Annotated in this window: 68 protein-coding genes (1 of these 68 only partly in view); 28 read left to right on the top strand and 40 right to left on the bottom strand. The window is 35.5% G+C overall.

Going from position 1 to position 85,780, the window contains the following annotated elements:
- The 18 genes from ACFSR3_RS11875 to ACFSR3_RS11790 all read right to left on the bottom strand — a co-directional run.
- Window positions 1–1,671, bottom strand: a 1,671-nt coding sequence (locus tag ACFSR3_RS11875) for a PKD domain-containing protein (RefSeq protein ID WP_379821194.1), incomplete at its 3' end; no start/stop codon positions are given.
- Between the two features lie 635 nt (window positions 1,672–2,306).
- Complete coding sequence (locus tag ACFSR3_RS11870; protein ID WP_379821193.1) at window positions 2,307–3,356, bottom strand: response regulator; 1,050 nt, start codon at window positions 3,354–3,356, stop codon at window positions 2,307–2,309.
- The gene (locus ACFSR3_RS11865) at window positions 3,353–4,537 is read right to left on the bottom strand and encodes a PAS domain-containing sensor histidine kinase (protein ID WP_379821192.1); all 1,185 of its coding nucleotides are present in this window, start codon (window positions 4,535–4,537) and stop codon (window positions 3,353–3,355) included. Before ACFSR3_RS11865 ends, ACFSR3_RS11870 begins: the two co-directional genes overlap by 4 nt.
- Before the next feature lie 218 nt (window positions 4,538–4,755).
- On the bottom strand, window positions 4,756–5,865 hold the full coding sequence (locus ACFSR3_RS11860; protein WP_379821191.1) for a glycosyltransferase family 4 protein: 1,110 nt from the start codon (window positions 5,863–5,865) through the stop codon (window positions 4,756–4,758).
- Between the two features lie 3 nt (window positions 5,866–5,868).
- Window positions 5,869–7,080, bottom strand: coding sequence for a DUF1972 domain-containing protein (locus ACFSR3_RS11855; protein ID WP_379821190.1), 1,212 nt, complete (start codon window positions 7,078–7,080; stop codon window positions 5,869–5,871).
- Window positions 7,081–7,201: 121 nt separating this feature from the next.
- Window positions 7,202–8,269, bottom strand: a complete 1,068-nt coding sequence (locus ACFSR3_RS11850; RefSeq protein WP_379821189.1) for a glycosyltransferase family 4 protein — start codon at window positions 8,267–8,269, stop codon at window positions 7,202–7,204.
- Window positions 8,266–9,501 carry a glycosyltransferase family 4 protein gene (locus tag ACFSR3_RS11845; protein WP_379821188.1) on the bottom strand — a complete coding sequence of 412 codons (1,236 nt, stop codon included), beginning with the start codon at window positions 9,499–9,501 and terminating at the stop codon, window positions 8,266–8,268. Before ACFSR3_RS11845 ends, ACFSR3_RS11850 begins: the two co-directional genes overlap by 4 nt.
- The gene (locus ACFSR3_RS11840; RefSeq protein ID WP_379821187.1) at window positions 9,491–10,189 is read right to left on the bottom strand and encodes an acyltransferase; all 699 of its coding nucleotides are present in this window, start codon (window positions 10,187–10,189) and stop codon (window positions 9,491–9,493) included. Before ACFSR3_RS11840 ends, ACFSR3_RS11845 begins: the two co-directional genes overlap by 11 nt.
- A gap of 1 nt (window position 10,190) precedes the next feature.
- Window positions 10,191–12,560, bottom strand: coding sequence for a hypothetical protein (locus tag ACFSR3_RS11835; RefSeq protein WP_379821186.1), 2,370 nt, complete (start codon window positions 12,558–12,560; stop codon window positions 10,191–10,193).
- 137 nt (window positions 12,561–12,697) lie between these two features.
- Entirely contained in the window at window positions 12,698–13,987 is a 1,290-nt protein-coding gene (locus ACFSR3_RS11830; RefSeq protein WP_114757951.1) for an O-antigen ligase family protein, read from the bottom strand.
- On the bottom strand, window positions 13,987–15,102 hold the full coding sequence (locus ACFSR3_RS11825) for a glycosyltransferase family 4 protein (protein ID WP_379821185.1): 1,116 nt from the start codon (window positions 15,100–15,102) through the stop codon (window positions 13,987–13,989). Before ACFSR3_RS11825 ends, ACFSR3_RS11830 begins: the two co-directional genes overlap by 1 nt.
- A complete protein-coding gene (locus tag ACFSR3_RS11820) occupies window positions 15,093–16,316 on the bottom strand; it encodes a hypothetical protein (RefSeq protein WP_379821184.1) in 1,224 nt (407 codons plus the stop codon). The genes ACFSR3_RS11825 and ACFSR3_RS11820 overlap by 10 nt, the downstream gene beginning before the upstream one ends.
- A 12-nt stretch (window positions 16,317–16,328) precedes the next feature.
- Window positions 16,329–18,479, bottom strand: a complete 2,151-nt coding sequence (locus ACFSR3_RS11815) for a GumC family protein (protein WP_379821183.1) — start codon at window positions 18,477–18,479, stop codon at window positions 16,329–16,331.
- A gap of 11 nt (window positions 18,480–18,490) precedes the next feature.
- Window positions 18,491–19,222, bottom strand: coding sequence for a polysaccharide biosynthesis/export family protein (locus tag ACFSR3_RS11810; protein WP_379821181.1), 732 nt, complete (start codon window positions 19,220–19,222; stop codon window positions 18,491–18,493).
- 22 nt (window positions 19,223–19,244) lie between these two features.
- On the bottom strand, window positions 19,245–19,679 hold the full coding sequence (locus ACFSR3_RS11805) for a response regulator (RefSeq protein WP_379821179.1): 435 nt from the start codon (window positions 19,677–19,679) through the stop codon (window positions 19,245–19,247).
- Window positions 19,680–19,808: 129 nt separating this feature from the next.
- Window positions 19,809–22,859, bottom strand: coding sequence for a PAS domain-containing hybrid sensor histidine kinase/response regulator (locus ACFSR3_RS11800; RefSeq protein WP_379821178.1), 3,051 nt, complete (start codon window positions 22,857–22,859; stop codon window positions 19,809–19,811).
- Window positions 22,846–23,988 (bottom strand): FIST signal transduction protein, encoded by a 1,143-nt coding sequence (locus tag ACFSR3_RS11795; protein ID WP_379821176.1) that lies wholly within the window; start codon window positions 23,986–23,988, stop codon window positions 22,846–22,848. The genes ACFSR3_RS11800 and ACFSR3_RS11795 overlap by 14 nt, the downstream gene beginning before the upstream one ends.
- Complete coding sequence (locus tag ACFSR3_RS11790; protein WP_379821175.1) at window positions 23,989–25,338, bottom strand: sigma-54-dependent transcriptional regulator; 1,350 nt, start codon at window positions 25,336–25,338, stop codon at window positions 23,989–23,991.
- 341 nt (window positions 25,339–25,679) lie between these two features.
- Here ACFSR3_RS11790 and ACFSR3_RS11785 point away from each other — a divergent pair, with 341 nt between their 5' ends.
- From ACFSR3_RS11785 to ACFSR3_RS11755, 7 genes are all read left to right on the top strand, one after another.
- Window positions 25,680–27,230: a tetratricopeptide repeat protein gene (locus tag ACFSR3_RS11785; protein WP_379821174.1), complete on the top strand. Its 1,551-nt coding sequence runs from the start codon at window positions 25,680–25,682 to the stop codon at window positions 27,228–27,230.
- A gap of 335 nt (window positions 27,231–27,565) precedes the next feature.
- The gene (locus ACFSR3_RS11780) at window positions 27,566–35,266 is read left to right on the top strand and encodes a fibronectin type III domain-containing protein (RefSeq protein ID WP_379821173.1); all 7,701 of its coding nucleotides are present in this window, start codon (window positions 27,566–27,568) and stop codon (window positions 35,264–35,266) included.
- A 182-nt stretch (window positions 35,267–35,448) separates the two neighbouring features.
- The gene (locus ACFSR3_RS11775) at window positions 35,449–36,144 is read left to right on the top strand and encodes a VIT1/CCC1 transporter family protein (RefSeq protein ID WP_379821172.1); all 696 of its coding nucleotides are present in this window, start codon (window positions 35,449–35,451) and stop codon (window positions 36,142–36,144) included.
- An 89-nt stretch (window positions 36,145–36,233) separates the two neighbouring features.
- On the top strand, window positions 36,234–36,665 hold the full coding sequence (locus ACFSR3_RS11770; RefSeq protein WP_379821170.1) for a thioredoxin family protein: 432 nt from the start codon (window positions 36,234–36,236) through the stop codon (window positions 36,663–36,665).
- A gap of 14 nt (window positions 36,666–36,679) precedes the next feature.
- On the top strand, window positions 36,680–37,603 hold the full coding sequence (locus ACFSR3_RS11765; protein ID WP_379821168.1) for an FAD:protein FMN transferase: 924 nt from the start codon (window positions 36,680–36,682) through the stop codon (window positions 37,601–37,603).
- A gap of 6 nt (window positions 37,604–37,609) precedes the next feature.
- Window positions 37,610–37,831, top strand: coding sequence for a DUF4266 domain-containing protein (locus tag ACFSR3_RS11760; RefSeq protein WP_114757965.1), 222 nt, complete (start codon window positions 37,610–37,612; stop codon window positions 37,829–37,831).
- 17 nt (window positions 37,832–37,848) lie between these two features.
- Window positions 37,849–39,033, top strand: coding sequence for a DUF3570 domain-containing protein (locus tag ACFSR3_RS11755; protein ID WP_379821167.1), 1,185 nt, complete (start codon window positions 37,849–37,851; stop codon window positions 39,031–39,033).
- A gap of 86 nt (window positions 39,034–39,119) precedes the next feature.
- Here the strand turns inward: ACFSR3_RS11755 and ACFSR3_RS11750 are convergent, their stop codons facing one another.
- Complete coding sequence (locus ACFSR3_RS11750) at window positions 39,120–39,353, bottom strand: helix-turn-helix domain-containing protein (RefSeq protein WP_379821166.1); 234 nt, start codon at window positions 39,351–39,353, stop codon at window positions 39,120–39,122.
- 206 nt (window positions 39,354–39,559) lie between these two features.
- Between ACFSR3_RS11750 and ACFSR3_RS11745 the strand changes: the two genes are divergently transcribed.
- The 6 genes from ACFSR3_RS11745 to ACFSR3_RS11720 all read left to right on the top strand — a co-directional run bounded on the left by ACFSR3_RS11745 (window position 39,560) and on the right by ACFSR3_RS11720 (window position 45,729).
- The gene (locus tag ACFSR3_RS11745) at window positions 39,560–39,892 is read left to right on the top strand and encodes an ArsR/SmtB family transcription factor (protein WP_379821591.1); all 333 of its coding nucleotides are present in this window, start codon (window positions 39,560–39,562) and stop codon (window positions 39,890–39,892) included.
- Window positions 39,893–39,909: 17 nt separating this feature from the next.
- The gene (locus ACFSR3_RS11740; protein WP_379821165.1) at window positions 39,910–40,386 is read left to right on the top strand and encodes a DUF6428 family protein; all 477 of its coding nucleotides are present in this window, start codon (window positions 39,910–39,912) and stop codon (window positions 40,384–40,386) included.
- Window positions 40,387–40,396: 10 nt separating this feature from the next.
- Entirely contained in the window at window positions 40,397–41,026 is a 630-nt protein-coding gene (locus ACFSR3_RS11735; RefSeq protein WP_379821164.1) for an arsenate-mycothiol transferase ArsC, read from the top strand.
- Between the two features lie 2 nt (window positions 41,027–41,028).
- Entirely contained in the window at window positions 41,029–42,096 is a 1,068-nt protein-coding gene (arsB, locus tag ACFSR3_RS11730) for an ACR3 family arsenite efflux transporter (RefSeq protein WP_379821163.1), read from the top strand.
- A 180-nt stretch (window positions 42,097–42,276) separates the two neighbouring features.
- Window positions 42,277–44,550: a catalase/peroxidase HPI gene (gene katG, locus ACFSR3_RS11725; RefSeq protein ID WP_379821162.1), complete on the top strand. Its 2,274-nt coding sequence runs from the start codon at window positions 42,277–42,279 to the stop codon at window positions 44,548–44,550.
- A 132-nt stretch (window positions 44,551–44,682) separates the two neighbouring features.
- Window positions 44,683–45,729, top strand: coding sequence for a glycoside hydrolase family 130 protein (locus ACFSR3_RS11720; protein ID WP_379821161.1), 1,047 nt, complete (start codon window positions 44,683–44,685; stop codon window positions 45,727–45,729).
- Window positions 45,730–45,746: 17 nt separating this feature from the next.
- Here ACFSR3_RS11720 and ACFSR3_RS11715 read toward each other — a convergent pair whose 3' ends face one another.
- The gene (locus tag ACFSR3_RS11715; protein WP_379821160.1) at window positions 45,747–46,550 is read right to left on the bottom strand and encodes a DUF2490 domain-containing protein; all 804 of its coding nucleotides are present in this window, start codon (window positions 46,548–46,550) and stop codon (window positions 45,747–45,749) included.
- Window positions 46,551–46,775: 225 nt separating this feature from the next.
- Between ACFSR3_RS11715 and ACFSR3_RS11710 the strand changes: the two genes are divergently transcribed.
- Window positions 46,776–47,807 carry a BamA/TamA family outer membrane protein gene (locus ACFSR3_RS11710; RefSeq protein WP_379821159.1) on the top strand — a complete coding sequence of 344 codons (1,032 nt, stop codon included), beginning with the start codon at window positions 46,776–46,778 and terminating at the stop codon, window positions 47,805–47,807.
- A 48-nt stretch (window positions 47,808–47,855) separates the two neighbouring features.
- Here the strand turns inward: ACFSR3_RS11710 and ACFSR3_RS11705 are convergent, their stop codons facing one another.
- The 6 genes from ACFSR3_RS11705 to ACFSR3_RS11680 all read right to left on the bottom strand — a co-directional run bounded on the left by ACFSR3_RS11705 (window position 47,856) and on the right by ACFSR3_RS11680 (window position 52,405).
- Entirely contained in the window at window positions 47,856–48,323 is a 468-nt protein-coding gene (locus tag ACFSR3_RS11705) for a DUF5362 family protein (RefSeq protein WP_379821157.1), read from the bottom strand.
- Window positions 48,324–48,342: 19 nt separating this feature from the next.
- Complete coding sequence (gene rocD / locus ACFSR3_RS11700; protein ID WP_379821155.1) at window positions 48,343–49,587, bottom strand: ornithine--oxo-acid transaminase; 1,245 nt, start codon at window positions 49,585–49,587, stop codon at window positions 48,343–48,345.
- Between the two features lie 162 nt (window positions 49,588–49,749).
- Entirely contained in the window at window positions 49,750–50,247 is a 498-nt protein-coding gene (locus ACFSR3_RS11695) for a DinB family protein (RefSeq protein WP_379821154.1), read from the bottom strand.
- A 55-nt stretch (window positions 50,248–50,302) separates the two neighbouring features.
- The gene (locus ACFSR3_RS11690; protein WP_379821153.1) at window positions 50,303–51,271 is read right to left on the bottom strand and encodes a helix-turn-helix transcriptional regulator; all 969 of its coding nucleotides are present in this window, start codon (window positions 51,269–51,271) and stop codon (window positions 50,303–50,305) included.
- A gap of 85 nt (window positions 51,272–51,356) precedes the next feature.
- A complete protein-coding gene (locus ACFSR3_RS11685) occupies window positions 51,357–51,773 on the bottom strand; it encodes an OsmC family peroxiredoxin (protein WP_379821152.1) in 417 nt (138 codons plus the stop codon).
- Window positions 51,774–51,856: 83 nt separating this feature from the next.
- The gene (locus ACFSR3_RS11680) at window positions 51,857–52,405 is read right to left on the bottom strand and encodes a DUF1697 domain-containing protein (protein WP_379821151.1); all 549 of its coding nucleotides are present in this window, start codon (window positions 52,403–52,405) and stop codon (window positions 51,857–51,859) included.
- 70 nt (window positions 52,406–52,475) lie between these two features.
- On the opposite strand from ACFSR3_RS11680, the gene rlmD reads away from it, so the two are divergent.
- Genes rlmD through ACFSR3_RS11665 form a run of 3 tightly spaced genes read left to right on the top strand, consistent with a single transcriptional unit; the run spans window position 52,476 to window position 55,152 of the window.
- Complete coding sequence (gene rlmD / locus ACFSR3_RS11675; RefSeq protein ID WP_379821150.1) at window positions 52,476–53,888, top strand: 23S rRNA (uracil(1939)-C(5))-methyltransferase RlmD; 1,413 nt, start codon at window positions 52,476–52,478, stop codon at window positions 53,886–53,888.
- A 21-nt stretch (window positions 53,889–53,909) separates the two neighbouring features.
- Window positions 53,910–54,443: a DUF6452 family protein gene (locus ACFSR3_RS11670; RefSeq protein ID WP_379821149.1), complete on the top strand. Its 534-nt coding sequence runs from the start codon at window positions 53,910–53,912 to the stop codon at window positions 54,441–54,443.
- The gene (locus tag ACFSR3_RS11665) at window positions 54,424–55,152 is read left to right on the top strand and encodes a DUF6048 family protein (RefSeq protein ID WP_379821147.1); all 729 of its coding nucleotides are present in this window, start codon (window positions 54,424–54,426) and stop codon (window positions 55,150–55,152) included. The genes ACFSR3_RS11670 and ACFSR3_RS11665 overlap by 20 nt, the downstream gene beginning before the upstream one ends.
- Before the next feature lie 43 nt (window positions 55,153–55,195).
- Here ACFSR3_RS11665 and ACFSR3_RS11660 read toward each other — a convergent pair whose 3' ends face one another.
- Together ACFSR3_RS11660 and ACFSR3_RS11655 are read right to left on the bottom strand one after the other, a co-directional pair.
- The gene (locus tag ACFSR3_RS11660) at window positions 55,196–57,373 is read right to left on the bottom strand and encodes a T9SS type A sorting domain-containing protein (protein ID WP_379821146.1); all 2,178 of its coding nucleotides are present in this window, start codon (window positions 57,371–57,373) and stop codon (window positions 55,196–55,198) included.
- 127 nt (window positions 57,374–57,500) lie between these two features.
- A complete protein-coding gene (locus ACFSR3_RS11655; protein WP_379821145.1) occupies window positions 57,501–58,166 on the bottom strand; it encodes a DUF4294 domain-containing protein in 666 nt (221 codons plus the stop codon).
- A gap of 80 nt (window positions 58,167–58,246) precedes the next feature.
- Between ACFSR3_RS11655 and ACFSR3_RS11650 the strand changes: the two genes are divergently transcribed.
- Window positions 58,247–59,338 carry a M42 family metallopeptidase gene (locus ACFSR3_RS11650; RefSeq protein WP_379821144.1) on the top strand — a complete coding sequence of 364 codons (1,092 nt, stop codon included), beginning with the start codon at window positions 58,247–58,249 and terminating at the stop codon, window positions 59,336–59,338.
- Window positions 59,339–59,391: 53 nt separating this feature from the next.
- Here ACFSR3_RS11650 and ACFSR3_RS11645 read toward each other — a convergent pair whose 3' ends face one another.
- The 4 genes from ACFSR3_RS11645 to ACFSR3_RS11630 form a co-directional block, all read right to left on the bottom strand.
- The gene (locus ACFSR3_RS11645; protein WP_379821143.1) at window positions 59,392–59,775 is read right to left on the bottom strand and encodes an ankyrin repeat domain-containing protein; all 384 of its coding nucleotides are present in this window, start codon (window positions 59,773–59,775) and stop codon (window positions 59,392–59,394) included.
- A gap of 204 nt (window positions 59,776–59,979) precedes the next feature.
- A complete protein-coding gene (locus ACFSR3_RS11640) occupies window positions 59,980–60,927 on the bottom strand; it encodes a phosphoribosylaminoimidazolesuccinocarboxamide synthase (RefSeq protein WP_169518885.1) in 948 nt (315 codons plus the stop codon).
- Between the two features lie 48 nt (window positions 60,928–60,975).
- Window positions 60,976–61,398 carry a hypothetical protein gene (locus tag ACFSR3_RS11635; protein ID WP_379821142.1) on the bottom strand — a complete coding sequence of 141 codons (423 nt, stop codon included), beginning with the start codon at window positions 61,396–61,398 and terminating at the stop codon, window positions 60,976–60,978.
- Between the two features lie 62 nt (window positions 61,399–61,460).
- A complete protein-coding gene (locus tag ACFSR3_RS11630; protein ID WP_379821141.1) occupies window positions 61,461–62,408 on the bottom strand; it encodes a PhoH family protein in 948 nt (315 codons plus the stop codon).
- Window positions 62,409–62,512: 104 nt separating this feature from the next.
- Here ACFSR3_RS11630 and ACFSR3_RS11625 point away from each other — a divergent pair, with 104 nt between their 5' ends.
- The 5 genes from ACFSR3_RS11625 (at window position 62,513) to dnaN (ending at window position 67,411) form a co-directional block, all read left to right on the top strand.
- The gene (locus ACFSR3_RS11625; protein ID WP_379821140.1) at window positions 62,513–63,340 is read left to right on the top strand and encodes an SAM hydrolase/SAM-dependent halogenase family protein; all 828 of its coding nucleotides are present in this window, start codon (window positions 62,513–62,515) and stop codon (window positions 63,338–63,340) included.
- Window positions 63,341–63,450: 110 nt separating this feature from the next.
- On the top strand, window positions 63,451–63,747 hold the full coding sequence (locus ACFSR3_RS11620) for a putative quinol monooxygenase (protein WP_379821139.1): 297 nt from the start codon (window positions 63,451–63,453) through the stop codon (window positions 63,745–63,747).
- 16 nt (window positions 63,748–63,763) lie between these two features.
- Window positions 63,764–64,489 (top strand): gliding motility-associated ABC transporter permease subunit GldF, encoded by a 726-nt coding sequence (gene gldF / locus ACFSR3_RS11615; RefSeq protein WP_379821137.1) that lies wholly within the window; start codon window positions 63,764–63,766, stop codon window positions 64,487–64,489.
- Window positions 64,489–66,198 carry a gliding motility-associated ABC transporter substrate-binding protein GldG gene (gldG, locus tag ACFSR3_RS11610; RefSeq protein ID WP_379821136.1) on the top strand — a complete coding sequence of 570 codons (1,710 nt, stop codon included), beginning with the start codon at window positions 64,489–64,491 and terminating at the stop codon, window positions 66,196–66,198. Before gldF ends, gldG begins: the two co-directional genes overlap by 1 nt.
- A gap of 94 nt (window positions 66,199–66,292) precedes the next feature.
- Window positions 66,293–67,411 carry a DNA polymerase III subunit beta gene (gene dnaN / locus ACFSR3_RS11605; RefSeq protein WP_114757994.1) on the top strand — a complete coding sequence of 373 codons (1,119 nt, stop codon included), beginning with the start codon at window positions 66,293–66,295 and terminating at the stop codon, window positions 67,409–67,411.
- Window positions 67,412–67,487: 76 nt separating this feature from the next.
- On the opposite strand, the gene ACFSR3_RS11600 is transcribed toward dnaN, so the two are convergent.
- The 3 genes from ACFSR3_RS11600 to mnmE form a co-directional block, all read right to left on the bottom strand.
- Window positions 67,488–69,335: a hypothetical protein gene (locus ACFSR3_RS11600; protein WP_379821135.1), complete on the bottom strand. Its 1,848-nt coding sequence runs from the start codon at window positions 69,333–69,335 to the stop codon at window positions 67,488–67,490.
- Between the two features lie 115 nt (window positions 69,336–69,450).
- Window positions 69,451–70,335, bottom strand: coding sequence for an alpha/beta fold hydrolase (locus ACFSR3_RS11595; protein ID WP_379821134.1), 885 nt, complete (start codon window positions 70,333–70,335; stop codon window positions 69,451–69,453).
- Between the two features lie 117 nt (window positions 70,336–70,452).
- Complete coding sequence (gene mnmE, locus ACFSR3_RS11590; protein WP_379821133.1) at window positions 70,453–71,850, bottom strand: tRNA uridine-5-carboxymethylaminomethyl(34) synthesis GTPase MnmE; 1,398 nt, start codon at window positions 71,848–71,850, stop codon at window positions 70,453–70,455.
- A 248-nt stretch (window positions 71,851–72,098) separates the two neighbouring features.
- Here mnmE and ACFSR3_RS11585 point away from each other — a divergent pair, with 248 nt between their 5' ends.
- The 3 genes from ACFSR3_RS11585 to ACFSR3_RS11575 all read left to right on the top strand — a co-directional run bounded on the left by ACFSR3_RS11585 (window position 72,099) and on the right by ACFSR3_RS11575 (window position 76,528).
- A complete protein-coding gene (locus ACFSR3_RS11585) occupies window positions 72,099–73,727 on the top strand; it encodes a hypothetical protein (protein WP_379821132.1) in 1,629 nt (542 codons plus the stop codon).
- A gap of 133 nt (window positions 73,728–73,860) precedes the next feature.
- Entirely contained in the window at window positions 73,861–74,697 is an 837-nt protein-coding gene (locus ACFSR3_RS11580) for a universal stress protein (RefSeq protein WP_379821131.1), read from the top strand.
- A 52-nt stretch (window positions 74,698–74,749) separates the two neighbouring features.
- Window positions 74,750–76,528 carry a MutS-related protein gene (locus ACFSR3_RS11575; protein ID WP_379821130.1) on the top strand — a complete coding sequence of 593 codons (1,779 nt, stop codon included), beginning with the start codon at window positions 74,750–74,752 and terminating at the stop codon, window positions 76,526–76,528.
- Window positions 76,529–76,688: 160 nt separating this feature from the next.
- Here the strand turns inward: ACFSR3_RS11575 and ACFSR3_RS11570 are convergent, their stop codons facing one another.
- From ACFSR3_RS11570 to ACFSR3_RS11550, 5 genes are all read right to left on the bottom strand, one after another.
- Window positions 76,689–77,711 carry an LLM class flavin-dependent oxidoreductase gene (locus ACFSR3_RS11570; RefSeq protein ID WP_379821129.1) on the bottom strand — a complete coding sequence of 341 codons (1,023 nt, stop codon included), beginning with the start codon at window positions 77,709–77,711 and terminating at the stop codon, window positions 76,689–76,691.
- Window positions 77,712–77,747: 36 nt separating this feature from the next.
- Window positions 77,748–78,755: an LLM class flavin-dependent oxidoreductase gene (locus ACFSR3_RS11565; protein ID WP_379821590.1), complete on the bottom strand. Its 1,008-nt coding sequence runs from the start codon at window positions 78,753–78,755 to the stop codon at window positions 77,748–77,750.
- A gap of 34 nt (window positions 78,756–78,789) precedes the next feature.
- A complete protein-coding gene (locus tag ACFSR3_RS11560) occupies window positions 78,790–79,293 on the bottom strand; it encodes a peptide-methionine (S)-S-oxide reductase (protein WP_379821128.1) in 504 nt (167 codons plus the stop codon).
- A complete protein-coding gene (locus ACFSR3_RS11555; RefSeq protein ID WP_379821127.1) occupies window positions 79,286–80,287 on the bottom strand; it encodes a bifunctional methionine sulfoxide reductase B/A protein in 1,002 nt (333 codons plus the stop codon). Before ACFSR3_RS11555 ends, ACFSR3_RS11560 begins: the two co-directional genes overlap by 8 nt.
- A 238-nt stretch (window positions 80,288–80,525) precedes the next feature.
- On the bottom strand, window positions 80,526–82,730 hold the full coding sequence (locus tag ACFSR3_RS11550; protein ID WP_379821126.1) for a bifunctional alpha,alpha-trehalose-phosphate synthase (UDP-forming)/trehalose-phosphatase: 2,205 nt from the start codon (window positions 82,728–82,730) through the stop codon (window positions 80,526–80,528).
- 80 nt (window positions 82,731–82,810) lie between these two features.
- On the opposite strand from ACFSR3_RS11550, the gene ACFSR3_RS11545 reads away from it, so the two are divergent.
- Window positions 82,811–84,610 (top strand): glycoside hydrolase family 15 protein, encoded by a 1,800-nt coding sequence (locus ACFSR3_RS11545; RefSeq protein ID WP_379821124.1) that lies wholly within the window; start codon window positions 82,811–82,813, stop codon window positions 84,608–84,610.
- Window positions 84,611–84,910: 300 nt separating this feature from the next.
- Window positions 84,911–85,780 carry the 5' portion of a mechanosensitive ion channel family protein gene (locus tag ACFSR3_RS11540; RefSeq protein ID WP_379821123.1) on the top strand. The gene runs 207 nt beyond the window's last position, so 870 of the gene's 1,077 nt are visible here — the first part of the coding sequence; the start codon lies at window positions 84,911–84,913; its stop codon lies beyond the right edge, outside the window.

The following is an 85,780-nucleotide window of genomic DNA, read 5'->3' as shown; positions in this document are numbered from 1 at the left end:
TCGGGTAAATTCTCCTGAGGTTTTGGTGTAGGTGATTACTCCGCCACAATTGTCGGTAGCAACCGGAGCTTGTGACTGAGCAGTTGCAAGTCCTGAAGCATCACTGCATTGCAATGTTACATTTAGAGATGATGCTGCGGTACTCCACACAGGAACCTGGGTATCTTCAATAGTAATTACCTGAGTAAACACTGAGGAAGTATTATTACAAACATCTTTTGCAACCCAGGTATTGGTATAAGTGCCTGCATTAGCGCATGAACCTGCTGCAAATGAACCTGAGGTTTTGGTGTACGTAATTGTACCTCCACAATTATCTGTAGCAACAGGAGCTTCTGACTGAGCAGTTGCAAGTCCTGAAGCATCACTGCATTGCAACGTTACATTAAGTGCTGATGCTGCGGTGGACCATACTGGGGGTGTATTGTCCACAACATTAATCGTTTGACTTACAGGAAGAGACTGATTGTTACATGCATCTGTAGCTATCCACGTTCTTGTTATAGAATAAGTCCCCGAACAAGATCCCGGAGTATTAACTTCTGTATAAGTCAACGAGCTGACTGTCCCACTATTATCAGTAGCAACTGCCTGAGTAAATACTGGCGTATCCGGACAATTAATAGTTGTAGGAGCAGGTAAAGGATTAATTACAGGCTTAATCGTATCTCCTCCCGGTATAGTTACTGATAGTTGCTTAGTACAATTATTACTATCCTTTACAGTAACCGAATATGTACCCGAAGACACATTAGAGAGGTTCATTGTTGTTGCTCCCGTATTCCACAAATATGTATAACCTGGTGTTCCTCCGGTTACATTTAATGTTATGGATGATGTTCCTCCACTACACCCTATGGTTGTATGTGTCTCACTTACCATTAATTCAGCAGGCTGAATAATAGCCAGTGTATAGGAATTTGACATATTCTGAGCATCGGTAACGGTAAGTTTTGCAGTATTATTAGGAGTTGTGTATACATATGTGGGATTTGATAAAGTAGAATCAGGCGCCCCTCCATCATTTTGAAAATCCCATGCATATGTATATGGCGTTTTACCACCATTTGTTGTTGAAGTGAAATTCACAGTTGTATTGTTTCCAACTTTACACGCTTTGTAACTAAACTGAACCGCTAAAGGCTTAGAAATTGTTATAGCATTAGTAAAATCACATTGTGAATTAGAGTAATTACTACATTGATAATTTGGTCCCGGATCGTTATTACTAGTAGTTTTCCAGGCAATTATAGTATTGGTAAGACTTAATTCGTCACCACAAACCCAATTAAAAGGCCCATATAATAATTTGATGTTGTTCCCGGGAACTACATCTCCCAAAAGAACATTAACAAAAGTTGTTGTTCCGCCTATATTTAAGTCGGCATTTAATCTGGCAAAGTGAACTGTGGAGCTCGAATTTGATGAATAATTTAAGTAGATGTAAACCTGTTGTGATTGACCAATTGTACAAGGCGTATTACCTATAGGAGTACCACTTACGGATGAAAGGCTTAAATATACATCCGTTAATGTATAATTATTTGAAGTACAATTAAAACCACACGTCCTTAGATCTACTTGCGAAAATGCATAATGAATATTAAATAATAGAAATACTGTTACAAGACTACATTTAATATTTTTAAAAAAGGAAGTAATGTTTTTCATAATCTCTAATTTTTGAAAACTGTATTTTGAGATTGTTGTGTTTTTTAATCCTTTTATTTGATCAAAAAAGTATGTTTTTTATAAGCTTATCAACTGATTAGCTTAGTGCTTAAAAAAACCTTCGTAATTGTGGTATAACAATTTATAAAGTATTAGAGGAGGTAGGAATTATAAGGTTATTTTTAAGGGGGCTGGTATAATCTTTACGACTATAAATTAGTTTGTTTTATTAACTTTTTTTACAATTTATATCTTGTTAATTTTTAGCAAAAACAAGTTTTAAAAAATGAGACATTCAGTTAACTATCTTTATTTTTGGAAGCCTTATGATATTCAAATAGTAGATTTTTTAACAAAAAAATCAAACGATATATTTAAAACATATCTAAAACACCTATCAAAGTTAAATTTTAAATACAGCATACGTAATGACACAGATCACCTAAAAAGATGATTTATATCATTCTTATTTAAGGCATGGTATCCAAAAAAATTAGTATATTTTTGATGAGAAAAAAGGCGTAATTAATCCTGAAAAACGCAATGTGGATTATTGATTTTAAAGCGCAAAAAAAACATCATCTTGGAAAATCCAAAATGATGTTTTTTTACCTTACTTTCAATTTATTTTACAGCTAGTTCCTTAACGTATTAAGCTTATTAAAATTAAGAATATGAAGCGTTCCTGCGCTTTTTTTAATAAGCCCTTCTTCTTTAAAATCACTTAGCGTACGACTAACAGTTTCAGGGGAAGTTCCTGATAGTGCTGCAAGATCATCCCGTGTTATTTTTATCATAGCGTTGTCACAATTATGTTGCCCGGCCATTTTAATTATTCCCTCTGCTATCCTTTTACGTACTGACATGTAAGCAATTTGCAGAAGACGTAATTCTTTTTCTCTGATATTGCAGGTAAGTATATTAATGAATTTGGCTCCAATTTCAGGATGTAAAAAAATAAGCTTATCTAATTGATCAATGGGTAAAAAACTTAAAACTGTTTCTTCTATCGCAATGGCTGTATCACTGTAAATATTTGCCGATAGCATAACGTTTATATCCAGGTAATCTCCCTCTTTGTATATGCCCGTAATTAGCTCACGTCCATCTTTGGTAAATTTTACAGTTTTTACTGTTCCGCTTATAATGTAATATATACCGGTTACGTGATCTCCCTCATAATGAATATGCTGATGAGGTTTGAATTTCCTACAGCTTCGCTCCTGCATAACACTTTTTAATTCATCCAGTCCTTTTTTATTTGAGATTATAGTATTAAGATTTTCAGGAGTCTGCCCATAATATAATTGCTGTGCTTCTTTTTTTTTGGTACGGCTTTCAATAGCCCTGAGTAATTCTGAATCATCAAAAGGCTTGGTGAGATAATCATCCGCTCCCAGTTCCATACCTTTCCTTAAATCCGATCTTTCTGTTTTGGCTGTTAGAAATATAAAAGGAATTGTTTTGGTTACTGAACTTTGACTAAGTACATGCAATACCCCATAACCATCTAGTTCAGGCATCATTATATCACATAATATGATATCGGGATTATGTGTTATTGCAAGTTCTATTCCTGACTTTCCGTTTGATGCAGATAAAACTTCGTAGCCAGACAGTTCTAATATTTCAATAATATTTTCCCTGATGCTGTCATTGTCCTCAATAATAAGTACTTTGCTCATGATAATGGAAATTTAATTGAAAATATTGTACCTTCATTTTGTTTACTTTTGAAACTTATAGATCCTGCCATAAGTTTTACATATCTGGACACTATATGAAGTCCTAGTCCTGTTCCCGGAATATTTCCTGTATTTTGAGCCCTGAAAAAGGCCTCAAACAAATGTTCCTGCTCTTCTTTTGGTATACCAATACCATTATCCTTAACAGTTATATTTATACTTTTTGCTGTTATAGAAGAGTGAATCTCAATATTAGTTTCTTCACCGGAATATTTAATGGCATTAGATACCAAATTAATAATGCAATTTCTAAGCAAATTTTGATCTAATGTTACTAATCTGAATTTACCCGTATGCCTGCTTATTATCTTTTGGCTCTTCTTAGCAAGTAATTGTAACTCTTCTATTATCTCATTAACAAATAAATCAAGTTCGAAATAGGTATAAGAAACTTTTATTTTATCAGATTCGGTCTTTTCAAGCTGTAAAAAATCATTAAGAATCGTCGTGAGATTACCAATGGCACTTTTAATCTTGTAAACGTGATTCTCAATTTTATTGTGCTCGGATTTTTCGGCGTAATGCTGAATCAAAGATGAAGAAAGCTGAATAGTACTCAAAGGTGTGCGAAATTCATGAGAAGCCATAGATAAAAGCCTGCTTTTTAGCCTGCTCATCTTTATTTCATTTTCCAAAGTTGTACTTATTTCTTCTTTGGCTTCGGTAAGAGCTTCAATTGTTTCATTCAAAGAGTTTGTACGGTCCTTTACTATTTCTTCTAAATGCTGAGTATACTGAAGCAGCTTGTTTTCTACCTCGGTTCGATAACTCAGGTCATGAACAAATCCTGTAAACAGTCTTTTACCATGAAAATTGATTTCACTAATTCCTAATCTAAAAGAGAATATAGAACCGTCTTTTTTCTTACCCAGTACATCCCTATTAATACCTCTGGAATCAATCCCGGAAGACAATAAAGAGTGTAAACACGAATTATACTTTTCTATATAAGAAACAGGCATTAATAATTCAATGCTTTTTCCGATAAGTTCGTGTGGATAATACAAAAAGAGATTGCATGCTGAGGGATTTATCGATTCGATTACGCCATGTTCATCAATCGTAATAATTCCGTCAATTGCATTTTCGATAATAGCATTAAAAAGAATATGATCTTCCATATCGATCAAGTTTGGGGGAAGTACAAATTTATTCAATTTTTAAATAAATTAACATTAAAATAATTTATTTTTTAATTAAAAATGAATATAAAAGTAATTTCAGTAAGTTAACAACATATATATTTAAGAATAATCCGATAACTATTATAAATAATTATTTAGCATGTCTGTCAATATAATTTCGTCAATAATAGAAGGAGATAAACGAAATACAATAATTAATAATCTAAATTGCTTTCTTTTTTGTTTACCGAACACTCCATCACTTTGATTCTAGTAGTCCATTGATATAACTTATTAATCATCAGAAGCAATCTTATGATTATTGAAAAAGAAAGAATTAAAAGCATAATAATTAAGGTCATTGTCAAAAAAGATTTTAAACTGACAATCAATATAAGCATTAACATACATATTGCAGAAATTACAATATCTACTTTCTTATGTGTTAAACCAATACTAAGCAACAAGTGATGAAGATGTGATTTATCAGCTTTAAAAGGAGATTTTCCATTTTTCATTCTTCCCATATATACCCTTAACGAATCAAAAACTGGTATTGAAAAAAAGACAAGCAAGATTAATAAAACAAGATCGGGGGTTGTATCATGCGGCAACATGTTTTTTTGTAAAAACTTTATAGCCAATGTTATCATTATAAAGCCTATGAAAAGAGATCCTGAATCACCAATGAAAATCTTTTTCTTCCCTAAATTAAATTTTAGAAAACCTACGATGGCTCCCATAAAAACAGCACTTAAAAATACCAGAAAATAATCTTTGAAATAAATTGCGGAAATCAGAAAAATTGAGAAACCAATTAATGAAAGTCCACCCATGAGACCATCTACTCCGTCCATAAGATTAAAAGCGTTAACAACACCCGTAATAATTAAAATTGTCAATAAATACTGTATCCACGTACTTATTTCATAAATACCAAATAAGCCATATAGCGAAGTCAGTCTTGTACCGGAAAGTGCAATGATTAGAGCCAAAATTAGTTGTATCGCTAATTTATACTTTGCCGAAATATCATTTTTATCATCAATAATACCAACGATTAGCAAAGTAATTGCTCCTGCAAAAACACTAAAGTATTCTTTGATAAAAACATTTCTGAAACCAGAAATAAAAATCACCATAAATACTACTAAGGCTATTGCTATCCCTCCTATCAAAGGTACTGTATCTAAATGCACTTTTCTGTAATTAGGTTTATCTACCAGGTTAACAGAAATTGCAACTTTTCTAATGAATGGTATGAAACTGATTGTCAAAAGAAGCGACAAAAATCCATACGATATAATTTCCAATAGTGTTTTCATGACTTATCTGTTTTCGTAAAAAAAGTTATTGTCTTTTAGATGTGACAGCTGAAAATCCTGTAAAAAAGAATTCCTTAGTCTTTTTACCTCCGAAGAAATACCTATCTTCCTTTTAGTTATATAAGCTTCTTCAATCAAAAATTCATATTTCCTGGCAATGGTATTCCAGGTATACCTTCTCCTGGCTATTGAAGACATTGCAGCAGCAAGTTTAACCAGCATTTCATCATTAACAATAGATAATTGATTTACTAAATCTTGTACAGACGAAAAATAGAGCGCTTTTCCTTCAGTAGTTGTAATATTATAAGAGACATTAAAAGCTATAACCGGTAGCTCTAAATACATAGCTTCAACCAGGGATGGATTGGTTCCTCCTGCTGAATGCCCGTGAATATATAAACTTGCGTTTCCTCTTATCAAATCAATTTGCCTCTGGTCATAAATAGGATCGTACAAATAAAGATTTTGGACTTCATTATATTTATCTTTCAGTTTTTTACCATACTCACTATTATTCCAGTTCCCTACGAGTACCAGATTGGTGTCTGATTTTTGTTTGAAAGCTTCTAAAACTACATGAACATTATTTTCTGGCTCAATACGACATACCTTTACCGCATAATTCTCTTTAAGAAACGAATATTTACGTATATCCTCTTCATTAGGTTTTACATTTTTTGTATGATCTGCGCCATATTCAATAACACGGCTTAGTGTTTCATAACGGATAGCTGTATAATCCTGAATGGATTCGTTATCTGAGATGTCAATATGTGAATATCTTACAGCTATTTTTTCTGACCACCACAAATACAATTTAGCCATCAGTGGCCATTTATCCCTTTTCCATTCGATTCCATCAATTGAAATGATTATTTTTTTATTTGTAAATAATCTCACAAAAGGCAAAATCCATGCTCCGGCCACACCAAGAATCAGTAAAACATCATTTTTAAAAATTGCATGAATTATAGAAATAGTATCATATAATATGCTCTGAATCCCGTTAGCTTCTAAAGGAATGTATTTTAACTTTGCTCCTTTGTATGATTTTAATCGTTCTTCCTTTTTATATTTCTTTTGAGAACAATAGACCGTAAAATCATACTTATCAGATAGATTGCTCACCAAATGATCTGCAAGGGTTTCAAAACCTCCATACTTAGCAGGTAAGCCTACGGTACCAATTATGGCAATTTTACGTGTTTTCATAATTTGATTATTTTTCTGGTACAGTACCAAAATCATGCTTTAATTAAAAACCATTGATTTTCAGTAAGTTAAAAACAAGTATTAATATTTAATTTTCCATATTTTGGAAATAAAAACATTATCAGGAAAGCAGGTTAAATGATTTTTGCTCAAAAATATCAAGGTTAAAGTCCCTGCTTTTATCTTTTGCATGTTTACTCATTTCATTGTATAGCTCTTTATCCTCCAAAACTCTGCAAATGGTGGCGGATAGTAATGACAGGTTTTTACTGTCTATTAAAAAACCATTTTTACCTTCATCTACGAGTTCAGTAACACCGCCAACAGGAGGAACTATCGTCGGCAAACCATAAGCCATCGCCTCTAAAATTGTTAGGCCAAAGGTTTCAACCCACAGTTTTGTATCCGATAAATTTAGCACCATAGCAGCCTCATTGTAAAATTGATGTGTGTCAATCTGAGTAGGATAAATTAAGAGATTTGCAGGTATTTCTACATTTTTAAAGTAGTCGTAAATTTCTGAAATTGATGCGTTTACAATCAACTTAAAAACATATCCTGAATTCATTTCAGCCAAATTTAAAAACTCATTGACTCCTTTGTATGCTTTTAATGAACATATCATCAATACGATCTTTTCGTGTTTCGAATAATTTGAAGAAACTGATGTTTTTTGAATGAATTCTTCCTCAAGAACATTATGGATAATATGTTTTCTAACATCCAATGGCTCCTGATTGGCTAAAAACTCAGAAACATATACAATATCATCAGCTGAACATCTAACAATACCAAACAAAAAGCGTTTGAATAGCAGTGGCTTCATACTAGTTTCATGTATATGATAAACGACTTTTACACCTCTTATTTTTCCGGCTAATGCAGCTCCAAATGGTAACACGGTATTTATATACAATACATCGTCTTTATTCAGGAAGAAGACTAATTTAACGGCTAAAAGAATTTGACTTGAGAAAAGAAATATCAATCGTATCAATGGATTTTTAGTAAACCTATACCAATAGAAATAATGATTAACATTGGGCAAATTTGATAAGAACCCTTCTCGTCCGCCACAGGTGAATAAATGTAATTCAACATTTCTTTTAGCCCAGCCATTTAACAGTTGTCTTAAAACTTTAGGGCTGCCGCTAAAGTCATTTAATAAGTGTACCGCTATAACTCTCATAATGATATGTTATTATAAATTTCTTTTAGATGCTCGCCCCTGCTATTCCAGGTAAATCGTTCATTATATCTTTCACGCGCGTTCCTGCTCATTTTTGCCAACAAACTATTGTCGTTAAACAATTTGTATAATGCATCATCAAGTCCTGAAACCGTTGCATCATAATTTGTTTGAGGTATGATAAAACCACATTCAGGTGTTATGTATTGCCCCGGACCAATGTTGTCAAGGCAAATTACAGGTAAACCAAAGGATAATGCTTCTGCTACAACCATCCCTGCTCCTTCGTGGGATGGGAACATAAACACAGATGATTTTGCGTAGAGTTTCATTAACTCCTTACGCTCAATCCATTCAATAATTTCAATATTATCTTTAGCAATGCTGTTATTGATCAATTGCTCGTAAAATCCTTTTTCCGGTCCTGAGCCTACAAGCGTTAGTTTACAATTCTCCCTTTCTTCAAAAGGTATTCTATCTAAAAATTGGATAAAAGAACGAATGGTAAGATCAAAACCTTTGAGAGGAACAAAACGTCCGGCACTTATAATATGGAAACCTTGTGTTTCTCCAACCTCGACAGTATCGGAATAATCCTCAGATGCTACAGATGGAAAAACAGAATAGCTATTTCCTTTCAGGTTAAGCTTAACAGGAACATCAGTATTCATACACCATATATGGGCCGAATTATCTTTTGTTTCTTTTAAAGCAGATGAATAATTCCAGAATATTTTTTTTACAAGCCAGGTAAGGCTATCTTTTATACTATAATTTAGGGAATAAGGTCTCAAATACATTTTTGGAATGAGCGGATGATGACCGACGGGACCCCAAACCAAAGGTTTATTTAATTTCCATAAAAAACTGGGTGTCCAGTCGTTATGAAAGTTAACATTGTGAGCAATATCAAAGCTGAGTTTTTGTTTTTTTACAAAACTTACAATTCCCTTTTGCCATAAGTAAAAGTAAAGTATGGCTCCACGGCTTCCTTTTTTCCAGAAGCGCATGTAATAAGGCAAATCAAAATATAAAAATGTGATATTAGAATATTCAGAGGCCGGATTTATAGCCATAAATCGCTCAATTGCTTCTCTGTTATTTTCTCTTGTAACCGCTATTACTTTATTAAATCTGGCAATTTGCATTACAAAATTCCAACCCATTGCATCTTCGGACCCTTTATAAGGATTAACGGCATAACAAGATGCTAAAATAGTTCTATTGCTCATGATTCCTGTTTTTTAAAATTTTAGCAGGAACACCTCCAATTATACTATTATCCGGATAAGATTTAGTTACCACACTTCCTGCAGCTATAACACATCCACTGCCTATTTCTACACCATCAAGTATTGTAACCTTACTGCCAATCCAGCAATTGCTACCTATTCGTATTCCTTTTCTTGAAACCCCCTGATGCCTGATAGAAATATTTAAGTCATCACAATTATGGTTTTCGGGATGACAGCTAAAGTACTGTCCTACAATACACTCATCCCCTATTTCTAAGCCACCGCCACCACCTAAATAGGCAAATTCACCAATACCCACATTATCTCCTAATACAATCTTATCACCGGGATTATTTAGCGATGTTGATACTATTATCCTGCTAAAGGCGCCTATGCTTACATTATTACCGAATCTCACACCATTAATGCTTAATGCAGACACGGAAACATGATTTCCTAATCGTAAAAATCGGCCCCAGGTTATCCCCGATGGGTTAAAGAAACTTACCGATTTACCCAACATCATCCCTTTAGGATTTTTCAGGTAAAGGAATACAAACAGTCCTCTAAATACAGCCATAAATTGTATCCCCATAAACTGTATCAGCATAGGCGTAGTGATATTTTCATCAAACCTGAAATCAGGATTTCTAAGCTGAATCAACTTCTGCATTAAAGTTTTCATATCAATGGCTTTTAATGGTTAGTAAAACATGATTAAGAGTAATGTTAAGATCATTGTTCTCAATTACCTCATATACTTCGCTTTTGCTTTGTTTTCCAAGTTTTCCAAACAAAGAGCCATAATTATTAGTCAGTTCTTTTATAGCGGATTCATCTAACTCTTTTTTCCTTTCTAAAATAGTCTGTGTATCAGCAAAAAGAAAGAAGTTGAATTTAGGTTTAAGTAAAAACCTATAACCAAAGAATGACAGTCCTTTTGGTAAAACAACATTGCTTCTTTTAGCATCGCCAATAAAATCAAAATAATAGCGATCATAAATTACTACATAGCCTCTTAAAGTATATTTAATGTATACCAGAAACTGTCCTATAAAATAGTCTGTGTAGTAATATGAAAAGCGCAAAAGAGATGATAAAAAGCTGGTATTGTTCCCTTTTCTTGGTAAGCTTGACTCTACAATTCTTTTAGCTTCTTCCCTACCTTTAAAAATTACGCTGATGATAGGCAGTATAGACGGACGATGGCGTAAAACAACTACCGGTAATCTTAATTGTTTCTCTATTAACTGGGCTACATTTTCAATTACTGTAGATTTACCTGCTCCGTCTACTCCGCTAAAAGTAACCACAAAACCTCTTCTTCTGAAGGAAGTCAGAGTATCATAAAAATATAAGACCATGTTTTTTACAGCATTAAGGCCTCTGTTTTCTTTAATCTTTCTCAATTTTCTCATCAGTGCCTTTTTATCTTTCACATAATCCTGAAAATACTCATTAACAATGCTGTCATTTTTTTTATTCATGTCAACAGCCGCTTCTTCGTATACTTTAAATTTTTCAGGTATTTCAGCATTGTTAAGCGAATAGAATCCGGAGATGTATTGCATAGTGTCGCTAACAGAAGTTGTCCTGACACCAAAATTGTTCATATAGGCATTTTTAAGTACTTTTTTTACTTCCATGAAAACAACATTCCTTCTTTTAGGCTGCCATATAAGATCTATAGAAAGGAAAGAGCCTTCACTTAATATCAGTTGAATCGTATTCATAAATGACTTAGGTTTAGATACCATTTTTGTTACCAGAGAATGTTTTTCGAAGAAATGAATAAGCTTGTCATTGAGATCATTTTCTACAATAAGATCTATGTCTGAATTTACGCTTAGGTTTTCCGGATAGCCATTCAGGAATTTAACTGCTGCATAATTCTCATTTTGGATATGATCAAATAAATCCATAATCATCAATTGTCTTGAACTTTTGTTTTCTGTCAGGAACATATTCAGAGCTTCATTCCAAACTTCAAATAACCAGTTGATCTGTATATGCCAATTTGGTTGTGATGCATAAACTTTTAAGTAATTCATACAATTTATCAGTAAATAGAACTTTAAATATCTGTTTACTATTTCCAGGTCATATCCAAAAGCAGTATTGCAAAAATCACCGGAGCATTGGTCTTTGATGTCTTCATAAATGTCTTTCCAGCATTTTCTATCAACCATCACACCTTGCTGAATCAGATAATGAAAATAATCGAATCCCTTTGGACGATCATAAGTAGCAAGCTCCCAATCGTATAATGCAATTTTACCATCACTTTCATACATGTTCCATGAAGTAAAATCGCCATGGGACAGAGAAACCCCTACAACTTCTTCGGGATCTAAACCATCGATGAGAATATTAATTTTCCTCATAAGGTTTTTAGGAATTCTTTCATCTTTAATAGTACTGAAATCTTTCCTCAAATCATTAAATAATTTCCAAGAATTAATTTTAACAATCTGGTCATTAGGAAAATTCATTTCATCTAAAGCTTTAAGGTGACCATTACCTATTTTTCCTGTCCTGATACCATTTTCTGTAACATCAGAAAGCTGAATAATATCATCCGATATTTGTTTTGATTTAGGAACTCTGAAATTTGAAAATGCATTATTGCTTAAAATCCTGTTTTCTTTTTTTATCAGCTCCTGAGCATTATTAGTAGTAGCAATTTTGAAGAAGGAATTGTTTGTGTATAATATAGCCTTATTATTAGGCCCAACAGTTCCGGTAAATAAGGCCCATGCATCATTACAGTCAAAAAGCGTAATAGTTTCTTTGTTGTAAAAATATCTCGTTCTGCTAAATATCAGCTTTTGCAGTCTCAACGCAAAAACCATTTTTATCATAAATGCAAACAATTTAGCCCTCTTGTTTCCTACATTATAAAACTTTAGGAATAATGGTTTTTTGTTGTTAGCATTCCATACCCATCTAATACTTCCATCCGGATTTTTAATACATAAAACATCAAGGACAGAATCGTTAGTACTGTTGCTTTTACGTGATAGGGTGTATCCTATTTTATTAAATATATTTTCCATGACATATAAATTTAATTTCAATTTTATAGAAAGGAAAATTATACCAAAACTTAAAACCCCTTTAAAATCAGGCATTTTCAACAAACAGCAAATAACAAAATATTCCAAAAAATGGAAATTATACGGTTTTTGGAAATCTACAAACCTAAATCAGGCCTTCTTTTTCTTAAGTAAATTTTCTGAACAGAAGTTAAACGGGTATTATATTTAAAGGATACCGAAAAGATTATCATCTGATAAAAAAGAATACCATAATTGCTTTCACCAAATATTCCAAATTCAGTAAATGAATTTATAAGTACCGGTATAAGCATGCCTATAAGCATAAGTTTATTTTCTTTATTTTCAGAAAAGAATGCCCTAAAGGTAAAAATCATCTGGAAAATTGCGGTACAAAGTCCAATAAACCCAAGGTTCATTAAAACCTGCATAAAAGTGTTATGAGTCATTTTTCCCGGGTAGGTATGAACACTCTGAAAAAATTCTTTATAATCTATCCTCATATAGCCGAAACCTAATAATGGCTCCCTTGGCAAACCTTCAGTAACAAGAGCCTGCCAAAAAGGTAAACGCCCTGTAAGGGTAAGAATTTCTTCAAGACGCTCTTTATCGCCCCCTTTTAAAATAACCTGATGTATTGCAAAAGGTACAACCAAAAGAACTCCTGCAATAATAGCCATTTTTAAGCCCTTCCTTTTAGTTTGGTTTATATGAAAAAATATGATTAATAAAACTCCAATTAACGAAGAACGGGATCCTGTCATGAATAGGGCGTAAAAAATTACAAGAATTTTTATGATAGTCCATACTTTACTCTTTTTCCTGTAAAGGTCAAAAATCAGGCAAGCAACACCTAGGCCTGCCAACATTCCCAGTTCGTTAGGATTCATCATTACGCCTCCTAAACGGGCTTCTTCTCCTCCATTTGTCAACCTGAAAAAAGTATCAGGATCTACCCACATACCAATTACAAATATGGTTTGCAAAACGAAAACAGAATTACCAAGTAAATGATAGAGACGAATTGAATGACCTTCAAAAAAATGATCCAGTACTTTTAAGCTTTTAATAAAAAAATAAGCAAAAACAAGACTTTGAAAAGTCATAAACCACTGGAGCATACTGAATCCAGGATTAGTACTCCACATAAAGGATAAAAACCCCAGTGTCAGGTACAACAAATAAAATAATGGAGAAAATATATTTTTATATCCAAGCGTATTTACTGCTCCATAATTAAGTATCTTGTAATAAATACCAATAGACGAAAGCATTAGTCCCATCCTTCCCACTACTTTTATACCCCTGGTGATTGCAACATTTTCACTCCATGTAAAAAAACAGGCTATCATCAGCAGTAAAACAATAAACATGTAATTGTTTATTGTTTTTAAAAAAGCGTCGTGTATTTTTACATTGGTTTCCATTACATGTGGTATAAATTATTGCGGAATTTCAATAGCAATTTTTCCCAGTTGTATTCCTCTTGTACCATTCGCATAGCATTTTGCTGCATTACTACAAAAGCACCCGGATCATTAAAAACTTTAACCATGTGAACCATAGCAGCTTCAAGTTTATTCTCATTTTGTGAGTATATGGTCTCTCCCGCATTGTAATTTGCTATTTCATGACCAATATTCGTACTATCGGTAACAATACAGGGCTTGCCAAAACTTGCTGCTTCTATGACTGACAAGGGTAACCCCTCATTTCGGGAAGGATGTACAAAAACATCCATTTTCTGTAATAACTCGTTTTTTTCATCTCCAAATTTACTCCCATACAAAACCACATTTTTGTCAAGATGATTTTTTGAAATCAAGTGCTGAAGAGTTTCTCTTTCATTACTGTCACCCACTATCCATAATTTAGAATCCGGATAGTTATAATGAAACTTTTTAAAGGCATGAAGCAAAGTGTCTAATCCTTTGGTATATATATCCAGCCTTCCGATAAAACCAAATATTATATTTTCTTTATTTGGACCTTTGGTCTCAACAGGGTAATTGTTTACAAATCCGTAAGGCAGCAATACAACATTATCTTTTTTGAATATTTTTTTAAGCCCGTGAACTTCACTTTTACCTATGCAATGGATACTGTCTGCCGTTTCAAGGATTCTTCTTTCGAAAAAACGGAAGTATAATGCTTTTATCATACTGCTTTTTTTCATTGCTATGGTATTATAGGCTCCGTGTGCAGTAATTACAAATTTTATGTTGTGCCTGTAGAGCAGTTTGGCTAATAAGAAATAAACGGGAATCCATCCACCATGAAGATGAAACACTGCTTTTCCTTTTTTTTCCAGTATAGCTTCTTTCAGTTCTTTTGAAAAGAAAAAAGGAAATGAAGTTTTTAAAAAAAGTCGGGTCTCAAAATTGCGGCTGCCGTAATTTTCTTCTTTATCACTAACAATTCCCCAAACAGCAACTTTTTCACCAAATTCAGCTTGTTTGGTCGCTAACTGGTATACCACTTTGTTTACACCATTCATCCTGTCCGGATTAGCTTTACCAAGAATTAAATGAATTATTTCCATAATACGAATTGTTTATTATTTAATTGATTTTGCCAATAAATCATCATTATAAGCTGATTGATAATAAGCCCTGTTATAGCTCCGTAAAGCCCGTAAAACTCTAACAGGAAATGGAATGTTGCTATTGATGAGATAAATGACATTAAATATCCTATGAAAAAAGTTTTATTAAGAATCAACACCCTGATAGATATCCTTACAGGATAACCTAAAAAAATGAAGAGATACAGAATACAGATCATTTTTACTACATATCCGTAATTCTGATACTGTAAGCCTCCGACAATAAAAATAATCTTATCTGAGAAAACAAAAACAGGCAAGAGTATAACTCCAAAAATTACAAGTCCGCTTACAGTAAGTTTAACAATATATGCCTTTGCTTTCTCAACACTTTCATTATAAATTGAAGATATTTTAGGTACAAAATAATTCTCTATGGTTTGAAGTCCTACATTGATAATTCCAAAAAATGATTGTACAAGCCTCAAAGCCCCTAAAGCTTCTACTCCTAAATAAATTCCGGAAACCAATACGAAAAAATTCCCTGAACACCATTGTAAAACCGCTACACTTAGCAGCCATTTTCCCTGCTGAATATGATCTTTAAAATACTCACCCCACAAGACAGGTATTTCGTAATGTTTAACCATATAGCCTAAGCCTGGAAGTGAAGAAATCAAATTTGCAGAACCCAGTATCCATAAAATTCCGGATAAACTAAAATCAGGAGTGATAAATAAATATATAAGCAATAAAAAATAAAGGCTATCCATAATGAGTACAATTCTGATATCACCGGTGCCCAGAAAAATCTTTCTTAGAAAATCATTTATCAAAAATCCAACGCAAAAACATAAAAGTGAGCCGGTAACTATATGATAGCCTTCCTGAAAAATGAATCTATTCAACAGTAAGAGAATCACAACCAATAATGAAAGGAGAATTATCAATCCCGAAAACAAAAAGGAGATATATTGCTTAGGCTGTTTAATTGTAGAAAATGAAACCTGAAAAGGCTGAATCAAAACAGCACTAAAAACACTTACTAAAAGATACACAATTAATACCACTGATGAATAGATTCCAAAACTTTTAATGTCCATCTTTTGGGCTAACAAGAGTGTTAGCAAAAAACTTGTACCACTAAATAGCGCCTGATCTGTAAAAGCCAGGAGAGGTTTTGAGACGGCTATTTTTTTAAATGGATACATATCAAAACACTTTTACTTGTTGGTGATCTGTCTGTACATTTTTTTAAGCGATGAGAAAATACTAGGGTTATAGCCTGTTTTATTCAATATAAACCACATACCCGGAAGATTATATTCTTCTTTTAAAAGTTCAATCTTTAAAATTGTTTTCTCAGCAGTTTGCCTGCTATCAAGAACAACAAAGTTTTGATTTGCAAGGCTCATAAACACTAAAGAAAGTGACCCTTTTTTTATGGATTGATTATGCACTACACATAGTTCATAATCTTCCATCTGTTCTTTTATTAAATTATCAAAGGCCGATTTAGTATAACTTAGGTATTTCGCTTCAGAGAAATCAATATAATCTTCTTTATCATTCTCAACTTCAAGCTCTCCGGTAGCGTCAATAACCAGTACCTTTCTTCCCTGCTCCCTAAATGAATTAATAAGGTTCAATGAATGAAACCTATGATCACTGGATTTATCAAATGAGCTTATAGCCAATATACTTTTCTCACCAACCAGTCCCTTAAGATCCATCTGCATAGCCTCCTGTAAAAAAGTTTCTCCTATTTCTTCTTTATTTTTAATAAATGGAGTAGCTAATGCAACAGGAATACTACTGTTCTTTTCAATCGTATAAATATCATTAACTTTTGCTTTTGCAAAATGAACAGCATATATAAGAACCAAAGATCCAAACATTCCCATTATTGCAGATACAATTATTATAATAGCTCTTATTGGTGATACAGGCGAAGCAGGAATGTCTCCAGGGGTTATTATTTTATGAAATGCTATTTTGGCCGATTTGGCTATTTCAGCATCAATTCTTTTTTCATTTAAAAAATTATAATTTTTCTCATACAAATTGAACTCTCTGTTAAGTATGTTCAGTTGTTTTTCTTTTTCCGGCAAGCCCACAAAAGCCTGCTCTGCCTGACCTATTTGAGAAGATAATTCGTTATATTTTACCTGAAGATTCTTCTCTGTGTTTTTAATGCTTTCAATCTGGTAGTCGGTTAAATCTTTAATTTTAGAATCAATGATTTTTACCTTGTCATTCTCAGGTGTATATGTAAGTAATAAGTCTTTTTTCTCAGCCTGAAGTGCTTTCATGTTTTTTACCATTTCTGTAGAAAGCAAATCGGTAAATGCTTCAAAATTTGCCGCCAGATCAAGATAATTATCCTTACCCGAATCGATGTAGCCATTTAGTTCTTTAATGGCATCCAGGCTCATTTTAAGGTTAGTTTTTTCAATCTTTAACTGTGCTATTTTCCTTAGATCGGTTTCAGTCTCCTGAGTAAGATTGATGATATTCTTTTTATCTCTGAAATTTTGTATATTATCTTCTGATTTGGTTAACTTTTCGTTGGAAGATGTAATTTCACCCTTAAGAAAATCAACAGTAGTATCGGCTGCTTTATATTTACTTTCAATATAATCCCTAATGTAAACTTCAGCTAATTTATTTACGAATAATGAAGCTTTTTCAGGTACATTGCTTTTAAGGTTAATTCTAATTACCGGTACATCCTTATCAACGGCTACAATATCTAATTCTTTATTTATTTTATCCATAAGCTTTGCCTGGCTCAGGTATTCAAATTCATAATCATCAGCTATTTTTACTTCCTTTTTTGATTTAATATACTCTTCATTCAACCGAACCAGTATAGTTCCATAATCTATTTTTAGAGGTTTACCTAAAATGCCTTTAATATTCCTTTCAGAATCAGGATAAGTAAATAAAAACTCATTATTTGAAAGTACTTTAAGGCCATAACGTTTGTTTAGTGCTTTATCAGAGCTAAACGTTGCATCAATAAGTATTGGAGAATTATTAAATAATTCAACTGATTGTACACTACCCTTTCTATAAATCTCTTTGTTAAAAGGAAGTTCTCCTAATGCTTTCTCAACAAGTAACGATGATTTCAACACTTCAATCTCAGTTGCTATTTTATTAGCTGAAGCAAAAACGTCAAAGTCTTTAAAAAGATTGGCACTGGGCACACCTTCCTGTACATCGGCCAACTTTAATTTAGCTGTACTTTCATACATTGGGGTCACGTAATTAAGGTATTTTTTGGCTGCAAGTACAGACAGTATCATTACCATAATTATAATAGGGATCCCTCTGAAGAAAGGTTTCAGTATTCTTATGTTCTCATTCATGGCTGGAGTTTTTAAAGAAGTCCCACTAAAATTGCTGCTGCGCTTACTGTAGTAGCCAGTGGTATAATTGTAGCTATGCGTTTATCAAATTCCTTGTTCTTCTTGGAAGGTACAATTACAACATCACCCGGATGTAATTGTATATTGGTATTCAAAATATCATTTGCAGTTGTAAGATCAATATTTGTGACCCTCACATTTTCTCCCTCCTGTCTTAAAACCTTTATAGATTTAAGATTAGCATAAAACTCAAATCCTCCGGTTTTACTTATCAGTTCTAATAAAGTAACGTTATCTTTATCAACCTGTATGGTATTAGGGTTTCTAACCTCACCTAAAATTGTGATTTCCTTGTTAAGTACTTTTATATCAACGATAGGATTTACAAGCCATTTTTTTAATTTTTCGGTAAGTATATTTTTTAACTCAGGTACTGTTTTTCCTAAAACATTAGTAGTACCAATTTTAGGAACTTCTATATTTCCATTTATGTCTACCATCAACCACTTTCCGTAAACTTCGTTAGAGTTATAAATCCCATAGACCGACCCTACACTTAAATCATCTTCACCCCATACTGAGATGGATATTTTATCGTCTTTACGAATCCTGTACTGATAATCTGAATCATATAGAAATGTATTCTTATCTTCAGGTTTTTGTTCTTTGCTCACAAGCAGATTTTGTGTTTTGCAAGAGCTCAGAATCAAAACAATAAAAAGATATTTAAGTGTAGTTTTCATATCCAATAGTATTAAGGAGTTCTTAAAATATAGACAGAAGGCGTTTTATAATACCCGGATTAGATTTTGCAAGCTCTTCTTTTACCCTGATAATTTTATTTATTACCTCACCTATCTTTTCACATACATCTTTGCCTTTAATTACATAATCAAAAGCACCATATTTTAAGGCATCAATGGCTGTTTTCATGTTTTCCTGACCGGAAATCATAACCACATAAATGTTTGGATTATATCTTTTAATTTTTTTAAGCACCTCAAATCCGGTAATATCTTCCATATTATGGTCCAAAAAAATAATATCCGGATTCAAGTGCAAATTGTTAAGACAATCAGTGCCATTACTATAAGCAGTTATGTCTTTATAGCCTAATGTAGTGAGATATTGTTCGTAAACATTTGCACAGAAAACATCATCGTCTACAATGAAGAATTTAAATTGGTTTTGCGTTTCCATCTTTATCACTTTTTTGTTTGATAAAGTGTATACCAATTTCGAACCAAAATTACAACTATTTGTTTTTCAGTTATTTACAAATTTAATTTACTTTTTTTAATTCCATTATTTGGAAAATATTCCAATGTGTTATACTTTGATTTCTTCTTTTAGCTTTTCAATAACTATTAAAAGAATATTTTTAATATGGATAAATAAAATAGTAATTTGATTTCGATCAGAAGATTCCTTTGCTATTTTTTCCAAACGCTTAACATCTTCCATAATAGATAAAATCCCCATGCTTTCAATACTGGGCTTAATCTTATGGATAAGTTGGCTAACGAGAGGGAAATCTTCATCAACTAAGGCTTTATCAACCCTATCTATAACATCTTCCGTCTGGCTAATAAAAATAGAAATCATCTTTTGAACAAATTCATTATTTCCCTTACTCATATTATTGAGAATCTTCAAATCATATAATTTTGCTATATCTATTCTTTCTATAATATTTTCGGGTAAAACATCTTTATTAATGGTATATCTGGCTAAAGTTTCGATAAGTACAGACTCTTCAAAAGGTTTTGTGACATAATCATTCATGCCCGCCTCTTTACACTTATCAATTTCACTCTTAAAAGCATTAGCTGTAAGTGCAATTATAGGAGTATCAATTTTTAATACTTCCCTTATTATTTTAGTGGCTTCAATACCCCCCATTTCAGGCATCTGAACATCCATTAATATAACATCAAATTTATCTTTTTTCAAAATGTCAAGTGCTTCAAGACCATTAGTCGCCTCTGTAACTTTACAGTTAAAGTAGTTAAGCGTATAATTAACAACCATCCTGTTCATTTGATTGTCTTCTACTAACAAAATGTTTGTTCCGGCAATATCATGATTTATCTCACTCTGAGGTTTCTTTACATTTTTTAAGACACCCTTCTCAAGTTGAAGAATAATATTAATAGTAGTTCCAACATTTTTTTGGCTTTCAATAGTAATATGCCCTTTCATTAACTGTACAAGCTCCCGTGTAATTGCCATACCTAGGCCAGTGCCTCCAAACTTTCGTGTTGTAGATTTATCTTCCTGAGAAAACTTATTGAAAATTGTATTCGCAAAACTTTGCTCCATACCTATTCCGGTATCAGTAACCGAAATGCACACTTCCTGAAAGTTATTGTTATCTTTTAAAACTTTGCAGTTTAAAGAGATAAATCCCTCTGTAGTAAACTTCAGGGAATTACCAATGAGGTTAAATAGTATCTGCTCTAATCGTAATATATCTCCTTTAAATACATTACCCGTATTTTCAGCAATATCAGAATACAGTTTTAATCCCTTTTCCGTAGCTATGGGTTGCATCACTGTTATTACATTATTTATTGCATCAGAAAAAATGAAATCTTCATCTTCCAAAGACATCTCTCCTGCTTCAATTTTAGAAATATCAAGAATATTATTTATAATAGAAAGCAAATGCTTAGAAGCAATTGCACTATTATCAACATATTTCTTTTGAGTTTCAGACAAGCCCTGTCTCTCAAGTTCTCTCAAGAAACCAATAATTGCATTTAGTGGTGTCCTTATCTCATGACTCATATTGGCAAGAAAAGCTTCTTTAGCTTTTGATGCTTCCTGGGCTTTAATTTTTTCACTTTCCAGTTCAAGTTCCATCTGTTTCTGCTCAGTAATATCAAGATGAATACCTATCGATCCAACCAGATTCCCTTTGTCATCATAATTAGGTGCTCCACCAACAGCCCACCATCTCAACTCACCTCTTTTATTTCTTACCGGAATCTGATATACATCCGAAATACCGTTTTTGCGCAAACGGTTCTTATCTTTCATTACTTCAATATTTTCACCAAAAACAAAAGTATCCAAAGCACTCAATCCAATAAGTTCATCGACTTCAAAGCCGCTCATTTCGGCAAAACTTTGGTTTGCAAACTGTATAACCTCTTCCGTGTTTACTTCTATAAGTCCTAAATTAATATTTGCTATAATATTTCTGTACTTCTCTTCCTGTAATCTTAATTTAGCCTCCCCTTTCTTCCTTTCAGATATATCCTGAATAAACGAACAGAAGAAAACCTCTCCATCCTGCTCAAGTGGTATAATTGAAATTTCTATAGGAAATTCAATGTTATTCTTATTAACAGCCGGAAGCTCAATTTGCTTATTTAAAACAGGTCCCTCACCAGTCTCAACGTAATGCTTTAAGCCATCAAAATGTTCTTGTTTATGTCTATTAGGAATAATCGTATCATTAAGTGTTTTTCCTAATACTTCATCTCTCTTCCATCCAAAAATAACTTCTGCCTGATTATTCCAGAAAGTAATTTTTCCATTTATGTCAATAGTAATTATTGCATTTAATGAAGAATTCATAATTATACGATTACGCTCTTCACTTTGTTGTAATAAATTTTTACTTATAATCTTTTGAGTAACATCTGTAGACTTCCATAAATGTCCTATAAATGTTTCTTCAACTATAATAGGGATATAGTCTCTTTCTAAAAAACGGCCATCAATAGTCTCAAGTATTTCACCGGTTACTATATCCTTGTTTTTAATTATTTCAACAATCCTGTTTTTATAAGCATCAGGGTCTTTAAAAAGTGCTGTTACATCGTTTAAATAATAATCCGGTTTTTTTCCCATCATATCCACTGGAGAAGCATGGATATTCCTTATATCGCATAAATGCTGATTTACATATAATATTGTATCAGTATTATCTATAAATAATATTCCTGACTGAATGTTATCAAGCAGTACCCTTAAAAATTCTGCCGTTTCAAAAAGTTTTTTTTCAGTCTCCTTTCTCTTAAGAATTTCGTCACTTATATATCTTGAAATAAAAAGCAGGTCATTTTGTTTTATTTCATCTTCAAAGTTTTTGTCACTTTTTAATTCAGTAAGGCTTTTATAGAGATTAGAAATAGATTCCTGCTTTAATTCATATTCTTTTTTTAAATTCTGATTGACCTCATGATATTCTTTTTCACTTTCTTTAAAAGAGTGATCCATTAAATCTTTGTCTCTTTCAAAAGATATATAGGAATCATTAACAGCTTTAATGAAAGACTGAAACGAAGGATTATCAATTAAATCTGTAGGTATATATTTATTTATCTGTCGCTGTAAAAGCTTATGATTATTCATGTTAATCAATTTCATTTAATGAAGTTATCGTCATCGTCTGATTATGAAGCACACAATCGGCAAAAGGTTTCAAAGGAGAAATTTCACCGTAAGAATAAAATCCTATCAGCATTGTCTCTTTTCCAAAAATTTCAGAAACAGCTTCAACTTCTTCATCAATACGGCTTCCTAAAATAAGTTTCCTTCCTACACAACTTATCAATAATGCTAACTTAGGTGTAAAACTATTAATATCAAGGCATGCTCCTGCTGCACCACTTGCGGCATCAATCAGCCTGTCAAAATTAGCTTTCATAAAACGTACCTTACTTCCTTCAGGAATATCTCCCGCAAAAGTCATTGTACTGTGATCTTCATCAATTGAAAGTATGGTTCTAACTAATGGCTCCTCATTATCTTCCATCTTTATTGCTAATGGAAAAAGAAGTGCCGAGCCCGGCAATTCCTCAGCATACTTTCCCAAATAGCTTTTATATAACTCCAATACATTCTTATCATCAATTTCAGAAAGAACATTCTCTTTCGATTTGGTTACTGTCCTTTCAAGCCCGAAACTCTCCCAGCCACCTAATGATCCATGTGACACCATTAATTTATCGCCATAGAATCCCAAAGCAACAATTTGTCCCTGAGATGGCAATTTATTTAATCCCACAACGGTCTTTTCAAATCGGGCAGCATCACCTGCAAGGCCGCCCATTATAAGAACATCATCAGTTTTCGAAGCATTCATTCCTTTCACAAGTTCGCTTCCATTAACAAGTCCCCCATCTGAGATAACCAGTACAAATTTTAAATTAACAGGATCAATATTCTGCATTAAAACCTTACCGGCTTCATAACTGTTAGGAAAATCAGAAATATTTACTTCCGAGCTCTTTACAACTGTAGAAGAAAATTTAATAATTGTAAATGAAATTGTATTGTCAAGAACTTCAGTTCCGTTTATCTCACCGGAAGAAGAACACAAGACTAACTTAGACACCGGAAACTTCTCTTTAACCTCAGTGTAAACTGCTTCACTAGAAACCAGTTCCCTTGACCCGAAACCAAGTACGAGGTCAGCATCAGCTAAAATCAAATTCTCATCATTTTTTTCCTGTTCAAAAGAACCATTCCTGAATAATATTGAAGCTACTTTCATTTAGTTGGATTTTTCGGTTGCTTGAATTAAGTTATATATTGTTGATTTGCCAATATCTAATTGCCTGGCAGTTTTTAATACATCATTATTGTTTTTTTTCAGATAGTGCATTATAATTTCATGCGTAAACTCTTTCAGTGTTTTTTCTTCGGACAGGAAAAAATCAGTATTATTTATACTCGAAAAAGTAAGATCGTAATCTAAAATTTCATCATTTTCACACATCACGCAAGCTAAATCCATAACAGATTTAAGTTCCCGAATGTTACCCGGAAAAGAATATTTTAACAATCTGTCTTTAGCTTCCTTAGACAAAACTGGAGGTTTCATCCTATTCTCTTTAGCAAACATATCAATAAAGTGTTTTGCTAACAGCAGTACATCGTTACCTCTCTCTCGTAATGGCGGAAGCTCAATAGGTAACCCTATAATTCTGTAATATAAATCTTCTCTAAAATTCCCTTTCTTAACTTCTTCTTTTAAATCCTTATGGGTAGCAATTATAAGTCTCGCATCAAATTTTATTCTTGAAGTTCCTCCTAAACGTACCACTTCCCTTTCCTGTAAAACTCTTAATAATTTACTCTGAAGGTTTAGATCAAGCTCCGCTATTTCGTCTAAAAAAATGGTTCCTCCATTAGCCTGTTCAAACTTTCCAATGGTTTTAGTGTCTGCACCTGTAAAAGCCCCCTTTTCATGTCCAAAAAACTCACTCTCTACGAGTTCTTTAGGAATAGCCGCCATATTAACCGCTATAAAGGGCTTATTTTTTCTCTCGGAATTGTAATGAATTGCTGAGGCCACTACCTCTTTACCTGTACCGGTTTCACCAGTTATAGAAACATTAATATTACTTCTAATCGATTTATTAATCTTATTAAAAACATCCTTAATAGCTTCACTTTGTCCTATGATGGTATTTTCAAAACTGAATTTTTGTTCAAGCTTTTCCTTAAGCTCTTCGACTTCATTTATAAGATGTAAATTCTCTCTGATCTTAAGAATAGAATTCCATAATATATCCTTGGTATGTACATTCTTTACGATATAATCCCTCGCACCAGACTTTAAAAAATTTACAGCTACTTCGATATCTTCCTGACCACTGATTATAATAATGGGAATTTTATTATTCGACTGATGGACCTTTTTAAGCAGTACATCTCCTTTAATATCAGGCAACCCAAAATCAAGGCAAATTATATCCGGCTTTAAAAATAAATTATCCAGACATTCTTTACCTGTCTTAAAAAGATGAACATCGAAATCGGGATTGAGTTTTAAATGATACTTTAATGTTTCTCCAAAAAAAGAATCATCTTCAACCAAAAATATCTTAAGTGATGTCATAAATTTATTAGTATTTATAAGCAATACTAATGTACAAAATTTAAGTAATATCTTAAAAAAATAAAACTAACAACAGTCAATTTATCAAAATTAAACTTAAAAAAATATATTATAATCAATCATATTGTTATTTGTATTTTGAATTATTAACAAAAAAACAACAAACAAGTCTTTTCTTTATCATTTTAGTCAAATTTGAACAGAAAATATTATATCATCGGGTATATTTCTTACATTTACTCTGTTCAAAATAAGATTTATACTGCTTAAAAATGCTACTTAAAATAAACATAAAGAGATTCTCTCTATGCCTTCTTTTTTTACTGGTTACAAATATCCTGATGTCAAATACAAAAGAGGTTTGTGACTCTCTAATTAGTAAAGGTGTAGAGTCATTCAAAAAAAGGGATTATATACATTCTTTAGAGTTTTTTACAGAAGCTCGGTCAATTGCCAATAAATATAAGTGGGACAGACAACTTTATGATGCTACTTTTCACATAGGAAATACCTACTATGAAATGTTTGACTATGGAGAAGCATTAAATTATTTTCTGGAAAGCTACACCATTGCATTAAGTAAATTAGACGCTAAGGATGAAATTGCATCCCTTAATAACATTGCTAATCTTTATACCAAAGAAAAGATTTATGATAAAGCTTTAGAATATTACACTAAAGCCTATGAACTGGCAAAAGAAAAAAATATTGATGCAAGAAAAGGCCTCCCTGTAATGAATATAGGATACATCTATAACAAACTCGAGAAACCTGAAAAAGCCCGATATTATTTAAAAGAATCATTAAAATATTTAGAAGAAGAATATTTACTCTCTGCAAAAATTCTTTTGATAGAAAACGATCTCTTGTTGGGCAATAGTCACATTGCAAGAAAAGAGGCTTTTGAACTATTAAACAACCCTGATTATTCTAATGCATTAAACGTAGATGTTTTTCTATGGTCACTAATATCTAAAAGTTACTTAAGTGAAAACAATTACGAAATGGCTTCTCAGTTTGCTTTAAAAGTCCTTGATAAAAAGCCGGTTATCGACATAAAAAAAGACACTTATCAGTTATTATCCGACATCTTCAAAAAAAGTGGTAATCTGGAAAAAGCATTATCATATAAAGATTCAATCATTGATACCGAGAAAAGACTGAACGATATAAAAAACGGACGATTGTTTGAAAATAACAGGGTAAAGTTTGAAATACAAGATTATAAAGAACAATTACAGCAAAAAGAAGATAAAATTGTACATGAGAGATGGATTTTATATTGTTCAATTACGATTATATTAATAATAGTACTTTTTTTAATTATTATTTTAAGACAAAAAAATATTGTAGCAAAGAGAAATCAGGAAAATAGCGAACTTAATCTTCTGCGAGAAAAAAACAATAGCCTGATACTTGAACAAAAGGTTTTAAATTCTGCAAAAGAACAAGAACGTCTGAAAAACGAAATTGACACCAGAAACAGAAAACTCTCAGCAAAAGCTTTGCATCTTTCCGGGCGTAATGAATTAATTGAGGAAATATTAAACTACCTTTCAAAAAGACCTAAATATTCAAAAGACAGCACCTTAGCTTCTTATGTAGAATCACTCAAGCATCATATAAAAACTGATAATGACTGGGATGACTTTATTTCTCATTTTCAGGAAGTGAACTCCGGTTTTCTTTCCAGGCTAAAAACAGCTCATCCAACTTTAAATATTAGTGAAATTAGATTCATTGCTTATATGTATATGAACTTATCATATAAAGAAATTGCCTATTTACTTAACATAACATCGGATGCTTGCAAAAAAAGAAAAGAACGCCTTGTTAGTAAAATGGAAATACCAAAAGACTTGGATTTGTATGAATACATAGCAAATCTATAGCTATTAAAATTACGATATTAAATTGTAAAAACATTAAATAATTCGTACAAAAAAGAAACATATAGTAAATTACTGATAACATTTTAGCAATCTAACTCATAAAAAAACCAATAATTTACAGTCTTCTAAAAAGACACCTTTTTTAAACACAAACAACTAAATGTCAAATAGTTATAACAATGTTGTCACCAATAATCTAGCTATATGTCACTATTTTTATACATATAAATAAGAACAAAAACAGAAAAGGAATCTTAACAATTCTTAACATTGCTATAATCTTACTGTTAAAACAGCATAAGGTTTAAATTAAATTAACTTAAACTACATTAACAATGAAAAGAATTACTTTAATGATCTTCGGATTGTTGATGTCCTTTTTTGCGTATGCGCAGTTACCTGTGGAGCACTTCGATGATCCATGGACAGGTAGTCCGGCAGCACCACCAAACTGGGTCGTCATAAATCAATTCGGACCATTACAGACCTGGATCCAGACGATTCCGGGCAACACACAGCAACCACCTTATGGGGGTTCAGGACACTCTGCGTATCTTCAAAAGGAGAATGTAGCACCAACTGACGCAATCCCGGCAGACTGGCTTGTTACTAAAGCTTTCCCTATGGTAGCAAATGCTGAACTAAGATTTCAGTCAAGGCTTACTATTGCGGGTGACAACGGCGGTATATACAAAGTATACCTCATGCCAGATACAGGAGCTACACCAACTCCTGCAGACTTTAACAGTAATGCAGCTTTCCTTTTAACAACCTATTCTGAACTGACACTTAACCCGGTTCAGACGGAATGGACTGAAAAAATCATTACTATACCGGCAAATGCTTTATGGGCACCGGGAACACAGGTTAGAGTAGCTTTCCTTATGGAAGGTGATGATAAAGATCGTTGGTTTATAGACGATGTAAAGGTTAGTGCTTTATGTGTGCCACCAGTTACTCCGGTAATTACAGCATCTACAACTACAACAGCATCACTAAGCTGGACAGACAATATTGCCAGTGAATGGGAAATTGAAGTTGTAGAGGATGGTCTTGCGGCAACCGGTTCAGGAGAAGTTTACAGCGGTACCCTTCCTTATGTAAAAACGGGTCTTACGGCTTGTACTGCTTATAAATTCTACGTTCGTTCTTTGTGTGATGACGGAGGTATCAGCCAATGGGTTGGTCCAACATTATTCAAAACAAGGTGTCAGGGAGATACGTGTGCTGATCCAATTGTTTTAGGATCGGGTAATCAGAGCGCCTCAGGTAATACTTCCGACAACAGTGACTTTTATGAAGGCCTGCCTGGTACAGGCTGTGGTAGTTCAGGAAACTACCTGGCAGGAAATGACGTAGTATATTCATACACTCCTAACGTAACAGGAAATTACAATATAACCCTGACAGGTACAGGGGGACCGGCAGGTCTTTTTGTATATAATAACTGTACTAGTATTGGTGTTTCGTGTTTAACAGGTGGTCTTGCATCTGCAACATCTGCATATAATAATGCTTCATTTGCTATGACAGCTGGTACCACCTATTATTTTGTAATATCTACAAACGGTACTCCGCAAACAACACAGTATACTTTAATAATACAACAGGTATTCTGTCCGCAGCCTACAGGTGGTAATGTAACCGGTATTACGGGAACAACAGCGACATTAGGCTGGAATCCCGGAACAGTAGGTGCAACCTCCTGGCAAATGGCTGTACAACCAGCCGGTTCAGGATTGCCATCTGCTGCTAACGCTAATACAGTAACCTCAAATACAGGGAATACAGTAGGAAGCACTACGGGTGCAACAATTACTCCCTTTACCCCTGCTACAGCTTACGAATTTTATGTAAGAGAAAATTGTGGTAATGGTAATTATAGTATATGGGCAGGCCCCTATGTGTTTAACACAAGTCAGGTTGCGACTCAGTTAGACTATTATCAAAATTTTGATGGAGCCGATTCAGGCTTTACTCTGTCAAACGGAACAGAGATTAATAAATGGTTTGTAGGCACTGCAACTAACTTCAGTCCAAATAAATCACTTTACATATCGAATAATAACGGCGTTAACAATGCTTATTCAGACGGAGCTTCTTCAATAGTTCATGCATACAAAACGCTAATATTGCCTGCCACAGTAGATCAGTTAAGCCTTTCATTCCAATGGAAAGCTTTTGGTGAATCTTGTTGTGACTTCATCAACGTATGGCTTGTACCTGATTCATTTACTCCTACACCAGGTTCACAAATAACAGATAGCGATGGTATCAGAATAGGTACAAATCGTAATCTTAGTATGAACTGGCAAGCCTCAAATAATATTATCACTCCCCCTGCATCTTGGGACGGAACTCTAGTTAAACTTGTATTTGAGTGGACGAATGACGGCAGCGTTGGATCTGCCCCTCCGGCAGCAATTGATAATATTGAATTTAAGGTTGTTACATGTCCTCAGCCAAGTGACCTGATTGTACAGGATCTAAACGTTACTCAGGCAGTAGTTGAATGGACAGCTCCATCTGTTGTTCCGACAACATATGATGTTTATGTATCACAAACCAACACAGCACCTGTAGCCAGTACCGCACCAACGCAAACTGTACCGGGCACGCAAACAACTGCTACTATAACTCCATTAATTACATCTGCTAATTATTTTGTGTGGGTAAGATCTCATTGTAGCGATACTGACATTAGCTTCTGGACGGGACCTGTAATGTTTACTACACCTCAGATTCCGGCTACTATGCCATATGCTCAGAACTTTGATGCTGGCGCACATAATTTTACTTTAGCTAATGGAACCAACAGCCCTAACGAATGGATTGTAGGTACTTCAACAAGCAGTAGCCCAACCCAATCATTATATATAAGTAATGACGGTACAACGTATGGTTATGATTCGTTTAACTTTACAGTAGTTCATGCTTACAGAGACATACAACTACCTGCTAATATTCCATCAGGACAGATTCTTCTGAATTTTGACTGGAAAAGCATGGGGGTTGAATGGGGAAGCGACCTAATGAAGGTTTATATCGCTCCTGTTACATTTACTCCAACTGTAGGGCAGGAAATTAATGAAAGCGGTGATATTGTTAAATCAGGCCCTGATTATTTTGACAATGATCAATGGATAACCGCTAATAATGTTATTGATGTACCTGCAAGCTGGAATGGTACCGTAAGAAGAGTAATCTTTGAATGGAGAAACAGCTGGGGAGGTGGTACTATACCTGCCGCTATTGATAATGTAGGATTAAGTGTAATTACCTGTCCTGCACCTAGTGATTTAGTACTTGATGCTTTAACGATAGATACAGCTACATTCTCATGGACACCTCCTGCTTCTGCACCGGGATCTTATGATTACTATATTTCAACAGACGGAACTTCTCCGGTAGCAACAACAACTCCTACAGGTAATACAATTGACACAACTGTGGCGATTCCGGGACTTGCCGTTTCTACATATTATAATTTCTGGGTAAGAAGTGATTGTGGTGTAGACGGGAAAAGTTTCTGGGTAGGTCCTCTTAAATTTGTAACACCTCAGATTCCGGCTACTATGCCGTATGCTGAGAATTTTGACGGTACACCTCAAAGTTATTCATTCAACACTTCAAATGATAATGAATGGGTTGTAGGTACTGCTACTAGCAACAGCCCTACACAATCGTTATATGTTACTAACGATGGTGGTGTTACTAACTCTTATAATAACAGTAATGGACTTAGCATAGTTCATGCTTACAGAGATATTCAGCTTCCTGCTACAATCGCATCAGGTCAGGTTCTTCTTAATTTTGACTGGAAAAGTGTTGGTGTAGAATGGGGGTCAGATGTATTAAGAGCCTATGTTGCTCCGGTTACATTTAGTCCTATTGCTGGTGAACAGGTTGGTTCTAATCCTAATGTAATAAATGTAGGTCCAGACTTATTCAATAACAACGTATGGAAAACTGCCAATAATGTTGTAAATATTCCTCCATCATGGAATGGCACTATTGTAAGAGTTATTTTTGAATGGGAAAACAGCTGGAGTAGCGGAACTATCCCTGCTGCGGTTGACAATGTAGGATTCTCTGTAATTACATGTTCTGCTCCTACCGATGTTACTTTAACATCTATAGATGAAGATAATGTGACATTTACATGGACAGCTCCTACAAATGCTCCTGAGAGCTATGAGTATTATTTAACTACAAGCCCGGTTCCTCCTGTTGCAGGGACAACACCTACAGGTACAGGTATATCAGGAACATCAGTTACTATATCAGGTCTTCCTGCGAATACTAATTACTTTATATGGATAAGAAGTAATTGTGGAGCGGCTGATGGAAACAGTTTCTGGGTTGGTGGAAACAACTTTAATACACCTCAGGTTCCTGCTGTTCTTCCATATGCAGAAAGCTTTGACGCTGGTGCAGCTGATTATACATTTATCAGCCTTGATCAGCCTAATACATGGGCTGTTGGTGGTGCGACATTCAACACTCCTGCACAATCTATGTATGTAACTAATGATAATGGAGTTTCAAATGCATTCACTAACGATCAGGAATCAATAATCCATGCTTACAGAGATATCGTAATTCCTGCCGGAACAACAGAACTTGACTTTACTTTTGACTGGAAAAGTATAGGCGAAGAATGGGGTGGCGATTACCTTTCTGTATGGATGGTTCCTTTAAGTTATCTGCCTGTTGCCGGTAACCAAATTAACGGTGGTGATGGTGTAGAAATAACCACACAGAATCTTTTCAACAATGGTATCTGGAAAAATGAAAATTTTGTTATTCCTCTTACATCAGCACAAGCCGGTACAACTCAGCGTTTTGTTTTCCAATGGGTAAATAATGCTTGGAGTGGCGGAGAGACGCCTGCAGCTGTAGACAACGTTGAAGCTAAAGTTTTAACTTGTCCTAAGCCTATTGACCTTAACGTTACTGACGCTGGTATGACTCAGGTTACATTAAACTGGACTGAAGTAGGTTCTGCCACAGAATGGGAAGTATATGTAGTTCCGCAAGGAGGTGCAATACCGCAAACAAACACTGTGGGTACTCCTGCCCCAACCAATGGATTCCCTTATCCAGGCTTAACTCCTGCTACGAATTATCAATTCTATGTTAGATCTATTTGTGGTCCTGGTGATAAAAGCCGTTGGAGTGGTCCGTTTAACTTCCACACAAATGTTTGTGAAGTAGTAGATCAGTGTTTATATAACTTTACAATGACCGGCACCGGATGGGGTTGGAATGGTGACACTGTAAGTATCACACAGAGTGGAATTACTGTAGCAACTATTGGAGCCGATTTCACCAGTGGTGAAGGCCCTCAAACTGTTACCATACCTCTTTGTACAGGTATACCTTATCAGGTATACTGGAATAAAGGCAGTTGGGATGAGTCTGGTATAGGATTATCGATTGTAAACAACTTTAACAACCAAACAGTTTTTAACAAAGTTGCCGGATCAGGTGCATCTGAAAGGGAAACAGTTATTTATGAAGGTATGCCATATTGTTCGGTTATTACATGTCCTCAACCTACTAACCTGGTAAGTGAGAGCGTTGTAAACGCTTCTAACACTACATTGCTTAGCTGGACTCCGGGTGGTAGTGAAACACAATGGGAAGTTGTTATACAGCCTCAGGGAGGTGCATTCCCGTCTACTGCTCCAACAACAAGTGTAATTGTAGACCAACCACAATATGTATTGGCAAACGTTTCTGCCGGCACGCTTTACGAATATTACGTAAGAGCTATTTGTGATATGGATACTAATGATAAAAGTTTCTGGTCTGGAGCACTTAGGTTCTCAATCTTTACTCCGCCTGCTTGTGCAGACGTTAGTGTTGTAGATGATGAGCTTAATATTATCGCACCGGATACTGAATATATAATATGTCCTGACGAAGATTTATGCGTAAACTTTAGCGCTAATTATTATGAAGGTGCTGCACAAACAACTTCATATGAAGTAGAAGGTATACCTTATGTGGAACCTTTCCCAACACTTGGCGGTACTGAACTTACCATTGACGTAGATGATATTTGGGGTCCTAGGGTTGTATTGCCATTTGAATTCTGTTTTATGGGAGGCGTTTACAATGCTGCCCAGGTAGGCTCTAATGGTGTAGTAAGCTTTAATGCTGATCAGGCTAATGGCGCATTTAGTCCATGGTCGTTCAGCCAGAGTGTACCTGATACTTCATTCCCGATAAAAAACGCTATTTATGGTGTTTATCAGGATACTAACCCTAATCCGGATAATAATAGTTGGGACAACCCTAACATCAACTATCAGGTATTAGGAAACTACCCTTGTCGTGCATTTGTAGTTAGCTTTAATGAACTTGCGCAATTCGGCTGTAGTACTGACAGCCCAGAAGACCAAGCCATTGGCGCTCAAAGTTCACAAATTGTTATCTATGAGATTACCAACATTATCGAAGTTTACGTTAAACGAAGAGTTCCTTGTACTTCTTGGCAAGGTGGTGTAGGTGTTATTGGTGTGCAAAATGAAGATGGAACTGTAGGGTTTACTGCTCCGGGAAGAAATACAGGTGATTGGTCTGCTGCTAATGAAGCCTGGAGATTTACACCAAACGGAGATCCTACTGCTACCTTCGAATGGTTTAAAGATGGTGAACTTTATAGTACATCTAAAGATATTCAGGTATGTGCACTGCAAGATGGTATAACTACAATGACTGCACGTGCTTCTTATGAGTTATGTAATGGTAACGTTATTGTGAGAGAAAGTGACTTCTCTATAAAAGTTCAGGAGCAGATAATCCCTGCAAATGATCCTGTAGATCTTACTAAGTGTGGTAACGATGTTACTTTCGATCTTAACGAAGCTGTCGCTAATGCATTTGATGCATCTGAAATGCCAAATTATACCTTCACGTTCTATACCACAGAAGCAGATGCTGTAGCTGGTGGTACTAATAATATACCTACTACTTTTGTAACTAATGCTACAACTACTATTTGGGTCAGAATTATGAGAGTTGGACAGCCATGTGCTAAAGTTCTGTCTTTCCAGGCTATCATATCAAACATTCCTCCTAAATTTACTGTTACAGCAGATCAGACTATCTGTGAGGGCGCTTCTGCAACCATTGCAGTAACTCCTGATGCAGGCGAAGATTTCTCAAATGCAACGTATGTATGGGTACTTGATAATGTTACACTACCTGATACAACAAGCTCAATAACTGTAACAGAGGGTGGTACTTATGAAGTAACAGTAACTAAAGAAGGATGTGTGTTTACTATACCTTCTACGGTAACCGTTGTACCAACTCCAGTAGCTGATGCTCCTGAAGATGTTAATGCCTGCGATAGCTACGTGCTTCCTGCATTAACTGAGGGTAATAATTATTATACTGGAGAAAATGGCACAGGAACAATTCTAAGTGCAGGTGAGACAATTACAGCATCTCAACGTCTGTATGTTTATGCCGCTGCTCCGGGTGATGCGCCATGTTTTGACCAAAACTTCTTTGATGTAACAATTACAGCTACACCAGAGTTCTCTTTTGTTGATGAATGTGACTCAAATGTTTACTATCTTGAAGTGGTTAATACTGATGGCTCATTCGATACTGATCGTGCTACTTATGCATGGACAGGTCCTGAAGGCTTTACTGCTACTGATCAAAAAATTGTTCCTTCTAAACCGGGAGAGTATACAGTTACAGTTACGACAGATGCGGGATGTATTAATACAGACATGTTTGAAGTAATAAGCACATCATGTATGATTCCTAGAGGTATCTCTCCTAACGGAGATGGTAGCAATGATAATTTTGACTTATCAGCTTTAGGAGTTAAAAAACTTGAGATATTTAACCGTTACGGTCAGCAATTATACAGTAAGTCTAACTATACCAACGAATGGGTTGGTAATGATGACAAAGGTAATGAGCTGCCTACGGGTACGTACTTCTATATGATTGAACGCTCAAACGGAGAAACTTTAACCGGTTGGGTTTATATCAATAGACAAGAATAATATTTCTTTAAAAAATGTTTATAAGGCTGCCTCTTTTGAGGCAGCTTTTTTTTTCACTAATTCTAAATAATACAAGAGTTAATCTCTTATCGTATAAATAAAAAAACTCCTAATAAAAGATTACATACAATACATTTTTCGTATTAATAAATTCTTTAACTTTATTACAACAAAGCATCCAAATGAAAATAAATTCTGAGAATCACTTTATAATTCGTAGCGGATGGCTAAGGGCTGCAGTACTAGGAGCCAACGATGGAATACTATCCACTACAAGTCTCGCAATCGGAATTGCTGCTGCAAGCACTACCAGAGATCCAATAGTATTAGCTACAATAGCCGGCGTTGTTGCAGGAGCACTTTCTATGGCTGCGGGAGAATATGTATCTGTAAGTTCACAAAGTGATATAGAAAACTCTGATCTGGAACGGGAGAAAAATGAGCTTAAAAATATGCCCGATTCAGAATTAGCTGAACTTACCGATATATATATAAAACGAGGACTTTCAGCCGAGGTCGCACATGAAGTCGCATTACAACTTACTGCTCATAATGCACTTGAAGCTCATGCCAGGGACGAACTTGGCATTAATGAAATCACACAGGCTAAACCTTTTCAGGCTGCAATGGCATCAGCATTTGCTTTTATAGCCGGGGGCATTCTGCCTTTGCTTGTGGCTTTATTTGCCCCTATAAAATCAATGGTAATCCTTCAATATGTTTTTGCTATTGTATTCCTTGCTTTTTCCGGCGCTTTGGCGGCAAAAGCCGGAGGGTCAAACATGCTTAAAGGTATTATACGTATTTGTCTTTGGGGAACGGTTGCAATGTGTACCTCTGCTTTGGTTGGGTATCTCTTTGGTGTTCAGGTAGGATAAAATCGACTATTACATCTTAAGCAAATCTTAAGTTTCAAAATACAATTCACTTTATGGGTTAACGTTATTTTTATAAAACAAAAAAGTATATGAAATTAATTGCCTTATTACTCTTATTTGTGATTCCTACGCAATGGGAGACAGATTTTGAAAATGCTAAAAAAATAGCAAAAGAAAAACACCAGCTTATACTCCTGAACTTCTCCGGGTCAGATTGGTGTGGCCCCTGTATCATTTTAAGAAAAGATTACATTGACAGTCAGGCTTTCCAGTCTATGGCAGGGGAAAACCTTGTAATGGTTAATGCCGATTTTCCCAGAAAAAAGAAAAATCAGCTTTCTGCAGATCAGGTAAAACGAAATGAGGCCCTTGCAGAAAAATACAATAAACAGGGACAATTTCCTTATACCCTATTATTGGATGCTAACGGAAAAGTTATTAAAACATGGTCAGGAAAACCCGAGATAACTGTTGAGCAATGGACTCAGGAAATAAAGAATATCTGTATTGCTAATAAATAATCATACGATTATAAATGAAAACCTTCTCGCAGTCCCTAAAGCTAATGGGCAATAATTTTACTTTTACCGTTGTTGCGGAAAATAACAGCATTGCCCAAACCCATATTGAGACTGCAATTGATGAAATAAGACGTATAGAGAAGTTGTTTACCACATTTAGTGAGAGTAGTCAGACAAGTCTAGTAAACGCTAATGCTGGTATAGCTCCTGTCCAGGTTGATAAAGAGGTATATGAACTAATTGAAAGAAGTATTGCTATCTCAAGGATAACCCAGGGAGCGTTTGACATAACATATGGAAGCATTGATAAAAGCCTTTGGAATTTTGACAAAAGCATGAAAAAGCTTCCTTCTAAAGAAGATGCTTTAAAGATGGTGCATCTGATAAACTACAACAACATTATCCTCAATCCTGAAAATCATACAATATTCTTAAAAGAAAAAGGAATGCGTATTGGTTTTGGTGGAATCGGGAAAGGCTATGCCGCCGAGATGGCCAAAGCCCTACTTATAAAAAAAGGTGTTCAAAGTGGCATTATTAATGCCAGTGGTGATCTTACAGCCTGGGGTTTACAACCAGACGGACGCCAATGGCGCATAGGAATCTCAAATCCCGACAGGCCACAGGACATTTTCTCTTATGTAGATATTTCCGGCAAAGCCGTAGCTACTTCTGGAAATTATGAAAAATACATACTAATTGACGGAAAAAAATATTCGCATACTATTGATCCAAAAACAGGCTTGCCCATATCCGGAATAAAAAGCGTGACTGTTATAAGTGCTAATGCTGAATTTGCCGATGCCATGGCCACTCCTATTGCAGTTATGGGAATAAAAGCAGGACTATACCTTATAGATCAGATTCCTGACCTGCATTGTATCATTATAGACGATAATAATAAAATTTATACCTCCAAAGATATTAACCTTAATTAAAACAACATGAGACGACGTATCTATTGCCTGAGCATTTTGGTACTCGCAGGTGCAGGATCATTTTCCTGTACTTCTGTAAAAGAATACCAGAAAAATAAAATAAATGATGCCGAAATGGCACTTTCCAACCGTAAAGTAGAAAAAACAGAATTAAGTTTTCAGAGTTACAGAGAGGGTTCATCAGGAGCCAATTCAGGAAAAAGCGGCGGTGGCTGCGGATGTAATTAACCCTTAAGTAAAATTATATGAAACGTATATTTATTACAGGCTTTGCGCTTCTGGGTTTTTTACGTGCAACTGCACAGGATAATATCCAGACCGACTCTACAGCCTATAAAGCTCAAAAGCTAAAGCTGGAAGAAATTAATCTTGTTTCAAGTTATTATAAGCAGGATGGAAATAATTCTGCTGTTACCGGAGGTATCGGAACGGAAAAACTTACCGATATTTCCAATAGCATTGATGTTAAGTTTGTTAAATATGGCGAAACGGGAAAAAAACATACATGGGATTTTGAAGTTGGTGTAGACCAGTATTCTTCGGCCTCTTCAGATATGGTTGACCTTAGTGCAAATTCTTCTGCTTCCTATTCCGACATTCGCTTCTACCCTTCTGTAAGTTATAGCAGAGAAAATGAAGAGAAAGGAAACACCATAGGTGCGGGAGTTTCATCTTCAACAGAGTTTGACTATCAGTCTTTTGGTGGAAACATAAATTATTCTAAAAAAACCAAAGACCGCAACGGCGAGTTTACTGCAAGATTCCAAACCTATATTGATCAGGTAAAACTAATAAACCCGATAGAACTTCGACCGACCATTGGAAATGGTGGTACGGAAGGAAGAAATACTTTTGCCGGTACCCTTAGCTATTCGCAGGTAGTAAATCAAAACCTTCAGTTACTCTTCCAGGCAGATCTTGTTTCTCAGCAGGGTTATCTGAGTTTACCATTCCACAGGGTTTACTTTAATGATGGCAGCGTACACCAGGAAAATCTGCCTGACAGCAGGTTCAAAATTCCTTTGGCAGTGAGGGCAAGTTATTTCTTAGGAGATAATGTAATTATACGTGCTTATTACCGTTATTATACTGACGACTGGAAACTGACATCACATACTGCGGATATTGAAGTACCGGTTAAACTGTCTCCCTTCTTTTCCCTGAGCCCTTTCTATAGGTATTATTCGCAAAGTGCTGTGAAATATTTTAGCCCATACGGACAACACACAGGATCTGAGCAATATTACACCAGCAATTATGACCTTTCAAAATTTGACAGTAGCTTTTTTGGTATGGGGGTTCGTATTGCCACACCCGATGGTGTTTTTGGCATAAAACATTTTAGTGCATTAGAAATTAGATATGGTCACTATAGCAGGTCTACAAACCTTACTTCCGACATTATCAGCATAAATATAAAATACAAATAGATTAAGGCTTAAGCCTTAATCTAAAACAAAAAAACTGCTCATTCGAATGAGCAGTTTTTTCATATTATATAAATAAGGATTATTTACTATACCTGAATATCAAAATCCAACAGATTGGAAGGATTCACACCCAATCCTTTTGCAAGTTCCAGCAAAGTTGTAAACGCAAAGTTCTTACTTCCTTCTTCAATAGCAGCAATGTCACTTTTAGACAAAGATGTTTCACGCGCTAAATCAGCATACTCTAAACCTTTACCTAAACGAATAGCCTTAACATGGGCACCAAATGTAACTAATCTTCTATCCTTAAATTGCAGCATTCCTTCTCTTTCAAATTATTATCAGATAAATGTATACAATATAAAGCAAGCCACTAAATTACAATAGTAATTCAGATTTAGAATAAATTAAACCAATTACAATTTTACATCTATTACCACTAAGAATGAGTAATTTAAAAATCTTAACATACAAACAATTTCAATTTAAAAAGTTTATCGTAATATTGCAATATAAATATATTACAATGGGGATTACAAAAACTGATCACTTCACAGCAAAGCAAAATGAACTTGCCGTTTTAGCAAAAGCCATAGGGCATCCGGCACGAATTGCTATACTGGAATACCTTATGAAAGTTGACACCTGTATCTGTGGGGATATTGTAAATGAAATGCCTCTCGCCCAGCCAACAGTTTCTCAGCATTTAAAAGAATTAAAAAATGCCGGATTAATTAAAGGAAATATTGAAGGCAATGCTATATGTTACTGCATTAACGAACAAGGATTTGAAAAAATTAAATCGTTTTTTCAGCAAATAGACAATTACACAAAAAATAAAAAGAACGATTGTTGCTAAACTTAAATAGTATAATTATGAAGTTATCTGAAATCAAAAATTATTTGAATACAGTTGAAAAGCTGTCATTTCAACTACAGGACGGATCTTATGTTCCTGAGAATTTTCATGTTACCGAAGTAGGGCTTATAACAAAAGATTTTATTGACTGTGGAGGTACAATCCGTAAAGAAACAGTGGTAAACTTTCAGTTATGGGAAGATTCAAATGATGAAGACCACCGCCTGAAACCTGAAAAACTAAAGAAAATAATTGACCTATCGGAAAAAGTTTTGAACATTGGAAATTTTGAAATTGAAGTAGAATATCAGGACAAAACAATAGGTAAATATGATCTGGGGTTTGACGGTACAAACTTTTTATTACTAAATAAGCAAACGGCATGCCTGGCCTCAGATCAATGCGGAGTGCCTAAAGAGAAAAAGAAAATTAACCTTATCGATATTTCAAAAAATTCAACCAACAGCTGTACGCCCGGAGGCGGCTGCTGCTAAAAATATTTCAATGAAAACCGAAAGCATACTATTCCCTGAGATAAATAACGTAGTAAATAATATAGAATTTGAAAGTATTTCAAAAGAACGTAAAGAAATACTTCAGCCTCTTATAAACTACATACAAGGAAAATCAACTGAAAATAAACAAATAAGACTAAACCTGATTTGTACTCATAATTCCCGCAGGAGTCATTTGGCGCAAATATGGGCTCAGACAGCTGCTGCTCACTATCGTGTACAAAATGTATACTGCTACTCAGGAGGAACTGAAGCCACAGCCATGTTCCCGGTTGTAGCTGACACATTAAAGAACACAGGTTTTAAAATTCAAAGTCTTTCCGAAGGAAGTAACCCTATATATGCTGTAAAATATGCTGAAAACGAGCATCCTGTGATTGCCTTCTCAAAAGCATACTATGATGATTTTAATCCGGAAGAAGAGTTTGCCGCTATAATGACCTGTTCACAAGCAGATGGTGGTTGCCCATTTATAACCGGAGCTGAAAAAAGGATAGCCATAACCTATGAAGATCCTAAAGCATTTGACAACACCCCTGAACAGGCGGAAAAATACAAGGAGAGAAGCCTACAGATAGCCAGTGAAATGTTTTATGTATTCTCTCAAATAAAAAAATAAATATGTCTTCAAATAATTGCAGTCCTGTTGCTGAAAGAAAAAAAATTGGATTTTTAGATCGATACCTTACACTTTGGATTTTCCTTGCAATGGTCGTTGGAGTAAGCATAGGTTATTTCATACCGTCAAGTGGAGATTTTATCAACTCTTTCTCAAGTGGCACAACAAATATTCCCTTGGCAATAGGATTAATTCTTATGATGTATCCTCCTCTTGCGAAAGTTAATTACAGTAAAATAGGTGAGGTTTTTTCAAATATAAAGGTTTTAAGTGCATCACTCCTGCTCAACTGGGTAATAGGTCCTGTTTTAATGTTTATATTGGCCTTATTATTCCTTAAAGGATATCCTGAATATATGATTGGGGTTATACTCATAGGTCTTGCACGTTGTATTGCAATGGTTGTGGTATGGAATGATCTTGCTGATGGAAACCGGGAATATGCGGCAGGATTAATAGCCCTTAACAGTATTTTCCAGGTTTTACTATATAGCGTTTATGCTTATATATTCATTACGATCCTGCCTCCCTATTTTGGTTATAATGGTTTTTCAATAGACATTAGTATTGGACAAATTGCAGAAAGCGTAGGTATTTATTTAGGCGTTCCATTTGCAATGGGCTTTATCAGCAGGTATATCCTTATAAAGCTAAAAGGCTTAGAATGGTTTCAAACAAAATATGTTCCTTTTATCTCTCCTATTACTTTGATAGCCTTACTTTTCACTATCATCGTTATGTTTAGCCTTAAAGGCGAATTAATAGTTCAGATTCCAATGGATGTATTACGTATAGCGATACCATTAGTTATATACTTTACAGTTATGTTTGTAATTAGTTTCTTTATAGGCCGCTACTTTGGAGCTGATTATTCTAAAAGTACTTCTATAGCATTTACAGCAACAGGTAACAATTTTGAATTGGCCATTGCTGTGGCTATTGGTGTTTTCGGAATTAATAGCGGACAGGCTTTTGCAGGTGTTATAGGTCCTTTGGTTGAAGTTCCCGCACTTATTGCCCTGGTTAATTTAGCATTTTGGTTTAGAAAAAGATATTTTAGTGAGGCTTAATCCTTATTTGCTCTTTTAAAATCCTGTTTAATATTGGTCGAGTTTTGGTTACATCTATCATAACTAATCATAAATTTCTATTATCCTGATATAGAATTAAATGATTATGATATTCCAAATCAAAATCTTAACTTTAGTGTTATAAGATACTCAACACAAACAATATTAAACCAGTAAGATATGAAAGACGAATCAAACGATCTAAGTAAATGTCCCTTTCACAACGGTGCTCTTAAACAGGCTGTTGATAACGGTGGTACAAAAAACAGTGATTGGTGGCCTGACCAGTTAAAATTAAACATCCTAAGACAACATTCTTCTTTATCAGATCCAATGGGAGAAGCTTTTAATTATGCCGAGGCATTTAAAAGCCTGGATCTTGAAGCAGTAAAGAAAGATCTACACGCTTTAATGACCGATTCACAGGATTGGTGGCCTGCAGACTTTGGCCATTATGGCGGCCTATTCATACGTATGGCGTGGCATAGTGCGGGTACATATCGTGTTGGTGATGGTCGTGGAGGTGCCGGTGCAGGACAACAGCGTTTCGCACCTCTAAACAGTTGGCCTGATAATGTCAGTCTTGATAAGGCCAGAAGATTGCTTTGGCCAATCAAGCAAAAATATGGCAACAAAATATCTTGGGCAGATTTAATGATTCTAACCGGAAACATTGCCCTCGAGTCAATGGGATTCAAAACATTTGGCTTTGCCGGAGGGCGTGCCGACGTTTGGGAAGCGGAGGAAGATGTTTATTGGGGATCTGAAAAAGAATGGTTAGGTGGTGATATTCGTTATGCTCATGGTTCAGACGGAGTTCCTAAAGATCATGGTGTTGTTTCGTCAGATGATAATGCAGATGGTGATATCCATAGCCGTAATCTTGAAAATCCATTGGCAGCAGTTCAAATGGGACTTATCTATGTAAACCCTGAAGGCCCGGATGGTAACCCTGACCCCATAAAAGCTGCAAAAGATATTCGAGATACATTTGGCCGTATGGCTATGGATGATGAAGAAACTGTGGCTTTAATCGCCGGTGGACATACTTTTGGTAAAACTCACGGAGCAGCCCCATCAGACAATGTAGGTAAAGAGCCCGAAGCTGCCGGACTGGAGATGCAGGGATTTGGCTGGCATAATAATTTCCGTTCCGGAAAAGGTCCTGACACTATTACCAGTGGTCTTGAAGTAACCTGGACTAAAACTCCTACACAATGGAGCAATAACTTCTTCGAAAATCTTTTTGCCTTTGAGTGGGAACTTACAAAAAGCCCCGCAGGTGCTCATCAATGGGTAGCTAAAAATGCAGAAGCAATAATTCCTGATGCTTATGATAGCTCAAAGAAACATCTACCCACTATGCTTACTACAGATTTGTCGTTACGATTTGATCCGGCATACGAAAAAATATCGCGACGATTCCTTGAAAACCCTGATCTGTTTGCCGATGCTTTTGCCAGAGCGTGGTTTAAGCTAACACATCGTGACATGGGACCACGCGCACGTTATCTGGGACCGGATGTACCTCAGGAAATCTTATTATGGCAAGATCCCATTCCTGAAGTTAATCATGAATTGATTAATGATAACGATACAGCTACTCTAAAAACAAAAGTACTTGAATCAGGTTTAAGCATTTCAGAATTAGTTTCTACAGCATGGGCAGCAGCTTCTACGTTTAGAGGATCGGATAAACGTGGCGGAGCCAATGGCGCACGTATTCGATTAGAGCCACAAAGAAGCTGGAAAGCAAATAATCCTACTCAATTGCAAAAGGTACTATCTAAACTTGAAAGCATTCAACAAGACTTTAATACTTCTCAGGGAGGAAACAAAAAGATCTCATTAGCAGATTTAATTGTACTTGCCGGTTGTGCCGGAGTTGAGAAAGCTGCAAAAGATGCAGGACATTCAGCTATAGTTCCCTTTACCCCTGGTCGTATGGATGCCTCTCAGGAAATGACCGATGCAGAATCATTTGGTTATCTCGAACCTAAGGCAGATGGTTTCAGAAACTATCGCAAACCAAATCTACCGGTATCAACCGAAAAACTATTAATTGATAAGGCAAACCTTCTTACACTTACTCCATCTGAATTAACTGTTTTAATAGGTGGTCTCAGGGTGCTAGATACCAATTATGACGGCTCTAAAAATGGAGTATTTACCACGAGACCGGGTCAGCTTACAAATGATTTCTTTGTAAATCTTCTGGATATGAATACAGAGTGGAAATCAACTTCTGAGGATAAAGAACTTTATATTGGTAATGATCGTAAATCCGGAGCTGTTAAATGGGTAGGAACCCGTGCCGATCTTGTTTTTGGCTCCCATTCTGAGCTCAGGGCAATTGCAGAAGTATATGGTAGTTCTGATGCTAAAGACAAATTTGTGAAAGATTTTATTTCGGCATGGAATAAAGTAATGAACCTTGACAGATTTGATTTATAAAAACATACAAAATAAATACAACAACCCATTTTAAACCAAAAATTTAAAATGGGTTTTTTAATGTAAAACTTTATACAAAATTTATGAGTGAATCACAGATAATAAACCAATATTTACATTAGAAAACAGTATATGAAAGATATAGCAAAACGCTTTCCTCAAAACCCATTATTACGACCAGAAGATCTTCAGGCAAGTAATTCTGCTCTTAAAATAATCTGTCTGCTTAATCCTGGAGTCTTTATTTATGACAGCAAAACCTGGTTGCTTGTTCGGGTAGCGGAATGCACTCCGGACAAAAATGGTTATATATCTTTCCCAGCCATTAGTAAAGAAGGCAGGACTGAAATTATACAAGTCCCTTTAAATGATCCTGAACTAATTAATAACGACGCAAGAGTAATAAACTATAAAGGCAACGACTATCTCACTACTATTTCGCATTTACGGTTACTATACAGTGATGATGGAATTAATTTTCATGAACCGTCTGGTGATTCTATACTATTACCATTAAACTATCTCGAACAATTCGGTATCGAAGACTGTCGGGTTAGTCAAATTGATGACACTTACTATCTTACCTACACTGCTGTTTCTGAAAATGGTGTATGTGTTGGTTTAAGGACAACTAAAGACTGGATAACATTTGATTTTAAAGGTATTATTCTTCCGCCTCATAATAAAGACTGTGCAATATTTGAGGAAAGGGTAAATGGTAAATATTATGCTTTACATCGTCCGAGCAGTGTTGAAATTGGAGGGAATTACATTTGGATTGCTGAATCACCAGATGGAATTCACTGGGGAAATCATCAATGTATCATTAAAACAAGAAAAGAACTTTGGGATAGTGCCAGAGTTGGGGCCGGTGCAGCACCTATAAAAACAGAATATGGCTGGCTCGAAATTTACCATGGAGCAAATGAGAAGAACGAATATTGCCTTGGAGCCTTTCTTATGGACATAAACAATCCTTCAAAAGTAATTTCACGAACAACTGAACCAATAATGATTCCAACAGAATCTTATGAACTCACCGGATTTTTTGGTCATGTAGTCTTTACAAATGGCCATGTTGTTAAAGGAGATAAGCTAACCATTTATTATGGTGCCGCAGATGAGGTAATCTGTGCAGCGAATTTTTCGATTAATGAAATTATTTCAATGTTGAAATAACTCACTTCCACTTTATTTTATGAACCTCCTCCGGATGGTGCAGCTTCATCAACTTCGGTTTTTTCACGTTTAAACGGCTTTTCTGCTTTAGAGAAAAGATTATTAAATACAACGTTTAATTGTATGGCATTATAAAGCTTATTAGCGTCTCTTCGCGGTAAAAATTCATTGGCATAAGAAAGTTCTAACTGAAATTTATCGTTAAAAGGAAAACCAAATCCTGCAGTAAGCCTGTTTCTGTCAAAAAAATCAGCTCCGCTTACATCGCTTTTAGTTTTAAAGAAAATCTCATCAGATAAAAAAGCGTAAATCGTGTTGATTTCAATTTTATTATTATTTAACGGACAAACTGCTTTAGCCTGAAAACGAAAACGTTCAACAGACTCAAACGTAAGTTCCTCATTTTTAATATTCCTGTCTTCCAGCCTCCCTCTGAGGTTCACATTTATCCTATGGTGTTTCAATAGGTTATAAGTTGCCTGAAATGCAAATCTATACTCAGGAGCATCACTTTGATTGAGTTCAGGTACATTTTTATTAAAATAGTGCGCATAAAAAAACGAAACTTTCCACCTTTTAGCCGGATAATAATGTGCCCATCCTCTAAAGTAAACCTGAATAATCCTGCTGAAATAATTATTGTTATCAGGAAAACTGCTTGATGTCAATCCTCCGTCTAACTCTACCACCCAGTTTTTGCTCAGATCCTGAGTAAAAGCATATTCATTCCAAATCTGATTCAGAACTTCACTTTGAGCTTTAGAAGATGAACTCAACATTATAAAACTGATACAAACAATATAATGTAGCTTTCCTGTCATATTTTTAAATATGCTATACAATGTCTGATTATTAGGTTCACTAAATTAAGTAAGATTAATCAATCAAAGACTCTTAAAACATTAATTCATGATTCATTTTATAATATGAACCAAGTTTAGCACCAAAAACTATACAATTCTGTTTCAGTTTATAATTTGAAACTCATTGAACAACAATATGTAACCGCAGGTTAATTATCTTTGAGTAATCCACAACCAATCAAGATGAAAAATGCATTGTTTTGTTTTGTCCTGCTCATAAGCACTGTTCTTAGTGCCCAGGAAAAAGTTAACGACAGCATTAAGAAAAAATTTGACATTACGGGTATACCAATAGTTAGCTACAATGATGCTTATGGTTCTATCGTTGGGTTAAATAGTATGGCTTTTTTTAATCTAAACAAAAAAGACACTATTTCTCCCGCAAGCATAGCCGGATTGGGTGGAGGTTTCAGTGAAAATAAGACCTGGTTTATTACACTTTTTTCACAGTTATATCTCGATGAGGACAAATGGAGGGTAACGGCAGGAATCGGTTTTGGAAACATCAATTTTCAATATTATGAGTCTTCAAATGAAGGAGAAGAAGGTTTTGTGGACTATAGCAACATTACAGAATTTGCAGCTTTTAGGGTAATGAGGCAAATTGTACCGCACTTTTATGGTGGAGGAATCATAAAATTTCAACACAGCAAAACTCATTTTGAAACAGGAATAGATAGTATTGCAAATGCAAATGGTTTGGGTATTTCATTCATGTATGATACAAGAGATGATGTATACTACCCCGAACAAGGATGGAAGGCTGCCATAACTTATGTAGCAAATTCCGAATGGCTGGGAAGCAAGGAAAGTTTTCATTCTATACGGGCTTATTCTAACTACTATTGGAAAATTAATAACCGAATGGTATTGGCAAATCGTGCCAGTATTTTTTCAGGCATGGGAACTGTTCCGTTTTTTGGTCAGCACACAGTAGGTGGAAAAGACATCCGTGGATATACTGAAGGCAAATATAGAGGGAATCAGGTCTATTCAATACAATCAGAATACCGATGGAACTTTTACAGGCGTTGGGGAACTGTGGGCTTTTTTGGCATGGCGTTTACCGGTAACCCATCAAGCGGTGCACTACCGGCAGGCGGCGCAGGAATTCGCTTTAAAGCGATACCATCACAAAAAATAAATATTGGCATTGACTACGCCATTGGAAAAAAAGATAGTGGTATTTATTTTAGGATTGGAGAATCCTTTTAAATAAAAATCCCGACAAAAAGCCGGGATCTGTATTAGTTTTAAATCTGTCTAGAACGCAGAAGACATTCCTGCTACAATAAGACCAAAAAAGAATAAAATATAAATTGATATCATAATGATTACCGCTAATCCGGTAAACTTATAATATGATTTTAAATTCTCAAAAGAATCTGTTAGCGTAGCTGTACTGTTTTCAGAAAGTGCAGCCTTAGCTTTTGAAGCAAATCGGAACATATACAATGCCGGAAAGAAATTAATAATCGCAAACAAAAGATAAAATCCGCCTAACATTCCTCCAGTAAACATACTTGCCATAGGGTTATTTGCCATGGTTGAAGCCATAGCTCCTCCGATAGCAAACATGACAAGAGCAAAAATTACCATAATACCTGTTGCTATAAAACCTATGATTGACAGAAAAGTTGCCCATTTAGCAGTTTGATGATAATAGTCTTGTGCCTGTTTTGTAAACTGAAGCTCAAATGATTCAAATTGTGATTGTGAATTGTAATCCATCGATATTTAAATTGGTTAATTATTTTTCAAATGCTTTTAGCGTTTTGGTAATGATAGATACACAATCTAAAAGTTGCTCTTCATTCATCACTAATGGTGGAGCAAAACGTATAATATTACCATGAGTTGGCTTTGCTAAAAGACCATTATCTTTTAGGCTTACACAAATATCCCATGCTGTGGAACTCTCTTCAGTATCATTTATAACAATAGCATTAAGCAATCCTTTACCTCTAACAAGTGTAACTATATTACTTGTAGTAATGTATTCATTAATTTTTTGTCTGAACAATGCACCCATAGCCTCAGCATTATCGGCAAGTTTTTCCTCTTCAATTACCTCAAGAGCAGCAATCGCTACAGCTGCAGCAACCGGATTACCACCAAAAGTAGAACCATGCTGACCCGGCTTTATAACATTCATGATATCATCATTGGCCAATACTGCCGAAACAGGGTAAGCACCTCCTGAAAGCGCTTTACCTAGAATAAGGATATCCGGCTGAACATTTTCATGATGAACCGCTAATAACTTACCAGTACGGGCAATACCTGTCTGAACTTCATCTGCAATAAACAGTACATTATTTTCTTCACAAAGCTGTTTAGCTTTTGCCAGATAACCTTCGGCAGGAACATAAACACCCGCCTCACCCTGAATAGGCTCAACGAGGAAGCCTGCAATATTTTTTTCAGATTTAAGAACATTCTCTAAAGCCGATATATCATCATAAGGGATTTTTATAAACCCTGCTGTATAAGGGCCAAAGTTTTTCCTTGCGTTCTCATCGTTAGAAAAAGAAATAATTGTAGTAGTCCTTCCATGGAAGTTATTCTCACAAACTATAATTTTAGCTTCCTGCTCTGCAATACCTTTTTTCTCGTAAGCCCATTTACGACAAAGTTTTATAGCCGTTTCAACAGCTTCAGCACCGGTATTCATTGGCAATACTTTATCAAAGCCAAAGTATTTCGTTACAAACTCTTCATACTTCCCTAACTGATCATTATAAAAAGCTCGTGAAGTTAGCGTAAGTGTCTTTGCCTGGCTTATCATTGCATTTACAATCCTGGGATGGCAATGTCCCTGATTTACTGCTGAATAAGCCGATAAGAAATCGTAATATTTTTTTCCTTCTGCATCCCATACATTCACACCTTCTCCCCTGCTAAGCACAACAGGAAGTGGATGATAGTTATGTGCTCCACACTTGTCTTCTAAAGCTATAGCTTCCGCTGAGCTTAATTTTTCTAAAACTGACATTGTTTTTTTATTTTTTGTTTGTCAAACAGCAATTCCTTCTTGTGGAGAGAAATCATCCAATTAGCCTGCAAATTACTAAAAATAAAATTATCGCCGATTTAATCTGAATTAAACGCAAATAAAAAACCTCATTTAGTTTAAAATGAGGTTTTTATCAATGTCTTAAAAAGTCATATCATCCGCAGATGGACCATAACTCCCCGGTAGTGAAATATCAAGTAATCTTAAATATACCCCAAGCTGAGCTCTATGATGGATAATCTGTGAATATGCCATTCTTATCACTTCATATTTGCTGTCTCTACTATAAACCTGATTGCCACTCCGCAACACCCATTCTTTACTAAAAGTATTTACATCAGCATTAGCTAAAGCCTCTTTACCTTTTTTAAGTGATTCTTCAAAAAAGGTAAGCAACTCCTCATTAGACATAACATCGTATGGCTGATAAGGATTATTTTCAAAATCAAGCCCATCTGTAGTTATTGCCATTTCAACCCAACCGGGTAACTCGGCAATATGAGAAGCAAGACGCTTCATTGTCATACTTTTTGGATGAGGTTGCCAGTCAAATTTTTCTACAGGGACAAGGCTAAGCATTTTTCGGGTTGTTGCTGCTTCCTGCTCCATTTCTTTCTGCAATAGTTTAATAAGTTCCATAATTGATTGATTTAATTTGTTTACAGTACAAACTAAATCATGGTTTATGACAACCCTATGTCAGCAGGTTTTCTGAAACCTGATTTTTTTTCATCATTGTATTTAAAAGCCTGGCAACTGCGTTTTTTAAATTTTGTGGTTCAATAATTTCACCTTTGTCTGCGAACATTATAAACCATCGGGCAAGTCCTTCTTCTAACGATTGTGATAGAAAAGTCATCTCTACATAATCATCGGTAACCACCTCTGAAACAAAACCAAAATAATGACGTCGGTCCTGCAGGTAGATCGCTATACTTTTATCAAAGCGAATAACTGCTTTCTGAACCTTAAATCCAGCTCTGATAGCCTCTTGTGTTTGTTGAAATTCTTTTAAGGAAGCACGTTCCTCCTGAGGCTGATCGGTCAATTTAATTTCAATAACCCTGTCAAGTCGAAACTGCCTATATTCCTGTCTCAAATGGCAAAAGCCGATGGTATACCAGTTCTCGTGCTCATGAAAAACACCTATCGGTTCAATATGTCTCTCACTATTATCATTGCCAAATGCTTTATATATCATTTTTACGACTTTCTTTTCAGCTATAGATTTGAGTAATACATCAAGAATATTGGCCGGAGGTGTGCTGTTTTTTGGCCTTTCTATTACCAGAATCTGCTCTTCAAGGTTTTCCACAAGGTCTTTTTCAGTTCCGCGTAAAACAGCTTTGATCTTATACATTGCCGAACTGAAATTGGTATTCAATGCACTATCGGTAAACTTACCCATAAGTTTTTCTGCCGTAACAAAAGCGATAGCTTCTTCCTGCGTAAACATTACAGGTGGCAATCTATACCCGTCAACAATTGAATATCCTATCCCCGCTTCTCCATACAACGGAACTCCGGCTTCTTCAAGGGTGCGTATATCACGATAAATGGTACGCAGGCTGGTGCCAAACCTATCGGCCAGGTCCTGTGCTTTTACCACTTTTTTAGACTGAAGCTGTATTAATATTGCGGTTATCCTGTCAAAACGATTCATGGCTGAGATTTAGTAATTCAAAGATATAAATTATCGCAATGAAAAAAGGCCCCATAAGGGGCCTCATATGAAATCAAAAATAAACTTAACTCCGTACTAATGTTGCGCTTGATGTGATAGCTGTATTCAGTAACCTTGAAATAGGGCAATTAGATTCTGCCTTTTTCACCAGCTGCTGAAATACATCGGTGTCAATATCGTCAATTCTTGCAAGAACTGACAGATGAGAACCAACAATACTTCCGTTTTGGAAATCTATATCACATTTTGTTTCAATCGAAGCTACATTATAACCGGCTTCATTAATATATGCTGTCAATTGCATAGTGAAGCATCCGGCGTGTGCTGCAGCCACCAACTCTTCAGGGTTGGTACCGATACCGTCTTCAAAACGAGTCTTAAAAGAATATTGAGTATTGCTCAGTACATTACTTTGCGTAGTAATTTTTCCTCCACCTTCTTTCAGGGAGCCTGACCAAACGGCCGTAGCGTTTCTTTTCATCAGAATATGTTTGAATTGGTTTTCCTAAATTACGCAAATAAATGAGTATTTATGGGGTATTTAACAAAAATTTAAAACAAAAATTACTCCATCATAGACAACAACTTCAATGTTGTATTCCAGTTACGGGTAGTTGCCTTTAATTTTAATTTTGTTTCTATTAGATTATTTGAAAGCTTTGAGTCTGATGCTTTCGATTCTAATTTAAAATAAAGAATGTTATCAACTATCTCAATCAAATCATTGCCAATAGGAGCCTGAAGTAGCTTCTCTATATTTTCAGACGTTGGAATATCCGAAAGAAAAGTAACATATAGTTTTTTAAATCCGGAAGGTTCCTCTTCTCTCCATTCCGTAAAAGGATTACTATCAATACTTGTTTCGAGTTCATTTTTATTAATTATGAATACAGTGATATCAAAACCATACTCATCTTTTATAAGACCGGATAAATTATTTTTCAGTTTGTCTTTTGATTTTTCATCGCTCTCAAATACCACATTTCCACTCTGAATATATGTCTTGACACTTCTAAACCCATTGTTTTCCATCAATGTTCTAAGACTTTCCATTCTAATGATATTCTTACCACTAACATTAATTCCACGCAAAAGAGCCAAATACCTGTTCATAATATTTTTTGTTTAATGAGATTACAACAAATGTATCCTGTTTTTTGTAATAATACCTTATTTTTGCGCCATGGGAAGAAAGAAGACAGATAAGATCGTATTTGATAATATTACAGTACTTGACGCAGGTGCTAAAGGTGTATCGGTAGCTAAAGCTCCGGATGGAAAAGTAATTTTTATACCCAACGTGGTTCCTGGAGATGTTGTAGACATACAGACTTTTAAAAAGAAAAAGTCGTATTATGAAGGCAGAGCCGTGAAATTTCATCAATATTCGGAACACAGAATTGATCCTGTTTGCAGTCATTTTGGTTCATGCGGAGGATGCAAATGGCAAAACATGCAGTATTCTCAACAACTATTTTACAAAAACCAGGAGGTTTACAATAACCTAAAGCGCATTGGAAAAATAGAACTACCCGATTTTGAACCAATATTAGGTTCAGAAAAGCAGTTCTTTTACCGAAATAAGATGGAATTCTCGTTTTCTAACGCTCGATGGAAAACTCAGGAAGAAGTTGATAGCGGTGTAGAAATTTCCGACGCTAATGCTCTTGGATTCCACATCCCTAAAGCATGGGATAAAATTCTTGATATAACCCACTGTAGCCTTCAGGAAGATCCCAGTAATGATATTCGTAACAGCGTAAGGGAATTTGCTAATGCAAACGGATTGAGTTTCTTCAATCCACGTAATCATGAAGGTTTGTTACGTACATTAATGATTCGTACAGCATCAACTGGCGAGATCATGGTACTTATTCAGTTCTTTGAAGATGATAAAGAAAAGAGAGAGCTGCTTTTAAATTACCTTAATGAGCGTTTCCCTCAAATAACATCACTTCAATATGTAATAAACAGTAAAGCTAATGATACACTTTACGATCAGGATATAATTCTGTTCAAAGGACGCGACTATATCCTTGAAGAAATGGAAGGCCTTAAATTTAGTATCAATGCTAAATCGTTCTATCAAACGAATTCAGACCAAGCTTATGAACTGTATAGCATAACACGCGAGTTCGCCGGACTTACAGGAAATGAACTTGTTTATGACCTTTATACCGGAACAGGAACTATTGCTCAGTTCGTTTCTAAAAAAGCTCGAAAAGTTATTGGTGTTGAAGCAGTACCAGAAGCAATTGCCGATGCAAAAGAAAATGCAAAACGTAATAACATTACTAATTGTGAGTTCTTTGTTGGTGACATGAAAGTTGTTTTCAATGATGAATTCATAAATACTCACGGAAGACCGGACGTTATTATTACCGACCCACCACGTGATGGTATGCATAAAGACGTGGTAGACCAAATTTTACAAATTGCCCCTGAAAAGGTGGTATATGTAAGCTGTAATTCTGCTACCCAGGCGCGTGACCTTGCTCTGATGGACGAAAAATACAAAGTTACCCGAGTACGTCCTGTTGATATGTTTCCGCAAACGCATCATGTGGAAAATGTTGTACTTTTGGAAAAACGATAATATAATTCAGGCACAGCCTATATGAAAAGATTAATAGCTTCTATAGCCGTATTACTTACGTTTTCGGTTTATCTCCTTAGCTGTGAGAAAGATGACATCTGTTCAGAAGATACTCCTACCACACCTGGATTGGTAGTTGAATTCTATGATAAAGAAACTCAGACTGAAACAAAAAGCGTTAGTAATTTTAAATATTACGTATTAGGTACAAACGAAATTTTACCTGCAAATTCTTCTGGTAGTGTTACTAAAATAACACTACCACTGAGAACAGACCAGGATGAAGTTACATGGGCTTTACAGTACAACACAACATCCAATGGCATAAAAGTCAGTAATACTGATTATCTTACTATTAAGTATACACGCCAGACAACTTATGTTTCTCGTGCATGCGGGTATAAAACAACATTTACCCTTATACCTGCATCAAACGGTAACCCTAATCCATCAGTTACAGATGCTGACACAAGACTCTTTATTGAAGGAAATCCGGAAGTAGTTACTCCATACATAGAAAACGAAAATGAAGTACATGTCAAAATCTATTTTTAGTCTTTTATTGCTGTTTACATTTTCAGGCTACGGACAGGATAAAAAACCAACGGATACTATCAATAAAGTCCAGCCTGCTAAAACAGAAAAATACGGTATACGTATTGGTGCCGACCTTTACAGACCTGCACGTTCCTTATATGAAGATGGGTTTTCAGGTTTGGAACTTGTTGCAGATTACAGGGTAACAAATAAAATGTATGCCGCTGCTGAACTTGGAACTGTAGATTTTACTGTAGATGATGATCAGTTAAACTTCACCACAAAAGGAAGCTATCTAAAAGTTGGTTTTGACTACAATGTGTATGAAAACTGGCTCGAAATGCAAAATATGATATATATAGGTATGCGCTATGGTTTTGCTACTTTTAGCCAAAATCTTAATTCATATACCATATACGACACAACAGACTATTTCCCCGATGTGGCTCTGTATCCAAATGAGAACTATTCAGGACTTACAGCACACTGGGCAGAAGTTGTTGGCGGACTGAAAGCCGAAGTCGTAAAAAACCTTTATCTGGGCTTTAGTGTACGACTTAACATACTGCTGGCCGAAACAAAACCTGATAACTTTGACAATCTTTACATACCGGGCTTTAACAGAACTTATGAAGGAAGTTTTGGCGCCGGAATAAATTATACGGTTTCTTATATGATACCTTTTTACAAAAAACAAAAGGCCGAAGAGAAGAAAACCTCTAAATAGCAAAAAAGCCGCATTTATGCGGCTTTTTTTCATTTTATTACCCTTATTTTATAATAAGTTTCTTAACCTGATGCTTACCATTAGAAGTAATACTTATAAAATATACTCCTGAATTTAACGCTGCTATATTTAAGCTTGCTTCATTAATAGTATAAGTGTTTTTTAGCACAGTCTTACCAAGCATATCAATGACTGTAACATCAAATCCATTAGTTTCATTATCTGAAAGGTGAAGATTTACACTCTCTGATGCCGGGTTAGGATAAACCTTAAACAAACTGATGTTGTTTTCACCTGTACCTAAAACATTCTGTACAGTCGTAGTAACTTGGTTAGTTGTAATAGGATCATTGAAATCAAAATAGATATCAGCTTGTGCAGACATAGAATCACCAATTGTAACACTTGTTTTTGGCTTGATCCTGTAGATGATATACCCATTGCTTTCAGGTACTATACCTGTTGCTTCATTCTCGAAAGCAAGATCAATACCTGTAAACATAAACTCAACTTCATTTCCTGTGTGTTTTACAGTAAATTCATCACTTGCTGATACTGCCTGAAATGTTGACCAATCAAGGTTTTCATCAAGACCCACCACTACCCTCACATTTTCAGCATTTGCTGTACCCATATTCTGGAAGCGTATAGTATAATTAAGATAATCGTTTGTTTGTGCTTCTGTAATAAACTCACCTTCGCGAACAGCAATATCATTAGGATCGTAAGAATTAATAACGGTCTGGCTAAAAACAGATGTGTTATCAATTGGATTAACATCTCCTGTAAGCGGAGTAATAGTAGCTGTAAAATTTAAAATAGTCCCTGCAGGTGTAATTTGAGGTACATTTACAGTAAAATTTACTATTGCTATTTTACTCTGGAACGGATAAAGGTTAACATAATCAAGTGTAAGCATATTACCTGATTGTGTCATTGCTGGAAGAGCATTTGTGAAGTTTAAGTTATTCGTATCAAACTGGAGCGTTATACTGCCGTTTTGAGTTACAGTACCCATATTCTGATAAAAAAGAACATAACTTGCAGGGAAACCCGGGCGAGCAGCGGTAATAGGGAAAAGTGTAACTGCCACATCATTTACCGCTTCGAATTGTGGTGTAATACAGAAGTTTTTCTCATTAGCTTCCGTCGGCATAACAATAGAGTAATTCAATGGTGACACTATACTATTCGCATCAACTATTACGTAAACTGAATTATCTCCATCCGGAACATTATCAAAATGGTAATAACCATCTGCATTTGTGTAAGTGATGTATACATCATTATTATGAGTCAAATAAACGGGTATACCTGAAGCAGCTGCTTCAAAAGTATCACAGTCATTATCAAAATTTAGTGATGCAAATCCCGTGATTGTATTTCCATTACACTCAATTGCAATTAATTCAATTGGAGCTACCCAACGGCAATTACTCACTGTTCCTGTTTGAACTACAGAAATATAAACAACGCCAGTAATACTGTTATAACTCTGAGGATTTACTATAGCATTTACACCAAATTCAGCAGCTGCCTGTGTTTGGTGAAATGTACACGTATACCCTGTAGTACCAGCGGTAACCTGAGCAATTGCCGATGTAAGATCATAGATAGCAATACCATCGTTATTCATTAAACAACCTGTTATGGGTTGTGGAGCATTAAAATTCGGTGTCTGAATAATCGTTACAGTAAAATTTGATTCGTCTGAGCATCCAAAATCATTTTCTTTGTAAACATAAACAACCTGTGTCTGAGTAATCACAGTACCAAAAGGAATCTGGTTTATTCCGCCTGGTGATGAATAATATTCTCCAACTTCTATAAAAGGAAGTTCATATGAGTTGCATCCGGAAACATCCGGTAAATCCGGAACAAAAATTCCTGACACCCAACTAATTTGGAAAACTGTAATTGCCGAAGAATCATCATCGGTGTTCACTACCTTTGCAAAAATAGTTTGCTGCATAGGCGAAACAAAGGCAGCAGGGTTCAATATGGGATTTGCATTAGCTGCTGCATCTGCCTGTGTTGTGTAATAAGTGACTGTAAAAATTTCCGGATCCTGATTCCCTAAAATAATAGGAGTTTGTAAAGTAAGATCAAACACTTCGCTGCCACATTGATTGATACTCGGGGCAGGATAAGCTTCCGTCTGAGAAAATCCTTTTACCACTGTAAAAAGAATAATAGCCAAAAAAAGTAATTTCTTTTTCATAATAAGGTTTTAATGGTTCGACATTCTATAAACAAACCATTGAAGAAATTCCCTACTCAGAAAAATTAAAAAAATTAACACCTCTAATGATAACTTATAAAAAAACCGGATAAAATCCGGCTTATTTTTATAAGTTATCTTTTTTCTTCTCTCTCCAGTTCTTAGTTATAGCTATGTAATCTATTGAAAAAGCCGGATCCTGTCGTTGTAATCTGTGTTCTTTAAAAGCCTGCAATAAAAAGCCTTCAATATGGTAATCCTCAGCTATTGTTGACGGGCTATACCCCCTCTTAAGATCAATATTAAACATATGTGCTATACGGTTAGACCAAAAAGCTTTCCACCCGCTTTTATGTTCTTTAATCAGGTCAAAAGTACTTGTACCGGTTTGCCTGTAAATGAGTTTAACCAATATTTGCCCTTCAGATCTTGTCAATTTCTTAAGCCTGTCTTCAAATTCATTTTCAAGATAATTCTCAACAATTTTAGCGTATTTTTTTTTCTCCTTTTCTGTCTTTAGCTTTGCAAGATTGTTATTAAGCATGGTGAGCTTATCAGCAGCAGTTTTAGCATAAGGATATACTTTAAGTGTTCTTCTTTTTAAAAGGGCAAGTTTTTTTCGCTCATCCACAGAAATACTGTCCTTAACATTGGATATTACCAGTTCAGGCATCTGCATGTTAAATGCTATAGAATCCAGTTCAGGATCATTTATAGTATCCTTCTCAGCAATCTGAGCACTTACAGTCAGACTTGACAAAAACAGGAAGAGCAAGCAAATCTGTGCTTTCATTTATTAAAAATTTTACTTCAAATGTATACAATAATACGCAACTCTGTAATCTAATTTATATTTTAGCCAAAAATTAATTTATGTCTTCTAAATCTATATTAAACGACACATCACTATCCTTCCTTGAGCAATATCTAAATAACCCTTCACCTACAGGTTATGAATCTGAAGGCCAAAAGATATGGATGGATTACCTAAAGCCTTACGTTGATACTTTTATAACAGATACTTATGGCACCGCTGTTGGTGTAATAAACCCTGACGCTCCTTACAAAGTAGTAATTGAGGGCCACAGTGATGAAATATCATGGTATGTAAATTACATAACGGAAAACGGGCTAATTTATGTTATACGTAATGGCGGTTCAGACCACATGATCGCTCCTTCTAAAAGAGTCAATATCCATACCAAAAAAGGTATTGTAAAAGGAGTTTTCGGATGGCCTGCAATTCATACACGTCAGCGAGGAAAAGAAGAAAGTGCCAAGCTTGAAACCATCTTTATCGACCTTGGTTGTTCAACCAAAGAAGAAGTAGAAGCTCTGGGTGTACACGTTGGCTGCGTGATTACCTATCCTGACGACTTTATGATTCTAAACGAAAATAAATTCGTTTGCCGTGCCATTGATAACCGTATAGGTGGCTTTATGATTGCTGAAGTAGCACGCCTACTCCATGAAAACAAAAAGAAACTTCCTTTCGGACTATATATAACCAATTCCGTTCAGGAAGAAGTTGGACTTCGTGGTGCCGAGATGATCACCAAAACCATTCGCCCAAATGTTGCCATCGTAACCGATGTTTGCCATGACAGCACTACGCCAATGATCGATAAACGCATCGAAGGTGAAACTCAGATAGGAAAAGGTCCGGTTATTACCTACGCACCGGCTGTGCAAAACAACCTGAGAGAACTTATTATCGATACAGCTAATAAGAACGAAATTCCATTCCAAAGGTTGGCATCATCCCGTGTTACAGGTACTGATACCGATGCTTTCGCCTACAGCAACGGCGGTGTTGCATCTGCCTTGATTTCACTTCCGTTACGCTATATGCATACCACTGTAGAAATGGTTCACAGGGACGATGTCGAGAATGTAATCAAGCTAATCTACGAAACGCTCCTCAACATAGAAAACGAAGAAACTTTCTCTTACTTCAAAGCATAAAAAAAAAAGCATTCGCCGGGGCGAATGCTTTTTTTCATTACGTTAAAAACGAATTAGGCATTTGCCTGCTTTAGCAAAGCAACAGCTTCTTTAGCATTAGATGCTTCAGCATGTTTTAAGGCAGTAAGACCTTTTTCATCTTTATCTTTTACATTAGCGCCCTTTTCCAGCAATAGCGTAATGATTTCTGATTGGTTGTAGCGTGCCGCAATCATTAGCGGAGTCATACCATTACATTTTTCATGTACTGACGCCCCGTACTCTAACATTTTTTTTACGGTTGCAACATCACCTTTAGAAATTGCTACACCAAGCGGTGTGGTCACTTTGTACTCCCTTGTTACTACTGTTGAAGTACTTTCTGCATTGTTTGCCATTGATACATTAGTAAACGCTAATACAATAGCCAGGCCTGAACAAATGATCGCTTTTTTCATGATTGATTGAATTTGATTTGATGATTATTTTTAATTAACCGGTTGATTAGACCGTTTAAAATAATAGACGAGCATAACCCGGAAAACGTTACAGTAGTTTTTAAAATTAACATAATTTTAACAATTATAAACTTACTATGCTCGCATATATAAACAAAAAAACCGCCTTAAAAATAAGGCGGTTACAAATATTTTAATGAGAAATTATTTATTCAGGAATGCTAAAACATTTTTTTCAATTCTTTCGTTGATATTAGAAATATCAGCTTTAGCAAACTTCTCTCCTATGATATTTTCGTATAATTCGATGTATCTTTCAGATACTGTTTCGATATACTCATCGGTCATTTCAGGAATTTGTTGTCCATCTTTACCCTGAAAACCGTTAGCGATAAGCCACTGGCGAACAAACTCTTTAGAAAGCTGTTTCTGCTCTTCGTTGTTATTCTGACGCTGTTGGTAACCCTCAGCATAGAAATAACGGGAAGAATCCGGTGTATGGATCTCGTCGATAAGAACGATCTTACCGTCTTTAGTCTTACCGAATTCATATTTGGTATCAACAAGGATAAGTCCTCTTGAAGCAGCAATCTCAGTACCTCTTTGGAAAAGAGCACGTGTATATTTCTCAAGCACTAAATAATCTTCTTCAGAAACAATACCGTTAGCAAGGATGTCTTCGCGAGAGATATCCATATCATGCTCACCGTTATCAGCCTTAGTTGTAGGCGTGATTATTGGTGAAGGAAATTTATCGTTCTCTTTCAGACCTTCAACAAGCTCCACACCACACAATACCCTTTTACCAGCTTTATACTCGCGGGCAGCGTGACCTGAAAGGTATCCACGGATAACCATCTCAACTTTAAACGGCTCACAAAGGTGACCCACGGCAACGTTAGGATCCGGAGTATCGATAAGCCAGTTAGGCACTACATCTTCGGTAAGGCGCATAAATTTAGTAGCAATCTGGTTCAGTATCTGACCTTTGTAAGGAATACCTTTTGGCATAACTACGTCAAAAGCCGAAAGCCTGTCCGTAGCTACCATTACCAATAGCTCATCGTTAATATTGTATACTTCCCTTACTTTACCGCGGTAAACCGATTTTTGCCCCGGAAAATTGAAATCAGTGCTTGTGATGGTATTCATTGAAACTGTTATAAGTTATTGTTTTTTGAAGATGCAAAAATAAGAAAGTTAATGTTCTAATCTTTTGTTTTTATCAGACATTTTACAGGCAATTGCAAAACCTACATTTATGAAGAATAAAATCAGGGACAAAATTGAAATTATCAACCCGGTTGTACAAAAGCGAAAATAAATACTTACAAGCAAAAAAACAAGTGAAAGCATTTGAATAATAGTTATCCAACTATTGATTCTGACCTTAAACAATACTAAAAAACCATATCCCACAACACTTGTAATAACCGAAAAACCAAACACAACCGGCATAAAATTGCTCAAATCCCATGCCCATCCAATTGTTTTATTAATACCATATGTACCAACAACTGTATCTTCAAATAATAATTCCCTAACAATCAGATAAATTATAGGAGACAATAACAGAATAGCTAAAATTAAAAAAGGATGCTTTGGCTTTGAAAAATTTATCATAATAAAAGTAAACCTGCAAAAATATAAATTTCTGCAGGTTTTTATAAGTAGATTTTAAAATTTTAATTACTATGCTCAATCGTCTTATAAGCCTCAATAACTTTCTTAACAAGGCGGTGACGTACCACATCCTTATCATCAAGGTAAATGATACCGATACCATCTACGTCTTTAAGGATCAGCAATGCTTCTTTCAGTCCACTGGTGGTACTACGCGGTAAATCGATCTGTCCCGGGTCACCCGTTATCATAAATTTGGCGTTTTTACCCATACGGGTAAGGAACATCTTCATCTGCGAGTGCGTAGTATTTTGTGCCTCATCAAGAATTACATAGGCATTATCAAGCGTACGTCCCCTCATAAAAGCAAGGGGCGCAATCTGAATTATCCCCTTCAGTATATAATCCTCTAATGACTGCGGCGGAAGCATATCACGTAGTGCATCATATAACGGCTGCATGTACGGATCAAGCTTTTCTTTCATATCTCCCGGAAGGAAACCAAGGTTCTCCCCTGCCTCTACTGCCGGACGGGTTAATATGATTCTTTTAACCTGTTTCTCCTTTAATGCTTTTACGGCAAGGGCAACACCTGTATACGTTTTACCCGTACCCGCAGGACCTATTGCAAATACCATGTCATTTTTAGCCATAGTATCAACCAGTAACTGTTGGTTTGGCGTAAGAGCTTTAATCAGCTTGCCACCTACTCCGTGTACCAGTATTTTATCGCTCGGATCCATCTGCTCAACCTGTGAGTCGCTTTGAATTACCCTTTCTATGACATTGTCATCAATGTTGTTATAGCGTGTAAAGTGCAGCATAAGCCTGTTAAAGCGTTTTTCGAACTCATCAAGGATTTCTTTTTCACCAAATGCTTTTAATGTGGTTCCGCGTGCAACGATTTTTAGCTTAGGATAATATTTTTTTATCGTTTCAAGATGTGAATCCTGAGCACCCCAAAAATCTTTAGGGGCAATGTCTGTCAGTTCAATTATTCTTTCGTTCAAAAGCAGTTGATTTTAATTAGAGAAATGAGCATTATAATTATTAGCTTTGCAATCAAATTTAGTGAAATTAAACATCGTTTTCAGCAAAAGTTTTACACAATTTTATGTCAATAATTACCCTTACAACCGATTTTGGCCTCAAGGACCATTTTGTGGGCGCTTTGAAGGGAAAAATTATTTCCGGTTATCAGGAAGCTCAAATTATTGACATTTCCCACGACATCGATTTGTTTAATGTTTCCGAGGCGAGCTATATTGTTGGCGCTGCATACAATAGCTTTCCAAAAGGCACTGTACACCTTATTGGCGTAGATGCCGAACTTACCAAAGACAACAGACATATTGCCATGCAATGGAACGATCACTATTTTATTTGTGCCGATAATGGTATCCTGAGCATGCTTACGCAAAAGATCATTCCACAAAAAATAGTTGAAATAAACATTCACGACCGCCTACCTGAAGGATCGACAGAAATGGATGCGTTTGTGGCTGTTGCATGCCATATTGCCAAAGGCGGGCAGTTAAGTGTTATAGGGCGCGAAATAGCCGAAATAAAAGAGATGAGCGAGTTGCAGCCTATCGTAGCTGCCGACCAAAACTCCATAAAGGGATACATCGCTTATATAGATCACTTTGGTAACTGTGTAACCAATGTAACTGAAAAGCTTGTACGCGATACCGCTAAAGGAAGGGAGTTTGAAATTAAATTCAGTACTAAAACCATAAAGTCGGTACGTACAAACTACTCCGATTTTACCGTTCGGGAAAACTTTACCATAAAAGATTATGAAGGTGATAAACTGGCCATATTCAATGAGGCCGGATTCCTGGAAATTGCAATATACCGGAGTAATCCTCAAACTGTAGGCTCAGCTGCCACCCTTCTGGGGCTAAAGTTCAGGGATGTAATTAATGTAGTTTTTAAGTAGTTGATTTGAAGGTCCGGTTATTTGGTTATTTGGTTATTTGTACCCTGAGTTTTGGGATGAGTATGTTCAGGGATAAAAATTCGAAAATAAAAAAAACAATAAAAAACTGTATGTTTGTACGCATAGTAAAAATGGGATTCTACGAAGATAAGGTTCAGGCCTTTCTTGATAATTTTGAACAGGTTAAGGAACAGATACGAAATTTTCCCGGAAACCGTTTCTTAGAATTATATCAGGACAGGAACAACCCTACCGTGTTTTTCACTTATAGCTATTGGGAAGATGAGGCAGATCTTGAGAGATACCGTCAATCAGAATTGTTTATAGAGGTTTGGGCATTTACCAAACAGCTATTTAACCAAAAGCCGGAGGCCTGGAGTGTAAATAAACTGGTTACTTTAGAATAAAATATAAAAGATATTAATGAAAGCATTGTTATTACGTGAGATCAAGTCCTTTTTCGGTTCGCCGATAGGTTATTTGGTCATTGCTATTTTCCTGCTGCTCAACGGCTTATTTTTATGGGTGTTTGAGGGTGATTTTAATGTTCTCAATAGTGGCTTTGCCGATTTGAGCCCATTCTTTACCATATCTCCGTGGATATTGATTTTCCTTATCCCGGCAGTAACCATGCGCAGCTTCTCTGATGAGAAAAAACAGGGAACTATAGAGCTACTGTTTACCAAACCGCTTAGCGTATGGGAAATAGTAAATGGCAAGTTTTTCGGTGCCCTAATATTAATTGTTTTAGCCATATTGCCAACGATCATTTATGTAATGGTTATATCATACTTTGGAAACCCTGAAGGAAATATAGATATGGGGAGTACACTAGGTTCATATTTTGGTTTATTATTCCTGATCGCAGGATATACAGCTATAGGAATCTTTACCTCTACCATTTCCGACAATCAGATAGTAGCATTCATCATATCTGTTTTTGTATGCTTTATATTCTATTTCGGATTTGAAGGCGTAGCAAACTACATAGGTAACCTTAAAGGCTTCGTTTCATCTCTTGGAATGGATTATCATTTTAAAAGCATGAGCCGTGGCGTAATAGATACCAGAGATGTAATCTACTTCATCAGTATTACGGTATTATTCCTGTCGTTAACTGTTTACAAACTTAAAGCGCTTAAAGGATAATGGAAGCAGTTAATCAGACACCACAGCCAACAGTAAAACAGAAGAACCTGAAGCAGCTTTTTACAATTATAATTGTCTTGCTTGCAGTTAATTTTGGCGGATACTATTTGTACAAACGTTTTGACCTTACACAGGATAAACGCTACACTCTTTCTCCTGCAACCCTAAGTGTCATTGAAGAAGTAAAAGACCCTTTATATATTGACGTTTTTCTTGAAGGTCAGTTTCCCGGTGAATTCAAAAGACTACAGGATGAAACCAAACAATTACTGGAAGAATTTCACGCGCGTAACAGCAATATAGTATTCAACTTCACTAATCCGCTTAAGGATGAAGACGGCCGCGATCAGGCAGTACAGGAGCTTTACAAAATGGGTATGACACCTGTAAGCGTTACGGTAGATGATAAAGGCAAGCAATCACAGGAGTTGGTATTCCCCTGGGCAATGGCGAATTACGGAAAGAAAACCGTAAAGTTTCCGTTGCTTAAAAATATGCTTTTAGCCTCGACAGCTGAAAAAGTTGTGAGTTCAGTTCAGCATCTTGAATATGCTGTAACCGATGCTATTAATAAAGTAATTAAAGAAAAGGAAAAGAAAGTTGCCATAATAAAAGGTAACGGCGAAATGAATGACAGGCAGATAGGTGATTTTATCAGGAATATAAGAGAAAGTTACTATATCGCACCTTTTACGCTTGATTCTGTTGCTAAAAACCCTGAAACCACATTAAGACAACTTAAAGGTTATGATCTTGCCGTTATCGCAAAACCAACTGAAGCTTTTTCGGAACAGGAAAAACAGGTACTTGATCAATATATCGTTGAAGGTGGCAAAACCCTTTGGATGGTTGACGCCGTTCAGATAGAAATGGATAGCCTTTATAATGATACAGGTGTAACACTTGCCTTTCCACGTGATTTGAACCTAAACGATATGTTCTTCAAATATGGTATCAGGCTTAATCCCGACCTGGTTAAAGATGAGATAGCTACACGTATCAAACTCGCTACAGGTGCTCAGGGAAGTGAAACACAGTTTCAGGAATATCCTTGGCGTTTTTCTCCATTTATCTATCCAGATTCGAAAAATCCTATCGTAAAGAACATGGACGGTATCCGATTTGAGTTCGCTAACAGTATTGACACTCTTAAGAATGGCATTGACAAAACGGTACTTTTAAGATCATCTCAATATTCAAGAAAGATAGGTACTCCTACAGAGATAAAACTTTCAATGGTTGAAGAAGAAACAAGTCCGAAAGATTATGCAGATAAAGGATTCGTTCCTGTGGCAGTATTACTTGAAGGTAAATTCCATTCAGCATTTGAGAACCGTGTACTGCCGTTTAAAGATGCTGCATTTAAAAAAGTAGACAAGGCAGGTAAAATGATTATAATTTCTGATGGAGACATTGCAAAAAACCAACTGGATAAAAATTTCGAACCTTTAGAGCTTGGTTATGATAAATGGACCGGAGTGCTTTATGACAATAAAGGTTTCCTTATGAACTGCGTAAATTACCTTCTGGATGACAAAGGACTTATTAACATCCGAAGCAAAGATGTAAACCTTCCGTTATTAGATACGCAGAAAGTTCATGAAAACTATACAGCCGCACAATTTATAACTGTCGGATTACCAATAGTGATTTTAGCAGTATTCGGATTCCTGTTTACTTATCTTAGGAAAAAGAGATATGCAAAGTAGTGTTAATAAAAAATATTGCACTATTTAATTTGATTACGATATATTTGTGAAATGTAAAATCAGCCGATTTTATAATTAAATAAACGAAAAAGAGATGAAATTTATAGTATCCAGTTCATATTTGCTAAAACAATTGCAGGTTTTAGGAAGTGTAATCAATAGCAACAACACGTTGCCAATACTTGATAACTTCCTTTTTGAATTAGACAGTACTGAATTAAAAGTATCTGCTTCCGATTTGGAAACTACAATGTCTGCTACTTTAGAAATAGATTCAGACAGCAAAGGAAGTGTAGCCGTACCGGCAAAACTTTTACTGGAAACTTTAAAAACGTTCCCGGAGCAGCCACTTACTTTTACAGTAGAGGATAACAATACTATAGAGATCAGCTCTAATTCGGGTAAGTATGCTCTTGCTTATGCTGCCGGTGAAGAATTTCCTAAAGCAGTAACACTGGAAGATCCATCTTCTACCCTTGTGCCTGCAGAAGTACTTGCTACTGCCGTAAGCAAAACTATTTTTGCTGCCGGTAACGACGACCTAAGACCTGTTATGTCAGGTGTATTTTTCCAGTTTTCTCCGGAAGGGTTGATATTTGTCGCTACTGATGCACATAAACTTGTAAAATACTCAAGAACTGACGTAAAAGCTTCTCAGGTTGCTGATTTTATCATGCCTAAAAAGCCGCTTACTATACTTAAAGGTATACTTGGTTCATCGGATGCTGAAGTAAAAATTGAATACAACGATTCTAATGCTACTTTCTCATTTGACAATTATGTACTTACATGTCGTCTTATCGATGGAAAATATCCTAACTATGAAGCGGTTATTCCTAAAGAGAACCCTAACAAGCTTCTTATCGACAGAACACAGATATTAAGCTCTGTTCGTCGTGTGGCTATCTTCTCTAACAAGACTACACACCAGATACGCCTGAAAATTGCTGGTACTGAATTAAATATTTCTGCCGAGGATATCGATTACTCAAACAAAGCTGAAGAGCGTTTGACTTGTGATTACCAGGGAGATGATATGCAGATAGGCTTTAACTCACGTTTCCTTACGGAAATGCTTACCAACCTTCAGAGTGATGAGATCATGCTGGAAATGTCATTACCTAACCGTGCGGGTATCCTTACTCCGGTAGATGGTCTTGACGAAGGTGAAACTGTTACCATGCTGGTTATGCCGGTAATGCTTAACAACTAAATAAGCTATTTAACCAATCCTTTTTATATGAAAGCCGTAACATTAATTTGTTACGGCTTTTTCTTGATTATAAATATTATTTTCCTATTGCTTTTAAAATTCTGTCTTCCTGTATAAGAACATCTCTCATCAACAAATTATGAGGAAAAACTTTTAGTTTTGAGTTTCTAAAACCAATTAAAATCTTCATTAAAGATGATGCAGTAATCAATGATAAATTCAATTCATACTCCAATCCACATTCTTTAATAAAATCATCAGAAAACTCAGGTGCTATTAAGAGTGATTTAATTACTTTATGACCATTCTTTTTAGCAATTGAATCATATGCTTTCAGTTGTCTGGAAACTGAACTAAATTTATTATAGTTACTCTCTTTTATTGTCTTACATTCAACGATAATCAAATCGCTATTATCGAGATTAATGAGAATGTCAATTTGTTCTTTAGAAGTGTTTAATTTTTTTCTTAGAGCTTCATCAATATTAAAACCTAATTCTGTCAATATTTTCTTTGTTAGATCTTCAAACTTGAGCCCCAAGTCTACTTCTTTAATTGCAATTCCCCTTTCTTTTAGGGCCAATAAGTTTCTAAAGCCAATATTTTCGTAGTTTTCCAAAAACAGATTTTCTGAATCCTTATAAGCATCAAGTACATTTGAAATAATATCTCCTCTTGTTTTTATATCTTTTTGTTTACAAAATTCTTCAAGTTCTTTTTCTGGTATAAGCTCCAGGATATCTCTCGGCTTAATATTATAGTCCAGAAGGAAATTACTTCTAAGAACATTTTCATCTTGTAACTCAAATTTACTTTTAAGGGACTGGTTAATATGTGGTATGCTTTCTCCTATTTGTATTAACATTTTTTCATAGCCATCATGTGACATACCTAAATTATCATCTCGGTCAATTTCTTCAAAATAATTAATTAAGTTATCTATTTTTTCTTCTATCAAAGAACCTTTTAAAGATGTAATTAATAGACTTTTTTCACAGAAATCATTCAGATATTTTTTTTTATCGGTGAGTGTTGTGCCATCTTTATGAATATCTTCAATAAAAATCTGTCGAAATGAGATTCCTGAATTTATGATTTCATTGATTTTATTCTCTAATGAAAGTTTTCGATCAATATTATGCTTCTTACTGATAAGATTAATCTGAGGCTCTCTAAATAAAAGTAATACTCGTCGGAAAAACTTATCACCGACTTCCTTACCTCTAATTTTTCTCAGTATCCTAACTACTTCATCAGCTATATAAAGTGTATTATTTTTCTTGGAATAAAAAATAACTCCTATAGATTTTAATTCATTAATAACAGAATCAATTTCCAATTTCTTTACTGGAAGTATGAGATAGTTTATAAGTTTAATTTCCTCCTGCGATAAAGACAATTGATTTGCAAGAGTCAGAAGAATAGCATGCTCATCAGAAGTGATCTTTTTTTCCTGATTATTAGATTCATCATTGAAGTATGCTGTTTTTAAACACGATAAATAAATTTTATAATCTCGCTTTCTGTCTTCAGAAATCTCAGATTTATCAGTATTTATCTCTTCCTCAAAAGACTTAAGTTTTGACTTTAATGACAATAGTTCTTTTTCATATAATCTCGAAAACCAATCCTGTCGAATTATACAGCATCCATCTTTTGATATTATATCAATTAGGATATCTAATTGAGAAGTTGTCTTTAGAAATTCGTTCTTGATGTATTCAGTAAATTCATCTTCCAGAAGATTAAAAACATTTACGATGTTAATACTATCAGCGCTTTTTAAATCCCTATTAGAATCAGATAAAATATTTTCAATGAGCTTAGCGTTTTTTGGTTTCGCAACGATGATGGTATCAATAATTTTTAAAAAAGAGTTTTTTTCAAAAGAATTGATATTGTTAAGTATCTTTTCAAGTTTCATATTGTAATAAGTTGGTTGGTACTACGAATATAAACATAAAAATTTAACAATTTTTCACAGTTTTTACAAATATAAAACCGCAATTTAATTGATATTAAATTGCGGTTAAAATAGCTTAAAATCCCTTATATTTATGGTAGGACTCGATAGCATGTCCACCAACAAAGCTTAGGAGATCCTCATTAAACTTGTTCTTGTGAGTATAAAAAAGACCATGCGGAGCATCATCATATACTACATACTCTGCATGAGGAACAATTTTAACCGTTTCTTCTGCTGATATCTCTATAGGTACCGTTTCGTCTTCCCTACCGTGAATCACAAGTAATGGTGTCTTAATTTTAGCCAAATCATTCCTGAAGTCAGTTGAAGACCATGCATCCATTGATTTGACTGTAGCATATAGCGCAGCATTAAGGCAGCGTGTAAGATTGTGCTGCAGGAATTCTTCACTCACCGGATGATTAAAGGTATGATAACCATAGAATGTTCTTCCAAAAGCGGATAAGAATTTTGCCCTATCTTCTTCAAGATCTTTATTCATAGAGTCAAATTGTTCCTTTGGAATTCCCCTTGGATTATCGGCAGTTTTAAGTAAAAAAGGAGTAACAGCTCCTACTAATGCAGCGCGCACTACCCTCCCATCATTATTATAATTGGCAAGATAACGGGCAACTTCTCCTCCTCCCATTGAAAAACCTACTAGCGTAACATCATTAAGATCTAATGTATCTATAACAGCTCTTAGGTCAGATGCGAAAGTATCGTAATCATAACCATCCCAGGGTCTGGACGATCTGCCAAAACCTCTCCTGTCATAAGCTATAACTCTAACATCATATCGTGGGAGTTCATTTAACTGATATTCCCACATCTCATGGTTTAAAGGCCAGCCATGAATCAATATAATTGGCTTACCCCTACCAACATCTTTATAGAATAACTCCACTTCTTCAGAGTTACCCGATAAGCTAACTGAGTTTGTTTTTATAAATGGCATAATACTATTTTTAGAAGTTAATCTCTTATATAAAGTTACAAACAACTAAAAACATTAACACATTAATTAAGAATTCATTAGGTGTTAAAAACTAAGATAAATCACTGTAAAAACATTTTACTTTCCGATGCAGAAATTAGCGAAAATATTACCAAGTAACTCATCGTTAGTTACCTGTCCGGTAATTTCTCCGAAAAAGTAAAGTGCCTGACGAATGTCTATTGCCATTAAATCGGCTGGCAGGCCTGACTGAAGTCCAAACTGTACTTTTTGTATTTCTTCCAGGGCTTTTAATAATGAATCATAATGACGTGTATTGGTCACTATAGTTTCGTTATTACGAAGCGCACCTGTATTTACAAATGAAAACAGTTTGTCTTTTAACTCTTCTACGCCGATATTTTCTTTAGCGGAAATAAGAAGTAGTTCAGGGATTACAGATAAGATTTCTTTTTTTTGCTCAGTAGAGAGTTTATCAGCTTTATTTCCAATGATTATTAAAGGTTTTAAAGGAAATTGATTTTTTACTTTTTCAATTTCAACTTTCAATAGGTCAAGAGAAGAACTGTCCGCTGTTAACTGATAACCGTCAACTAAATACACAACTACCTGTGCCTGTTCAATTTTTTCAAAAGTCTTTTTGATACCTATGCTTTCTACAACGTCCTTAGTTTCACGAATACCGGCAGTATCAATAAATCGGAAGCCTATTCCGTTTATTACCAGTTCATCTTCAATAGTATCACGCGTAGTTCCTGCTATATCTGATACAATGGCGCGTTCTTCGTTAAGTAAAGCATTCAACAAGGTAGACTTACCAACATTTGGTTCTCCTACGATTGCCACCGGTATTCCGTTCTTAATGACATTTCCAACAGCAAACGAATCAATTAGTCTTTTTAGTACGAATACAATTCGCTCAAGTAAATCTGTAAACTGAGAACGGTCGGCAAATTCAACATCTTCCTCTGCAAAATCAAGTTCAAGCTCTATTAACGAAGCAAAATTTAAGAGTTCTTCACGGAGTTTAGCTATTTCATTAGAAAAACCTCCACGCATTTGCTGCATAGCGATTTGGTGTGAAGCTTCATTATCCGACGCAATGAGATCGGCTACAGCTTCAGCCTGTGAAAGGTCAAGTTTTGCATTCAGGAAAGCCCGCAAGGTAAACTCACCTGCATTAGCCATACGGCAGCCTTTTCTTAATAGTAATTGTATAATCTGCTGTTGAATATATGTTGATCCGTGGCAAGAGATTTCCACGGTGTTTTCACCTGTATAAGAATTAGTGCCCTTAAATAACGAAAGTAGTACCTGGTCATAGGTTTTATTATCGTCTACGATATGGCCAAGGTGTAATGTGTGTGTTTTTTGTTTGGTAATATCTTTTCCGTTTACTGACACAAATACCTTTGACGCAATTGTAATTGCCTCCGGTCCTGATATTCTTATAATGGCGATAGCTCCTGATCCTGAAGGGGTAGCAAGGGCGACTATCGTATCTTGTAGTATCATCTTATATGATTTTTTGCAAAGATAAGCCTATTTACCGCACTTAATTTGTGCTTTGCCGCATTTTTTATGACAGTTGAAATTACCATAATATATTTGTCTCATCAAAACAGAATGGTCATGGAAAATAACATCTTTTATTCGGTTAGCATACATGTCCTTTTATTTAAAAAAGGAACTTGTAAAGAACAAGTTAAATGTTTTTTAGAAATTGTTCTAAATTGATAAATTTCGACAACTAAAAATTTTATATGAAAATTAATCTATTACGTTTTTCAGCTCTGGTAGCTATTCTTTTTATTGTATCATGTACACACGATGATGACAGACCTTCAAATGGTGGTATTGTTTTAAATAGTGACTCGCAAAACCTTACTGCACGAGTTAAATATGATAATGCCGGAGTATTATCAATGCGAGAAGAAGGAGGATCTTCAGACAGAACAGATCAGACTGCAGGTTCGCTACCACTTGTGTTGGTTGCAGAAGTTGCTCCTCCAAGCTACAACGGCACAACTTTAAAAGCTACTCATGTTGCCATTAATGGGAATTACGCCTATGTCTCTTACAATATTGAAGGTGAGGCTTATGGCGGAGCTATAGATGTAATTAATATCTCAAATCCTAACACCCCACAACTTGTGGTTCAGGCTATATTGCCTAACACCGACGTAAGTAGTGTTAAGTATGATAACGGTGTACTATATGTGGCCGGGGCAAGAAGCACAGCAGCCTTTCCAACGGCCGGGACCGCAGCTTTTTCAGGAATAATGCCGCTTAATAACGGTTTGCTTACTACAACACTTAATCAGGTATCTCTTGCTGGAAATACAGGAACTTCTGTTACATCTTCAACATCTAAGTATTATGCAGTTTCAGGAGATAACGGATCTCTTTATCAGCTTAATAAAACTTCAAATGCTGTTGAAATGACAATTCCTTTAGCTGATTTAAGAGCTGTAGGCTATAATGATAACAAAATAGTAGTACTAAGCGGAACTCAGGGAGTAAAAGTTTACAATGCTAATGGTTTGACTCAACTACTTTCGTTTTCTACATCTCAGGACGTAGCTGCAGCTAAAAGAACAGTTGATTTCATCGGAACAACATCATTACTTGTTTCTGAAGGTTATAATGGACTTGGAGTATATAATATTACTACAGGTTTAAAAACACAGACTATTCCTGTACCGACAAATGTATCAGGAGTTACTGCTAATGATATAACTACCAATGCAGTGTCTGTTAATAATGATAACGTATTTGTTGCCAATGGCGGAGCCGGTATGTACATATATAAAAATACTAACTCTGTTTTGAGTTTCCTGGGTTCAATTTCTCTAAGCGGAAACAGTTCTTGTAACTATCTCACAAGTTCAGGAGACTACATTTTTGCAGCTATGGGTAATGGTGGTCTTAAAATAGTTAAAATGGTTTCTGCAAGTTCAGGAACAGTAACAAACTGTACATCTTTTCCTCTTTATACAGGATCTAACTGGCTAAACGTAAATTCTGGTGAGACAAAACAATATCAAGGAGCAGCAGCACTTACAGGAGTAAATGTAAATGCCAATCTGACCTGGTGTGGATCACTTTCAGTTTCACAAGGGCTTAATGTAAATAGTGGCGGTGTATTTTATATGAGAGGGGCTTTAGCTCAGGGTTCAGTATTTAACCCATACAACTCATTAAATGTAAATAGCAATGCAACGCTGAAAATAGAAGGCTCGGTTGTAGTTTACGGAAATATGGTATTAAACAGTGGAGCTAAGCTTGAATTTGTAGGTTCTGGGTCATCAATAACAATCTTCGGAACCGTAACTAAAGGAAACAATGTTACCATAACCGGTACTTATGTTGATACTTTTAATAAACTATAATAAATTCGAAATACACAACAACGTTAAGGGCTGCCAAATGGCAACCCTTATTTTTTTAACAAAAAGCTCATGGTTGAAATGTAAGAAGCCTCGGTATTTTTTTGTAATTTTATAGTATACCAATACCGCTATTATGAAACAAATTCTTTTTCCAACAGATTTTTCTGAAGCTGCACAAACGGCATTCATTTATGCTCTCAGGTTTGCTGACTCCTTTGGGGCCGAACTGGTAGTGCTGCATGTATATGATTTGCCAATAGTTGAAACACCGCCGTTGCCGGAATCGACAAAAGAAATATTCGACATAGTGGAAATGAACCAATTTGAAAGCTTTAGGGAACAATTGCCCGAATTGCACAAAATTGCCGAGCGAAGGAACCTTGGACACGTAAAAATGAGAAATGTACTGCTTTATGGTGATCTTATTTATAACATAAACAAGGTTTGTAACGACGATAATATAGACCTGATTGTTATGGGAACTAAGGGAGCGAGTGGCCTAAAAGAAACCTTTATTGGTTCTTCTACGGCTTCTGTAATAGCTAATGCCAAAGTCCCAGTATTAGGCATACCTGCTGAAGCAGAATATCATCCGATAAAAAGTATCGCGTTTACAACTCAATACAAAGATAAAGACAACGACGCTCTTGCTAAAACACTTGAAATTGCTAAAAAATTTGAAGCATCGGTACTATGTCTTTATATCAAGAATGATGATGATCCGGAGGATATTGAGGAAAGAATCAATGAATGGAAAATATATTATCGAAGTGAAAAAATTGATTTCTTTAATATTGCCGGCGACCATATTGAACAAACCATACTTGATTTTATACAAAACCAACGCGTAGGGATGCTGGTTATGCGTACGCATAAACGTGGATTCTTTGAAGGACTTTTCCATCGCAGTCTCACAAAAAAAATGGCTTATCATAGCAAAGTACCTTTATTGGTATTTCATGAGGGCTAGAAGAAATATCCTGCCATTGCAGGATATTTAATTTTAATTGTGATGAGTGTGTATGGAGTTTTACGAAAAACGCAGAGAAGCTTTTTTACAGGATTTAAAAAGGCTAACTACCCGATATAATATTATTAGCACATCAAGATTGCTAATGGCGCTTACCTTTCTTGTTTTAGGCTATTATAGCATTAAATCTGACAGGCCCTTTTTCCTTTTATGCTGCATGGCATTTTGTATAGTAGAATTTGTTCTGCTAATGAATCGACATGTTCTTGTTCGTAATAAGAAATTACGTGCTGAGGCATTAGTAAAAATCAACAAGGATGAAATGGACTATCTTAATGGTATTTCAATTCCTTTCAATGATGGTGAAGAATTTGAAGACCATTTTCACCCTTATACCTTTGATCTGGATATCTACGGACGAAAATCACTTTTTCACAATCTTAATCGAACCAAAACCTATAAGGGCAATAAAAGGCTGGCTGATTTATTAAATAAATTACTTCCGCAAGGCACAATTATTCAAAATCAGGAAGCAGTAAGAGAACTGGCTAATAAAGCAGAATTCAGACAGGAGATTATGGCTTTGGCTATGGTAAAGCCTGATAATGAGGAAATTTACAATCAATTATTAAAATGGGCTGATGCCAGAACAGCCAAAATGTCTCCCATTGCTAATATATTATTATATACAGGACCTATAGCATTTATTTGTTTTTTTCTGGTATATGCAATTACAGGTAATGGTTTGTTTGGGGATGTAGTCGGATGGTGTTTTGGGTTTAATCTACTGTTTACATTATTACATTTAAAAACTATTAAGGCTGAAATAAAAGATATTACTGAGGTAGATGAAATAATTCATCACTATGGCCTTATAATTAAAGAGATTGAAAGCCAATCTTTTGAATCAGAAAAATTGAAAGCTTTACAAAATATCTTTATCAATGATAATAAAAAAGCTTCAAAAGAAATTAAAAGGCTTGCGGTACTTTTTTCCAGGCTGGACAGTATAAATAACCTGCTTGGGGCTTTACTTTTTAACGGAGTCCTTTTATTTCATCTGAATTCTCTCAAAGCCTTATGGAAATGGAAAAAGCAATATGCAGATAGCATAGTTGTCTGGCTGGACACCATTGCCGAAATAGAAGCTTTAGGAAGCTTTGGAAATTTGTATTACAACAATCCTGAATTTGTTTTTCCCGAGCTCAATTCTGATTTTAAAATTGAATTTCAAAACCTGGCTCATCCACTTCTAAGAAAGGGAAAAAGAATTGGGAATGACATTAATTTTGATAAAAACTTTATGATACTCACAGGCTCTAATATGTCGGGTAAGAGTACATTTCTACGCAGTTTGGGAGTAAATATGGTGCTTGCGGGAGCTGGCGCTCCAGTATGTGCAGAAAAGGCTATCATTCATCCATTACCAGTATTAGTTTCAATGCGATTGTCTGATTCGCTTTCTGATAATGAATCATATTTCTTTGCCGAAGTAAAACGGCTTAAATACATTATCGATGCACTTGCTAACAACAGAGCTTTTGTTTTACTTGACGAGATATTGAAAGGAACTAATTCTGATGATAAACATAGTGGTACTATTAAGGTAATTGAAAAAATGCTCGCTCTTAAAGCAATAGGATCCATTGCAACTCATGACATAGAAGTTTGCAGTCTTGCTGATACGCATCCTGAAAAATTAGTAAATCGCTGTTTTGAGGCCCAAATAGTAGATAATGAATTATACTTTGATTATCAGCTTCGTGATGGAGTTTGCCGAAACAAAAGCGCAACCTTTTTAATGACGAAAATGGGTGTTATTGATAAGTGAAATATTTATTTTTAGCACCTCCTACATATTCAAGTGACAGAATACTTTATTCTCACGAGATGTCTAAAACATATCTGAACCATCAGAAATATAAGTTTCTTATTATGATAACACAAAAAAGGACCGCCTCAAAAGTGAGGCAGTCCCTTATAATTTTATGTTATCGCCAGCCTAGTGCCGGAGCCACATGCTCCATTATAGCTGACAATACATGTACATTATAATCAACACCTAATGTGTTTGGGATGGTAAGTAATAAAGTATCAGCTTCTTTGATAGCTTCATCCTTAGCCAGTTCCTTAATTAGTTTATCAGGTTCGTCGGCATAGCTCTTTCCAAAAATGGCACGCTTGTCACTTTCTATATAGCCAAAACTATCATCTCCCCTTCCCTGCTGACCGAAATAATAGCGATCCTGATCGTTTACCAATGCAAAAATCGAACGACTTACCGAAACTCTTGGTTCGCGCTGATGACCGGCATTTTTCCAGGCCTCTTTGTACATCCTGATCTGTTCTGCTTGCTGAATATGAAAAGGTTTACCGTTTTCATCATATTTTAGTGTCGAACTCTGAAGATGCATACCCTGTTCAGCAGCCCATACAGCTGTAGCATTAGAAGCAGCGCCCCACCATATTCGCTCGCGCAATCCTTCAGAATGCGGCTCAAGACGTAATAGCCCAGGTGGATTAGGGAACATAGGTTGCGGATTTGGTTGTGCAAAACCCACACCATCAAGCCTTTTTAAAAATTCCAACGCTTTTTTACGTCCCATATCTGCATCTGTATCTCCACTTTCAGGTTCATAGCCAAAGTAACGCCAACCGTCAATAACCTGCTCCGGTGATCCCCTGCTTATGCCCAACTGCAAACGACCTTCTGAAATAAGGTCGGCAGCACCTGCATCTTCCACCATGTATAATGGGTTTTCATAACGCATATCAATTACACCTGTACCAATCTCTATTTTGCTGGTTTTTGCACCAATAGCCGAAAGCAATGGAAAAGGCGATGCTAACTGACGGGCAAAATGATGTACCCTAAAGTAAGCACCATCCAAACCTATTTCTTCAGCAGCTACTGCCAAATCAATAGATTGCAGCAACGTATCACTCGCTGTACGAGCCTGATAAGACGGATGATTAGCCCAATGTCCAAATGATAAAAATCCTATTTTTTTCATAGATATCTTTATTTTATATCAAATATACACATCCTGTTAATTATTTCGTTCCTTCAATATTTCAGACAATATGCTATAGGATTTTATCCTATCCTCATGTTTGTGCATATTAGATACTACCATTAGTTCGTCTACACCGGTTTCACGAAGAAATCTGTCTAACTGTTTGGCTACAGCCTCTTTTCTACCCACAAAAGAGTATTTAAGCATCTCACGTACTGCAGGATTATGCTGAATCATCATCAGTTCATCAGTCATTTCCATCGGCGGTTGTAAAGGCTCTCTCTTCCCTGTCAGTATACCAAGAAACATACGGATAAGAGAAGTGAAATTGCGTTCTGCCTCGTCATCTGTATCAGCAGCGATCACATTAACACCTGCAATAGTATATGGTTTTGCAAGATATTCTGAAGGCTGAAATTCTTTTCGGTATATATCAAGAGCCTCATGCAGTAATCCTGTGGCAAAATGGCTTGCAAAAGCATATGGGAACCCCATTTTTGCTGCAAGATGTGCACTATCCAGGCTTGAGCCTAAAATATAAAGCGGCACGCCAACACCCTCGGCTACAACAGCACGCACCTGAGACCACTCATTTTCTGTTGAGAAATATTTTTGTATTTGTTCAATTTCGCTTTCAAAATTATGTACCGCTTGCATCCTATCACTACGTATAGCATGTGCAGTAATCTGGTCGGTACCCGGTGCCCTACCCAGTCCTAAATCAATCCTGTCAGGGTAAAGTCTTCCGAGTGTTCCAAACTGCTCTGCTACGATAAGTGGCGAATGATTTGGCAGCATTATACCTCCTGAACCTACTCTGATGCTTTTGGTATGTCCTGCTATATGACCAATTAATATGGATGTTGCCACACTGGCCACGTGAACCATATTATGATGTTCAGCAAGCCATAATCGGCTGTATCCCATATCCTCCGCTTTCCTGGCAAGGTCTACACTGTTTTTAAATGTTTCTTCTATCGAAAGGCCACTCGATACTATCGCAAGTTCCAGTATTGAGTATGCCGTTTTTTTATTTGTTATTTCCATAATATAATACACATCTGACTATAAATTATTACAGATGCTTTAGTTTATCATTATTAGCAACGTTAGAAAACCGTTCCATAATGAGTTTTAATTTAGGTGTTATATAACGTTCGCAAAAAGGTTTTCGTGGGTTACTGAAATAATAATCCAGTAGTTCATCCCTACTAAGCGAAAACTCCTTGAATGGTAAAACCATAGTTACAAAAGGTTCATTAAATTCAGATTGTAAGGTCTCTATAGTTTGCATTACAATTTCAGCGTCATGATCATCAAATGTGTAAATAGCTGAACGGTATTTACCTCTCATGGAATGTTGTGATGTACTACTATGTGTATAGAGATGGATTGCAATCAGTGTTTCAAAAGAAATAATACTTTCATCGAATTCGATAATTACTCCCTCCGAAAAGGAAGAATTATTTCCGGTAGAAGCTATCCATCCCTGCTTTACAGACTGAACGCCCTTTAAAGAAGAAAATACTGCTTCAGTACACCAATGGCAGCCTCCTCCAAAACCGGCTTTTTTAAACATGATCATTGTTCATCTCCTGCTCTGTATCTTTAAGCCTGCTTTTAAATAGCTCCCTGAACTTCCTTAATTTAGGATCGATGACAGCCTGACAATAGCCTTCCTGAGAATTGTTAGCATAATAGTCCTGATGATAATCTTCAGCTCTATAAAAATAGTCTAATGGACTAACTTCAGTTACAATAGGCATATCATATGCTTCCTGCAACTCAGAAATAATCTCTAAAGCTGTAGTTTTTTCATCTTCATTCCTGTAGAAAACAACACTCCTGTATTGCGTTCCTACATCGGCACCCTGCCTGTTAAGAGTAGTAGGATTATGAGTACTTAAATGTATACGAAGTAAATCTGCATAGGAGATTTCATCAGGATCATAAGTTACTTCAACAACTTCTGCATGACCGGTCAGTCCACTACACACTTCTCTATACGTAGGATTTGTGATCTTACCGCCACTATACCCACTTTCTACTTTTAAAACTCCTTTAAGCTGTGTAAAAACTGCTTCCGTACACCAAAAACAACCGCCTCCAAAAGTTGCTTTTCTTTCGTTGTTTTCTATTTTTTTAAGGGCTACGGCATTCATACAATATCGTAGTCCGCTTGGCTCAGGCCCGTCGGGAAAGACATGTCCCAAATGAGCATCACAGGTATTACAAACGGTCTCTATACGTACCATTCCATAACTTATATCTTTAGTATAAGCAACAGCATTTTCGGTAGCAGGTTGTGTAAAGGAAGGCCATCCTGTACCGCTTTCAAATTTTTGATTAGCATCAAAAAGTAAAGTACCGCAGCAAACACAGGCATACTTTCCGGGTTCAAATAATGAACACATTTCTGAGCTATGGGCACGTTCTGTACCTTTTAAACGTGTTATCCTGAATTCTTCAGGTGAAAGCAGCATCTGCCACTCTTCATTTTTCTTTACAATTTTTTTATCCGGCACAGGATTACCTGTACTGGCAAATCGTATAACATCAATCCATTTTAGCATTTTAAATTTCCTTTCTTTTTTACTTTGGATTACACACTATTAGACATAAAAAGTATGCCAAAAAGCTAAAATGATATTATATCTAAAAAACCCGTCCTTTTGTCATGTATAAACTGTTATAAGCACATCATTATTTGTCCGGAACTTATTAAAACTAAACAAACAACCGTATCTACAGACACTATGACGAATTGCAGAGCATTCATTAATAAGGTCAGCTTAATAATATAGTTTTATGCTAACACAATGATTTTAGCATTTCACGCACCTCTTCAAAGTTTTTTACAAAATATCTTGCTGCAGTTTTACTAGTACCAACCTTAACAGTATAAGCCTCTACAGGTAATTCCTCAAACATAAATTCATCAGTCCAGTCATCACCTATCGACAAAATAAAATCATATTTTGTGTCCGCCAGTAATCGTGCTGCAGCTCGGCCTTTATTCACGGAATCACTTTTTATTTCCAGAACTTTGTTACCCTCCAGCAGTGAAAGTGAGCTGCTTTCAAGTGTTTCAGTAAGCATATGTTTAATTTCCTTTATACGGAATTGAGCCAGTTCGGCATCCGAACGACGATAATGCCAGGCAAGTGAATATTCTTTTTCTTCTACAAAAGCTCCAGGGGTACAATCTGAAAAATTTTCTAAAATAGGCTTAATATTTTTTTTCCAGTCACCATCAGCTTTTGCAAGACGTGTCCAGCTTTCACTTTTTCTTCTTAACCATACACCATGGTCTGTAATTATTGTATAGTCTTTATGTCCAAACCAATTTTCTAAAGTAGCACGATCCCTTCCGCTGATTATAGCAATTTCTGTATCTTTATGTTTAGCCAGACAATCAAGATAATTATAGAGTTCCTCATCGGGACTAGCATCTAAAGGATTGTCTTTAAAACCTACCAAAGTCCCGTCATAATCAAGGAGTAATAATTTTTTACCGGATTTGGAATAATGATTTTTCACCATTTCATTGTCACCATCAGTATATCTGTCCGGAAAAACAGGGGCAATTTGTGATTTAATTTCTGTTAGAGAGTTTATAAAAGCATTAGCCCATGTTTCTACATTATGCTTCGACACCCCTTTTTGTAGCGCTGCGAGTCTTATTGCCTGTTCTTGTTCAGGCATTTCTAAAGCAGTTTTTAAGCTATCCGCAAGCTGCTCAAAATTGTTTGGATTTACCAATAATGCCTGATGCATTTCTTGTGCTGAGCCAGCCATTTCACTTAAAATCAGTACGCCATTACCATCAATCCTGGTAGCAACATACTCTTTAGCCACAAGATTCATACCGTCTCTTAAAGGCGTAATCATAGCTACATCTGAAGAGGCATAAAGATCTACAAGATCATCAAATTGCATTGAACGATAAAAATACCATATTGGGGTCCAGTTTACTGTAGCAAATTGTCCGTTAACCCTACCTACCAATTCATCCGTTTCACGTTTAAGGTGTTGGTATTGCATTACTTTCTCCCTTGAAGGAACAGCAAGCATTAACAAACGAACTTTACCTTTAAACTCAGGATACTTATTTAAAAAATACTCAAATGCCTTTATTCGGTTAGGTATTCCCTTTGTATAATCCATTCTGTCTATAGAAAGCACAAGTCTTGATTCCATGTTATTAGAATTATGCTGTTCAATGCTTTTTCTGAGTTGTGACTTTGCTTCCTCCGGTCTTGCAGCATGTTCTATTGCAGCGGAATGATATCGGTCATAATCAATGCCCATAGGGAAAAAGTCTACCTTTACAGTTCTATCTCCATAATTAACTTCATTGAAATGCACATCAAGACCTGCAAGTCTTGATGTAGATGAAAGAAAATGTCGAACATAATCATAGGTATGAAAACCTATTAGGTCGGCTCCTAATACGCCGTATAAAAGTTCATCCCTCCACGGACAAGTACGAAAAAGCTCAAATGAAGGAAAAGGGATATGGAGAAAAAAACCAATTGTAAGGTCCGGACGCTGTTCCCTTAATAATTGAGGCAATAAAAGAAGCTGATAATCATGTATCCATACTGTATCACCTTCTTCGGCATGCTTAATGACAATTTCAGCAAATTTGTTATTAACCATTTTATACGAATCCCATTGTTCAAGTTCAAATTCTGTATAAGCCTGAAAATAATGAAACAGTGGCCAAAGTGCCTTATTACTAAAACCATGATAATAATTTTCAATTTCATATTCCGTAAGCGGTACCCTGATACATTTATGTGCGTCAAGTGCTTCGTCTACCTTTTGGGATTGAACCGGCGTTAACTCATCTTCGGTAATTCCTGACCATCCTACCCAAATGCCATTACCATCAGAATGGATGGATTTTAAGCCAGTAGCTAATCCCCCAACGCTGCTTTTTATGTGCATTTTTTCATTTTCAAATTGTAATTCGATTGGCAGACGGTTAGAAACTATAATTGTTTTATTCATCAAAAGTATTTTGGATTAATAAGTCGATTTTTGTAAATTTAAAAAATTGAAAGCCTAAAACCTATCCAAATAAACATTTTATGACTAATTTAAATTTCGGCATAATTGGTAATTGCCGCAGCGCAGCATTGGTTTCTAACAAAGGGTCTATTGATTGGTGCTGCTTACCAGAGTTCGATTCTTCTTCAATTTTTGCAAAACTTCTCGATGAAAAAATTGGCGGTAGTTTTAGTATACAAACTACTGATGATTATAAAATAAATCAATATTACATGGAAGATACCGCAATATTGATTACCAAATTTGACAATGGCAAAGATGCTTTTGAAATTATTGATTTCATGCCCCGATATGGAGAAGAAACCAAAGGTTTTTATTCGCCTCCTGAAATAATACGCTATCTGAGACCCGTTTCAGGAAATCCTTCCTTTTATGCTAAATATGATCCTAAACTGGAATATGCCCTTGAAGAAACAAGAAGTTATGTAAAAGAAGATTTTATTATAAGTGTTACTGATAACAAGAAATTCGATTCAACATTCTTATATACAAATCTGGATAAGAATAAAGTACTTTCTGAAGAAGAAATATTTCTTACTGAAGAAGCTTTCTTTCTTCTTACTTATAATGAAAAAATATTTGTGCCAACACTAAAAAAAGTTGAACTTGAACTCCAACGAACAAAAACATATTGGCTTAACTGGAGTGAAAGAACAACAACATATAGCCGCTATGCACAACAAATATCCAGAAGTGCCATAACACTCAAACTATTGTCTTATGAAAAAACCGGAGCTGTATTAGCTGCTGCTACAACATCTTTACCTGAAACCATTGGAGAAGTTCGTAATTGGGATTACAGGTTTTGTTGGATCCGTGATGCATCGATGGTTGTCAAGGTTGTTCACGAACTTGGCCATTATGAGATGGCACGTGATTATCTTCGTTTTATTATAAGCCTTGTTCCTGATAAGGATGAGAAACTCCAGATAATGTATGGCATAAACGGCGAAAAAAAACTCACCGAAGAAACTCTTGATCATCTCTCAGGATATTATGATTCAAAACCTGTGCGAATAGGAAATGCTGCCTATTCACAACGCCAAAATGATATTTATGGGATCCTGATGGATGTAATTTACCAGCAACTTACACATTTTAGCAATAGTATTGAAAATGGGGAGGAATTATGGAATATTACTAAAGGTGTAGTATGGGTAGTACAACAGCACTGGCAGGAACCCGATAAAGGAATATGGGAATTCCGTACAGAAGAGCGACATTTTACATTTTCAAAAGTATTATGCTGGACAGCTATAGACAGAGCAATAAAAGTAGCTTTATTACTTGACAAAAAGGCCAAAGCCCAAAAATGGATACCTCTGGCCGATGCCATAAAAAAAGATGTTTTTGAAAATGCCTGGAATAATGACTGTAATGCTTTTACCCAATCTTATGGTTCTTCAGATCTCGATGCTTCTGTATTATTAATGGAAAACTATGGAATAATTGAAGCTTCCGATCCTCGTTATATCAGCACTGTTCATGCCATTGAAAAAGAGCTAAGTCATAAGGGCCTTTTATACCGTTATAAAAACAAAGACGATTTTGGATTACCATCTTCTTCTTTTACGATATGTACGTTTTGGTTTATAAACAGCCTTTATAAGATTGGTGAAGGTAAAAAAGCCCTTGCTCTTTTCGATCAGTTATTGTCTTATAGTAATCATCTGGGCCTTTTTAGTGAGGATATTGATTTTGAAACTAAAAGACTTTTAGGCAATTTCCCGCAGGCCTATTCTCATCTTGCCCTGATAGAGACAGCAATTAATCTTTCAAACGTTACAAATGAAGAACGCATAAAAGATGCTTTAAGCTAAAATTTACATTATCAATCGTAACTATTCCGTTCTGAACATAATAATAAAGATTTAACCAGCGATGGTTTGCAAACCCATAAATAAAAGCCTATATTCGTAATTACATACCGGCACCGTAACAATATGCCTATTTTACCGTGCATGTGCATTCGCCATTTTGGCCACCCCGATTACATTGCTAATCATTTTTCCTCGAAGGTTAATCATCGCTCATGTCAGGCATTACTCCCATATTATATTTGGGTACTATTGCTATTATTATAAAACCGGTACTATTTATTATATAAAAAAATAAGAAGTATGAACGAGTTTTTAGACAACATTTTTCTGGGAAACACTATTTATAACTGGCTTATGGTAATAGCCATAATAGTTATAACATTTATTGCCCTGAAAATATTTAAGCATTACATTTTCAGAAGGCTTAAAAAATGGGCCGCCTCTACCTCAACTACCTGGGATGAGTTTCTTTTAGGTATTATCGAAAAAAGCGTCTTCCCACTACTGTACATAACTACAGTTTACTTCTCTATTCAAACCTTAAATTTACCTGAAAAGCTTAGTAATGTTTTGCATGTGGCATACATGATGGCAATCACATTCTATATCATTAAAATTGTAATTGCTGCTTTTAAAAAATTCGTATTTTCTTTTATTCAACGGGACGAGGACAGCGAAAGCAAAGAGAAGCAGGCAGGTGGACTTATAGCTATTGTAAACATAATAATATGGATACTGGGTATAGTCTTTTTGATAGATAATATGGGTTATAATGTGACTACAATAATAGCCGGTCTTGGGGTTGGAGGTATTGCAATTGCTCTTGCTGCCCAGGCAGTACTCGGCGATCTGTTTAGCTACTTTGTAATATTCTTTGACCGCCCATTTGAAATTGGTGATTTTGTAGTTATAGATAACGACAATGGTGTTATTGAGTATATTGGTATCAAAACTACACGAATAAGGACTCTTAATGGAGAACAGTTAATTTGTTCTAATACAGATCTTACAAACTCACGCTTGCATAACTTTAAGCGCATGCAAAGAAGAAGGATAGTATTTTCTCTTGGTGTAACTTATCAAACCACTGCAACACAACTTGCGCAAATTCCCGAACTGGTTAAAAATATCATACTTAATACATCAAACGTAAGTTATGACAGAGGACAT

Origin of the sequence: Flavobacterium suzhouense (assembly GCF_042684765.1) — a bacterium.
Lineage (GTDB): Bacteria > Bacteroidota > Bacteroidia > Flavobacteriales > Flavobacteriaceae > Flavobacterium > Flavobacterium suzhouense.
Note: the sequence above shows the minus strand (reverse complement) of the source record. Positions and strands in the feature narration are given on the sequence as shown.

Bases quoted from the DNA above. Each gene is read 5' to 3' on its own strand.
- ACFSR3_RS11870 (WP_379821193.1), bottom strand. From the start codon at position 3,356: ATGAGCAAAGTACTTATTATTGAGGACAATGACAGCATCAGGGAAAAT.
- ACFSR3_RS11865 (WP_379821192.1), bottom strand. From the start codon at position 4,537: ATGGAAGATCATATTCTTTTTAATGCTATTATCGAAAATGCAATTGAC.
- ACFSR3_RS11860 (WP_379821191.1), bottom strand. From the start codon at position 5,865: ATGAAAACACTATTGGAAATTATATCGTATGGATTTTTGTCGCTTCTT.
- ACFSR3_RS11855 (WP_379821190.1), bottom strand. From the start codon at position 7,080: ATGAAAACACGTAAAATTGCCATAATTGGTACCGTAGGCTTACCTGCT.
- ACFSR3_RS11850 (WP_379821189.1), bottom strand. From the start codon at position 8,269: ATGAGAGTTATAGCGGTACACTTATTAAATGACTTTAGCGGCAGCCCT.
- ACFSR3_RS11845 (WP_379821188.1), bottom strand. From the start codon at position 9,501: ATGAGCAATAGAACTATTTTAGCATCTTGTTATGCCGTTAATCCTTAT.
- ACFSR3_RS11840 (WP_379821187.1), bottom strand. From the start codon at position 10,189: ATGAAAACTTTAATGCAGAAGTTGATTCAGCTTAGAAATCCTGATTTC.
- ACFSR3_RS11835 (WP_379821186.1), bottom strand. From the start codon at position 12,560: ATGGAAAATATATTTAATAAAATAGGATACACCCTATCACGTAAAAGC.
- ACFSR3_RS11830 (WP_114757951.1), bottom strand. From the start codon at position 13,987: ATGGAAACCAATGTAAAAATACACGACGCTTTTTTAAAAACAATAAAC.
- ACFSR3_RS11825 (WP_379821185.1), bottom strand. From the start codon at position 15,102: ATGGAAATAATTCATTTAATTCTTGGTAAAGCTAATCCGGACAGGATG.
- ACFSR3_RS11820 (WP_379821184.1), bottom strand. From the start codon at position 16,316: ATGTATCCATTTAAAAAAATAGCCGTCTCAAAACCTCTCCTGGCTTTT.
- ACFSR3_RS11815 (WP_379821183.1), bottom strand. From the start codon at position 18,479: ATGAATGAGAACATAAGAATACTGAAACCTTTCTTCAGAGGGATCCCT.
- ACFSR3_RS11810 (WP_379821181.1), bottom strand. From the start codon at position 19,222: ATGAAAACTACACTTAAATATCTTTTTATTGTTTTGATTCTGAGCTCT.
- ACFSR3_RS11805 (WP_379821179.1), bottom strand. From the start codon at position 19,679: ATGGAAACGCAAAACCAATTTAAATTCTTCATTGTAGACGATGATGTT.
- ACFSR3_RS11800 (WP_379821178.1), bottom strand. From the start codon at position 22,859: ATGAAATTGATTAACATGAATAATCATAAGCTTTTACAGCGACAGATA.
- ACFSR3_RS11795 (WP_379821176.1), bottom strand. From the start codon at position 23,988: ATGAAAGTAGCTTCAATATTATTCAGGAATGGTTCTTTTGAACAGGAA.
- ACFSR3_RS11790 (WP_379821175.1), bottom strand. From the start codon at position 25,338: ATGACATCACTTAAGATATTTTTGGTTGAAGATGATTCTTTTTTTGGA.
- ACFSR3_RS11785 (WP_379821174.1), top strand. From the start codon at position 25,680: ATGTCAAATACAAAAGAGGTTTGTGACTCTCTAATTAGTAAAGGTGTA.
- ACFSR3_RS11780 (WP_379821173.1), top strand. From the start codon at position 27,566: ATGAAAAGAATTACTTTAATGATCTTCGGATTGTTGATGTCCTTTTTT.
- ACFSR3_RS11775 (WP_379821172.1), top strand. From the start codon at position 35,449: ATGAAAATAAATTCTGAGAATCACTTTATAATTCGTAGCGGATGGCTA.
- ACFSR3_RS11770 (WP_379821170.1), top strand. From the start codon at position 36,234: ATGAAATTAATTGCCTTATTACTCTTATTTGTGATTCCTACGCAATGG.
- ACFSR3_RS11765 (WP_379821168.1), top strand. From the start codon at position 36,680: ATGAAAACCTTCTCGCAGTCCCTAAAGCTAATGGGCAATAATTTTACT.
- ACFSR3_RS11760 (WP_114757965.1), top strand. From the start codon at position 37,610: ATGAGACGACGTATCTATTGCCTGAGCATTTTGGTACTCGCAGGTGCA.
- ACFSR3_RS11755 (WP_379821167.1), top strand. From the start codon at position 37,849: ATGAAACGTATATTTATTACAGGCTTTGCGCTTCTGGGTTTTTTACGT.
- ACFSR3_RS11750 (WP_379821166.1), bottom strand. From the start codon at position 39,353: ATGCTGCAATTTAAGGATAGAAGATTAGTTACATTTGGTGCCCATGTT.
- ACFSR3_RS11745 (WP_379821591.1), top strand. From the start codon at position 39,560: ATGGGGATTACAAAAACTGATCACTTCACAGCAAAGCAAAATGAACTT.
- ACFSR3_RS11740 (WP_379821165.1), top strand. From the start codon at position 39,910: ATGAAGTTATCTGAAATCAAAAATTATTTGAATACAGTTGAAAAGCTG.
- ACFSR3_RS11735 (WP_379821164.1), top strand. From the start codon at position 40,397: ATGAAAACCGAAAGCATACTATTCCCTGAGATAAATAACGTAGTAAAT.
- arsB (WP_379821163.1), top strand. From the start codon at position 41,029: ATGTCTTCAAATAATTGCAGTCCTGTTGCTGAAAGAAAAAAAATTGGA.
- katG (WP_379821162.1), top strand. From the start codon at position 42,277: ATGAAAGACGAATCAAACGATCTAAGTAAATGTCCCTTTCACAACGGT.
- ACFSR3_RS11720 (WP_379821161.1), top strand. From the start codon at position 44,683: ATGAAAGATATAGCAAAACGCTTTCCTCAAAACCCATTATTACGACCA.
- ACFSR3_RS11715 (WP_379821160.1), bottom strand. From the start codon at position 46,550: ATGACAGGAAAGCTACATTATATTGTTTGTATCAGTTTTATAATGTTG.
- ACFSR3_RS11710 (WP_379821159.1), top strand. From the start codon at position 46,776: ATGAAAAATGCATTGTTTTGTTTTGTCCTGCTCATAAGCACTGTTCTT.
- ACFSR3_RS11705 (WP_379821157.1), bottom strand. From the start codon at position 48,323: ATGGATTACAATTCACAATCACAATTTGAATCATTTGAGCTTCAGTTT.
- rocD (WP_379821155.1), bottom strand. From the start codon at position 49,587: ATGTCAGTTTTAGAAAAATTAAGCTCAGCGGAAGCTATAGCTTTAGAA.
- ACFSR3_RS11695 (WP_379821154.1), bottom strand. From the start codon at position 50,247: ATGGAACTTATTAAACTATTGCAGAAAGAAATGGAGCAGGAAGCAGCA.
- ACFSR3_RS11690 (WP_379821153.1), bottom strand. From the start codon at position 51,271: ATGAATCGTTTTGACAGGATAACCGCAATATTAATACAGCTTCAGTCT.
- ACFSR3_RS11685 (WP_379821152.1), bottom strand. From the start codon at position 51,773: ATGAAAAGAAACGCTACGGCCGTTTGGTCAGGCTCCCTGAAAGAAGGT.
- ACFSR3_RS11680 (WP_379821151.1), bottom strand. From the start codon at position 52,405: ATGAACAGGTATTTGGCTCTTTTGCGTGGAATTAATGTTAGTGGTAAG.
- rlmD (WP_379821150.1), top strand. From the start codon at position 52,476: ATGGGAAGAAAGAAGACAGATAAGATCGTATTTGATAATATTACAGTA.
- ACFSR3_RS11670 (WP_379821149.1), top strand. From the start codon at position 53,910: ATGAAAAGATTAATAGCTTCTATAGCCGTATTACTTACGTTTTCGGTT.
- ACFSR3_RS11665 (WP_379821147.1), top strand. From the start codon at position 54,424: ATGTCAAAATCTATTTTTAGTCTTTTATTGCTGTTTACATTTTCAGGC.
- ACFSR3_RS11660 (WP_379821146.1), bottom strand. From the start codon at position 57,373: ATGAAAAAGAAATTACTTTTTTTGGCTATTATTCTTTTTACAGTGGTA.
- ACFSR3_RS11655 (WP_379821145.1), bottom strand. From the start codon at position 58,166: ATGAAAGCACAGATTTGCTTGCTCTTCCTGTTTTTGTCAAGTCTGACT.
- ACFSR3_RS11650 (WP_379821144.1), top strand. From the start codon at position 58,247: ATGTCTTCTAAATCTATATTAAACGACACATCACTATCCTTCCTTGAG.
- ACFSR3_RS11645 (WP_379821143.1), bottom strand. From the start codon at position 59,775: ATGAAAAAAGCGATCATTTGTTCAGGCCTGGCTATTGTATTAGCGTTT.
- ACFSR3_RS11640 (WP_169518885.1), bottom strand. From the start codon at position 60,927: ATGAATACCATCACAAGCACTGATTTCAATTTTCCGGGGCAAAAATCG.
- ACFSR3_RS11635 (WP_379821142.1), bottom strand. From the start codon at position 61,398: ATGATAAATTTTTCAAAGCCAAAGCATCCTTTTTTAATTTTAGCTATT.
- ACFSR3_RS11625 (WP_379821140.1), top strand. From the start codon at position 62,513: ATGTCAATAATTACCCTTACAACCGATTTTGGCCTCAAGGACCATTTT.
- ACFSR3_RS11620 (WP_379821139.1), top strand. From the start codon at position 63,451: ATGTTTGTACGCATAGTAAAAATGGGATTCTACGAAGATAAGGTTCAG.
- gldF (WP_379821137.1), top strand. From the start codon at position 63,764: ATGAAAGCATTGTTATTACGTGAGATCAAGTCCTTTTTCGGTTCGCCG.
- gldG (WP_379821136.1), top strand. From the start codon at position 64,489: ATGGAAGCAGTTAATCAGACACCACAGCCAACAGTAAAACAGAAGAAC.
- dnaN (WP_114757994.1), top strand. From the start codon at position 66,293: ATGAAATTTATAGTATCCAGTTCATATTTGCTAAAACAATTGCAGGTT.
- ACFSR3_RS11600 (WP_379821135.1), bottom strand. From the start codon at position 69,335: ATGAAACTTGAAAAGATACTTAACAATATCAATTCTTTTGAAAAAAAC.
- ACFSR3_RS11595 (WP_379821134.1), bottom strand. From the start codon at position 70,335: ATGCCATTTATAAAAACAAACTCAGTTAGCTTATCGGGTAACTCTGAA.
- mnmE (WP_379821133.1), bottom strand. From the start codon at position 71,850: ATGATACTACAAGATACGATAGTCGCCCTTGCTACCCCTTCAGGATCA.
- ACFSR3_RS11585 (WP_379821132.1), top strand. From the start codon at position 72,099: ATGAAAATTAATCTATTACGTTTTTCAGCTCTGGTAGCTATTCTTTTT.
- ACFSR3_RS11580 (WP_379821131.1), top strand. From the start codon at position 73,861: ATGAAACAAATTCTTTTTCCAACAGATTTTTCTGAAGCTGCACAAACG.
- ACFSR3_RS11575 (WP_379821130.1), top strand. From the start codon at position 74,750: ATGGAGTTTTACGAAAAACGCAGAGAAGCTTTTTTACAGGATTTAAAA.
- ACFSR3_RS11570 (WP_379821129.1), bottom strand. From the start codon at position 77,711: ATGAAAAAAATAGGATTTTTATCATTTGGACATTGGGCTAATCATCCG.
- ACFSR3_RS11560 (WP_379821128.1), bottom strand. From the start codon at position 79,293: ATGTTTAAAAAAGCCGGTTTTGGAGGAGGCTGCCATTGGTGTACTGAA.
- ACFSR3_RS11555 (WP_379821127.1), bottom strand. From the start codon at position 80,287: ATGCTAAAATGGATTGATGTTATACGATTTGCCAGTACAGGTAATCCT.
- ACFSR3_RS11550 (WP_379821126.1), bottom strand. From the start codon at position 82,730: ATGAATAAAACAATTATAGTTTCTAACCGTCTGCCAATCGAATTACAA.
- ACFSR3_RS11545 (WP_379821124.1), top strand. From the start codon at position 82,811: ATGACTAATTTAAATTTCGGCATAATTGGTAATTGCCGCAGCGCAGCA.